106 protein-coding genes, 2 tRNA genes, 2 pseudogenes and 1 riboswitch are annotated in these 114,784 nt (G+C 69.2%); of the genes and pseudogenes, 67 read left to right on the top strand and 43 right to left on the bottom strand.

The genetic code is table 11. The features are described from left to right. Window positions 1-1,169, bottom strand: a 1,169-nt coding sequence (locus Aple_RS03555; protein ID WP_155343115.1) for a bis-aminopropyl spermidine synthase family protein, incomplete at its 3' end; no start/stop codon positions are given. Between the two features lie 159 nt (window positions 1,170-1,328). Between Aple_RS03555 and gltB the strand changes: the two genes are divergently transcribed. The 4 genes from gltB to Aple_RS03575 all read left to right on the top strand — a co-directional run bounded on the left by gltB (window position 1,329) and on the right by Aple_RS03575 (window position 9,514). Then, window positions 1,329-5,837, top strand: coding sequence for a glutamate synthase large subunit (gene gltB / locus Aple_RS03560; protein ID WP_155342993.1), 4,509 nt, complete (start codon window positions 1,329-1,331; stop codon window positions 5,835-5,837). Between the two features lie 13 nt (window positions 5,838-5,850). Next, window positions 5,851-7,317: a glutamate synthase subunit beta gene (locus Aple_RS03565; RefSeq protein WP_155342994.1), complete on the top strand. Its 1,467-nt coding sequence runs from the start codon at window positions 5,851-5,853 to the stop codon at window positions 7,315-7,317. A gap of 134 nt (window positions 7,318-7,451) precedes the next feature. Next, entirely contained in the window at window positions 7,452-9,092 is a 1,641-nt protein-coding gene (locus tag Aple_RS03570) for a S8 family peptidase (protein ID WP_246264088.1), read from the top strand. A 47-nt stretch (window positions 9,093-9,139) separates the two neighbouring features. Then, window positions 9,140-9,514, top strand: a complete 375-nt coding sequence (locus Aple_RS03575) for a DUF2784 domain-containing protein (RefSeq protein WP_155342996.1) — start codon at window positions 9,140-9,142, stop codon at window positions 9,512-9,514. On the opposite strand, the gene Aple_RS03580 is transcribed toward Aple_RS03575, so the two are convergent. Then, a complete protein-coding gene (locus Aple_RS03580) occupies window positions 9,481-10,191 on the bottom strand; it encodes a hypothetical protein (protein WP_155342997.1) in 711 nt (236 codons plus the stop codon). The genes Aple_RS03575 and Aple_RS03580 overlap by 34 nt on opposite strands. A 244-nt stretch (window positions 10,192-10,435) precedes the next feature. Here Aple_RS03580 and pyk point away from each other — a divergent pair, with 244 nt between their 5' ends. Continuing rightward, entirely contained in the window at window positions 10,436-11,869 is a 1,434-nt protein-coding gene (pyk, locus tag Aple_RS03585) for a pyruvate kinase (RefSeq protein WP_155342998.1), read from the top strand. Between the two features lie 49 nt (window positions 11,870-11,918). On the opposite strand, the gene Aple_RS03590 is transcribed toward pyk, so the two are convergent. Then, window positions 11,919-11,991 (bottom strand) — tRNA-Leu (locus Aple_RS03590). Window positions 11,992-12,057: 66 nt separating this feature from the next. Here Aple_RS03590 and Aple_RS03595 point away from each other — a divergent pair. The 7 genes from Aple_RS03595 (at window position 12,058) to Aple_RS03625 (ending at window position 18,903) form a co-directional block, all read left to right on the top strand. After that, window positions 12,058-12,651, top strand: coding sequence for an ANTAR domain-containing response regulator (locus tag Aple_RS03595; RefSeq protein WP_155342999.1), 594 nt, complete (start codon window positions 12,058-12,060; stop codon window positions 12,649-12,651). A gap of 244 nt (window positions 12,652-12,895) precedes the next feature. Continuing rightward, complete coding sequence (locus Aple_RS03600) at window positions 12,896-14,188, top strand: ABC transporter substrate-binding protein (protein WP_155343000.1); 1,293 nt, start codon at window positions 12,896-12,898, stop codon at window positions 14,186-14,188. Window positions 14,189-14,270: 82 nt separating this feature from the next. Further along, window positions 14,271-14,681: a hypothetical protein gene (locus Aple_RS03605; RefSeq protein ID WP_155343001.1), complete on the top strand. Its 411-nt coding sequence runs from the start codon at window positions 14,271-14,273 to the stop codon at window positions 14,679-14,681. A gap of 166 nt (window positions 14,682-14,847) precedes the next feature. After that, on the top strand, window positions 14,848-16,131 hold the full coding sequence (locus tag Aple_RS03610) for a branched-chain amino acid ABC transporter permease (RefSeq protein ID WP_170321269.1): 1,284 nt from the start codon (window positions 14,848-14,850) through the stop codon (window positions 16,129-16,131). A 12-nt stretch (window positions 16,132-16,143) separates the two neighbouring features. Further along, window positions 16,144-17,130, top strand: a complete 987-nt coding sequence (locus tag Aple_RS03615) for a branched-chain amino acid ABC transporter permease (protein ID WP_155343002.1) — start codon at window positions 16,144-16,146, stop codon at window positions 17,128-17,130. Beyond that, window positions 17,120-18,139: an ABC transporter ATP-binding protein gene (locus tag Aple_RS03620; RefSeq protein ID WP_155343003.1), complete on the top strand. Its 1,020-nt coding sequence runs from the start codon at window positions 17,120-17,122 to the stop codon at window positions 18,137-18,139. Before Aple_RS03615 ends, Aple_RS03620 begins: the two co-directional genes overlap by 11 nt. Window positions 18,140-18,168: 29 nt before the next feature. Then, window positions 18,169-18,903: an ABC transporter ATP-binding protein gene (locus Aple_RS03625; RefSeq protein ID WP_246264119.1), complete on the top strand. Its 735-nt coding sequence runs from the start codon at window positions 18,169-18,171 to the stop codon at window positions 18,901-18,903. Window positions 18,904-19,063: 160 nt separating this feature from the next. Here Aple_RS03625 and Aple_RS03630 read toward each other — a convergent pair whose 3' ends face one another. Next, window positions 19,064-19,444, bottom strand: a complete 381-nt coding sequence (locus Aple_RS03630; protein WP_155343117.1) for a PaaI family thioesterase — start codon at window positions 19,442-19,444, stop codon at window positions 19,064-19,066. Between the two features lie 75 nt (window positions 19,445-19,519). Here Aple_RS03630 and polA point away from each other — a divergent pair, with 75 nt between their 5' ends. From polA to Aple_RS03665, 7 genes are all read left to right on the top strand, one after another. After that, window positions 19,520-22,201 carry a DNA polymerase I gene (gene polA, locus Aple_RS03635; protein WP_155343005.1) on the top strand — a complete coding sequence of 894 codons (2,682 nt, stop codon included), beginning with the start codon at window positions 19,520-19,522 and terminating at the stop codon, window positions 22,199-22,201. Between the two features lie 111 nt (window positions 22,202-22,312). After that, window positions 22,313-23,380 (top strand): polysaccharide deacetylase family protein, encoded by a 1,068-nt coding sequence (locus tag Aple_RS03640; RefSeq protein WP_246264090.1) that lies wholly within the window; start codon window positions 22,313-22,315, stop codon window positions 23,378-23,380. Window positions 23,381-23,567: 187 nt separating this feature from the next. Further along, on the top strand, window positions 23,568-25,034 hold the full coding sequence (rpsA, locus tag Aple_RS03645; protein WP_155343006.1) for a 30S ribosomal protein S1: 1,467 nt from the start codon (window positions 23,568-23,570) through the stop codon (window positions 25,032-25,034). Window positions 25,035-25,187: 153 nt separating this feature from the next. Then, window positions 25,188-25,682, top strand: a complete 495-nt coding sequence (locus Aple_RS03650) for a GNAT family N-acetyltransferase (protein ID WP_155343007.1) — start codon at window positions 25,188-25,190, stop codon at window positions 25,680-25,682. Between the two features lie 2 nt (window positions 25,683-25,684). Then, on the top strand, window positions 25,685-26,272 hold the full coding sequence (coaE, locus tag Aple_RS03655) for a dephospho-CoA kinase (RefSeq protein ID WP_218038107.1): 588 nt from the start codon (window positions 25,685-25,687) through the stop codon (window positions 26,270-26,272). Between the two features lie 182 nt (window positions 26,273-26,454). Beyond that, window positions 26,455-28,125, top strand: a complete 1,671-nt coding sequence (locus tag Aple_RS03660; RefSeq protein ID WP_170321270.1) for a hypothetical protein — start codon at window positions 26,455-26,457, stop codon at window positions 28,123-28,125. Between the two features lie 8 nt (window positions 28,126-28,133). Next, the gene (locus Aple_RS03665) at window positions 28,134-28,421 is read left to right on the top strand and encodes a WXG100 family type VII secretion target (RefSeq protein ID WP_155343010.1); all 288 of its coding nucleotides are present in this window, start codon (window positions 28,134-28,136) and stop codon (window positions 28,419-28,421) included. A gap of 11 nt (window positions 28,422-28,432) precedes the next feature. Here Aple_RS03665 and Aple_RS03670 read toward each other — a convergent pair whose 3' ends face one another. The 4 genes from Aple_RS03670 to Aple_RS03685 all read right to left on the bottom strand — a co-directional run bounded on the left by Aple_RS03670 (window position 28,433) and on the right by Aple_RS03685 (window position 32,568). After that, a complete protein-coding gene (locus Aple_RS03670; protein WP_155343011.1) occupies window positions 28,433-28,918 on the bottom strand; it encodes a hypothetical protein in 486 nt (161 codons plus the stop codon). A gap of 107 nt (window positions 28,919-29,025) precedes the next feature. Further along, window positions 29,026-29,799 (bottom strand): sporulation protein, encoded by a 774-nt coding sequence (locus Aple_RS03675; RefSeq protein WP_155343012.1) that lies wholly within the window; start codon window positions 29,797-29,799, stop codon window positions 29,026-29,028. A 34-nt stretch (window positions 29,800-29,833) separates the two neighbouring features. Next, window positions 29,834-31,063 carry an SPFH domain-containing protein gene (locus Aple_RS03680; RefSeq protein ID WP_155343013.1) on the bottom strand — a complete coding sequence of 410 codons (1,230 nt, stop codon included), beginning with the start codon at window positions 31,061-31,063 and terminating at the stop codon, window positions 29,834-29,836. After that, window positions 31,060-32,568 (bottom strand): SPFH domain-containing protein, encoded by a 1,509-nt coding sequence (locus tag Aple_RS03685; protein WP_155343014.1) that lies wholly within the window; start codon window positions 32,566-32,568, stop codon window positions 31,060-31,062. Before Aple_RS03685 ends, Aple_RS03680 begins: the two co-directional genes overlap by 4 nt. Before the next feature lie 158 nt (window positions 32,569-32,726). On the opposite strand from Aple_RS03685, the gene uvrB reads away from it, so the two are divergent. Beyond that, a complete protein-coding gene (gene uvrB / locus Aple_RS03690) occupies window positions 32,727-34,838 on the top strand; it encodes an excinuclease ABC subunit UvrB (RefSeq protein WP_155343015.1) in 2,112 nt (703 codons plus the stop codon). 38 nt (window positions 34,839-34,876) lie between these two features. Here the strand turns inward: uvrB and Aple_RS03695 are convergent, their stop codons facing one another. Next, window positions 34,877-35,485 (bottom strand): DUF4126 domain-containing protein, encoded by a 609-nt coding sequence (locus tag Aple_RS03695; protein WP_155343016.1) that lies wholly within the window; start codon window positions 35,483-35,485, stop codon window positions 34,877-34,879. A gap of 63 nt (window positions 35,486-35,548) precedes the next feature. Further along, window positions 35,549-36,202, bottom strand: coding sequence for an acyltransferase (locus Aple_RS03700; RefSeq protein WP_155343017.1), 654 nt, complete (start codon window positions 36,200-36,202; stop codon window positions 35,549-35,551). A gap of 158 nt (window positions 36,203-36,360) precedes the next feature. On the opposite strand from Aple_RS03700, the gene pyrG reads away from it, so the two are divergent. The 13 genes from pyrG to Aple_RS03770 all read left to right on the top strand — a co-directional run bounded on the left by pyrG (window position 36,361) and on the right by Aple_RS03770 (window position 50,897). Beyond that, complete coding sequence (gene pyrG / locus Aple_RS03705; protein WP_155343018.1) at window positions 36,361-38,028, top strand: CTP synthase; 1,668 nt, start codon at window positions 36,361-36,363, stop codon at window positions 38,026-38,028. Continuing rightward, a complete protein-coding gene (locus Aple_RS03710) occupies window positions 38,028-38,633 on the top strand; it encodes an NUDIX domain-containing protein (RefSeq protein WP_246264121.1) in 606 nt (201 codons plus the stop codon). The genes pyrG and Aple_RS03710 overlap by 1 nt, the downstream gene beginning before the upstream one ends. 33 nt (window positions 38,634-38,666) lie before the next feature. Next, window positions 38,667-39,812: a site-specific tyrosine recombinase XerD gene (locus Aple_RS54190; RefSeq protein ID WP_246264092.1), complete on the top strand. Its 1,146-nt coding sequence runs from the start codon at window positions 38,667-38,669 to the stop codon at window positions 39,810-39,812. A gap of 109 nt (window positions 39,813-39,921) precedes the next feature. Then, complete coding sequence (locus Aple_RS03725; protein ID WP_174889784.1) at window positions 39,922-40,815, top strand: ParA family protein; 894 nt, start codon at window positions 39,922-39,924, stop codon at window positions 40,813-40,815. A 493-nt stretch (window positions 40,816-41,308) separates the two neighbouring features. Continuing rightward, on the top strand, window positions 41,309-42,220 hold the full coding sequence (locus Aple_RS03730; RefSeq protein WP_155343020.1) for a segregation and condensation protein A: 912 nt from the start codon (window positions 41,309-41,311) through the stop codon (window positions 42,218-42,220). Then, a complete protein-coding gene (scpB, locus tag Aple_RS03735; RefSeq protein WP_155343021.1) occupies window positions 42,213-42,821 on the top strand; it encodes an SMC-Scp complex subunit ScpB in 609 nt (202 codons plus the stop codon). The genes Aple_RS03730 and scpB overlap by 8 nt, the downstream gene beginning before the upstream one ends. After that, entirely contained in the window at window positions 42,818-45,007 is a 2,190-nt protein-coding gene (locus Aple_RS51810) for a pseudouridine synthase (RefSeq protein WP_174889785.1), read from the top strand. Before scpB ends, Aple_RS51810 begins: the two co-directional genes overlap by 4 nt. Window positions 45,008-45,041: 34 nt before the next feature. After that, window positions 45,042-45,401: a chorismate mutase gene (gene aroH, locus Aple_RS03745; RefSeq protein ID WP_155343022.1), complete on the top strand. Its 360-nt coding sequence runs from the start codon at window positions 45,042-45,044 to the stop codon at window positions 45,399-45,401. Window positions 45,402-45,655: 254 nt separating this feature from the next. After that, the gene (locus tag Aple_RS03750; RefSeq protein WP_155343023.1) at window positions 45,656-46,747 is read left to right on the top strand and encodes a prephenate dehydrogenase; all 1,092 of its coding nucleotides are present in this window, start codon (window positions 45,656-45,658) and stop codon (window positions 46,745-46,747) included. 75 nt (window positions 46,748-46,822) lie between these two features. Then, entirely contained in the window at window positions 46,823-47,494 is a 672-nt protein-coding gene (gene cmk, locus Aple_RS03755; RefSeq protein ID WP_155343024.1) for a (d)CMP kinase, read from the top strand. Between the two features lie 33 nt (window positions 47,495-47,527). Further along, window positions 47,528-48,940, top strand: coding sequence for a ribosome biogenesis GTPase Der (gene der, locus Aple_RS03760; RefSeq protein WP_155343025.1), 1,413 nt, complete (start codon window positions 47,528-47,530; stop codon window positions 48,938-48,940). Between the two features lie 71 nt (window positions 48,941-49,011). Beyond that, window positions 49,012-50,259 (top strand): sensor histidine kinase, encoded by a 1,248-nt coding sequence (locus Aple_RS03765; protein WP_155343026.1) that lies wholly within the window; start codon window positions 49,012-49,014, stop codon window positions 50,257-50,259. Next, window positions 50,250-50,897: a response regulator gene (locus tag Aple_RS03770; protein ID WP_155343027.1), complete on the top strand. Its 648-nt coding sequence runs from the start codon at window positions 50,250-50,252 to the stop codon at window positions 50,895-50,897. Before Aple_RS03765 ends, Aple_RS03770 begins: the two co-directional genes overlap by 10 nt. On the opposite strand, the gene Aple_RS03775 is transcribed toward Aple_RS03770, so the two are convergent. The 6 genes from Aple_RS03775 to Aple_RS03800 form a co-directional block, all read right to left on the bottom strand. Beyond that, window positions 50,894-52,756 carry a multicopper oxidase family protein gene (locus Aple_RS03775; protein ID WP_155343028.1) on the bottom strand — a complete coding sequence of 621 codons (1,863 nt, stop codon included), beginning with the start codon at window positions 52,754-52,756 and terminating at the stop codon, window positions 50,894-50,896. The genes Aple_RS03770 and Aple_RS03775 overlap by 4 nt on opposite strands. Next, window positions 52,753-53,205, bottom strand: a complete 453-nt coding sequence (locus Aple_RS03780; protein WP_155343029.1) for a DUF6220 domain-containing protein — start codon at window positions 53,203-53,205, stop codon at window positions 52,753-52,755. Before Aple_RS03780 ends, Aple_RS03775 begins: the two co-directional genes overlap by 4 nt. Window positions 53,206-53,391: 186 nt before the next feature. Further along, a complete protein-coding gene (locus tag Aple_RS03785; protein ID WP_246264094.1) occupies window positions 53,392-54,894 on the bottom strand; it encodes an MFS transporter in 1,503 nt (500 codons plus the stop codon). Further along, the gene (locus tag Aple_RS53100; RefSeq protein WP_246264096.1) at window positions 54,891-55,532 is read right to left on the bottom strand and encodes an LppX_LprAFG lipoprotein; all 642 of its coding nucleotides are present in this window, start codon (window positions 55,530-55,532) and stop codon (window positions 54,891-54,893) included. Before Aple_RS53100 ends, Aple_RS03785 begins: the two co-directional genes overlap by 4 nt. A 40-nt stretch (window positions 55,533-55,572) precedes the next feature. Further along, window positions 55,573-56,028, bottom strand: a complete 456-nt coding sequence (locus tag Aple_RS03795) for a MarR family winged helix-turn-helix transcriptional regulator (RefSeq protein ID WP_155343031.1) — start codon at window positions 56,026-56,028, stop codon at window positions 55,573-55,575. Between the two features lie 74 nt (window positions 56,029-56,102). Continuing rightward, window positions 56,103-56,741: a 4'-phosphopantetheinyl transferase family protein gene (locus Aple_RS03800; protein ID WP_155343032.1), complete on the bottom strand. Its 639-nt coding sequence runs from the start codon at window positions 56,739-56,741 to the stop codon at window positions 56,103-56,105. 210 nt (window positions 56,742-56,951) lie between these two features. Here Aple_RS03800 and Aple_RS03805 point away from each other — a divergent pair, with 210 nt between their 5' ends. Next, window positions 56,952-57,380 carry a CBS domain-containing protein gene (locus tag Aple_RS03805; protein ID WP_155343033.1) on the top strand — a complete coding sequence of 143 codons (429 nt, stop codon included), beginning with the start codon at window positions 56,952-56,954 and terminating at the stop codon, window positions 57,378-57,380. A gap of 55 nt (window positions 57,381-57,435) precedes the next feature. Here the strand turns inward: Aple_RS03805 and Aple_RS03810 are convergent, their stop codons facing one another. Further along, window positions 57,436-60,765, bottom strand: coding sequence for a S8 family serine peptidase (locus Aple_RS03810; protein ID WP_281361521.1), 3,330 nt, complete (start codon window positions 60,763-60,765; stop codon window positions 57,436-57,438). Window positions 60,766-61,004: 239 nt separating this feature from the next. Here Aple_RS03810 and Aple_RS03815 point away from each other — a divergent pair, with 239 nt between their 5' ends. Together Aple_RS03815 and Aple_RS03820 are read left to right on the top strand one after the other, a co-directional pair. Next, on the top strand, window positions 61,005-61,259 hold the full coding sequence (locus Aple_RS03815) for a Smr/MutS family protein (protein ID WP_155343034.1): 255 nt from the start codon (window positions 61,005-61,007) through the stop codon (window positions 61,257-61,259). A 57-nt stretch (window positions 61,260-61,316) separates the two neighbouring features. Continuing rightward, complete coding sequence (locus tag Aple_RS03820; protein ID WP_155343035.1) at window positions 61,317-62,078, top strand: IclR family transcriptional regulator; 762 nt, start codon at window positions 61,317-61,319, stop codon at window positions 62,076-62,078. Between the two features lie 158 nt (window positions 62,079-62,236). On the opposite strand, the gene dhaM is transcribed toward Aple_RS03820, so the two are convergent. The 4 genes from dhaM to Aple_RS03840 form a co-directional block, all read right to left on the bottom strand. Then, complete coding sequence (dhaM, locus tag Aple_RS03825) at window positions 62,237-62,620, bottom strand: dihydroxyacetone kinase phosphoryl donor subunit DhaM (RefSeq protein WP_170321272.1); 384 nt, start codon at window positions 62,618-62,620, stop codon at window positions 62,237-62,239. Further along, on the bottom strand, window positions 62,614-63,246 hold the full coding sequence (gene dhaL / locus Aple_RS03830) for a dihydroxyacetone kinase subunit DhaL (RefSeq protein ID WP_246264098.1): 633 nt from the start codon (window positions 63,244-63,246) through the stop codon (window positions 62,614-62,616). Before dhaL ends, dhaM begins: the two co-directional genes overlap by 7 nt. Window positions 63,247-63,597: 351 nt before the next feature. Beyond that, window positions 63,598-64,590, bottom strand: coding sequence for a dihydroxyacetone kinase subunit DhaK (gene dhaK / locus Aple_RS03835; protein ID WP_155343037.1), 993 nt, complete (start codon window positions 64,588-64,590; stop codon window positions 63,598-63,600). Next, window positions 64,587-65,378, bottom strand: a complete 792-nt coding sequence (locus tag Aple_RS03840) for an MIP/aquaporin family protein (RefSeq protein ID WP_218038097.1) — start codon at window positions 65,376-65,378, stop codon at window positions 64,587-64,589. The genes dhaK and Aple_RS03840 overlap by 4 nt, the downstream gene beginning before the upstream one ends. Window positions 65,379-65,502: 124 nt before the next feature. Between Aple_RS03840 and Aple_RS03845 the strand changes: the two genes are divergently transcribed. Both Aple_RS03845 and Aple_RS55990 read left to right on the top strand, forming a co-directional pair. Further along, window positions 65,503-66,723 carry a cytochrome P450 gene (locus tag Aple_RS03845; RefSeq protein WP_155343038.1) on the top strand — a complete coding sequence of 407 codons (1,221 nt, stop codon included), beginning with the start codon at window positions 65,503-65,505 and terminating at the stop codon, window positions 66,721-66,723. Window positions 66,724-66,907: 184 nt separating this feature from the next. After that, window positions 66,908-67,129 carry an aldehyde dehydrogenase family protein gene (locus tag Aple_RS55990; RefSeq protein ID WP_155343039.1) on the top strand — a complete coding sequence of 74 codons (222 nt, stop codon included), beginning with the start codon at window positions 66,908-66,910 and terminating at the stop codon, window positions 67,127-67,129. Here the strand turns inward: Aple_RS55990 and Aple_RS51815 are convergent. The 6 genes from Aple_RS51815 to Aple_RS03875 all read right to left on the bottom strand — a co-directional run bounded on the left by Aple_RS51815 (window position 67,126) and on the right by Aple_RS03875 (window position 71,216). After that, window positions 67,126-67,272: a hypothetical protein gene (locus Aple_RS51815; RefSeq protein ID WP_170321273.1), complete on the bottom strand. Its 147-nt coding sequence runs from the start codon at window positions 67,270-67,272 to the stop codon at window positions 67,126-67,128. The genes Aple_RS55990 and Aple_RS51815 overlap by 4 nt on opposite strands. Window positions 67,273-67,575: 303 nt before the next feature. Continuing rightward, complete coding sequence (locus Aple_RS03855) at window positions 67,576-68,157, bottom strand: class F sortase (RefSeq protein WP_155343040.1); 582 nt, start codon at window positions 68,155-68,157, stop codon at window positions 67,576-67,578. Between the two features lie 2 nt (window positions 68,158-68,159). Further along, entirely contained in the window at window positions 68,160-68,807 is a 648-nt protein-coding gene (locus Aple_RS03860) for a GVDTG sorting domain-containing protein (RefSeq protein WP_155343041.1), read from the bottom strand. A 93-nt stretch (window positions 68,808-68,900) separates the two neighbouring features. Next, entirely contained in the window at window positions 68,901-69,563 is a 663-nt protein-coding gene (locus tag Aple_RS03865; protein WP_155343042.1) for a response regulator transcription factor, read from the bottom strand. Beyond that, on the bottom strand, window positions 69,564-70,928 hold the full coding sequence (locus tag Aple_RS03870; RefSeq protein ID WP_155343043.1) for a sensor histidine kinase: 1,365 nt from the start codon (window positions 70,926-70,928) through the stop codon (window positions 69,564-69,566). Window positions 70,929-70,940: 12 nt separating this feature from the next. After that, window positions 70,941-71,216 carry a hypothetical protein gene (locus Aple_RS03875; protein ID WP_155343044.1) on the bottom strand — a complete coding sequence of 92 codons (276 nt, stop codon included), beginning with the start codon at window positions 71,214-71,216 and terminating at the stop codon, window positions 70,941-70,943. 198 nt (window positions 71,217-71,414) lie between these two features. Here Aple_RS03875 and Aple_RS03880 point away from each other — a divergent pair, with 198 nt between their 5' ends. From Aple_RS03880 to Aple_RS03900, 5 genes are all read left to right on the top strand, one after another. Beyond that, the gene (locus Aple_RS03880) at window positions 71,415-72,188 is read left to right on the top strand and encodes a cyclase family protein (protein ID WP_155343045.1); all 774 of its coding nucleotides are present in this window, start codon (window positions 71,415-71,417) and stop codon (window positions 72,186-72,188) included. Next, complete coding sequence (locus tag Aple_RS03885) at window positions 72,185-74,260, top strand: thiamine pyrophosphate-binding protein (protein WP_246264099.1); 2,076 nt, start codon at window positions 72,185-72,187, stop codon at window positions 74,258-74,260. Before Aple_RS03880 ends, Aple_RS03885 begins: the two co-directional genes overlap by 4 nt. 32 nt (window positions 74,261-74,292) lie before the next feature. Beyond that, window positions 74,293-75,042 carry a lysophospholipid acyltransferase family protein gene (locus Aple_RS03890; RefSeq protein ID WP_155343046.1) on the top strand — a complete coding sequence of 250 codons (750 nt, stop codon included), beginning with the start codon at window positions 74,293-74,295 and terminating at the stop codon, window positions 75,040-75,042. Between the two features lie 410 nt (window positions 75,043-75,452). Then, window positions 75,453-76,739 carry a DUF1996 domain-containing protein gene (locus Aple_RS03895; protein ID WP_218038098.1) on the top strand — a complete coding sequence of 429 codons (1,287 nt, stop codon included), beginning with the start codon at window positions 75,453-75,455 and terminating at the stop codon, window positions 76,737-76,739. A 122-nt stretch (window positions 76,740-76,861) separates the two neighbouring features. After that, window positions 76,862-77,488, top strand: coding sequence for a DUF305 domain-containing protein (locus tag Aple_RS03900; RefSeq protein ID WP_155343047.1), 627 nt, complete (start codon window positions 76,862-76,864; stop codon window positions 77,486-77,488). A gap of 162 nt (window positions 77,489-77,650) precedes the next feature. Here Aple_RS03900 and Aple_RS03905 read toward each other — a convergent pair whose 3' ends face one another. Then, complete coding sequence (locus Aple_RS03905; RefSeq protein ID WP_155343048.1) at window positions 77,651-78,079, bottom strand: DUF3592 domain-containing protein; 429 nt, start codon at window positions 78,077-78,079, stop codon at window positions 77,651-77,653. Between the two features lie 361 nt (window positions 78,080-78,440). Here Aple_RS03905 and Aple_RS03910 point away from each other — a divergent pair, with 361 nt between their 5' ends. Both Aple_RS03910 and Aple_RS03915 read left to right on the top strand, forming a co-directional pair. After that, window positions 78,441-79,901: an AAA family ATPase gene (locus Aple_RS03910; RefSeq protein ID WP_155343049.1), complete on the top strand. Its 1,461-nt coding sequence runs from the start codon at window positions 78,441-78,443 to the stop codon at window positions 79,899-79,901. A 239-nt stretch (window positions 79,902-80,140) separates the two neighbouring features. Continuing rightward, the gene (locus Aple_RS03915; protein WP_155343050.1) at window positions 80,141-80,590 is read left to right on the top strand and encodes a helix-turn-helix domain-containing protein; all 450 of its coding nucleotides are present in this window, start codon (window positions 80,141-80,143) and stop codon (window positions 80,588-80,590) included. 76 nt (window positions 80,591-80,666) lie between these two features. On the opposite strand, the gene pruA is transcribed toward Aple_RS03915, so the two are convergent. Next, the gene (gene pruA, locus Aple_RS03920) at window positions 80,667-82,325 is read right to left on the bottom strand and encodes an L-glutamate gamma-semialdehyde dehydrogenase (protein WP_155343127.1); all 1,659 of its coding nucleotides are present in this window, start codon (window positions 82,323-82,325) and stop codon (window positions 80,667-80,669) included. Next, window positions 82,325-83,224, bottom strand: a complete 900-nt coding sequence (locus tag Aple_RS03925; protein WP_155343051.1) for a proline dehydrogenase family protein — start codon at window positions 83,222-83,224, stop codon at window positions 82,325-82,327. Before Aple_RS03925 ends, pruA begins: the two co-directional genes overlap by 1 nt. A gap of 75 nt (window positions 83,225-83,299) precedes the next feature. On the opposite strand from Aple_RS03925, the gene Aple_RS03930 reads away from it, so the two are divergent. After that, a complete protein-coding gene (locus tag Aple_RS03930; RefSeq protein WP_155343052.1) occupies window positions 83,300-84,319 on the top strand; it encodes a PucR family transcriptional regulator in 1,020 nt (339 codons plus the stop codon). Here Aple_RS03930 and Aple_RS03935 read toward each other — a convergent pair. After that, the gene (locus tag Aple_RS03935; RefSeq protein ID WP_155343053.1) at window positions 84,316-85,359 is read right to left on the bottom strand and encodes a glycosyltransferase; all 1,044 of its coding nucleotides are present in this window, start codon (window positions 85,357-85,359) and stop codon (window positions 84,316-84,318) included. The genes Aple_RS03930 and Aple_RS03935 overlap by 4 nt on opposite strands. 114 nt (window positions 85,360-85,473) lie before the next feature. Beyond that, complete coding sequence (locus Aple_RS03940) at window positions 85,474-87,249, bottom strand: SpoIIE family protein phosphatase (protein WP_246264100.1); 1,776 nt, start codon at window positions 87,247-87,249, stop codon at window positions 85,474-85,476. Window positions 87,250-87,302: 53 nt separating this feature from the next. Between Aple_RS03940 and Aple_RS03945 the strand changes: the two genes are divergently transcribed. Beyond that, entirely contained in the window at window positions 87,303-87,995 is a 693-nt protein-coding gene (locus Aple_RS03945) for a GAF and ANTAR domain-containing protein (protein WP_246264102.1), read from the top strand. Between the two features lie 39 nt (window positions 87,996-88,034). Here Aple_RS03945 and Aple_RS03950 read toward each other — a convergent pair whose 3' ends face one another. After that, complete coding sequence (locus tag Aple_RS03950; protein ID WP_246264104.1) at window positions 88,035-88,382, bottom strand: STAS domain-containing protein; 348 nt, start codon at window positions 88,380-88,382, stop codon at window positions 88,035-88,037. Window positions 88,383-88,554: 172 nt separating this feature from the next. Here Aple_RS03950 and Aple_RS03955 point away from each other — a divergent pair, with 172 nt between their 5' ends. Together Aple_RS03955 and Aple_RS03960 are read left to right on the top strand one after the other, a co-directional pair. Beyond that, window positions 88,555-89,319 (top strand): SigB/SigF/SigG family RNA polymerase sigma factor, encoded by a 765-nt coding sequence (locus Aple_RS03955; RefSeq protein ID WP_155343056.1) that lies wholly within the window; start codon window positions 88,555-88,557, stop codon window positions 89,317-89,319. Between the two features lie 97 nt (window positions 89,320-89,416). Further along, window positions 89,417-89,827: an ATP-binding protein gene (locus tag Aple_RS03960; protein WP_155343057.1), complete on the top strand. Its 411-nt coding sequence runs from the start codon at window positions 89,417-89,419 to the stop codon at window positions 89,825-89,827. A 90-nt stretch (window positions 89,828-89,917) separates the two neighbouring features. On the opposite strand, the gene Aple_RS03965 is transcribed toward Aple_RS03960, so the two are convergent. From Aple_RS03965 to Aple_RS03975, 3 genes are read right to left on the bottom strand one after another with little or no spacing between them, the layout of a single operon-like run. Further along, window positions 89,918-90,106, bottom strand: coding sequence for a hypothetical protein (locus Aple_RS03965; protein WP_155343058.1), 189 nt, complete (start codon window positions 90,104-90,106; stop codon window positions 89,918-89,920). A 4-nt stretch (window positions 90,107-90,110) separates the two neighbouring features. Further along, complete coding sequence (locus Aple_RS03970; RefSeq protein WP_155343059.1) at window positions 90,111-90,614, bottom strand: hypothetical protein; 504 nt, start codon at window positions 90,612-90,614, stop codon at window positions 90,111-90,113. After that, entirely contained in the window at window positions 90,614-91,171 is a 558-nt protein-coding gene (locus tag Aple_RS03975) for a hypothetical protein (protein ID WP_170321274.1), read from the bottom strand. Before Aple_RS03975 ends, Aple_RS03970 begins: the two co-directional genes overlap by 1 nt. Before the next feature lie 110 nt (window positions 91,172-91,281). Here Aple_RS03975 and Aple_RS03980 point away from each other — a divergent pair, with 110 nt between their 5' ends. Beyond that, complete coding sequence (locus Aple_RS03980; protein ID WP_155343060.1) at window positions 91,282-91,602, top strand: DUF6458 family protein; 321 nt, start codon at window positions 91,282-91,284, stop codon at window positions 91,600-91,602. A 35-nt stretch (window positions 91,603-91,637) separates the two neighbouring features. Here Aple_RS03980 and bla read toward each other — a convergent pair whose 3' ends face one another. From bla to Aple_RS03995, 3 genes are all read right to left on the bottom strand, one after another. Beyond that, entirely contained in the window at window positions 91,638-92,585 is a 948-nt protein-coding gene (gene bla / locus Aple_RS03985) for a class A beta-lactamase (protein ID WP_155343061.1), read from the bottom strand. A 77-nt stretch (window positions 92,586-92,662) separates the two neighbouring features. Beyond that, the gene (locus Aple_RS03990; protein ID WP_155343062.1) at window positions 92,663-93,283 is read right to left on the bottom strand and encodes an FMN-binding negative transcriptional regulator; all 621 of its coding nucleotides are present in this window, start codon (window positions 93,281-93,283) and stop codon (window positions 92,663-92,665) included. 43 nt (window positions 93,284-93,326) lie between these two features. Then, window positions 93,327-93,608 (bottom strand): hypothetical protein, encoded by a 282-nt coding sequence (locus Aple_RS03995; protein ID WP_246264108.1) that lies wholly within the window; start codon window positions 93,606-93,608, stop codon window positions 93,327-93,329. A 233-nt stretch (window positions 93,609-93,841) separates the two neighbouring features. Between Aple_RS03995 and Aple_RS04000 the strand changes: the two genes are divergently transcribed. Next, window positions 93,842-93,918, top strand: a tRNA-Pro gene (locus Aple_RS04000). Window positions 93,919-94,147: 229 nt separating this feature from the next. Here the strand turns inward: Aple_RS04000 and Aple_RS55435 are convergent. After that, a complete protein-coding gene (locus tag Aple_RS55435) occupies window positions 94,148-94,270 on the bottom strand; it encodes a hypothetical protein (protein WP_281361522.1) in 123 nt (40 codons plus the stop codon). Window positions 94,271-94,951: 681 nt separating this feature from the next. On the opposite strand from Aple_RS55435, the gene Aple_RS54195 reads away from it, so the two are divergent. The 5 genes from Aple_RS54195 (at window position 94,952) to Aple_RS04025 (ending at window position 100,296) form a co-directional block, all read left to right on the top strand. Then, entirely contained in the window at window positions 94,952-95,131 is a 180-nt protein-coding gene (locus Aple_RS54195; protein WP_281361523.1) for a sigma factor-like helix-turn-helix DNA-binding protein, read from the top strand. Between the two features lie 224 nt (window positions 95,132-95,355). Continuing rightward, window positions 95,356-96,930 (top strand): ABC transporter substrate-binding protein, encoded by a 1,575-nt coding sequence (locus Aple_RS04010; protein ID WP_155343065.1) that lies wholly within the window; start codon window positions 95,356-95,358, stop codon window positions 96,928-96,930. Then, on the top strand, window positions 96,927-97,871 hold the full coding sequence (locus tag Aple_RS04015; RefSeq protein ID WP_155343066.1) for an ABC transporter permease: 945 nt from the start codon (window positions 96,927-96,929) through the stop codon (window positions 97,869-97,871). The genes Aple_RS04010 and Aple_RS04015 overlap by 4 nt, the downstream gene beginning before the upstream one ends. Further along, the gene (locus tag Aple_RS04020; RefSeq protein ID WP_155343067.1) at window positions 97,868-99,568 is read left to right on the top strand and encodes a dipeptide/oligopeptide/nickel ABC transporter permease/ATP-binding protein; all 1,701 of its coding nucleotides are present in this window, start codon (window positions 97,868-97,870) and stop codon (window positions 99,566-99,568) included. The genes Aple_RS04015 and Aple_RS04020 overlap by 4 nt, the downstream gene beginning before the upstream one ends. A gap of 2 nt (window positions 99,569-99,570) precedes the next feature. Next, on the top strand, window positions 99,571-100,296 hold the full coding sequence (locus Aple_RS04025; protein ID WP_155343130.1) for an ATP-binding cassette domain-containing protein: 726 nt from the start codon (window positions 99,571-99,573) through the stop codon (window positions 100,294-100,296). Here the strand turns inward: Aple_RS04025 and Aple_RS04030 are convergent. Continuing rightward, entirely contained in the window at window positions 100,277-100,786 is a 510-nt protein-coding gene (locus Aple_RS04030; protein WP_218038100.1) for an MFS transporter, read from the bottom strand. The genes Aple_RS04025 and Aple_RS04030 overlap by 20 nt on opposite strands. Window positions 100,787-101,201: 415 nt before the next feature. Between Aple_RS04030 and Aple_RS04035 the strand changes: the two genes are divergently transcribed. The 10 genes and pseudogenes from Aple_RS04035 (at window position 101,202) to Aple_RS04070 (ending at window position 110,832) form a co-directional block, all read left to right on the top strand. Next, on the top strand, window positions 101,202-102,659 hold the full coding sequence (locus Aple_RS04035; protein WP_218038101.1) for a PepSY-associated TM helix domain-containing protein: 1,458 nt from the start codon (window positions 101,202-101,204) through the stop codon (window positions 102,657-102,659). Window positions 102,660-102,798: 139 nt separating this feature from the next. Further along, a riboswitch (cobalamin riboswitch) is annotated at window positions 102,799-102,927 on the top strand. A 151-nt stretch (window positions 102,928-103,078) separates the two neighbouring features. Continuing rightward, entirely contained in the window at window positions 103,079-104,092 is a 1,014-nt protein-coding gene (locus tag Aple_RS04040) for an ABC transporter substrate-binding protein (protein WP_155343068.1), read from the top strand. Beyond that, on the top strand, window positions 104,089-105,150 hold the full coding sequence (locus tag Aple_RS04045) for a FecCD family ABC transporter permease (RefSeq protein WP_246264112.1): 1,062 nt from the start codon (window positions 104,089-104,091) through the stop codon (window positions 105,148-105,150). The genes Aple_RS04040 and Aple_RS04045 overlap by 4 nt, the downstream gene beginning before the upstream one ends. Next, the gene (locus tag Aple_RS04050) at window positions 105,147-105,929 is read left to right on the top strand and encodes an ABC transporter ATP-binding protein (protein ID WP_155343069.1); all 783 of its coding nucleotides are present in this window, start codon (window positions 105,147-105,149) and stop codon (window positions 105,927-105,929) included. The genes Aple_RS04045 and Aple_RS04050 overlap by 4 nt, the downstream gene beginning before the upstream one ends. 77 nt (window positions 105,930-106,006) lie before the next feature. Further along, window positions 106,007-106,672, top strand: coding sequence for a (2Fe-2S)-binding protein (locus Aple_RS04055; RefSeq protein WP_218038102.1), 666 nt, complete (start codon window positions 106,007-106,009; stop codon window positions 106,670-106,672). 34 nt (window positions 106,673-106,706) lie between these two features. Beyond that, window positions 106,707-106,949: pseudogene (locus Aple_RS56170) on the top strand (YcaO-like family protein); the annotation flags it as partial. 193 nt (window positions 106,950-107,142) lie between these two features. Further along, a complete protein-coding gene (locus Aple_RS54200) occupies window positions 107,143-107,679 on the top strand; it encodes a hypothetical protein (RefSeq protein ID WP_246264113.1) in 537 nt (178 codons plus the stop codon). A gap of 185 nt (window positions 107,680-107,864) precedes the next feature. Next, window positions 107,865-108,506 (top strand): annotated as a pseudogene (locus Aple_RS54205) (YcnI family copper-binding membrane protein); the annotation flags it as partial. Continuing rightward, window positions 108,503-110,194 carry a copper resistance CopC/CopD family protein gene (locus Aple_RS04065; RefSeq protein WP_155343071.1) on the top strand — a complete coding sequence of 564 codons (1,692 nt, stop codon included), beginning with the start codon at window positions 108,503-108,505 and terminating at the stop codon, window positions 110,192-110,194. The pseudogene Aple_RS54205 and the gene Aple_RS04065, both read left to right, overlap by 4 nt. Then, on the top strand, window positions 110,191-110,832 hold the full coding sequence (locus Aple_RS04070) for a DUF1775 domain-containing protein (protein ID WP_155343072.1): 642 nt from the start codon (window positions 110,191-110,193) through the stop codon (window positions 110,830-110,832). The genes Aple_RS04065 and Aple_RS04070 overlap by 4 nt, the downstream gene beginning before the upstream one ends. 64 nt (window positions 110,833-110,896) lie before the next feature. On the opposite strand, the gene Aple_RS04075 is transcribed toward Aple_RS04070, so the two are convergent. Next, window positions 110,897-111,463: a DDE-type integrase/transposase/recombinase gene (locus Aple_RS04075; RefSeq protein ID WP_155343073.1), complete on the bottom strand. Its 567-nt coding sequence runs from the start codon at window positions 111,461-111,463 to the stop codon at window positions 110,897-110,899. Between the two features lie 4 nt (window positions 111,464-111,467). Continuing rightward, on the bottom strand, window positions 111,468-112,853 hold the full coding sequence (locus Aple_RS04080) for an NF041680 family putative transposase (protein ID WP_155343074.1): 1,386 nt from the start codon (window positions 112,851-112,853) through the stop codon (window positions 111,468-111,470). A gap of 287 nt (window positions 112,854-113,140) precedes the next feature. Between Aple_RS04080 and Aple_RS04085 the strand changes: the two genes are divergently transcribed. Beyond that, the gene (locus Aple_RS04085) at window positions 113,141-114,778 is read left to right on the top strand and encodes an ABC-F family ATP-binding cassette domain-containing protein (RefSeq protein WP_155343075.1); all 1,638 of its coding nucleotides are present in this window, start codon (window positions 113,141-113,143) and stop codon (window positions 114,776-114,778) included. The last annotated feature ends 6 nt before the right edge of the window (window positions 114,779-114,784 follow it).

Below are 114,784 nucleotides of genomic sequence, written 5' to 3' on the forward strand. Positions count from 1 at the left end.
GAGGCGAGGAGCACGCGGGGTAGTGCGGCTTCCAGGCCTGGGGGGACGGCGATCGCGACCCTGTCGGGGTCGGCGGCGTAGGGCTTGGCCAGCCAGGTCGACAGGCGGACCCGGGGGAGTTTGGGCAGCAGGTCGCGGGGCCAGTCCCCGACCAGCAGTCCGGGAGCGAACGCCTCGATTCCGGCAAGACCCGGCAGATCTTCCTTGGCTCGCGCGGACTCCACCGACTGCGGGCCCTGCGTGTAGATCGCGGTGGCCAGTTTGTCCACCCGGGACGCCACCGAGGGCCAGGTCTTCGTGGTCGGCCGCAACACGTAGAGATCCGCCGCGCTGCCGATCGCCTCCGCCCCGTGATACCTATTGAAATCCGGAAATATCGCCTCAGTCAGAAGATTGAGATCAGAAAGCGCGCTCTGCACCTTCAACGCCAGCATCGGCGTGCGCTCAGAAGCCCCATACGCCAGCAGGATCCGCCCCTGATCACGATCCCGCAGCCCTTCGGCCGCGCGCGCCACGAACAACCCCACCCCCTCCGGCGTGTACGGCGGATCGGTGATCGCCAGATCCGCCCACCCCCGCGCCGACGGCGGCAACCCCAGCCGCAGATCAGCCCAGAATGTTCGAACCCCCAGCTCCTGGGCATCCAGATACTCAAGGATCCGCTCGTCGATGTCGGCCACCGCCACCTCGGCCTCCGGATGGATCATCCGCACCGCCAGCGAGGTCAGATCGTGATCTCCGACACACAATACCCGCGCCCCGGGCAGCCAGAACCGCTCCCCGAGCAGCAAGGCCCGCCGCACCACCGTGTCCGCCGTGGCCGCCACGTGATCGAGCGTGTGCCGCCCCCGCGGCGCCTTGGCGATCAGCTCCCCGATTCGGGCCACCGTATCCCCATATATGTCCATAAGGTGAGACACAGGGTCCGAAATATTGGATTCAGTGCCAGTGTTGTAGTGTTTAGCCTGATCAGCTGGGATTCGGACGCGTTCGCCGCGATGCTCAAGGGGGAGTTCGCGGAGCAGCGCCTCGATGGTCCGCCGCGACGTGGCGGTCTCCCGGACCAGATCGGCGAGTGACCACCAGCGCCCATCCGCGAGGAGGGCGACCGCCCTACGGAGCCGCCTGCCATCCACTCCGGCCTGTGCGAACAGCTCGTCGATAGTCATAACTGAAACCCTATCGGCGCGCCACCGCCCGAACTCGTCCTCCGAACGCCCAGGCGGGACCATTCGCACACGGTGGGGTAATCTCTACACACCACAACTGCAGCAGGGCCAGCGTCGTCCCTCTGTCTCCACGCAGAAGATGACGACGGGAGTGATTACATGCCTGCTGCCCGCCTTGGCCGCCCTGGGGGCTTTCCCGAGCCTCAGGGCCTTTACGACCCTGCGAACGAGCACGACGCCTGTGGCGTCGCGATGGTTGCCGACGTGAACGGCCGCCGCAGCTATGACATTGTCGCGAAGGCCCTGACCGCGCTCATCAACCTCGATCACCGGGGTGCGCGGGGGAGCGAACCGGAGACCGGAGACGGCGCCGGCATCCTGACGCAGATCCCGGACGCGCTCTACCGGGCCGTCACCCCGTTCGCGCTGCCCGAAGCGGGGGCGTACGCGGCCGGGATCGCCTTCCTGCCGCACGACGAGCAGGCTCGCGCGGTCGCCATGGGCATGATCGAGGAGATCGCGGCCGAGGAGAACATCACCGTGCTCGGCTGGCGCGAGGTCCCGGTGGGCACCGCGCACGCCGGGCCGAGCGCCCGCGCCGTGATGCCGTCGTTCCGCCAGCTGTTCGTCAGCTCCGGCGAGCTGTCCGGGATCGAGCTGGACCGGGCCGCGTTCGCGTTCCGCAAGCGGGCCGAGCACGAGGTGGACGTCTACTTCGCCTCGCTCTCCTGCCGGACCGTGGTCTACAAGGGCATGCTCACCCCGCAGCAGGTCGAGCCGTTCTTCCCCGACCTGTCCGACGAGCGGTACGTCACCGCGATCGCGCTGGTGCACTCCCGGTTCTCCACCAACACCTTCCCGTCCTGGCCGCTGTCCCACCCGTACCGCTACATCGCGCACAACGGGGAGATCAACACGGTCAAGGGCAACCGCAACTGGATGCGGGCGCGGGAGGCCATGCTCGGCACCGGGCTCATCCCCGGCGACCTGGAGCGGCTGTTCCCGATCTGCGACCCGGACGCCTCCGACACCGCCTCCTTCGACGAGACGCTGGAGCTGCTGCACCTGGGCGGCCGGTCGCTGCCGCACGCGGTGCTGATGATGATCCCGGAGGCGTGGGAGAACCACACCGAGATGGACCCGGCGCGGCGCGCCTTCTACGAGTTCCACTCCACCCTCATGGAGGCCTGGGACGGCCCCGCCTCGATCTCCTTCTCCGACGGCACCCTGGTCGGGGCGGTCCTGGACCGCAACGGCCTGCGCCCGGGCCGGTTCTACGTCACCGACGACGGCCTGGTCGTGCTCGCCTCCGAGGCGGGCGTGCTCGCCGACATCGAGCCGGAGCGGGTGATCCGCAAGGGCCGCCTGCAGCCCGGCAAGATGTTCCTGGTCGACACCGCGCGCGGCCGGATCATCGAGGACGACGAGATCAAGGCCGAGCTGGCCGCCGCCGAGCCGTACGGGGAGTGGCTGCACGCCGGTCTGGTGCGCTTCGAGGAGCTGCCCGAGCGCGAGCACGAGCACCCCACCCACGAGGCGCTGGTGAAGCGGCAGCAGACCTTCGGCTACACCGAGGAGGAGCTGCGGATCATCCTCACCCCGATGGCGGTCACCGGGGGCGAGCCGCTCGGCTCGATGGGCACCGACTCGCCGGTCGCGGTGCTGAGCGAGAAGCCGCGGCTGCTGTTCGACTACTTCAGCCAGCTGTTCGCCCAGGTCACCAACCCGCCGCTGGACGCCATCCGGGAGGAGCTGGTCACCTCCCTGCAGTCCACGATCGGGCCAGAGGGCAACCTGCTGGAGCCGGGGGCGGCGTCCTGCCGCCGCCTGGTCCTGCCGTACCCGGTGATCGACAACGACGAGCTGGCCAAGATCGTCCACATCAACGACGAGGGCGCGCTGCCCGGCTTCCAGCCCTACGTGGTCTCCGGCCTGTTCCACGTGGGCGGCGGCGGGGACGCGCTGCTGCGGCGGCTGCGGGAGATCCGCGAGGAGGTCTCCCGGGCGATCGCGGACGGGGCCAGGATCATCGTCCTGTCCGACCGGGGCTCCTCGGCCGAGAAGGCGCCGATCCCGTCGCTGCTGCTCACCGGCGCGGTGCATCACCACCTGATCAGGGAGAAGTCCCGCACCCGGGTCGGACTGGTGATCGAGACCGGCGAGGCCCGCGAGTGCCACCACATGGCTCTCCTGGTCGGGTACGGCGCGAGCGCCATCAACCCGTACCTCGCCATCGAGACCGTCGAGGACATGACCGCCACGGGCATGCTCTCGATCGACCCGCGCAAGGCCGTCCGCAACCTGATCAAGGCGTACGGCAAGGGCGTGCTCAAGGTCATGTCCAAGATGGGCGTCTCCACGGTCGCCTCCTACACCGGCGCGCAGATCTTCGAAGCCCTCGGCCTGGGCCCCGACGTGATCGCCGAGTGTTTCACCGGCACCACCTCCCGGCTGGGCGGCGTCGGCTTCGACGTGCTGGCCAGGGAAGCCCAGCAGCGGCACCTGAAGGCGTACCCGAGGGCGGAGAACGCGCACCGGCGTCTTGAGGTCGGCGGCGAGTACCAGTGGCGGCGCGAGGGCGAGCCGCACCTGTTCAACCCGACCACGGTCTTCAAGCTGCAGCACGCCACCAGGACCAAGCGCTACGAGATCTTCAAGGAGTACACCTCCCTGGTCGACGGCCAGGCCGAGACGCTGATGACGCTGCGCGGCCTGTTCAAGCTCCGCCCCGGCACGCCGGTGCCGATCGAGGAGGTCGAGTCCGCCGAGAGCATCGTGCGGCGGTTCTCCACCGGCGCGATGTCGTACGGCTCGATCTCGATGGAGGCGCACGAGACGCTGGCCATCGCCATGAACCGGCTGGGCGCCAAGTCCAACACCGGCGAGGGCGGCGAGGACCCGGAGCGGCTGCGCGACCCGGCCCGCCGGTCGGCGATCAAGCAGGTGGCCTCCGGCCGGTTCGGCGTGACCAGCGAATACCTGGTCAACGCCGACGACCTGCAGATCAAGATGGCGCAGGGCGCCAAGCCAGGCGAGGGCGGCCAGCTGCCCGGACACAAGGTCTACCCGTGGATCGCCAAGACCCGGCACTCCACCCCCGGCGTCGGCCTCATCTCGCCGCCGCCGCACCACGACATCTACTCCATCGAGGACCTGGCCCAGCTCATCCACGACCTGAAGAACTCCAACCCGCTGGCCCGCGTGCACGTCAAGCTGGTCTCCGAGGTCGGCGTCGGCACGGTCGCGGCGGGCGTCTCCAAGGCGCACGCCGACGTGGTGCTCATCTCCGGCCACGACGGCGGCACCGGCGCCTCCCCGCTCACCTCGCTCAAGCACGCCGGCGCGCCCTGGGAGCTCGGCCTGGCCGAGACCCAGCAGACGCTGCTGCTCAACGGCCTGCGGGACCGGATCGTGGTGCAGGCCGACGGCCAGCTCAAGACCGGCAGGGACGTCATCGTCGCCGCCCTGCTCGGCGCCGAGGAGTACGGCTTCGCCACCGCCCCCCTGGTCGTCTCCGGCTGCGTCATGATGCGCGTCTGCCACCTGGACACCTGCCCGGTCGGCGTGGCCACCCAGAACCCGGAGCTGCGCAAGCGCTTCACCGGCAAGCCCGAGTTCGTGGTCAACTTCTTCGAGTTCATCGCCCAGGAGGTCCGCGAGTACCTGGCCCAGCTGGGCTACCGCTCGCTGGACGAGATCATCGGCCACGCCGAGCTGCTCGACACCGACGCGGCCGTGGACCACTGGAAGGCGGCCGGTCTTGACCTGACCCCGATCCTCTACCAGCCGGAGCTGCCCGCGGGCACCCCGCTGCACCAGGTCGTCGGCCAGGACCACGGCCTGGACCGGGCGCTGGACAACACGCTGATCCAGCTGGCCGAGGGCGCGCTGGAGTTCGGCGAGCGGGTCACCCTGGAGCTCCCGATCCGGAACGTGAACCGGACCGTCGGCACCATGCTCGGCCACCACGTCACCCGCAGGTGGGGCGGCGCGGGCCTGCCGGACAACACCATCGACGTGTCGTTCACCGGCTCGGCAGGCAACTCCTTCGGCGCGTTCATGCCGCGCGGCATCACCCTGCGGCTCACCGGCGACGCCAACGACTACCTGGGCAAGGGCCTGTCCGGCGGCAGGATCGCGGTCCGCCCGGCCAACGACCTGGACGGCCACATCGTCTCCGGCAACGTCGGCCTCTACGGCGCGACCTCCGGCGAGGCGTTCATCCGGGGCGTGGTCGGGGAACGCTTCTGCGTCCGCAACTCCGGCGCCACCGCCGTGGTGGAGGGCGTCGGCGACCACGGCTGCGAGTACATGACCGGCGGGCGGGCGGTCGTGCTCGGGCCGACCGGGCGCAACTTCGCGGCGGGCATGTCGGGCGGCATCGCGTACGTGCTGGATCTCAACCCGGTCCGGGTCAACCGGGAGATGGTGGAGATCGAGGCGCTCACCGACGAGGACTCCGACTTCCTCCGCGAGACCGTGGAGAAGCACCTGGCCGAGACCGGCTCGCCGGTGGCCAAGGCGCTGCTCACCGACTGGGACGCCGCGCTGGCCCGGTTCGGCAAGATCATGCCCATCGACTACAAGCGGGTGCTGCGCGCCCGCGCCGAAGCAGAAGCCGAGGGCCGGGACATCGACGAGGCCGTCATGGCCGCTTCGCACGGATAAGGGGGGACACTCGATGGCTGACCCGAAGGGGTTTCTCACGCACGACCGGGAGCTGCCGCAGCGCAGGCCGGTGGACGTCCGGATCCGCGACTGGCGGGAGGTCTACGACGACTTCCCGGCCGAGAAGCTGACCAGGCAGGCCGCCCGCTGCATGGACTGCGGCATCCCGTTCTGCCACAACGGCTGCCCGCTCGGGAACCTCATCCCGGAGTGGAATGACCTGGTCTACCGGGACGACTGGCGGGAGGCGATCGAGCGGCTGCACGCCACCAACAACTTCCCCGAGTTCACCGGGCGGCTCTGCCCGGCGCCCTGCGAGATGGCCTGCGTGCTGGGCATCAACGCCGACCCGGTCGCGATCAAGCGGGTCGAGGTGGAGATCATCGACCGGGCGTTCGCGGAAGGGTGGGTCTCGCCGCAGCCGCCGGTGGCCCGTACGGGCAAGAAGGTGGCCGTGGTCGGCTCGGGCCCGGCCGGGCTCGCGGCCGCCCAGCAGCTCACCCGCGCCGGGCACGACGTGGTGGTGTTCGAGCGCGCCGACGCGATCGGCGGCCTGCTCAGGTACGGCATCCCCGAGTTCAAGATGGAGAAGCGCAACATCGACCGCCGGATCGAGCAGATGGCGGCCGAGGGCACCGAGTTCCGCACCGGCGTGAACGTCGGCGTGGACGTCACGGCCGCCCAGCTGCGGGCCGAGTTCGACGCGATCGTGCTGGCCGGCGGCGCGACCGCGTGGCGCGACCTGCCGGTGCCAGGCCGGGACGCCGAGGGCGTCTACCAGGCGATGGAATACCTGCCGCCCGCCAACAAGGGCTTCGGGGACTCTGGCATCTCGGCGCAGGGCAAGCACGTCGTGGTGATCGGCGGCGGCGACACCGGCGCCGACTGCATCGGCACCGCGATCCGGCAGGGCGCGGCCTCCGTCACCCAGCTGGAGATCATGCCGAAGCCGCCCGCCGACCGGCCGGGCTCGCAGCCGTGGCCGACGTTCCCGATGCTGTTCAAGATGGAGAGCGCCCACGAGGAGCTGGCTGAGATGGGCGGCGACCGGGTGTACGCGGTGTCCACAACCGAGTTCGTCAAGGACGCCGAGGGCAGGCTGGCCGCGCTGCGGCTGGTCGACGTGGAGGGCCCCGCCGCCGGGTTCAAGCCGGTGCCGGGGACCGAGCGGGAGATCCCGGCCCAGCTGGTCACGCTGGCGATGGGCTTCCTCGGCCCGGAGAAGGGCGGCCTGCTGAGCGAGCTGGCCGAGCTGTCGGCCGGGGAGTTCTTCGACCCGCGCGGCAACGTGGCGCGCAACACGTCCTACGAGACCGGGGTGGACGGGGTGTTCGCCGCCGGGGACATGGGACGCGGGCAGTCCCTGATCGTCTGGGCGATCGCGGAGGGCCGCTCGGCCGCCGCCGCCGTGGACGAGTTCCTGACCGGCCAGACCGCCCTGCCGGTCGCCATCCCCCCGACAGCCCGGCCTCTGGTTTAATAGTCCGATATATACGGCGTCCTGCCTTTATGGCAGGACGCCGTGTGTATTTTTGCACATATCGTAAATATGCTGATCGGCTTGTAATTATCCTCAACGGGAAGAATGATCATATTCCTGTGCGAGGAGGATTGTTGAGCAAGCAGCGGCGGGCAGCCCGGTTTCTGGCGCTCGGGATATCAGCGGCACTGCTGGGCACGGTTTTCGCCGGGGCATCGGCGACAGCGGACCCGCCGGGGGAGTACCTCGTCTTCTACCTTCCCGGCCAGCGGGACGACGCCGCCCGGGCGGTGGCGGCCAGCGGCGGGGCGGTGATCGGCGAGGAGCCCAGGCTCGGTTACCTGCTCGCCACGACCGCCGCGCCCGCCCGCGTGGGCGCCAGCCCGGCCGTCGCCGCCGTCGCCAGGGACCGCAAGATCGGCGCGACCACCCGGGCCCGCTGGGACGGCGACCCGCCACCCGCGACCGCCAAGCAGCCCCCGGCCGTCAAGAAGGCCGCCGGGGAACCCCTGGCCTCCCGCCAGTGGGACATGCGGATGATCGGCGCCACCCCCACCGGGTCGTACGCCAAGCAGCGCGGCAGCCACAAGGTCCTGGTCGGCGTGATCGACACCGGCATCGACGGCAAGCACCCCGACATCGCCCCCAACTTCAACCGCAAGCTCAGCCGCAACTTCGTCACCGACCGCCCCAAGGACCCCAACGGCAAGACCTTCGACGGCCCCTGCGAGTACAAGAGCTGCAAGGACCCCGCCGACGTGGACGACGACGGCCACGGCACGCACGTGGCCAGCACGATCGGCTCCCCGCTGAACGGCGTGGGCATCGGCGGGGTCGCCCCCGGCGTGTCCCTGGTCAACCTGCGGGCCGGCCACGACGCGGGCTTCTTCTTCCTCAAGCCGACCATGGACGCCCTCACCTACGCGGGCGACAAGGGCATCGACGTGGTCAACATGTCCTTCTACGTCGACCCGTGGATGTTCAACTGCGCCGCCAACCCCGAGGACAGCCCGGCCGAGCAGCAGGAGCAGCGGGGCATCCTGGAGGGCATGAAGCGGGCGATCGCCTACGCCCGCTCGCACGGCGTGACGCTGGTCTCGGCGATCGGCAACAGCGCCCTCGACCTGGGCAAGATCACGGTGGACGTGACCAGCCCCGACTACCCGATCGGCGCCGAGCGCGAGCGCAAGGTGGACAACTCCTGCCTGAACGTGCCCACCGAGCTGGACGGCGTCATCTCGGTCACCGCGGTCGGCCCGAGCGGGCGTAAGGCGATCTACTCCGACTACGGCGTCGAGCAGGCCGACGTGTCCGCGCCCGGCGGCGACCTGGCCGACCCGGCCACCAGGCTCAAGGGCCCGGCCCGCGAGATCCTGGCCGCCGCGCCCGCCAAGGCGCTGCGCGCCCAGGAACTGATCGACAAGCGGGGGCGGCCGATGACCTCCTCGGTGATCAGGAGCTGCGCGGGCGGGAAGTGCGCGTACTACCAGTATCTGGAGGGCACGTCGATGGCGGCGCCGCACGCCACCGGCGTGGTGGCGCTGCTGGTCGCCCGGCATGGGCGGCCCGGCAAGGGCGGGCTCCACCTGAATCCGGCGACCGCCGAACGGCTGCTGTACTCCACCGCGTCGCGCAGATCGTGCCCGACGCCCCGGGCGTACCGGTATTCGGCGAAGGACGTGCAGGTCTGTGAGGGGACCCCGGCCAAGAACGGGTTCTTCGGGCATGGGGTGGTCAACGCGTTCCGGGCGGTCACGCTACCTAAGGACGCCTGAGTAGGCGGGCGGATCCCCCGGGGATCCGCCCGGCTTACCGTGGAAGCATGATGTATCGGGCTGTCTGGGAAGTCACGATGGTCGTGCACTTCATCGTGATCGGCTACATCGCCCTGGGCGGATTCCTCGCCTGGCGCTGGCCACGCCTGATCTGGCCCCATCTGGGCTTCGCCGGCTGGGGCCTGATCCAGCTCACCGGCCTGGTGGAATGCCCGCTCACCGCGCTGGAGAACTGGGGCCGCGCCCAGGCCGGAGCGGGCGGCCTGAAACCGGGCGGCTTCATCGACACCTACATCGAAGGGGTCGTCTACCCGGCCCAGTATGTCTGGCTGGTCCGCTGGATCGTCATCGCCGCCATCCTGATCTCTTGGACGGGCGCGCTCCGGGCTCAGCTCGGCAGGTCGCACAGATCCACCGCGTAGTCCCAGAACCGCTGCTGCACCGCCTTCGGCGGCACGACCTCCATCGTGTACGTCTCCCCGATCCCCGGCGGGGTGCCCCAGAGCGGGAACAGATACGCCTGCTTGGCCTCGGCGAACGCGTGCGGATCACACCGCGACGAGGTGACCAGCACGGGAATCTCCAGGCTCGCCCCCGACAGGACGGCGATCGGCTTGCGCCGGCCGGACTCCGGCTTCAGGTCGAAATGCGTGGTCGCGCCCACGTCGTCGATGGTGACCGGTTCGCCGCTCTTCCTGACCACGGTGAGAACCCCGCGCAGGGAGTCCCCCTCCCGGGTCCAGTCGGACCCGAAGGACACGTCGATCGCCTGCTTCAGGATGAACTGGGCGCACTCGGACTTCACCAGGCGGGCCAGCAGGGGATCGGTGGCCGGGATCGGGTACCTGACCTCGCGCAGCGGCTCGTCTCCCACCCGGAGCCTGGCCACGATCACCGCGGGCTTCGGCGCGGGGATGGTCGTGGGGTGGCAGCGCGCGGGGCCGTACGGGATGGGGAAATCCGTCCGGAGCGTACGGGTGAGCGCCATGTCCACCCGTTTGGGGGGCATAGTCTCGAAGGAGTCGGACAGGACCTGGAGTTCGCTGAAATAGACCGGTGTCGTGGTCGTGTTGGTGACCGCCACCCGCATCCGGTGCACGGGGACATCAGAACGTAACTGCTGCAACGAAACCGAAACACCGGTTGGGGGCTCGGTTGATTCGGTAGCCTGTCCACCGCACGCGATGACGCTCAACAGCGTTGAGACGGCAGCTAACCTCCAGAAATGCCCCATAGCGGGTAAGGCTAGGACACCTTAGCGATCGCGTGAAGTCACTGACAATTAGGCCACAGCAATGGAAGCCGTCACTATCAAGTGGTCTGGACCAATTAGGCTAGGACTCGTGAGTCGTCGAGCAAAGATCGTTTGTACCCTCGGTCCCGCCACCTCCTCTCCGGAGCGCCTCCGCGAACTGATCGCGGCGGGCATGGACGTGGCGCGATTCAACCTCTCCCACGGCAGTCATGAACTGCACCAGGAGATCCTCGACCGGGTGCGTGAAGCGGCCGCCGACTGCGGCCGCGCCGTCGGCGTCCTCGCCGACCTGCAGGGCCCCAAAATCCGCGTGGGCAAGTTCGCCTCCGGCCCGGTGCGGCTCGGCGTCGGCGACGTGCTGACGATCACCACCGAGGACGTGCCCGGTGATCGCGACATGGTCTCCACGACCTACCAGGGCCTGCCCGGAGACGTCAGCCCAGGGGACACCATCCTGGTCGACGACGGCCGCCTCAACCTGGAGGTGACGGCGGTCGAAGGGCCGCGGGTGACCACCCGGGTGGTGGTCGGCGGCATGATCTCCGACAACAAGGGCCTCAACCTGCCCGGCGTCGCGGTCAGCGCCCCCGCCCTCACCGAGAAGGACGAGACGGACCTGCGCTGGGCCCTGCGCACCGGCTTCGACATGATCGCCCTGTCCTTCGTGCGCTCCGCCGAGGACGCCATGATCGTGCACAAGATCATGGACGAGGAGGGGGTCCGCCTCCCGCTGCTCGCCAAGGTGGAGAAGCCGCAGGCGGTGGACTGCCTGGAGGAGATCATCGACGCCTTCGACGGCGTCATGGTGGCCCGCGGCGACCTCGGCGTGGAGCTCCCGCTCGAGCAGGTGCCCATCGTGCAGCGCCGGATCATCGAGCTGTGCCGGGAGAAGGCGCACCCGGTGATCGTGGCCACCCAGATGCTCGACTCGATGATGAACGCCCCCCGCCCCACCCGCGCCGAGGCCTCCGACGTGGCCTACGCGGTGATGGACGGCGCGGACGCGGTCATGCTCTCCGGCGAGACCTCGGTCGGCAGCTACCCGATCGACTCGGTCGCCACCATGGCGAAGATCGCCACCGCCGCCGAGGGCGCCACCCTGCACGCCACCCACAACCTGGACCGCCGCCCCGAGACCACCGGCGGCGCCATCGCCCGCGCGGCCGCCGAGGTGGGCGCCATCGTCGGCGCGAAGGCCCTGGTCGCCTTCACCATGTCCGGCGAGACCGCCCGCCGCCTGGCCCGCTATCGTTCCCCGATCCCGCTGATCGCCTTCACCTCCAACCCTCAGATCCGCGGCCAGCTGGCCCTCACCTGGGGCGTGCAGACCTTCCAGGTCCCGTTCGTGCACCACACCGACGACATGGTCCGCCAGGTGGAGGCCTCGCTGCTCGCCCTCGGCGAGTTCGAAAAGGGTGACAAGATCGTTATCGTGGCCGGTTCCCCGCCCGGGAGCCCCGGCTCCACCAACGCGCTCCGGGTCCACACCATCGGCTCCGCGGTGGCCCACCCGCAGGCCTGATCCGGAAACGGAACAGCCCGCCGAGCATCCGCCCGGCGGGCCGTTTTCGTGCCCTGAGTGGGATTCGAACCCACACTAGATGGTGTTTGAGACCATTTCCTCTGCCGTTGGGATATCAGGGCAGAACAACGTCCGAGATCATGTCAGCCCCCGGGCGTGTTCCTAATGTAGCGGACGTCGGTAACCTCTTGTGCGTGACTGGAACGCAGCGGCGAGTGGTGATCGCGGAAGATGAGGCACTGATCCGCCTCGACCTGAAGGAGATGCTGGAAGAGGACGGCTACGCGGTCGTGGGCGAGGCGGGCGACGGTGAGACGGCCGTCAAGCTCGCCACCGAGCTCCGCCCCGACCTGGTCATCCTGGATGTGAAGATGCCCGTCCTGGACGGGATCTCGGCGGCCGAGCAGATCGTGTCCGAGCGGATCGCGCCGTGCCTGATCCTGACCGCGTTCTCCCAGCGCGACCTGGTCGAGCGGGCCAGGGACGCGGGCGCGATGGCCTATCTGGTGAAGCCGTTCACCAAGGGCGACCTGGTTCCGGCCATCGAGATGGCGGTCAGCAGGCACGAGGAGATCGCGGCCCTGGAGAAGGAGGTCACCACCCTCTCCGAGCGGCTGGAGACGCGCAAGCTGGTCGAGCGGGCCAAGGGCCTGCTGATGGCGCAGCACGGCTGGACCGAGCCGCAGGCGTTCCGGTGGATCCAGAAGGCCTCCATGGACCGGCGGCTGAGCATGCGCCAGGTGGCCCAGGCGGTGGTGACGGAGGCGGCGGGGCCGTCCTGACCTGGGATGGTCATGAACAGGGCGCATGGGCGATCTTGCGGCTTTCGCCCCTTTCGTCGCGACGTTCCAGGTCAACGGCATCGCCGGGCTAGGTTGAGGACTTATTACGACTCCGCATCCAAGTGCCGTCAGTTCTGATGCATTCCTGGTCAGAGTAGTGCGGTGTTATGTACGTTTTCCGCATTCGATCGGGTTCACGCCGACCCCTCTGGCGTGTCCCGGGCATGGATGAAGGAGACACTTCATGATCCGCATTGCCCCCCTCGGGCGCGCGCTGGCGGTCGCCACGGCGGCCAGCCTCGCCCTGACGGCCTGTGGTGGTGGCGAGGAGACCGCGACGCCGGCGACCTCGGCACCGGCCGCTTCGTCCGCGCCCGCCGCAGCGAAGGGCGACGGTGTGCTCACCATCGGCACCCTGCTGCCGCAGACGGGCAGCCTCGCGATCCTGGGCCCGCCTGAGTTCGCCGGTGTCGATCTTGCCGTTGAGGAGATCAACGCGGCCGGTGGCGTGCTCGGCAAGCCGGTTGTCAAGAACCACACCGACTCCGGCGACACCTCGACCAACATCGCGTCGCAGTCGGTGGACAAGCTGCTGGCCCAGAACACCGACGCCATCGTGGGCGCCGCCTCCTCGGGTGTCTCGTTGTCGGTCATCGACAAGATCACAGGTGCGGGCGTCGTGCACTTCTCGCCGGCCAACACCTCTGACGAACTGACCACTTACGCCGACAAGGGCCTGTACTTCCGCACCGCCCCGCCGGACGTGCTCCAGGGCCGCGTCCTGGGCGACCTGGTCGTCTCCGACGGCAACGACACCGTGGGCATCCTGGCCCTGCAGGACGCGTACGGCACCGGCCTGGCCGACAACACCGAGAAGGCCGTCACCAACGGCGGCGGCGAAGTGGTCGAGAAGATCATCTACGACCCCAAGGCGACCGACTTCTCGGCGGACGTGGCCAAGCTCAAGGCCGCCAACCCCAAGGGCATCGTGCTCATCGGCTTCGCCGAGACCGTCAAGGTCATGCAGGAGCTGATCAAGCAGGGTCTGACCACCGACAAGCACAAGTGGTACCTGGTCGACGGAAACCTCTCCAACGAGAACTTCCTCGAGTTCCCCAAGGGCACCATGGACGGCGTCAAGGCCACCCTGCCCGGCGCGGCCGCCCCGGACGCCTTCCAGGCCAAGCTCAAGGCGATCAACCCCGCGCTGACCGACTTCAGCTACTCCGCCGAGTCCTACGACGCCACCAACCTGATCGCGCTGGCCGCCGAGGCCGCCAAGAGCGACGCGGGCGTGGACATCGCCGCCAAGCTGGGCGAGGTCAGCAAGGGCGGCACGAAGTGCTCGGACTTCAAGAGCTGCGTCGACCTGCTGAAGGCCGGCACGGACATCGACTACGACGGCGTCAGCGGTCCGGTCGAGTTCAACGACGCCGGTGACCCGGCCGTCGCCACGATCGGCATCTACCAGTACGGCAAGGACAACACCTACGACACCAAGGCCCTGGAGTACCGCACCGGCAACATCGCCGGCTAGGACCCCACGGGTTACGGCCGCCGAGCCCCCGGGGGTTCGGCGGCCCTTGTCGTATCTGGGCACATCCACAAGGATTCTCGGTGTGAAAGCACGCAATAGGGCCCTGATCGCCCTGGTGTCGGCCCTGGCCACCCTCGCCGCCTGCACCCAGCAGGCCCCCGCGACCAGATTCGCCACCGGCGGCGACCCCGATGACGACCCCTGCGCCCGCATCGTCTCCGCCATCGGCTACGCGGGCCTGCTGCTGTCCCCGGCCGGCCAGGAGGACGATCAGAACTTCGAGGACGCCGTCATCGGCCGCCTGGCCGAACTCCAGGGCATCATCCTCACGTACGGCCCGGCCATGCCCGCCGACCTGGCGGTTCCGGTCGAAACCGTCACCCGTACCACCAAGGCCCTGTCCGACGGCCGCCTGCCCCGCGACCAGCAGGTGAAGCTCCTCAAGGAGTACCGCCCCGCCGCTGATTCCGTCGTCAGCGGGTGCGCTTCCTAGGTAAACAAACAAGCTGGTTACTTATTGATGACGAAAAGGCGTTAGCGCGGCGACGTGGGACTATGCTCCCGCCAGCGCATTGCACACTCATTGCGTTTCGCGTGTTCGGGATGGGCGAGGCACAACCTCACCATGACCTACTGAGGGAGCTCCATTGCGTAGAGCCGTGATAGCGTTCACGGCCTTCCTGGGTGGCCTCATCCTCGTTCTCTCGGCTGGGGCGGGCGCCGCCTGGGCCGAGGGTGAGGGGCTGAGAGGCACACTCACGTTCCAAGGCCAGCCGGTGAACGGCGTGAAGATAACGGTCACCACCGAGTCCGGCGCGCCGGTCGCCGAGGTGACCAGCGATGCCAAGGGCGCGTGGGAGGTCCCCGTCCCCGCGGCGGGCAAGTACACCGTCAAGCTGGACGCCGGCACCCTGCCGCCCAACGCGCAGGTGCGCGGCGGCAACGTCACCAGAACCCCGAACGTGTTCGCGGGGAACGTCTCGACCGTGCTGTTCGCCCTGGTGGCCGCCGACGGCGCGGGCGCGCCCGGTGAGGAGCCGGAGTCGAGCGCGGAGAGCCGCTGGTGGAGCCGGGTCGCGCAGCTCACCTTCGAGGGCTTCAACCTCGGCCTGATCATCGCGCTGGCCGCCATGGGCCTGTCGCTGATCTTCGGCACCACCGGCCTGACCAACTTCTCCCACGGCGAGCTGGTCACCCTCGGCGCCGTGTTCACCTACTTCTTCAGCAGCGTGGTCGGGCTGCCGGTGATCGTCGCCGGAGTCGCGGCGGTCCTGCTGGGCGGGTTGTTTGGCTATCTCCAGGATCGTTACTTCTGGGGGGTGCTGCGCGGGCGGGGCACCGGCCTGATCGGCATGATGATCATCTCGATCGGTGTCGCGTTGTTCCTGCGTTACGCGATCCTGTTCTTCTTCGGGCCGCAGAGCCTGCCGTACAACGAGTACGCGGGCCAGCCCGGCATCGAGGTCGGCCCGATCTCGGCCGCCCCCAAGAACTTCATCGCGATGGGCATCGAGCTCGCCGTCCTGGTCATCGCCGGGCTGGCGCTGCTGAAGACCAGGACGGGCAAGGCGGCCCGCGCGGTCGCCGACAACCCGGCCCTGGCCGCCTCCTCCGGCATCAACGTGGACCGGGTCATCCGGATCATCTGGACCGCCGGCGGCGCCGTCGCGGCCCTGGCCGGGGTCATGCTCGGGCTCTCCCAGAACGTGCAGTTCCAGATGGGCCAGGACATGCTGCTGCTGATCTTCGCCGGGGTCACCCTGGGCGGGCTCGGCACCGCGTTCGGCGCCCTGGTCGGCTCCCTGGTCGTCGGCCTGTTCATCCAGGTCTCCACGCTCTGGGTGCCGCCGGAGCTGAAGAGCGTCGGCGCGCTGGCCGTGCTCATCATCGTCCTGCTGCTCCGGCCGCAGGGCATTCTCGGCCGCCGCGAGCGGATCGGTTAAGGGGGGACGTTCGTGGACTGGCTCACAATCTTCGTCACCACCGTCGAAGCCGCCGTCGGCGTCGAGACGGTCGTCTACGCGCTGGCCGCCCTCGGGGTGAACATCCAGTTCGGCTACAGCGGGCTGCTCAACTTCGGCCAGGCGGCCTTCCTCGGCGTCGCCGGGTACGGCCTGGCGGTGATCGTCTCCACCTTCGGCCTGCCGTTCTGGCTCGGCATCGTGGTCGGCCTGGTCAGCGTGGTGATCTTCGCGTTCCTGCTCGGCGTGCCCACGCTGAAACTCCGGGCCGACTACCTGGCCATCGTGACCATCGCGGCCGCCGAGATCATCCGGCTGATCTTCCGCTCGGTGGCGTTCAAGGACGTCTTCGGCGGCTCGGACGGCCGCCGCGCCTTCTCCAGCACCTTCTACGACATGAACCCCTTCCCGCCCGGCGACTACGAGATCGGCCCGGTCGGGTTCACCGACCGGGTGCTCTGGGTGCTGGTCGTCGGCTGGGCCCTCGTCGGCATCTCCTGCCTGGCCATCTACCTGCTCATGCGGAGCCCGTGGGGCCGCGTGCTGAAGGCCATCAGGGAGGACGAGGACGCCGTGCGCAGCCTCGGCAAGAACGTCTTCTCGTACAAGATGCAGGCCCTGATCCTGGGCGGCGTGGTGGGCAGCTTCGGCGGCTACGTGTACGCGTTGGCCTTCGCCTCGGTGCAGCCCGACGTGTTCGGCACCGAGCTGACGTTCTACGCGTACACCATCGTGATCCTGGGCGGCGCGGCCCGGGTGTTCGGCCCGGTGCTGGGCGCGTCGATCTTCTGGGTCCTGCTCGTGCTCATCGGCAACACCCTCAGCGAGGCGGTCAGTGCCGGTTACATCACCTTCATGACCACCACCCAGGTCGGCCCCGTGCGCTTCATGCTCGTCGGCCTCGGCCTGATCCTGCTGCTGGTGTTCCGGCCGCAGGGCATCTTCGGCGACAAGAGGGAGATCGCGCTCGATGCACGCTGAACCGACCGGCTTCCGCGCCAAGGCCCAGGCCGCCTTCGCGGGCCTGGAATCCGAGCCCGGAGTGCCCAAGCCCGACCCCATCCTGGTGGTGGACAAGGTGGTCCGCAGGTTCGGCGGCCTGACCGCCGTGGACGTGGACCACGTGGAGATCCAGCGGGGCTCCATCACCGCCCTGATCGGCCCGAACGGCGCCGGCAAGACCACCTTCTTCAACCAGCTCACCGGCTTCGACACCGCCGACGCCGGGGAGTGGACCTTCAACGGCACCCGGCTCAACGGGGTGCCCGCGCACCGGGTGGCCCGCCGCGGCATGGTCCGCACCTTCCAGCTCACCAAGGCGCTGTCCAAGCTCACCGTGCTGGAGAACATGCGGCTCGGCGCGCAGGGACAGAAGGGCGAGAACTTCTTCCGGGCGTTCTTCTCCTCGATCTGGCAGGGCCAGGAGGACGCCATCACCGAGCGCGCGGAGATCCTGCTCGAACGGTTCAAGCTGGACAAGAAGCGCGACGACTTCGCCGGGTCGCTCTCCGGCGGCCAGCGCAAGCTGCTGGAGATGGCCAGGGCCCTGATGGTCGAGCCGGAGCTGGTCATGCTGGACGAGCCGATGGCGGGCGTCAACCCGGCCCTCACCCAGTCCCTGCTCGGCCACGTCAAGGACCTCCGCGACCAGGGCATGACCGTGCTGTTCGTGGAGCACGACATGGACATGGTCCGGGACATCAGCGACTGGGTCATCGTGATGGCGCAGGGCGCGGTGATCGCCGAAGGGCCGCCGGACACGATCATGTCCGACTCGCGGGTGATCGACGCCTACCTGGGCGCGCATCACGACGCCCCGCTGTCGGATGAGGAGGCCGAACGCCAGCTGCACGAGGCGGAGGCCGAGCTGGAGGAGCTGGCGGCGGACGGCGACCCCGGCGACCCCGGCGACTCTGCCGAGCCCGTCGAGCCCGTCGAGCCTGCCGAGCCCGCCGGGCTCGCCGAGGAGAAGAAGGAGGCCAGCGCGTGAGCACCACCGAGACCGACCGCTCGGCTCATCTGAGCGGCGCGGCCACCGCCGTGCTCCGCTGCGACGAGCTGTACGCGGGCTACGTGCCGGGCGTCAACATCCTCAACGGCGCCGACCTGTACGTCGGCGACGGCGAGCTGGTCGGCATCATCGGCCCCAACGGCGCCGGCAAGTCGACCCTGCTCAAGGCCATGTTCGGGCTGGTGAACGTGCGTAGCGGCACGGTCGTGCTGAAGGGCGAGGAGATCACCAACCTGAAGGCGCACGCGCTGGTCTCCCGGGGCGTCGGGTACGTGCCGCAGACCAACAACGTCTTCCCCAGCCTGACCATCGAGGAGAACCTGGAGATGGGCGCCTTCCAGGTGCCCAAGAAGTTCCGGGAGCGCTTCGAGTTCGTCTGCGAGATCTTCCCGGCACTGCGGGAACGGCGCAGGCAGCGGGCCGGATCCCTGTCCGGCGGCGAGCGGCAGATGGTGGCGATGGCCCGGGCGCTGATGACCGAGCCGTCGGTGCTGCTGCTGGACGAGCCGTCGGCCGGCCTGTCGCCCAAGCTGCAGGACCTGGTGTTCATCCAGGCCCAGCAGATCAACAAGGCCGGCGTGACGGTCATCATGGTCGAGCAGAACGCCCGCCGCTGCCTGCAGATCTGCCACCGCGGCTACGTCCTGGACCAGGGCCGCAACGCCTACACCGCGACCGGCGCCGAACTTATGAACGACCCCAAGGTGATCGAGCTCTACCTCGGCACCCTGGCCCGCGCCTGAACCCTGAGAGCCCGTGGTTCGACCTTTGGGACCATGCGACCGCTTCCCCGGCGGTGCACGTTGTCTACTCGGCCGTCCCACGGGCTCTCTGAGGGTCAAACGGTAGCGACCCCTGGGGCTGCCGCGCAAAGAGAGTCTGAGATTGCTCAGATCAATCAGCTCAGGCGTCGCGGAGCATGCAGGTCAGGCGGGAGGTGCAGACGCGGCGGCCCTGGTCGTCGGTGATGACGATCTCGTAGGTGGCGATCGTGCGCCCGCCGTGCAGCTGGGTGGCGACGCCGGTGACGTGGCCGGTGGTGGCCGAGCGGTGGTGGGTGGCGCTGATCTCGATGCCGACCGCGATCCGGCCGGTCCCGGCGTGCATGGCGGCGGCGGTGGACCCGATCGTCTCGGCCAGCACCACCGAGGCGCCGCCGTGCAGCAGCCCGTACGGCTGGGTGTTGCCCCGCACGGGCATCCGGGCCACCACGCGCTCCGCGGTCGCCTCCACGAACTCGATGCCCATGCGCTCGGGCAGGTGCCCGTTCCCGGCCTCGTTCATCAGCGCGACGAGCTCTTGGGTCAAGGCTCTTCCTTCCGGAGGTTTTCTGTCGTAGGGGCAGACTAGGCTGCGGGTGTGCCGAAGAACGAAGCCACCCCCACGCGTCCCCGCCTCCTGCTCCTAGACGGGCACTCGCTGGCCTACCGGGCGTTCTACGCGCTGAAGGACGCCAACCTCATGACGACCGACGGCCAGCACACCGAGGCGGTGTATGGCTTCACGTCCATGTTGACCAACATCCTGCGCGACGAGACGCCGACGCACATCGTGGTCTGCTTCGACCGCAGCGAGCCCACGTTCCGGCACGAGGCGTTCGCCGACTACAAGGCGAACCGCTCCGAGACCCCCGAGGACTTCCGCGGCCAGGTCCAGCTGATCTTCGAGCTGCTCGACGCGCTGCGCGTCCCGCGCCTGTCGCTGGCCGGCTTCGAGGCCGACGACCTGATCGCCACGCTGGCCACCCAGGCCGATGCCGAAGGCATGGACGTGCTCATCGTCACCGGTGACCGGGACGCGCTCCAGCTGGTCAACGACCGGATCACGGTGCTGATGACCCGTCGCGGCATCAGCGACATGACCCGCTTCACCCCCGAGGCCGTCCGGGAGAAGTATGGGCTGAGCCCGCAGCAGTATCCGGACTTCGCGGCCCTGCGCGGCGACCCCAGCGACAACCTGCCCAACATCCCCGGCGTGGGCGAGAAGACCGCGATCAAGTGGATCGTCGACTACGGCTCGCTGGAGGAGCTGGTCCGGCGGGCCGACGAGGTCAAGGGCAAGGTCGGCGGCATGCTCAGGGAACACCTCGGCCAGGTGATCCACAACCGGATGCTGACCGAGCTCAAGCGCGACGTGGCCCTGGACGTGCGCCCCGCCGAGCTGACCATGGGCCAGTGGGACCGCGAGAAGATCAACGAGCTGCTGGACTCGCTGCAGATCCGGGGCGAGCTGCGCGAGCGCCTGTTCAAGACCCTGGGGACCGCCGAGTCGGAGGTCGAAGGCGCGGTCGAGGTCGAGGTCACCACGCTCGCCCCCGGAGAAGTCGCCGCCTGGCTGGCCGCCCTCCCCGAGGGCCGCGCCGGGCTCGCCTTCCGCGGGGCGTATGGGAGCGGCACCGGCCGCCTGGACGGCATCGCGATCGCCTCCCCCGACGACTCCGCGGCCTACCTGGACCCCACCCAGCTCACTCCTGAGGACGAGAAGGCCCTGGGGGCCTGGCTGGCCGACGACAGCAAGCCCAAGACCGTGCACGACGCCAAGGGGCCCCTGCTGGCCCTGTGGGCGCACGGGCTGGACCTGCGCGGGCTGACCTGTGACACGGCGCTCGCGGCCTACCTGGCGCTGCCGGGCCAGCGGACCTTCCCGCTGGACGACCTGGTCCGGCGTTACCTCCACCGCGAGCTGAAGGCCGAGAGCGACGGCAACGGCCAGACCAGCCTGTTCGAGGAGGACGACACCGCCGCCAAGGAGCTGGGCACCCGCGCGCTGGCCGTCCGCGACCTGGCCATCGCGCTGGAGGATTTCCTGTCCGAACGCGGCGGCACCCGCCTGGTGACCGACGTGGAGCTGCCGCTGGTCCGGGTGCTGGCCGAGGTGGAGCAGGCCGGCATCGCGGCCGACCGGGAATACTTCGCGGCGCTGGAAGCCGAGTTCGCCGCCGCCGTCAAGCAGGCCACCGAGGCCGCGCACGACTCGGTGGGGGAGCAGTTCAACCTGGGCTCGCCCAAGCAGCTCCAGGAGATCCTGTTCGTCAAGCTCAACCTGCCGAAGACGAAGAAGACCAAGACCGGCTACACCACCGACGCCGACGCGCTGGTCTGGCTGGCCGCGCAGACCGAGCACGAGCTTCCGACGATCATGCTCAGGCACCGGGACCAGCAGAAGCTGCGCACCACGGTGGAGGGCCTGATCAAGGAGATCGGCGACGACGGCCGCATCCACACCACCTTCAACCAGATCGTGGCCGCCACCGGGCGGCTGTCCAGCGAGAAGCCCAACCTGCAGAACATCCCGATCAGGACCGCCGAGGGCCGCCGGATCCGCAAGGGCTTCGTCGTCGGCGCGGGCTACGAGACGCTGCTCACCGCCGACTACAGCCAGATCGAGCTGCGCATCATGGCCGACATGTCCGGCGACGCGTCGCTGATCGAGGCGTTCGAGTCCGGCCACGACTTCCACATGGCCACCGCCGCCAAGGTCTTCGACGTCGGCCCGGAGCTCGTCACCGGCGAGATGCGCGCCAAGATCAAGGCGATGAACTACGGCCTGGCCTACGGGCTGTCCGACTTCGGGCTCTCCGGCCAGCTGAACATCCCGGTCGCCGAGGCGCGCGCGCTCAAGGACGGCTACTTCGAGGAGTTCGGCGGCATCCGGGACTACCTGGAGGCCATCGTCGCCCAAGCCCGCAAGGACGGCTACACCGAGACCATCCTCGGCCGCCGCCGCTACCTGCCCGATCTGACCAGCGACAACCGCCAGCGCCGGGAGATGGCCGAGCGGATGGCGCTCAACGCCCCGATCCAGGGCTCCGCGGCCGACATCATCAAGGTCGCGATGCTCAACGTGCAGCGTGCCATCGCGGGCATGCGCTCCCGCATGTTGCTGCAGGTCCACGACGAGCTCGTGTTCGAGGTCGCGCCGGGCGAGCTGGAGGCGCTGCGGGAGGTCGTGGTCGGCCAGATGCGCGGGGCGTATGAGCTGCGGGTGCCGCTGGAGGTCTCGGTCGGGGTCGGAACCACCTGGGAGGACGCCGGCCATTAACCGGGGGATCGGTTCGTTGGCCGTGAGATCGTCCGTCTGTTTTCGGGTTATCACGTGTGATGGCCGGGATTGATACCGCGCGCCCGGGACGGGCGCTAAGGTCGTCTGACTGTGCGCAAGCTTGCTGGGGTGACCGCCGTCGCCAACGTGCTCGTCGTGGCGACCGCTCTGGTCGCCCTCGCGGTGCTGCCCTCGGCCGACGACGAGAGCACGGGCCAGGGCAAGGTCCAGGCGGCGCCCCGATTACCGCAGCCGACGCTGCCGCCTCCCGTGGCGGCGACCGTCGAGTCGGCCAGGAAGGTCAAGGCCAACGAGCTCGGCAAGGTGCCGGTGCTCATGTATCACCGAATTCTGAAGAAACGTTTGGCGTCCATTGACCGAACTCCCGCGCAGCTCAAGAGCGAGCTGGAAAAGCTGGCCACCCGCGGGTTCGTGCCGATCACCGCGGCCGAGTTCGTGGCGGGCGCCATCGACATCCCGGCGGGAACCCATCCGGTGGTGCTGACCTTCGATGACGGCAATCCCACGCATTTCGCGCTGGACGCGGCGGGTCTGCCGAAAAAGGACACCGCGGTCGGGATCATCTTCGAGGTGGCGGCCAAATATCCGGCCTTCCGGCCGGTCGCCACGTTCTGGGTCAACCGCGAGCCGTTCGGGCTGAAAGACGAGGCCGGGCAGGCGGCGGGGGTGCGCTGGCTGCTGGAGCACGGCTTCGAGGTGGCCAACCACACCTACGGCCACCCGGACCTGCGCCGGCTCACGAACAAGCAGGTCAGCGAGCAGATCGTCCAGGAGGATCGGCTGCTCAAGAAGCTCGGCGTGACCTCCTCGACCACCTTCGCGCTGCCGTTCGGGTCCCAGCCGAGGAAGCGGAGCCTGGCCACGAAGGGGAGCTGGGACGGGACGTCGTACCATTTCGACGGGGTTTTCCTGGCGGGCGCCGAGCCTTCGGTGTCGCCGTTCGACGAGCGCTTCGACCGGCGGGCCATCCAGCGCATCCAGTCCAACGGGACGGCGGGGGACTGCCGCAAGTGGTGCTCGACGTACTGGCTGGAATGGTTCAAGAAGCACCCAGGCGAGCTCTACACGGCCGACGGAGATCCCGATAGCCTCTCTCTTCCAAAGCAACGCCATGGTGATATAGGTTCAAAGCGGCTTAAAAGGGTCATCGAGTACTAAGGGACTCGTGTGCCCCTCCGATTGACCAGAACCGTCAGGTCTCATATGCTGATCGCTGCGCTGTGGGCTCGCGCGCGCCTCAAGGGAGCGGGCTCGCGCTCGCTCATCCCTTCCTCGGTTTGAACGAAACAGGGCCTGCCGCGCTTCGGTCACAACGACATCTGTCCGGTTCGGAGCAATTCCACACATGACGAGCAGCACTGAGGCCACCTCGAGCACCCCGCAGGTAGCGGTCAACGACATCGGTTCCGAGGAGGCCTTCCTCGCCGCGATCGACGAGACCATCAAGTACTTCAACGACGGAGACATCGTTGAAGGCACCGTCGTCAAGGTCGATCGAGACGAGGTCTTGCTCGACATCGGTTACAAGACCGAGGGTGTCATCCCCTCGCGTGAGCTCTCCATCAAGCACGACGTCGACCCCGCCGACGTCGTCGCCGTGGGCGAGCACGTCGAGGCCCTTGTCCTCCAGAAGGAGGACAAGGAAGGCCGTCTGATCCTGTCCAAGAAGCGTGCGCAGTACGAGCGCGCCTGGGGCACGATCGAGAAGATCAAGGACGAGGACGGCATCGTCACGGGCACGGTCATCGAGGTCGTCAAGGGTGGTCTCATCCTCGACATCGGCCTGCGCGGCTTCCTCCCGGCGTCGCTGGTGGAGATGCGCCGCGTGCGCGACCTCCAGCCGTATGTGGGACGCGAGCTCGAAGCGAAGATCATAGAGCTGGACAAGAACCGCAACAACGTGGTTCTCTCCCGCCGCGCCTGGCTCGAGCAGACCCAGTCCGAGGTGCGCCAGACCTTCCTCAACACCCTGCAGAAGGGTCAGGTCCGCAAGGGCGTCGTCTCCTCGATCGTCAACTTCGGCGCCTTCGTGGACCTCGGCGGCGTCGACGGACTCGTGCACGTCTCCGAGCTGTCCTGGAAGCACATCGACCACCCGTCCGAGGTCGTCGAGGTCGGCCAGGAGGTCACCGTCGAGGTGCTCGACGTGGACATGGAGCGCGAGCGCGTCTCCCTCTCGCTCAAGGCGACGCAGGAAGACCCGTGGCAGCAGTTCGCGCGCACCCACCAGATCGGGCAGGTCGTGCCCGGCCGGGTCACCAAGCTGGTGCCGTTCGGCGCGTTCGTCCGCGTCGAGGAGGGCATCGAGGGCCTGGTCCACATCTCCGAGCTGGCCGAGCGCCACGTCGAGATCCCCGAGCAGGTCGTCCAGGTCGGCGACGAGATCTTCGTGAAGATCATCGACATCGACCTCGACCGTCGCCGCATCAGCCTGTCGCTCAAGCAGGCCAACGAGGGCGCCGGTGTGGACGTCGAGTTCGACCCCACGCTGTACGGCATGGCGGCGACCTACGACGACCAGGGCAACTACATCTACCCCGAGGGCTTCGACGCCGAGACCGGCGAGTGGCTGGAAGGCTTCGACAAGCAGCGCGAGGAGTGGGAGCGGCAGTATGCCGAGGCCCAGGCTCGCTTCGAGGCCCACAAGACCCAGGTCGAGAAGGCCCGCGCCGAGGAGGCCGAGGCGAGCGAAGCCGCTCCCTCCAGCTACTCCGGCGAGACCCCGGCTCCGGCGGCCTCAACCGGCGGCGCCCTCGCCTCCGACGAGGCCCTCGCCGCCCTCCGCGAGAAGCTCGCCGGCGGCCAGAGCTGATCACCGCTTCACCTACGAAAAGCCCCGCTTCGGCGGGGCTTTTCCGTTTCCGCGGACGCTCATAGCGTTGCTGGGGTTTGATCTACTTTGTAAAGCCGCCAGCATCTGTTCCGGTGGGACAGCCGCGCCAGGCTTGCCGATAGGGTGGCGCGCGTGCCGGACATTCAGCGGGCCTCGCCCGGGGACGCGGGGGAGATCCTCACCCTGCAGCGTGCCGCCTACGTGAGCGAGGCCCAGCTCTATGGGGATCCGTTCATCGCCCCGCTAGTGGAGTCCCTGGAACAGCTCCGCAAGGTGGTGGAGACCTCCGTCGTTCTCGCCGCACGGGACGGCGGCCGGATCGTCGGCGCGGTGCGCGGCCGGGTGGCCGAGCCGGGGGAGCAGGGGCGCACCTGCGTCGTCGGGCGGCTGGTCGTCGCCCCCGATCGCCAGGGCCAGGGCATCGGCACGGCACTCCTGTCCGCCGTCCACGATGCCGTCCTGGCCGAGCACCCCGACGTGCACGCCTTCGACCTGTTCACCGGCCACCTCTCCGGCGGTAACTTGCGCCTCTACCGGCGGCAGGGCTACCGGGAGACGCACCGGGAGCGCCTCCAGGACCACCTGACCCTGGTGCATCTACGCCGCCCGGCTAAGCTGCCGTCGTGAAGATCGGACTAACCGGCGGCATCGGCTCAGGCAAGAGCGAGGTCGCCAAGCGCCTGGCCGCCAGGGGCGCCCTTGTCATCGACGCCGACCTCATCGCCCGCGAGGTCGTGGAACCGGGCACCCCCGGCCTCGCCGAGATCACCGCCACCTTCGGCGACACCATCCTCCGCCCCGACGGCACCCTGAACCGCGAAGCCCTAGGCCGCATCGTCTTCACCGACCCAGACCGCCTCAAAGCCCTCAACGCCATCGTCCACCCCAAAGTCGGCGCCCGCGTCGCCGAACTCCAGCACACCGCTCCCGAGGACGCCATCGTCGTCTACGACGTCCCCCTCCTGGCCGAGAACAACCTCGCCTCCATGTACGACAAAGTCATCGTCGTAGACGCCGACGACACCACCCGCCTCACCCGCCTCACCACAATCCGCGGCATGACCCCCGAAGACGCCCAGGCCAGAATCGCCGCCCAATCCACCCGCGAAGCCCGCCTCGCCATCGCCGACATCATCATCGACAACAACGGCCCCCTGTCCGCCCTGGACGCCCAGGTAGCCGAACTCTGGCACGAACTCATTCATGTAGCCCTATAGCAACGCTTTGTGTACCTGAGACTCCATGTTGTTGGTCTGGCATACCACCAAGGCCTGGCTGATTAGCCTTGCCTTAGGGAGGCGCTATGGCCGAGTTCATGGGGATGGACCCAGCCGGAGTGCACGCGCTGATCCGGCGGCTGGAGTCGGGGAAGAGCGTGCTGGCGGGGATACGGCCGGGGTTGGAAGCCGCGATCGCCGAGGCGGGGGCGGATTGGGCCGGTGCGGGCGGGGTGACGGCGATGCACCGGGCGTGGGCGTTCTTTCATGATTCACAGGCGGATCTGCGGTGGCGGCTGGACGTGCTCAGCCAGGTCTTGCCGCAAGATTCGCCCGCGCTGACAACGGTGCGGGTGCCGTTCGCCAGCCAGGAACAGGCGGCCACCCAGGGAAGCGCAGCCGGGGCGGCGCTGTCCGACGCGCTCGCCGCCCATCTGGCCGAGGGAACACAGCGGTCCTGGGCAGATGTGGAGGAGGCTATGAAGAGGACCGGGTCGGCGGCGCTCGACCCGGCGTACGCATGGGCGTTGCTGGCGAAGCTGGGCGGGCCCGAGCAGGTGCGGACAATCTTCGGGCAGTGGATGACGATGCACAACGGCGGCCCGCGCCGCGGCCTGACGTTCGAGCTGCTGGGCAAGGCGCAGCCGTCACTGGGAGCGCTAGCGCAGGCGTTCGCCGTCGCGGAAGACTCTGGCCGGCTGCCCCCGCAATGGCGGAAGGATGTGCTGACCCGCGCCGCGCCGGCGACCCTGTCGGCGATGGTGGCCTTGTCCCGCCCCTCCGAAGCCTTTCTCAAGGAGGTCGCCGTCCGCCAGTTCACCTCACCTACCGCGGGGTTCGCGCCCAGTTCCCCGGATCCCGACTGGAACACCGTCCACGTGATCGGCGCCTTCACCGGCAACCCCGCGGCGCTACAGCGGCTCCTGGCCGAGCACAGGGATGTCGCCGGGCAACTGCTCCGCCCGGATCTGGTCAAGGGCACCGGAACCGCCGACTTCGACGAACTGCTCGCCGATGTCCTGGGACGGGCCCTCGATCCGCACACAGGCTCTGCGGCGACGCGGGAGAGGGCCTGGATCAACGTGATCGACGCAGTGGGATACGACGGTTCTCAGGAACTGTCCGGTCACTACCAGACGTTCGAGAATTCGGCGGTCAACGCCGCGCTGGCCAAGAATCTGACGCCGTACCTGGGCGAGCTGGCTCTTGGCCAGGTCCACGCTGACTCTCCAGGGCTGGGCCTGACGCCGACCGGTCCGTGGAAGGCTCTACATGAGGATGTCGCCGGCCGTTTCGTGGGTGCGCTCATGCAGGATCCCGCCACGGCCAAGAGTCTGCAGGCCGACTTCCAGGCATATGTCCGCGGGCTGGATATAGGCCAGGCCCACCCGTTCAGCTCCGATCCGTCAGTACGCGCCGAGTACACCCGGCTCAGCGCTCAGGCTGGCGGTCTGTCGAATTTGCTGATGGGAGGTTCTACATACGCCGAATATAACGACGACGAGTTCATCGACATGGTGAGCGAGGCTGCTCTCCTGCCGGTTAACTACACCATCGCCCGACTGACAAAGGCAGCGGGGCCGCTCGCCAGCACCATGATCGACTATAGGACGGCCGAGGCCAAGGACGGACTGGCGGATCTACTCAAGGGCCGGCTCGACGAGCTGACCCCGGAAACGGCCGACGTCGTCGCCAACAGGATCGTCGACTTCGAAGTGAACCAGGTGCAGCTCTCTCTGCAAGAGCACGGACAAGAACGGTTGACCGAGGAGGACAAGGAACAGCTACGGCAGGCATTCCGAGGCCGCCTTTATCCTGCGCTGGTAAAGGCCCTCCAGGCCCGAGGGGGATAGGAACCGTGGTGGACAATCCACATCGGATTCTTCTGGAAGCGGCGGCGAAGGAGGTCCTGGCCAGGGTTTTCGAGAGCTATGCGGGGGAGCTTGAGGCCGTGTTCAAAGGTGTGCCGGTGGCGTCCGGCGGCAGCAGGGGTTATTGGACCGGAGACGCTGCGGACAGGTTCGTGGACACGGCGCGTCAACTCGACAGGGGAATAGTCGAACTCGCCGAGAGTTGCACGTTGACCGCGCGGACTCTGCGACGAAGCGCCGAACAACTCCGCGCTGCGGTCATGCTGCCCGCTTCGTGACCGGTCAGCCGTCATTCTTCTGCTGCCTTGAAGCAGTCGGTCTTGCCGACGATCAGAATATTCGGCTCAGTGGTCCGTGCCGCGACGATGAAGGTCACCGCGGAGTCGGGCTTGTTCATAACAATCACCGAAAGGTTGTCGTCCCTGAAATCGAGCTCATCGACGAGACGGTCGTAGTTCATCACGAGCAGTTCGCCATGCGCTGCTCCTACCGCGGTGCCAGGATCCTTGGGCCCTCCTGGCAGGAAGTTCCCGGATGCGCGGAAGAAACGCTGCTTCGAGCCCGGGACGCAGGCCGTCTCCGAATCCTTGTCGGCCTTTTCGGATACCTGGAACTGTCCCACCCGCGAGACCATATTGGCTACGAGCAACTTTTCGCCGTCGCCCACCAGATTCCGGATCGCCTCCGCGAATGTCGGCTGTGGCGGTTCCGACGTGCACCCGATGAGCGTGGCGAAACAGATTCCTGCGGCGGCGATGCGGGAGGCTAGCGGCACAGTCCGGAGGCTACCCGAATCGCCGTATTGGCTTGCGGAGTTCCTTGAACCGGATATAGGCAACGGCCCCCGCGAGCGATCACGCGGGAGCCGTACCCGGAAAGACGTTAGAACCAGCCGCGGCGTTGGGCCATGGACTGGAGGCCGGCGGCGAGGGCCTGTTCGGCGGCGGCGGGGTTGCCGTTGAGGGGGACGGTGAAGCGGTTGTAGACGTCGTGGCCGGAGGAGATGAAGCCGCCGCGCTTGTCGGCTTCGAGGATGACGTCCATGGAGTGCGGGCCGGTGATGAAGGTCAGTTCCAGGGCCTGGAAGTGGCGGCTCCACTGGGGGCCGGCGTAGTACTCGATCTCCTGGTAGAACGGCATGTGGGAGCCCTGCAGGGTGCCGCGCTCCAGGTCGGCCTTGCTGAAGCGGAAGCCCATCCGGTCCAGCGCGGTGATCAGGTGTTCCTGGATCGGCAGCGGGTTGACGAACAGCGGGTCGAGGTCGCCCTTGTCGAGGGCTCCGGCCAGCGAGAGCTCGGTGGCGACGCCGAGCGTCATGCCGCGCAGCGGGTGGCCGCCGATGGCGCTGATCGGCGTCTCCCACGGCACCGGGATCTGGAACGGCTGCGCGTGCGCCGCGTTCGGCTGGAGGTGGAAGGGGCCGGCGACCTGCTGGCGGAGGAAGCTGTGGGTCTGCTTGTATTCGCTGTCGCCGCTCTCGACCTCGACCACCGCGGTGAAGTCGATGAAGATGCCTTCGACCTTGTAGTCGCTGGCGCCGCCGCGGAAGTTGACGGTGCCGACGAGGGTCTCACCCGGCCGGACGGTGGAGGACTGCAGGACGGTGTCGACCTCGACGCCGGCGCCGAACGCGGCCATGAGCTTGCGGAAGACCATTTCTGAGGCTCCTTGAAGGGGGACTTCGGATTGTTTAAACGGCCGGTCCGGCCGGGGGGTTCCCCAGCCCGAGCCGGGGAAGTAGCTGGGCGAGCAGGAGTGCCGACGCCGGGTCGCCGCCTTCCGAGGTGCGGATGACGAGCGGCGTCGGCGCGTTCTCCGCTAGTTTGGCACCGACGTCGAGCCGCCGCCGGGCGAGTTCGTAGCGCAGGACGGCCCTGTTGTCCCGGTAGGAGTCGGCCAGCCGCCGGAGCGCCGTGGCCTCGTTCTCGGCGGCGGTCAGTTCGGCCCGCCCGCGCGCCTCGATCTCCCAGCGCACCCGCTGGGCTTCGGTCTCCTGCTCTTCGAGCATCCGGGCGACATCCTTGCGCGCGGTGTTCTGCGCCGCTTTGACCTCGACGAGCCGGGCGTCGCGGGTCTTCTTGGCCCGCTCGATCTCCATCAGCAGCGTGTCGATCCGCCGCTTCCTGGTGAGTTCCCATTCCCGCTCGTACGCCGAGAGTTCCTTGGCCACTTTCTCCCGCGTGGCCAGATGCTGCTGGTAGGTGTCGGGAAGCTGCACGTCGGGGATGTTCGCCCCGGTGACCCGCACGCCGTACCGCCCGAGCTGGCGGTTGAGGGACTCCTGCATGTCGCCCACGTCGGACCCGCGCAGGTCGTAGGCGCGCTCGGTGGTGACCCGCCGGGACCGCTGCCGGATCGCGTCCTGTACGGCGCTGCTGAGCACCAGGTCGAAGTTGCCCGCCCCGATCGTCCGGACGAACGCGACCGGATCGACGATCCGGAACTTGAGGAAGAACTCGATCGACTTCAGCGGCACGTTCTCGGCCGTCGGGCAGGCGATGATGGGCGCCGTGTACGGAATCTCGGTGGAGGTGTCCACGACCGCGTCGACCCGGTCCCACGGCAGCCACAGGTAGTGGCGACCCGGCGGGAGGTTGCCGGAGATCGCGCCCCAGCGGCTGCGTACGCCGGTGGTGCCTTCCTCGATCTCGATGATGGCCCGCCGCCACAGCCACACCACGGCGGCCAGCAGGACCACGAGCGCGGCGACCGCGGCCAGCGGGCGCAGGGTTTCGCCGCTCATGACGGCCGTGCCGGCCAGATACAGGGCGAGCAGGAGCAGCCCCACCCAGGCGTACCCGCGCCGGTCCTTCGGGATCACCACCGGCACCAGCTGCCCGCGCTCGCCGCCGCGCAGCAGTTGCCGGATGTCCGACCAGGACGCCAGCGATTCCTTGATCTTGGAGGATTCGCGGCTCATCGCTTCAGCCCTTCGATCTCGGCCTGCCGGCCGTCCACGCGTGCCTGGATGGCGCCGAGTCTGGCCTGAATGTCGGTCATGTCGGCGTCGGTGAACAGGGGGGCCTCGCCGGTGCCGACCAGCTCCCCGGCGAGCGCCAGGAAGTTGATCTCCTGGGCGTCGCCGACCTGCACGACCTGCGGCAGCCGCGCGGCCACCGACTCCAGCTTGTCCAGCACGTCCTGCTGGTAGCGGTAGTCGAGGATCTCGGGTGCCTCGGCGCTGCTCAGCGCCCGGATGTCGAGCGCCTGCGCCTCCAGCAGGGCCGCGGTGGCCTTGGCGGTGCTCTCCGCCTCGATCAGGCGCTGCCGCGCCTGCGCCGTCGCCCGGTGCGACTCGCGTTCCAGCGCGGTGTCCATCTGGGCCTGGTACGTGGCGATCTCGGCCTGGATGCCGGAGAGGGTCTCGTGGAGCGCGGCCAGTTCCCTGGTGAGGTCGCCCTCGTTCTGTTCCTTGCGCAGCTGGAGCTCGTACTCGTAGGTGTAGGCCTCCTTCGCCACCCGGACCATCTCGGGGGCGGCCAGGTCCATGCGGTATTCCTGGCTGGACGGCTCGGCGTGGGTGATGTTGACGTCGGTCATCCGTACGGCGGGCAGGAACTGCTGGTTGAGGTTGTCCAGCATGCCCTGGGTGCTCTCGCCGACCAGATCGTAGATGTCCTCGGCCCGCTGGGAGTAGATCAGGCTGCGGGTGACCTCGCTGATCGCGTTCTGCAGCTTGGACTGGAAGCCGCCGACCGAGCCGAGCACGAAGATGAACTCGGCGGGGTCCTCGATCCGGAACTGCAGGAACAGATCTACCGAGGCTTTGACACCCTGCTGGGTGGGCGCTTCCCTGATGGGCGCGTTGAAGGGGTATTCCCTGGTCGTGTTGACGATGTAGCTGACCCGCTTCCACGGGCTGAACAGGGTCACCCGGCCGGGTTCCGCGACCTGGACGAGCTTGCCGAACTTGGTGATCAGCGCCCGGCAGCCCTCCGGGACCATGACCACGCTGCGCCGCCACCACAGGAACAGCGCCGCCAGCGCGAGCACGGCCCAGTAGTGCGGGCCGAACACGCCGTCCAGGTCGAGGCCGAGCCCGGACAGGCCGACCCCGCCGAGACCGATCGCGGCCAGCCCGGCCAACCCGAATAGCTGGAACACCAGCCAGCCGGTGCCGGATTTGGGAATGACGACGGGGGAGATCACGTGCGTCGCGCCGCCGCCGGGGGCCTGGCCCTCGAAGCTGCGGTTGACGATCTCGTTGGCCTCGGTCAGCTGGGCGCTGCGGGCTTCGAGGGAGGTGCCCGCGGCGACGTTCTCCAGGCGGGCGTCGAGGAAGTCACGCGGATCGAGGCGGAACGCGGACGATTCGGCGTAGTCGCCGACCGCCGCCAGCACGGTTTGCCGCGGATCACCGCCCGCCGCGACCGTCTGCGCCACCTCCATGACCTTCTGGGCGGTGCCCTGATAGGGACTCGACATCACGCTCCTCAATCTTTTGCCCGACCTTGAAATTCAGATGTTTTCGGACCGTATCGGGACAGACTTGATGATCGCTTGCAAAGCTTGCCGCCGATCCGGGGATCGGCCGTCAACAGCGGCTGCGGAAATGTCGGTGGGGGCGCGTAGGTTATGGAAGCGTGAGGCCGGTTACAGATTTGCAGCGCAAGGTGGCGCCTTTCGAGGTGATCACGGAGATGAAGCCGTCCGGCGACCAGCCGGCCGCGATCGCGGAGCTGGAGCGCCGGGTCAGGGCGGACAGCAAGGACAACGTGCTGCTGGGCGCTACCGGCACGGGCAAGACCGCGACCGTCGCCTGGCTGATCGAGCGGCTGCAGCGGCCCGCTCTGGTCATGCAGCCCAACAAGACGCTGGCCGCCCAGTTCGCCAACGAGCTGCGCGAGATGCTGCCCAACAACGCGGTCGAATACTTCGTCTCCTACTACGACTACTACCAGCCTGAGGCTTACGTCCCGCAGAGCGACACCTACATCGAGAAGGACTCCTCGATCAACGAGGAGGTCGAGCGGCTGCGCCACTCGGCCACCAACTCGCTGCTGACCCGCCGTGACACGATCGTGGTGGCCTCGGTGTCCTGTATCTACGGTCTTGGCACGCCGCAGGAATATGTGGACCGGATGCTCCGCCTGAAAGTGGGGCAGGAGATCGAGCGCGACCGGCTGCTGCGGCGCCTGGTCGACATGCAGTACGCGCGAAACGATCTCGCCTTCACCCGGGGCACCTTCCGCGTGCGCGGCGACACCATCGAGATCATCCCGATGTATGAGGAGCTCGCCGTCCGGATCGAGATGTTCGGCGACGAGATCGAGAAGCTGGCCACCCTGCATCCGCTGACCGGCGAGGTGGTGACCGAGGATCAGGAGCTCTACATCTTCCCGGCGTCGCACTACGTGGCGGGCCCGGAGCGGATGGAGCGGGCGATCAACGGGATCGAGGCGGAGCTGGCCGAATGCCTGGCCACGCTGGAGCAGCAGGGCAAGCTGCTGGAGGCGCAGCGGCTGCGGATGCGCACGACGTATGACATCGAGATGATGCGCCAGGTCGGCACCTGCGCCGGGATCGAGAACTACTCGCTGCACATCGACGGCCGGGAGCGCGGGTCCGCGCCGAACACGCTGCTGGACTACTTCCCCGAGGATTTCCTGCTCGTGCTGGACGAGTCCCACCAGACCGTGCCCCAGATCGGCGCGATGTACGAGGGGGACGCGTCCCGCAAGCGCACCCTGGTCGAGCACGGGTTCCGGCTGCCGTCGGCGATGGACAACCGGCCGCTCAAGTGGGAGGAATTCCTGGAGCGGATCGGGCAGACCGTCTACCTGTCGGCCACCCCCGGCCCGTTCGAGCTGGGCCGGTCCGGCGGCGACGTGGTGGAGCAGGTCATCCGGCCGACCGGGCTGGTCGACCCGGAGATCGTCATCAAGCCCACCAAGGGCCAGATCGACGATCTGATGGAGGAGATCAGGACCAGGGCCGACAAGGACGAGCGGGTTCTGGTCACCACGCTGACCAAGAAGATGTCCGAGGACCTGACCGACTACCTGCTGGAGAACGGCATCCGGGTGCGTTACCTGCACAGCGAGGTCGACACCCTGCGCCGGATCGAGCTCCTGCGCGAGCTGCGCTCCGGCGAGTTCGACGTGCTCGTCGGCATCAACCTGCTCCGGGAGGGCCTCGACCTGCCCGAGGTGTCCCTGGTGGCGATCCTGGACGCGGACAAGGAGGGCTTCCTGCGCTCCGGCACCTCGCTCATCCAGACCATCGGCCGCGCCGCCCGGAACGTCTCCGGCCAGGTGCACATGTATGCCGACCGGATCACCCCGAGCATGGAATCGGCCATCGACGAGACCAACCGCCGCCGGGCCAAGCAGGTCGCCTACAACGAGGCCAACGGCATCGACCCGACCCCGCTCCGCAAGAAGATCGCCGACATCCTGGACTCGCTCAACCGCGAGGACGCCGACACCGCCGAACTCCTCGGTGGCGGCGGCCGCCAGCAGTCCCGCGGCAAGGCCCCCGTCCCGGGCCTGTCCTCCCGCCAGACCGGCCAGCACGCCAAGGCCATCGTCGGCGAGATGCCCCGAGCCCAGCTGGAGTCCCTGGTCGAATCCCTGACCGCCCAGATGCACTCCGCCGCCGCCGACCTCCAGTTCGAGGTCGCCGCCCGCCTCCGCGACGAAATCAAGGAACTCAAACGCGAAGTCCGCGACATGCGCACAGCAGGCGTCAGTTAGGGGCGTTCTGGCTCGCGGTCATGTGGGGATGGTGGTGATCAGGCTGATCCGCGTTGGGCGGTGCGGGCGCGGCGGGTGGCTTTGTAGCGGCGTACGCGGCGGATGGCGAGCCAGCCGAGGGTGCCGAAGGCGGCCAGGGCGATGAGCACGAGCACCGGGAGGAAGATCGCGATCAGGCTCATGCTCAGCGAGCTCGCGTCCTCCACGGTGCTGACCACGGGCGCGCCGACTCCGGCGGTGCTCGCGTTCACCACCGGCCGCACGCTGGACTTGATCACGTGGACGATCAGCGCGGTCACGATTCCCAGTACCCACCCGACCGCCGGGTGTTCCGTCATCCAGGTGGAGTTGTCGAGCTCCGCGGCGGCCGAAGTCGCGCTGAACACGACACCGCCCGCCGCGGGCCGCACCGCGGTCTGAATGATGTCGTTCACGTGATCGACGACAGGCACCTTGTCCAGCACGAACTCGGCCAGCAACAGCACGCCGATGATCGCCAGCACCCACCCGTTCGACAGCCGCTCATACCCCTGCGGCAACCGCACCGCATCCGTGAGGTTGGCCGCCACCCCGACCACCATCAACGGGATGTAGGCATTGAGCCCAGCAGCCGTGGAAAGCCCTAACCCAGTCAATGTCGCGAACATCACACCCCCTGCCCCAAGCCAACGCCCGAACCCCTCACCAAGTTGCCACAATCGCGGACATTGTCAGGAGGCCGTCTTGGAGATGTGGATGACCCCGGGGGCGTGCCAGCCCTCCTCCTCGGTGAATGTGCGGACGATTCTGGCCGGCACGCCCGCGATCACGCAGTGGTCGGGGAACTCGCCCCGTACGACGGCTCCGCCCGCCACCACCGACTGCCGCCCGATCCGGGTCCCCGGCAGGATGATCGCCCCCGCCCCCAGCCAGCACCCGTCGCCGATCTCCACCGGATTGTTCCGGGGCCACTGCCGCCCGATCGGCACCTCCGGATCGTCATAAACATGGTTCTGATCGGTGATGTACACATAAGGCCCGGTGAACACGTGCGACCCGATCACGAGGGACTGATGCCCGACGATGTGCGACCCCCGTCCGATCGAGCAGCTACCCCCGATCCGTACGATCGGGTCCGGCCCGAGATCCACCCCCGGCCCCATCCCCGCCGAAATTGAAACACGTTCTCCCACCAGGGTGTGCGCCCCGATCTCGATCCACTCCTCGCCGAAGATGGCGCCGACCGGGAACGCCAGGCAGGCCCCTTCGCCCAGGTGCCGGAACCGGTACCCCGCCGGACTGAGCGGGCTCACCGCCCCCAGCGTTCTCAGCATGCCCCAGCCCCGGTGCACCAGACGCCCGGCGGCCCGCCTCAGGATTGACATAACCGCCCAAGTTACCCTCACGTTAGAGCCGGGGCCACAGCGGGTTCGCGCACGTGGTGGCCCATTCGGGGCGAGGATTTGATATCCTGACAGCCCGTGGGCATGGCTGCCGTCTGGATCCAGTCGCGACGCCACTACTTCAGACCACGGGAGACCCCTTGCGCAACGCCGTACACACCAAACATCTGTTCGTCACCGGCGGCGTCGCCTCAAGTCTCGGCAAGGGGCTCACGGCCTCTAGCCTGGGGCGGCTCCTCAAGCTTCGGGGCCTGAAGGTCACGATGCAGAAGCTCGACCCGTATCTCAACGTCGACCCCGGCACGATGAACCCGTTCCAGCACGGCGAGGTGTTCGTCACCGACGACGGCGCGGAGACGGATCTGGACGTCGGCCACTACGAACGGTTCCTCGACACCGAGCTGCACGGCTCGGCCAACGTGACCACCGGCCAGGTCTACTCCAACGTGATCGCCAAGGAGCGGCGCGGGGAGTATCTGGGCGACACCGTGCAGGTCATCCCGCACATCACCAACGAGATCAAAGACCGGATCCGGAGCATGGCCGGGCCCGGCGTGGACGTGGTGATCACCGAGGTGGGCGGCACCGTGGGCGACATCGAGTCGCTGCCGTTCCTGGAGGCCGTCCGGCAGGTCCGGCACGAGGTGGGCCGCGATAACGTGTTCTTCCTGCACGTGTCGCTGCTGCCGTACATCGGGCCGAGCGGGGAGCTGAAGACCAAGCCGACCCAGCACTCGGTGGCCGCGCTGCGCAGCATCGGCATCCAGCCCGACGCGATCGTCTGCCGCTCCGACCGGCCGATCACCAGCTCGCTCAAGCGTAAGATCAGCTTGATGTGCGACGTGGACGAGGACGCGGTGGTCTCCGCCATCGACGCCCCCTCCATCTACGACATCCCGAAGGTCCTGCACACCGAGGGCCTGGACGCCTATGTGGTACGGCGCCTGGGCCTGCCCTTCCGCGACGTGGACTGGAAGGAGTGGGACCAGCTCCTGCGCCGCGTACACAAGCCCGCCAAAGAGGTCACCGTCGCCCTGGTCGGGAAGTACATCGACCTTCCGGATGCGTACCTGTCGGTGACCGAGGCGCTGCGCGCCGGAGGGTTCGCCAACGACGCGCGGGTCAACATCCGCTGGGTGACCAGCGACGACTGCGCCACGCAGGACGGTGCGGCCCGCGAGCTCGACGGCGTGGACGGCGTGCTCGTGCCCGGCGGGTTCGGCGTGCGCGGCATCGAAGGCAAGATCGGCGCGATCCGGCACGCCCGGGAGCAGAAGATCCCCCTGCTCGGCCTCTGCCTCGGCATGCAGGGCATGGTCATCGAGGCCGCCCGCAACCTGGCCGGCCTGGACGGCGCCAACAGCGCCGAGTTCGACCCCGACGCCAAGCACCCGGTCATCTCCACCATGCCCGACCAGGAGGACGTCGTCGCCGGCGACCGCGACATGGGCGGCACCATGCGCCTCGGCCTCTACACCGCCAAACTCGGCGAGGGCACCCTCGCCCGCCAGCTGTACGGAAAACCCAAGGCCGACGAGCGCCACCGGCACCGTTACGAGGTCAACAACACTTACCGCGAGCAGCTGGAACGCGTCGGCGTCGTGTTCTCAGGCCTCTCGCCCGACGGCCGCCTGGTCGAGTACACCGAACTCGCCGTCGACACCCACCCGTTCTTCATCGGCACCCAGGCACACCCCGAATTCCGCTCCCGCCCCACCCGGGCTCATCCGCTGTTCAAGGGCCTCATCGGCGCGGCCCTCGGCTACGCGGAGAGCCGGGCCACCGCCAAGATTGCGAAGACTAAGTGATCATTGAAGACCGTCACGAGGAATGGCCCGTCACCGCTTCCGACCAGCGGTTCGAGGCTCGGGTGATCTCCGTCGTGACCGACACCGTCCGGATGCCGGGCGATGATCTCGCCGACCGCGACTACGTCGTGCACCCCGGCTCGGTGGCCGTGGTGGCGATCCAGGACGAACGGGTGCTGCTCCTGCGGCAATACCGGCACCCGGTCCGCAAGCTGCTCTGGGAGCTGCCCGCGGGCCTGCGGGACAAGCCGGACGAACCGCTGGCGGAGTGCGCTGCCAGGGAACTCGCCGAGGAGGCCGGGTATCGCGCCGACACCTGGCACACCCTGGTCGACATGTTCACCTCGCCGGGGATGAGCGACGAGCGCATCAGAATCTTCCTGGCCAGAGGCCTCACGCCCATCCCCGCGACCGAGAACACCTTCGTGCGCCGGCACGAGGAGATCGACATGCCGGTGGAGTGGGTACGCCTGGACGAAGCGGTCGAGAAGGCGCTGGGTGGAATGATCCACAATTCCCCGGCCATCGCCGGTATTCTCGCCGCGTACGCCGCATCCGACGACGACTACGAGGGCCTGCGGGCCGCCGACGCGCCGGAGGCATGACCGTGGGGAGGGACGCTGAGCGAGCCCGAAGCCGTGCTGTCCAGCTACCTCGCCCATCTCGCCGTGGAGCGCGGGCTGGCCGCCAACACGCTCGCCTCCTATCGGCGTGATCTCCGCCGTTATGTGGACCATCTGAGCGCGCGGGGGCTCGCCACGATGGCCCAGGTGGCCGAGTCCGACGTGGTCGCCTTCCTGGCCTCGCTCCGGGAGGGCGACGAGGAGCATCCCGCGCTGGTCGCCAGCTCGGCCGCGCGGGCCGTCTCCGCCGTCCGCGGCCTGCACCGCTTCGCCCTCCGCGAGGGCGTCGCGGGCCACGACCCGGCCCATGAGGTACGGCCTCCGCGGCAACTCCGCCGCCTCCCCAAGGCGATCACCGTCGAGGAGGTGGAACGCCTGATCGCCGCCTCCGGCCCCGGCGACACGCCCCTCACCCTCCGCAACCGCGCCCTCCTCGAAGTCCTGTACGGCACCGGCGCCCGCATCTCCGAAGCCGTCGGCCTGGCTGTGGACGATGTCACGCGGTACGCCTCAGGCGGTGGCTCCGGTGGGGCGGGCTCCGGCGGAATGGGTCACGGCGAAGCGAGTCCTGGTGGGGTGGGCTCTGGCGAAGCGGGTCCTGGCGAAGCGGGTCCTGGTGGAGTGGGTCCTGGTGGAGTGGGCTCTGGTGGAGTGGGCTCTGGTGGAGTGGGTCCTGGCGGTGGTCATGGTCATGGCGACAGTGCCGGTGGGGGAGTCGGCCAGGGAACCAAGGCCGGGGATGGTTTCATCGGTGGCGAGGTGCGGTTGCGGGGCAAGGGAGGCAGGGCCAGGATCGTGCCGCTAGGGCGGTTCGCCCGTGGTGCCCTGGATGCCTACCTGGTCCGCGCGCGGCCCTTCATCGCCGCCCACGGCCGTGGCACGCACGCGCTGTTCCTGAACGCCCGAGGGGGCAGGCTGACCCGTCAGGGCGCCTGGGAGGTGCTCCAGTCCGCCGCGGAGCGGGCCGGACTCTCCGGCGTGTCCCCGCACATGTTGCGCCATTCGTTCGCAACCCATCTCCTGGACGGCGGCGCTGACGTTAGGGTTGTCCAGGAACTGCTCGGCCATGCCTCGGTGACCACCACCCAGGTGTACACCTTGGTCACGGTCGATCGGCTTCGCGAGGTTTACGCTGCGGCCCATCCCCGAGCCCAGCGGTGAGATCGAACTGCTTGTCCGTATTCTCCGTCTCCGTGGCGCGTCGCCTTGCCGCATACGTGCCTACCCTCTAGATTCAGTCCGGTTCGGGACCGTCAGGGAGGTTCATCAATTGACTGCGACCACTGATGCGACGTGGACCGCGGGGACCCCCAGCGTCTCGTTGGGGCCGACCGGCCGGCCACGCCCCGTCTTCCCCGAGCCCGTCGTCCCCGACAGCCACGGGCCGGCCCGGATCGTCGCGATGGTCAACCAGAAGGGTGGCGTCGGCAAGACGACCACCACCATCAACCTGGGCGCGGCGCTCGCCGAATGCGGCCAGCGGGTTCTGCTGGTCGACTTCGACCCGCAGGGGGCGCTCTCCGTCGGCCTGGGCATCGACCCGCGGCCGCTGGAGTCCACGATCTACGACCTGCTGATGGAGGAGCCCGACGTCGTCGCCGAGGACGTGCTGCTCGGCACCAGCGTCGAGGGCATGGACCTGCTGCCCAGCAACATCTTCCTGTCCGGCGCGGAAATCCGGCTGGTCAACGAGGTCGCCAGGGAATACGCGCTGCAGCGCTCGCTCGAACCGCTGCTGCCCGACTACGACATCTGCCTCATCGACTGCCAGCCGTCCCTGGGCCTGCTCACCGTCAACGCGCTGACCTGCGCGCACAGTGTGATGATCCCGCTCGAGTGCGAGTTCTTCGCGTTACGCGGCGTGGCCCTCCTGATGGAGTCGATCGGCAAGGTCCAGGAACGCCTCAACAAGAACCTCGAAATCGACGGCCTCCTGGCCACCATGTACGACCCCCGCACCCTGCACGCCCGCGAGGTCCTCCAGACCATCATGCAGGGCTTCGGCGACAAGGTCTTCCACACGGTCATCAACCGCACCGTACGTTTCCCCGACGCCACCCTCGCCGGCGAGCCCATCACCCAGTTCGACCCCAGCTCCATGGGCGCCACGGCCTACCGCGAACTGGCCCGCGAACTCCTCGCCCGCTGGCCCGCCAAGATCTAACCGAATTTCCCCACCCACCCAGCCCTTGGTCTGTCCTCGGGCTCCGCCCGTCCCCGTCATCCCCCTGATCGCCGGATGAATTGGCAATCGCGGCACCGTGGATCTCCACCGGCCCAGCCCTTGGTTCGTCCTCGGGTTCCGCCCGATCCCGCCGTCCCGCGTGATTGCCTGGACGAAACATCCCTCCACCGCGCCCATGGGTGTCGTTCCGTGTGGGCATTCACGGGGAGGGCGGGCCGGGTCGGCCCAAGGACGTGTGGGAGAACCACCTGGGTCAGGCTGCTGTTTCGTTCGGCCGGTCACGGTGATGGCGGGGTCGGGCGGAGCCCGAGGGAAATGAAGGGCTGGGTGGGTGGGAGACCCACCGGGTCAAGCTGCCGCTTCATTCGGGCGGCCACCGGGATGGCCGGGGCGGGTGGAGCCCGATGGGAAATCAAGAGCTGGGTGGGTTGGAGGGCCACGATCCCGTTGTGGGGTGCGGGACAATGGGGGAGTGACTGAGCAAGGAACCGCCGCGCCTGAAGAGGGCTTTCATGTGCATTTGGAGGTGTTTCAGGGGCCGTTTGACTTGTTGCTGGGGCTGATTTCTAAGCACAAGTTGGATATCACCGAGGTTTCCCTGCATCAGGTCACGGATGAGTTCATCGCGTATATCCGGTCGCGGGGGCCGGAGTGGGATCTCGATCAGACCAGTCACTTCTTGCTTGTCGCGGCCACTTTGCTGGATTTGAAGGCGGCGCGGTTGCTGCCGACCGGGGAGGTCGAGGACGAGGAGGATCTGGCGCTGCTGGAGGCGCGGGATCTGCTGTTCGCCCGGTTGTTGCAGTATCGGGCGTACAAGGAGGTGGCGAAGGTCTTCTCGGGGCGGATGGCGGAGGAGGCGCTGCGGTATCCGCGGCTGGTGCCGATGGAGGCGGCGTTCGCGAACCTGCTGCCCGAGTTGATCCTGGGGATCGGGCCCGAGCAGCTGGCCAGGATCGCGATGAAGGTGTTCGCGCCGAAGGCGCCGCCGACGGTTTCCGTCACGCACATGTATCAACCGCTCGCCAGCGTCAGGGAACAGGCCGCTATCCTGGTGGAGCGGCTGCGGCGGGCCGGGCGGGCCACTTTCCGGTCGCTGACCGCCGACTGCGCGGGCACCTACGAGGTGGTGGCGCGATTCCTGGCCGTTCTGGAACTGTTCCGGGAGGCCGCGGTCTCCTTCGAACAGCTCGAACCGCTGGGAGATCTGTACGTGACCTGGACCGGCGCCACGGACGGCGACATTACCGTGGGCGACGACTACGACGAGACGGCCGAACGCCGGAACCGGCCCGGCGCCGGGACTTCCGGCGATGACGCCGAGGACGGTGCCGAGAACGGTGCCGAGAACGGTGCGGAGGATGGGGACGCGGGCGATGCCTGACCTGGACGAGACGGGCGACGAGACGGGCTTCGACGAGCCGTCCGGCCCCGAACCGGGAGAGCCTCAGCTGCGGGCCGCCCTGGAGGCGATCCTGCTCGTGGTGGACGAGCCGGTGGCCGAGGTCACGCTGGCGCAGGTGCTGGAACGGCCGACGCACGAGATCGCGAGCACGCTGCGTGAGCTGGCCGGGGAATACACCGCCGCCGGGCGCGGGTTTGATCTGAGAGAGGTGGCCGGGGGCTGGCGTTTCTACACGCGGGCCGAGTGCGCCGCGCTGGTCGAGCGGTTCGTCCGCGACGGGCAGCAGGCGCGGCTCACCCAGGCCGCGCTGGAAACCCTCTCGGTGGTCGCCTACCGGCAGCCGGTGAGCCGGGCCAAGGTGGCGGCCATCCGCGGCGTCAACAGCGACGGCGTGATGCGCACGCTTGCCGCGCGCGGCCTCGTGGAAGAGGCCGGAACGGAACCGGAGAGCCAGGCCGTGCTCTACCGGACGACAAGCTACTTCCTGGAGCGACTGGGCCTGCGGGACCTCGACGAGCTTCCCGCGCTCGCCCCGTTCCTCCCCGATGATGTGGAAACCCTAGAGGAGCAACCGAAGTGAACAAGCGCAGCACCCCGTCCGGTGATGGACGCGGTCGAAGCCGAGACGGCAACCCCAGAAGCGGCGGCCAGCGCCCCGACCGCTCATCCTTCCGCGCCGACCGCGACGGCTCCCGAGGCGGGTACGGCAAGCAGGACTCCCGCGGCGGCTACGGCCGCCCCGACTCCCGTGGCCGCGACGGCGGCAGCGGCTCCAGTGGTTCCAGAGGCTCCAGCGGCTTCCGTGACTCGCGCGATTCCCGCGACGGCGGCCACCGCTCCGACCGGTCCCCTTCCGGCGACCGCTACAGCCGTCCCCAGTCTCGCGAAGGCCGTCCGGGGGGCGAGGGCTTCGCCCGGCGCGACGGCGAGGGCTACGGGCGCTCTGAGGGCCGCGACCGCCCCTACCCCCGCTCGGGCGACGATCGCGGCCGGTCCGCCCCGAGAGACGACCGCGGCTACGGCGCCCCCCGGGACGACCGCGGTTACGGCGCTCCCCGCGACGATCGCGGCGGCGCTCCCCGAGACAGCCGTGGCTACGGCTCCTCCCGCGACGACCGTGGTTCCCGTGGCTCCTTCGGACGTTCCGGCGACCGGGCCTCGTCCCGCCCCGAGGGCGGCTCACGCGCCCGCTACGGCCGCCCGGACGGCGACCGCGGCGCTTCCCGCGGCTACGCTCCGCGAAACGACTCCCGCTACGCGGACCGCCCCCGCACCGACCGCCCCCGCTCCGACCGTGACGGTTACGGGCGCGCGCAGGGCCGCGACGACTTCAGCGGTGCGGACCGTTCTCGCGGCGACCGCGACGGCTACGCTCCGCGAGATGGCTCCCGCGGTGCAGACCGCCCCCGCTCCGACCGTGACGGCTTCGGGCGCGCGCAGGGCCGCGACGACTTCAGCGGTGCGGACCGTTCTCGCGGCGACCGCGACGGATACGCTCCGCGAGACGATTCCCGCAGCGCGGACCGCCCCCGCACAGACCGTCCCCGCCCCGACCGTGACGGTTTCGGGCGCGCTGAGGGTCGTGACGACTTCAGCGCGTCCGGCCAGCGCTCCGGTCGCGAAGGCGCGTCCGGATACGAACGGCGTTCCGATCGTGACGGATCCCGTGGCTTCGATCGGCGGCCGGAGCGTGACGCACGTGGCTTCGGGCGCTCGGAGGGACGCGACCGCGGCTATGGGCGTCCCGGTGATCGTGACCCGCGCGGGTCCGCGTCCGGTGGGGATCGGGGCGGGTTCCGGGCCGATCGTGGCGGTTCCCGGCGGGACGATGTGCAGACCCTCGGCGGTGGCAGCCGGGGACGTTTCGGTCGGGACAGTTCGCGGAGTGAGTTCCGTACCGGCGGAGGAACGGGCAGGAGTCAGGAGCGGGGCCGTAAGCCGGTCGCGAGCCAGAATCCGTTCAAGTCGGCCAAGCAGCCCTTGCGGGACCCCGACTTCTATGACCGCGACTACGTCGACGAGCGGGACACCACCGAGGTGCCGGACGGCGAGCGGCTGCAGAAGGTGCTCGCGCAGGCGGGCGTGGCCAGCCGCCGGGCCTGCGAGGAGCTGATCGGCGAGGGCAGGGTCACCGTGGACGGCCAGGTCGTGCGGCGGTTCGGCGCGCGGGTGGACCCGGCCAAGCAGATCATCCACGTCGACGGCAAGCGTATTCCGACCGCGCCCGATCTGGTCTACTACGCGCTGAACAAGCCGATCGGCGTGGTCAGCACGATGGAGGACCCGGACGGCCGTCCGTGCCTGAAGGACTACGTCCAGGAGCTGGCGCCGCGTCTGTTCCACGTGGGCCGGCTGGACACCGAGACCGAGGGCCTGCTGCTGCTCACCAACGACGGCGAGCTGGCCCACCGCCTCACGCACCCGAGCTTCGGCGTGCAGAAGAAATACTGGGCCAAGGTGCCGGGGCCGGTTCCGCGGGACCTGCACCGGGTACTGCGCAAGGGGATCGAGCTGGAGGACGGCCTGGCCAAGGTGGACGAGTTCCACATCGTCCAGGAGCACGGCCAGCAGGCGCTGGTGGAGGTCGTCCTGCACGAGGGTCGCAAGCACATCGTGCGCCGACTCCTGGAGGAGACCGGGCACCGGGTGATCGACCTGGCCAGGATCGAGTTCGGCCCGGTCAAGCTGGGCCGCCTCAAGCCGGGCACGGTGCGCGCGCTGTCGCTTCAGGAAGTGGGGGAATTGTACGCGGCGGTCAAGCTGTAACCTTTCCCGACGAATCTTCATTTAAGGGGACATTATGGTTCGGGCGATCCGTGGGGCCATCCAGGTGGACGGCAACGACCGCGACGCGATCATCTCCGGTACGACGGAGCTGGTCTCCGAAGTGATGGAGCGTAACCGGCTCACCACCGATGACGTCATCAGCGTGATCTTCACGGCCACGCCCGATCTGACCGCCGAGTTTCCCGCCCTGGCCGCGCGCAAGCTGGGCTTTCACGACGTGCCCCTGCTGTGCGCGAGCGAGATCGACGTGCCGGGCGCGCTGCCGCGGGTGGTCCGGCTGATGGCCTACGTGGCCACCGACCGCCCGCGCCAGCAGATCCAGCACGTCTACCTGCGCGGCGCGGTCGCGTTGCGCGTCGACATCGCCCAGTAGGTGTTGCCCAGCGGAGGTTGATCGGTGATCGGCATCGCCAGGTGCCGATGTCGCCCAGGAGGAGCGGGCCAGGCTGGAAACTCCCAGCCAGACGCGCGATTCGCGGGTAACAATTTGAGTGACCAGTCAGTAGTCAGTCAGTAAACAGCCACTTGTCCGAAAACCCGTGGATCGGCGCTTCGGCGGCGCATAGTTAGAGCAGCGCATCGCAAGAGCACAAACGCACGAGCACGGTATGTAAGGAACCATCCACCATGACCCCCAGCCCGGGCGGCGTGATCACCAGCGCCGCCATCGTCGGAACCGGCCTCATCGGCACGTCCGCCGCCCTCGCCCTGCGTCAGCGCGGGGTGCGCGTCTTCCTCACCGACCGCGACCCCCGGGCCGTACGGCTGGCGAGGGAGCTCGGAGCCGGGGAGGAGTGGGGGCCCGGCGAGCGGGTGGATCTGGCGATTCTCGCGGTGCCTCCGCAGTTCGTGGCGCATCAGCTGCTCGATCTGCAGAAGAGTGGCGCGGCTCGGTTCTACACCGATGTGGCGAGCGTGAAGGCGTTGCCGCTGGCTCAGGCCGTACAGCTGGGGTGTGATCTGAGTACGTATGTGGCCGGGCATCCGCTGGCGGGGCGGGAGCGGTCGGGGCCGGGGGCGGCGCGGGCGGATCTGTTCTTGGGGCGGCCGTGGGCGCTGTGCCCGACCGCGGCGGCGGCGCCGGAGGCGGTCGGGGCGATGCGGGAGCTGGTGTCGCTGTGCGGGGCGAACGCGGTCGTGGTGGACGCGCGGGAGCACGACGAGGCGGTCGCGGTGGTGTCGCACGCGCCGCATGTGGCCGCCTCGGCCGTGGCGGCGCGGCTGGCGGAGGCGTCGGAGACGGCGCTGGGTCTGTCGGGGCAGGGGGTCAGGGACGTGACGCGGATCGCGGCGAGTGATCCGGGTCTGTGGACCGGCATCCTGTCCGGGAACGCGGGTCCGGTGGCGGCGGTGCTTGAGGCGGTCGCGGACGATCTGGCGGCCGCGGCGAGGTCGCTGCGCGAGTTCGCCGCCGAGGGCACCGAGATCGGCTCGGTTACCGAACTGTTGCGGCGTGGGGTGGCCGGATCCGGGCGGATTCCCGGCAAGCACGGCGGCCCGGCCCGCACCTACGCGGTGGTCGGCGTGGTCATCGGGGACCGTCCCGGCGAGCTGGCCCGGCTGTTCCAGGTGGCCGAGCAGGTCGGCGTCAGTATCGAGGACGTGCGCCTGGAGCACGTGCCGGGCCTGCCGCTGGGCGCGGTGGAACTCTCGGTCCAGCCAGAGGCGGCCGGCGTCTTCGCAGCGGCGCTACGCGAACACGGGTGGCAAGTGCCTTAACCGTAAAAGCTCGATGCGCGGCAGAGCCGGGACTGCCGGTACCTTGGGGGGCGGACAACTCAAGTAAGGGGAGCGATGGTGTCGGGTCTGATCGTCGCGATGGACGGGCCTTCCGGGTCGGGCAAGTCGAGCGCGTCGCGTGGGGTGGCCCGGGCGCTGGGCCTGCGCTACCTGGACACCGGGGCGATGTATCGCGCTCTCACCTGGTGGATGCTCCAGCTGGAGGTCGACCTCGGCGATCCGGCCGCGATCGCCGCCGGCGCCGGCGAGCCCATGCTGGAGATGAACACCGACCCGGACTTTCCCGGCGTGACGCTGGACGGGACCCGGGTGGACGGGCCGATCCGGTATCCGGAGGTGACCCGGGCGGTTTCCGCGGTGAGCGCGGTGCCCGAGGTTCGCAGTCGGCTGGTGGCCCTGCAGCGGGAGCTGATCGAGGCGGCCCTCAAGGAGGGCGGCATCGTGGTGGAGGGGCGCGACATCGGCACGGTGGTCGCCCCGCAGGCCCCGGTCAAGGTCTATCTGACCGCCAGCGAGGAGGCGCGCGCGACGCGCCGCAGCGCCGAGCTGGCGGGGACCACGGTGGCCGCGCAGCGGGTGGAGCTGGCCCGCCGCGACACCCTCGATTCGACCAGGAAGGCCGACCCGCTGGCGATGGCCGCGGACGCGGTCGAACTGGACACCACGGCGCTGACCCTCGATGAGGTCGTCGCCGAGGTGCTGAGACTTGTCAAGGAGCGCGCCTGAATTCCGGGCGGGCGTGAAAGGGAAAACGCGATCATGAGCGCGGGGGAGTACGAGGACGACGGCGGCTGGATCGAGGCCGAACTCGCCGATCTGGAGACCGGCACGCCGGAGGAGGAGGCCGACGCCGGCCCGCTGCCGGTGGTGGCCGTGGTCGGGCGGCCGAACGTGGGCAAGTCCACGCTGGTCAACCGCATCATCGGCCGCCGGGAGGCGGTCGTCGAGGACGTGCCGGGAGTGACCAGGGACCGGGTGACGTACGAGGCGAACTGGCGCGGCCGCAGGTTCACCCTGGTGGACACCGGCGGCTGGGACCCGGACGCGACCGGGATGGCGCTCCGGATCGCCGAGCAGGCGCAGATCGCGGCCGAACTGGCCGACGTGATCCTGTTCGTGGTGGACGCCAGCGTCGGCATCACCGACTCCGACGAGGCGGTCGGCTCGGTGCTGCGCCGTTCCGGCAAGCCGGTCGTGCTGACCGCCAACAAGGTCGACAACCAGCTGCAGGAGCTGGAGGCCAATGAGCTGTGGTCGCTGGGCCTCGGCGAGCCGCACCCGGTGTCGGCCCTGCACGGGCGCTCCAGCGGCGACCTGCTCGACGTGGTGCTGGACGCGCTGCCGGAGACGCCGCCGGTGGTGTTCGGGGCCGCGCGCGGCCCGCGCCGGGTGGCGCTGCTGGGCAAGCCGAACGTGGGCAAGTCCTCGCTGCTGAACAAGGTGGCGGGCGAGGAGCGGGTGCTGGTCGACCCGATGGCGGGCACCACGCGGGACCCGGTGGACGAGCTGATCGAGCTCGGCGGCAAGCCGTGGCGGTTCATCGACACGGCCGGGATCCGGCGGCGGGACCGCGAGCTGAAGGGCGCCGACTTCTACGCGGCCATGCGGACCCGGGCGGCGCTGGAGCGGGCCGAGGTGGCGATCGTGCTCATCGACGCCTCCGAGGTGCTGACCGAGCAGGATCTGCGGATCATCTCGCTGGTGATCGAGTCGGGCCGGGCCATGGTGGTGGCCTTCAACAAGTGGGATCTGGTCGACGAGGACCGGCGCTACTACCTGGAGAAGGAGATCGAGCGGCAGCTGGTCCGCACGCCGTGGGCGCTGCGGGTGAACATCTCGGCCGTGACCGGCCGCCACCTGGAGAAGCTGGTTCCGGCGCTGGAGCTGGCCATCGACTCGTGGGGGACCCGGGTATCCACCGGGCGGCTCAACCAGTTCCTCACCGAGCTGGTGCAGGCCACCCCGCCGCCGGTGCGCGGCGGCAAGCAGCCGAAGATCCTGTTCGCCACCCAGGCGTCCACCGAGCCGCCCAAGTTCGTGCTGTTCACCTCCGGGTTCCTGGAGGAGACCTACCGCAGGTTCATCGAGCGTCGGCTGCGCGAGGAGTTCGGGTTCGCCGGGTCGCCGATCGAGGTGACCATGAAGATCCGGGAGAAGCGGAAGAAGAAGTAGGGTCTGCCCTACCCCCAGGAGGGCAGTGGACCGGCTCGAAGCCAAGGGGTGAGAATCCTAGTTTGAGAGCTATGAGAACACTCCTCCGCCGCCTGGTGGGCGACACCCGTTACCTGATCGAGGGCTTCCTCCTCACCACGATCGCGTTCTGCGTGCTCATCACCGGAATCTCGGCCGGTGCCGGTCTGGTGGTGGTCTGGATCGGGGTCCCGATCATCGGGCTGACCCTGCTGACCGCCCGCGGCTTCGGCGACCTGGAACGCGTCCGCCTGAGGTCCGTGTTAGGCCGGGAACTGGCTCGCCCGCGCTACCCGGAGCCCCCGCCAGGCGCGGGCTGGGTGCGCCGCATGGTCAACCCGCTGCTGGTCGGCCAGTCCTGGATGGACCTGCTCCACGCCATGGTGGCCTTCCCCGTCTCCGTGGTCACCTTCACGGTCGCGATCACCTGGTGGACCGTCGTGCTCGCGGGCCTCACCTATCCGCTGTACGGCTGGGTGACCAGCGACATCCCCGGCAACACGGGACTCCCCGAGCTGCTCGGCCTGGGCAGCGGCTACGGCGTCGACTCGACCTTCTACTTCGTCCTGGGCCTGCTCGCCTTGGCCGCCCTCTACCCGGTCGTACGGACCTGCGCGCTGCTGCAGGCCGGACTGGGCCGGGCCCTGCTGACGGGGATGGCCGAGCTGCACGAGCGGATCGAGGACCTGACCGAGGGCAGGAACGCGGCCGCGCACGCCGAGGCGAACGCGCTGCGGCGGCTGGAGCGGGACATCCACGACGGGCCGCAGCAGCGTCTTGTGCACCTGGCGATGGAGCTGTCGCGGGCCCAGCGCCTGATGGAGCGGGACGCGGCGGCGGCCAGCGCCACCATCGGGCAGGCGATCACCGCCACCCGGGAGACGCTGGACGAGCTGCGCGCCCTGTCCCGGGGCATCGCCCCGCCGATCCTGGCCGACCGGGGGCTCTCGCCCGCGCTGGCCGCGCTGGCCGGGCGCTGCACCATCCCGGTGGAGCTGGACGTGCGCACCGCGGAACGTTTCCCCGCGCTGGTCGAGAACACCGTCTACTTCGTCACCGCCGAGGCGCTCACCAACGTGGCCAAGCACAGCCGGGCCACCCTGTGCACGATCACGCTGACCCGGGTGGGCGACACGCTGCTGCTCACGATCGGCGATGATGGGGTCGGCGGCGCCCATGTCGCCAAGGGGCACGGCCTGTCCGGCCTGGCCGACCGGCTGCGCGCGGTGGAGGGCGAGCTGGCCGTCCAGTCGCCCGCCGGCGGGCCGACGATGATCGTGGCGGAGGTTCCGTGCGGGTAGTGGTGGCCGATGACGCGGTGCTCATCAGGGAAGGCCTGGTGCGCCTGCTCGAGGAGTTCGGCTGCGAGGTGCTCGCGGCGGTCGGCACCGGCACGGAGCTGGTCGCCGCGGTGGACGAATTGCGGCCTGACGTGTCCGTGGTGGACGTGCGGATGCCGCCCACCTTCACCGACGAGGGGCTGCGGGCGGCGGTGGCGGCCCGGCAGAAGGTGCCGGGCGCGCCGATCCTGATCCTCTCCCAGTATGTCGAGGTCTCCTACGCCGACGACCTGCTGGCCGACGCCAGGGGCGGGGTCGGCTACCTGCTCAAGGACCGCGTGGTGGACGTCGAGGAGTTCCTGACCGGGCTGCGCCGGGTGGCGGGCGGCGGCACGGTCTTCGACCCCCAGGTGGTCGCCCAGCTGATGGTCCGCCGCCGCCGCGACGACCCGCTCGGCTCGCTCACCCCGCGCGAGCGCGAGGTGCTGGCGCTGATGGCGGAGGGCAGATCGAACCCGGCGATCAGCCGCCAGCTGGTCGTCACCGAGGGCGCGGTGGAGAAGCACATCCGCGGCATCTTCGTGAAGCTCAACCTGTACGCGGACGACACCGACCAGCACCGCCGGGTGCTGGCCGTGCTCGCGTACCTGCGTTCCTAGGCCGGGTGGTTGCCAGAGGTCCCGCCCAGGTCGAACGGGCTGGTGACGCCCTCGTAGGCGAGATGGAACTCCATCCCTTGGACGGCGTGCGCCAGATCATGGCAGTGCGACATCCAGACGCCTGGATTGTCGGCGGTCAGCGCCACCTCCCACACCTCGCCCGGCTGGACGTCGAAGGTGTCCATCCAGACCCCGTTGGCGGGCACGCCGTTCCTGGACAGCACCTGGACGTGGTGGCCGTGCGGATGCATCGGATGGGTGTCGGAGCTCCGGTTGACGACCCGGATCAGGACCTTCTCGCCCTTCTTCACCAGCGGGGTCGGGATGTTCGGGAAGCCCTTCCCGTTGACCGTGTAGGCCAGCGCTGGCCTGCCGTCGACCATCGCGAGGGTGCGGTCGAGCACCCAGGTGATCTCCTGGTCGAATTCGGTGGGAACCGGCGTCCCTGAGCCGTAGGTGGTGATGTCGACCAGGGGTCCTGACGCGGGCTTGGGCGGGACCTCCCCGTTGATGAGCAGGCCGGGATGGCCCTCGACGTCGAGGTAGACGGGGCCGGAGGGCATGGTGAAGGTGAGGTCGTATCGGCCGCCCGCGGCCAGCCGCAGCCGGTTCCCGGTCAGGTCGGTCGCGCCGGGCACGTCCGTTCCGTCCACGGCCGCCAGCCGGTACGGAACCCCGGTGAGACCCAGCTCGACCGGGAGGCTGTTGGTGTCGACCACGCGGAGCCGTACCGGACTGCCCGGGGGAAGGGCAGTCTTCACCAGCGTGTCGGAGGGCGGCCGGCCGTCCAGGGCCATCGTCAGGCCGCCGTAGGTGTGCAGGGCGAGGGTGTGGTCGCCGGGGGCGGGGTCCACGATGAGCAGGCCGTACAGGCCTTTGGCGACGGCGAGGCTGGAGTTCTGGTGGCTGTGGTACCAGTACGTGCCGGGGTCGGTGGCCTGGAAACGGTAGACGTGCGAGCCGCCGGGCAGGACCGCGTCCTGGGTGACGCCGGGCACGCCGTCCTCGCCGCTGGGCACGTCGTAGCCGTGCCAGTGGATGGTGACCGCCTGGCCGGGCAGTTCGTTGCGGAGCGTCAGCTCCACGAACTCGCCCTGTTTGACCCGCAGCGTCGGCCCCGGAGACTGGCCGTTGAAGGTCCAGGCCTCGAAGGTACGGCCCAAGGGCAGCTTGAGCGTGGCGGGTTTGGCGGTCAGGGTGAACTTGGCAGCTCCGGGCGTGGGCGCGCCGACGAGGGAGGCGACAGAGACGCCGGTGGCGCTCGCGCCGTGGCCCGCGTGGAACGCGCTCCCTGACCAGCTGCCGGAGATCGCCCAGGAAGCCGCGAGCAGCACCACCGCCGTGCCCGCCGTTCGCCAGCGGTCGCCCGTACGCCCCGAGAGGACGCGCCAGGCCAGCGCCGACGCGCCCCCGGCGGCGAGCAGCACCACGATCGCCGCGGACACGGTGACGGGGTAGGAGATCACGAGGTCGCACGCGACCCCGGCGACCGCCCCGATGGCGGCGAGCACCACGGGCAGCGTCCCGGCGGGTTCGAGCGGGCTCCCGTGCCGCCAGAACCGGATCAGGGCGGGCAGCGTGACCGCCGCCGTCGCCAGGCCGGGCACGATCACCAGCGGCATCGCCAGGATGATCTTCTCGGCGGCGAACCACCAGCCCGCCGCGGCGAGCCCCGCCGTGGTCAGCCCGCGCAGGGCGGTCAGCACGATCGCCGCGGCGATCAGCGCCGCGGCGATCGGGGCCAGGTTCCTGGCGGCGCCCCGCAGGGCGGCGACGGCGACTCCCGCCGACGCCGCCCACAGCCCGGCGACCAGGATGAGCAGGATCTGATCGAGGCCGATCAGCTGGCCGGTGTTCACGCGCGCACGGCCACCGGCTCCGCCACCTGGCCCTTGACCAGGGCGCGGGCCTTGCGGACCACGGTCACGGCCACGAACAGGATCGCGACCCCGTCCAGGGCGTGGAAGCCCAGCACGAACAGGCTGGCGGTGGTGGTCTTGTCCTCGGTCGCCCCCAGCAGGCCGGCGATCTCGAAGATCACGAACAGCTGCACGGCGACCAGGGCGAACGGCGTGATCGACAGCCAGATCAGCTGGCGGCCGACCTTGGCGATGGCCGCGATGACGGTCAGCACGATCGAGAGCAACGGAATGATCATGGTGCCGTTGATGACGTGCGGCATGATCGCGCTGTCCTCGGCGCCTAGGGCCGGCACGGGACGCTCGAAGGCGCCGAAGGTGGCGAAGTAGAACTGGGCCAGCACCGCCACCAGTGTCAGCACCGAGAACCAGAAAAAGACCTTGCGCATGGAGGGGCTCCTGAACCACGTATCGACGGCCCCGGCTACCGGCGGGGCGCTACCGGCTTAGCGTGTGCCACCCGGCGTCCCGAGTGCACGGGACGCGTGTCCTGCTCTGACCGGGAAATATCCGGTCGGATTCGGACGCACATGTCGATCGTGTCCGGCGGGCGGGATCCCCGCTTGAGCATCCCCCTACTCAGATTTGCCCGGCATCGCCAGCGCCGCCACCGCGCCGGCCGCGCACAGCACGGCGGTGATGAGGAAGATCTCCGAGTACTCGGTGTGCAGGGCCGCCTTCACCGCGGCCTCGTATTCGGCCAGCCGCCGGGCGAACTCGTCCGCGGCGACGCCGAACGGCAGCGGCGTGTCCAGCTCCGCGGTCAGCGACTGGAAGCGGTGGAACCCCCAGGCGGACACGGCGGCCACGCCCAGCAGCATGCCCATCATCCGGGCCACCACCACCGCCGCGGAGGCGACCCCGTGGCGCTGCGCGGGAACCGCCCGCAGCACCGCCGAGGAGACCGGCGCGATCACCAGCCCAAGACCGAGCCCGGCCACGACCAGGTCCACGTCGACGCGGGTCAGATGATCCCCAAGCTCGACCGGCCACTGCCAGATCCTGATATATCCGGCGACGGCGATGGCCAGCCCGGCCACCGACACCAGCCGCTCCCCGAACCGCCGCGCCAGCCACCCCCCGGCCAGCGCCGCCACCGCCAGCGCGATCAGGAACCTGGTCAGCACCAGCGCGCCGCCCACCGGATCCACGCCCAGCAGCGTCTGCGCCACCAGCTGCACGTCCACCAGCGTCACCAGCAGCGCGGCCCCCGCCAGGAAACTCACCCCGAGCGTGGCCAGCAACGGCCGCTTCGGCACCCCCGACAGGTCCAGCAGCCGCACCGGTGACCTGATCTCCCACCCCACGAACACGACCAGCACCACCGCGCCCGCCACCACGCACGGCAGCCCCCACGACGGCAGCACGGTCCTCTCCGGCGTCGGGTTGTACAGCCCCGCCACCAGTAGCCCCAAGGCCACGGCCAGCAGCGACCCGCCGACCACGTCGATCCGCACCCGCTGGTACGGCTCCCGCCCGTTATCTCTCGTCCCGGGCACCCACCGCTGCACCGCGATCGCCGCCGCCAGCGCCAGCGGCAGGTTGACCCAGAAGATCGTCCGCCAGCCGAACAGGGGCAGCGCGGCGAGAGCGGCGCCGTACAGCGGGCCGAGCACGCTGCCGAGCTCCTGCGCCGCCCCGACCACCCCGAGCGCGACCGGCCGGGTCCTGGCCTCCCACAGGTCGCCGATCAGCGCCATCGTGATCGGCAGCAGCGCCCCGCCCGCGACGCCCTGCAGCGTGCGCCCCGCCACCAGCAGCGGCATCGAGTCCGCCAGGGCCGTGATCAGGGAGCCGGCCGCGAAGCCCGCCAGGCAGGCGTGGATGAGGGGGCGCCTGCCGTACCGGTCGGAGAGCTGGCCGAGTAACGGCATCGCGGCCACGTAGCCGAGCAGGAACCCGGTCACGATCGGCGTCGCCCGCTCCAGCCGGTTCACCGGCACGTCCACGTCCGCCGCGATGTCGATCAGGACCGTCACCACCACGTACGCGTCCAGCGCCGCCAGCAGCACGGCCGCGCCGCCGACCCCGAGGGCGACCCCGCGGCCGCGCAGCGCGCTCTTGACCGGCCCGCTCACGACAGCGGGGGAGCGGTGACGGTGAGCGGCGCGTCGTAGTCGGACAGCGCGACGGTGATCGTGCCGCCGGTGACCGGCAGGTCGATCCTGGTCAGGCGGCTGGACGTCTTGTCGATCAGCAGCGTGCCCTGCGCGGTCTGGGTGATGCCGGGGACCACCTTCTTCAACGCCTCCGGCGGCAGTTTCACCCCCACCTTGTACGCGTTGCCCTCCTCGCCCTCCACCGTGACCTCCTGGGCGGTGGCCAGCAGCTCCGGCACGCCCGAGATCACCGTGCCCGGGTCGTAGAAGGCGGCCAGCTGCGCCCGGGTCATCGACTTCTGGTAACCCCCGGTCGGGCCCTTCAGGTAGACGTCCTCGCCGACCAGCACGAACTCCAGCTCCTGGAGCGTGCCGATCAGCTCGATCTGGATCGAGCCCTTCGCGTCCCCGGCCCGGGTCAGGCTGCCCTCGGCTCGCCGCACCTGCACGGCGGGCTTGCCCTCCGTGGTCAGCGTGAACGCGACCGTCTTGACGGCGGCCATCGCGGCGCCCGATTTCACCAGCAGATCGGGCCCCGACGGCAGATCGGAGGAGCTGCACGCCGCCCCGAACAGCAGGCTCGCGCCGGAGAGGATCGTCCAGAGGATTCTTCGCACAGCCGGATAGTAGCCACTCCCGGGCCATGCGGGGCGCGGGCTATTTGCCCTGAAGCTTGGCGATGACCGGGGTGTAGATCTCCTCCAGCTCCGCCACCTGCGCCGGAGTGAGCAGGTCGATGAAATGGCGGCGCACCCCCGCCACATGATCCGGCGCTACCCGCTGGATGGTGTCCCAGCCCTCGCCGGTCAGCACCGCGAACGTGCCCCGCCGGTCGTCCTCGCAGTTCTCCCTGGTCACCAGGCCCGCCGCCTCCATCCGGGAGATCTGGTGGGACAGCCGGCTGCGGGACTGGATCGTCGCGTCGGCCAGATCGCTCATCCGCATCCGCCGTTCCGGGCTCTCCGAGAGGTTGACCAGGATCTCGTAGTCGTTGAACGACAGCCCGTGCTCCTGCAACTCGCGGTCGAGCCGGTGGGTGAGGAGCCGGTGCGCCGCCAGGTGGGCACGCCAGGCCGACTGCTCAGCTGGGCTCAGCCAGCGGGGATCTGCCATTCCTCCAGCATAAAGATCGTGTACGCCTGCCGCGTACCCCGGCCCACCGATCCGGAGGATCGGCCGATATCACTTCATCCGCCCATCAGGCGGAGCTCGCCCGGCTCGTTGAAGATCGCGGTGGCCATCACCGTGCCCGCCGTCCACTCCAGCAGGTGGCGGCCGTCCCACTGGTGGCTCCCGCCCTCGAAGGGCAGCTTGGACAGGTCCACCTCGCGGAGCCGGTCCAGGGCGAGCTCGCCCCGCTTGACCAGGGCCTCCTTGCGGACCCACTGGCGGATCAGCTTGCGGTTGTCGAGGCCGACCAGGTCGGCTTCCGCGGGAGTGAGGGCGAGCGCGATCAGGTTCTCGTCGGCCAGGCCCGAGGTGGCGTGCTCGGCGTCCACGCCCACCTTGCCCAGGCCTGCGGCGGCCGACACGTATCCGGCGGTGTGGGCGAGGCTGACCGACAGTTCGGGGGCCTCGGCGATGGACGGGCGGCCGTGGGCCCGGCCGCAGCGTTCGCAGGACTGCACCAGGGTGAGCACGCAGGCGCGCGCGCCGAGGATTTCGGCCGCGCAGTGCCGTACCAGCAGGTGGGCGGCGACGAAGTCGAGGCGGTCCTGCTTGCGGGTGAAACGTCCGGCCCGGTCCTGTTCCGCTTCGGTGAGCGTCCCGCCGACGGCGTCGAGGACTTCGTCGGTGTAACCGGCGACGACCAGAGGGGCGCGCATCACCCCAGCCTAAGGAAGCCGTGTGTCGATCAAGTGAACTACAGGGGGTAGCGGGGATTCACGCTGCCGAAAGTGGGCAGCCAGGAGCCTTGACGCAGGGTCATTGAGGGTTGTCCCCTGTGTGGACAGGATTTGCCTTTTCGGACGCTTAGCCGGGATCCGAAAAGGGGATCCCCACCTGTACCCCCGGCAGGAAGGGTGTGGTGTCGGTTGCTGATCGGTACGATCTTGCAGGGTAAGGGAGCCGGTGTCGTCACCGTGACTCCGCAAGCCACGGTCGCGGAGTTGCTCGGCGTACTCGCGGAGCAGAACATCGGCGCGGTGGTGGTGTCCGAGGACGGAGCCGCCATCGCTGGAATCGTCTCGGAACGTGATGTCGTGCGGCATCTCCACCAGCGTGGCTCGGATGTCCTGGGCGGACCGGTCTCTTCCATCATGACCTCCGAGGTGCGCACCTGCGCCCCGGACGCCAACGTGGAGGACCTCCGCCAGACCATGACCAACCATCGGATCAGGCACGTCCCCGTCGTACGGGACGGACGGCTCGTCGGCATCGTCAGCATCGGCGACGTCGTCAAGAGCGCCATCGAGGAACTGGAATCCGAACGGGAGCACCTGGTCGGCTACCTGCGCGGCTGAACCTCGCTAGCACGGGACGGGCCCGGCGGATGATCCGCCGGGCCCGTCTGCGCTGCTACTGGACGGTGATGTTGTCCACCTCCACGGTGATGCCCTTCACCTGGTCGGTGGAGGTCTCGGTGGTGACCGTGCCGGTGCCGCCGGCCACGCCCTTCACCTTCAACGTGTACGTCAGCGACTCACCGGGAGCGCCAGGCGTGCTGGTGACCCGGTAGTCCGAGGTGACCCCGGTGCCGGCCGGGATCTGGCTTCCGGCGGAGCCGTCGACGTTCTCGGCGCCCACGGTCAGCCCGTACGCGTCACCCGGGTAGGGCAGTGCGCCCGGGTAGGTGTAGGTGATGTCCTCGACGCCGTTGACGCCGATCCACTGCTGGAACACCCGCTGGCTGCTCGTACCGAACAGGTTGAGCCGCCATTCCAGGACGATCCAGTCGCTGACGCCGTCCGTGAGCGTGGTGGCGAGGATGCCGGGCGCGCCCGTGCCGTCGAGGTCCGTCCAGAACGGCGCCAGCACGCCGTTCGGCCGGGCCGCGTCCGGCAGCGACTGCGGCGTGAACTGGATGTCCGCCGAGCCGTTGGTGCCGCCCGCCACCGCGTACCCGTTGGAGGTGACGCCGATCCGGGTGAACGTCTGCCCGGCGAACTGGAACGCCGGGACGGTGAAGTTCAGCGCCTGCTCGTCCCCGACCGGTATCGGCGTGACGCCGAACGCGTCCAGCGGGAGGTAGCCGAACAACTCGCCGGGGGCGATGACCGGCCGGTCGGGCTGCCTGCCGGAGAGCGTTTCCTGGACGGTGGCGGTCTGGGTGTCCACCATGGTGGCCCCGGTCACGCTGTTGAGGCGGAGCTTGGAATTCAGCGTGCTCGTAGCGGTGAGCTCGGTGTCCTCCAGCGTGTCGTTCTGGACGGTGACCGTACAGGTGGACTCGCCGGCGTTGCGGACGATGGTGGACGGCGCGCAGCTCTGCTCGAGCGGGATCGCGCCCTCCTTGCGGAAGAACGCCACCGGCAGGCGGTGGTCCTTGTTCCCGTCCTCCTGCCGGAGGTCGATCTCCCCGAAGTACTGCCCGTCCGGCAGCGCCGGCGCGCTGATCGTGATGGTCAGCTCGACGCTCCCGCCCGCCGGCACGTCGAACTCCGCCGGCGAGACCGTGATGGACGCGCCGCTGGTGGTCTTGCCGCGCGCGGTGTAGGAGACGGTCTCGTCGGTGACGTTCTTGACGGTGCGCTTGGCGGTGATCACGCCCGGCATGGTGGGCGCGTTGATCGACGGGAGGTTGAGGTCGATCCGGTTGAGCGGGTCGTCCGCCGAGGCCATGAAGTTGGCCGCGGTCTCGTCGAGCGTGAGGACCGCGTCGTAGGCCTCGCCCAGGTCGATCCGGCCGCCGCCGGTGTCGAACGGGTCGGCCGGGGTGACCCGGTCCTCCTTGGTGACGTTGGTCCGCGCCGTGGTCTCCAGCGCCGACTTGACCTGCCCCGGCGTCCAGTCCGGGTGCAGCGAGCGCAGCAGCGCCGCCGCGCCCGCCACGTGCGGCGAGGACATCGAGGTGCCGGCGATGACCTGGAACAGGTTGCCGGGCGGGCCCTCCAGCGGCGACTCCGGCGTCGGCGTGGTCCCGGCCAGGATGTGCAGGCCGGGCGCGGTCACGTCCGGCTTGAGGAAGTCCCCGCCCGGCCCGCGCGAGGAGAACGTGGTGATCGAGTCACGCTGCCAGTTGGCCTTCGTACCCTGGGTGAACGTGGCCGTCGCGCCGGGCGTGGCGGCCAGGTGCGCCAGCATCACGTCGGTGGCCGGCTTGTCGATGTGCACGGCCGGCAGCCAGTGGTTGTCGGTCATGATGTCCAGCGGCGTGCTGTTGTAGAGGATCATGCCGACCGCGCCGCCCTGCCTGACGGCGAAGCCCTTCAGCACCCGGTTGGGCCCGCGCTCACACGCCACGATCTTCCCGGTGAACAGGCCGGGCGGCGCCGGGTTGATGCACAGCGGGTCGCTGTACGGCGGCGCCGACGCCAGAACCACCGGCGCGGCCGTGTCGATGCCGGCCGTGATCGAGGAGCCCTTGATCGTCGGCCCGCCGGTGAAGGTGATGGTCGACTCGAACGTGCGCTTCTGCGTGGACGCGGCCACCGTGGTCAGCCAGGGACCGCGGTGGTCGGTCGTGCCCGCGCCCGGCCCGGAGTTGCCCGCCGAGGCGGCCACGAAGACGCCGGCCGCGTAGGCGTCGAGGAACGCCAGCTCGACCGCGTCGCTGTACGGGTTCGCGCCACCCGAGATGGAGAAGTTGATCACCTTCACGCCGTCCAGGATGGCCTGCGCGATCGCCTGGACCGAGTCGGTGGAGAAACAGCCCTCCGCGCCGCAGACCTTGTAGACGGCCACGTGCGAGGCGGGCGAGATGCCGTGGATCTTCCCGCGCGAGATGCCGAGCGGGTTGGCGTCCGCCACCGGCCCGCCCGCCGACGTGGTGGCGGTGTGGGTTCCGTGGCCGTTGGAGTCACGCGCGCTGGTCGGGTAGACGTCGCCGCCGACGAGCGCGTTGTAGGTGGCGAGGAACGGCTGGCCCGAGATCAGCTTCCGGTTGCACACGAACACGTCCGAGGCCGGGGTCAGCGGGTTGTCGCCGAAGTTACAGGTACGCGGCGTCCCGTCGGCCTTCGGCGGGACAGCCGGGATCTCGGCGGTCTCCACGAAGGACGGGTGCTCCGGCCACGCCCCCGAGTCCAGGATGCCGACGATGACACCCTTGCCGGAGGACGGCGCGCCGCCGAGTTCGTTGTAGACGGGGGTGGCGCCGATGGCGTCCGGGCTGGAGTCCGTCAGCGGCTTCTCCAGCGTGTCCTCCTGCACGGCCGCCACACCCGGCAGCTTCAGCAGGTCCTTCGCCTCGTTGGCGGGCAGGGTGAGCGCGACGCCGCCGTACACGGTGCGCAGCTTCTGGCCGACCTTCGCGCCCGCGACCTCCTCGGGCAGGGCGGCCAGGAACTTGTTCTCTATGCCCTCGATGTGCTTGACGTACTTCTTGGCGTCCGCGCTGCCGGGGTCCAGATCCTCCCCGGTCACCGCCGGGCTGGTGCCCGGCAGCCCGCTCAACCCGCCCTTGTAGGCGGCCAGCGAGTCGTAGTCCAGCTTCACGACAACGTTCACGGGCTCCGAGGAGCTCGACTTCAGCAGGCTCTCATCGCTCTTCGCCAGCTGCCCGGTGGCCGACTTGGCGCCGTACACGAGCTCAGGATCGCCCAGCGGGATCGCGGTGAACGAGGGAGTCGGCGACGGGGTGGGATCCGCCGTCGCCGACCCTGCCGGGACCATTGCCGCGACCAGGCCGAGAACGGCCGCGACGCCGGTCAGACGTAAGTGCCTTGTCGAACGTGGCTTCCTTGACACGAAACCTCCATCAGGGACTGCGGGACTCGTCGCACAGCAAAGAGGCGTCGCGCCACCCCCGGCAGGCGCCTTCAGGGCGCACGGAAGAGACTCAACCCTCCCCAGTGGTTGACGACGGCTTGACCACCGCTTGGCGGTAGTCCAGGCCTGATGGGGAGTTTAACTAGCCACCATTTCCCCCGCTAGATGCCGATTTGACATGGTGGGTGGCAATTTTGGGCGCGAGTTACACTCATCGCATGAAGCTGAAGTTGGATCTCCACGACATCTTCAATAAGGGCGACCAAATCGACCGCGCCCTCAACGCGATCATCCAGGAGGCCCTGGCCAAGAAGGCCACCGAAGTCGAGATCATCCCCGGCAAGGGCTCCGGCCAGCTGAAGAAGAAGGTCCTCCGCTTCCTCGACCAGAAACACATCAAGGCCCTCTACCACCGCATCGACAAGGACGCCAAGAACCACGGCCGCCTGTTCGTGTACTTCCGGCATAAGTGACATCTGGGCGGAGGCCCTCGGGCTCGGGAAGTGAACTCTGTTCGGCATAATCGAACCGTGATCCAGTCTGTGGAGCGGGCGGCGTTGATTCTGCGGGCCCTGGGGGCGGGGGCGCCTCGGTTGGGGGTTACCGAGATCTCGGAGCGGGTGGGGCTGGCGAAGCCGACGGTGCATGGGTTGTTGCGGACGCTGGAGCGGCATGAGCTGGTCGTTCAGGACGCGGAGACGGGGAAGTACGCGCTGGGGCCCGCGGTGCTGCAGTTGGGGAACGCGTATCTGGATGGGTCGGAGTTGCGGGCGCGGAGTCTGTTGTGGGCGGATTCGCTGGCGCAGCGGGCCAATGAGTCGGTGTGGGTGGCGACGTTGTCGGGGTCGCGGGTGATCGTGTTGCATCACGTGTTCCGGCCGGACGACATGATGCAGATCCTGGAGGTGGGGGCGGCCATTCCGTGGCACGCGTGCGCGCTGGGGCACGCCATCGCGGCGTATCACCCGAGGATTGAGGAGCTGTTCGAGGAGCCGCTGGTCGCGCTGACGGGGCAGACGCGGACGGAACGGGAGCAGTTGGAGGAGGCGCTCACCGCGGTGCGGCGGACGGGGATGGCCGTGGAGGATCAGGAGGCGGCGCTGGGGGACGCGGGGATCGCGGCGCCCGTCTTCACCAGGGGCGGGGTGGTCGCGGGGGCGATCGGGGTGGTGGGGCCGGCCGAACGGCTGCTCGGGGTTCGCCGGAACGATCTCCTGCTGGCGGTGCGGGAGTCGGCCCGGGCGCTCTCTCGTGACCTCGGGGCGCCCCGGAGCACATCCGCCTACGGGTGACCTGCGATCTGGCTGGGGATGGGATCACGTAGCGCCTAACAGAATGAGCAGGTCGTCGCGTTACTCGCCGTTATCCGGCGCCGTTCACGCAGGTGGCGGTTCTCGCCGCACCGGCGCCAAGAGCGGCTGCGGCATTGGGCGTTTTAAGCAGGAGGGGATCAGAGCTTGCCGATGTGGCGGGCTTCCTCGGCGGCGGTGAGGACGGCTTTGACGTCGGCGCCTCCGCCTGAGGTGACCAGGGCGGAGATGGCGCCCTCGACGAAGGGGGCGTCGGCGAGGAAGACCCGGGGGCGGGGGTGTTCGTCGAGGAGGGTTTTCGCGGTGAGGACGGCGCTGCCGAGGTCCATCAGGAGGATGACGCCGTCGCCCTGGTCGACGGTGGCGATGGCGTCGGCGACCTTGGTGATGCTGGTGCCGAGGCGGCCGTCGTCGGTGCCGCCGGCCGCCGCGATGGGGACGTCCCTGCCGCCGATCTGGGCGGCGAGTTCGGCCACTTCGACGGCCAGCTGGGGGCTGTGGGAGATGAGCACGATGCCTACCATGTCCGGAATCCCGCCGTCCGGAGCGCGCTCAGCACCAGCGCGGTGGAGGCCGCGCCGGGGTCCTCGTGACCGGCGCTGCGCGAACCCAGGTAGCTGGCCCTGCCCTTGCGGGCCTGCAGCGGAATGGTGGCCCGCGCCCCTTCCTGCGCCGCCGCCGCGACCGCGCTCAGCGCGTCCTCGGGCTTCGCCCCCTCCTGTACGGCTTGCGCCAGCGCCCGCACCGCCGGAGCGAGCGCGTCCACCATCGTCTTGTCGCCCTCCACGGCCGCGCCCAGCTTCTGCACCCCGGCCAGGGCGGCGTCCAGCGCGGTCGACAACTCGGCGAGCGAAACGTCTGGAACATCCCCGAGGGACTTGCCCATCTGGCGGAACGCCGTCCCGTACAGGGGGCCGGACGCGCCGCCGACCTTGCGGATGAGCGTGGACCCCGCGAGCAGCAGCGCCGACCCGGGCGTCTCCGGCGGCGAGTCGGCCAGAGCCCGCCGGACCTCCCCGAAGCCGCGATCCAGGTTCGAACCGTGATCGGCGTCCCCGATGGCGGCGTCCAGCTGGGTCAGATGATCACGCTGAGCCTGTACGGCTGTCGCGATCTCCTCCATCCAGGCGACGAAGAACGAGGTGTCCAAGAGAGCTCCCGGTCTGTATGCACGCAATGTGACGGATATTTCGAGTTATGCCCCCACCCGGCGGACATTACGGCACGCAGGGTGGGGGATGGCCAACGAGAGATCGGTGCCGGCTGCGAGGCCGGACCGTGGCCGAGTCCACGAACGGCTCGGCCACGGTGTCGAGGAACCAAATAAGACAGTTCCTGGCTTGCGGTGGATCGGAAGCTGCGCTCCGACTGCAGTTCCTGGTTTGGGGTGAATCGAAGCCGCGTTCTGCTCCGACGACGGTAATTCCTGGTTGTGGCGGTTCGAAGCTGCGCTCCGTTCCGACGGCAGCTCCTGATTTGTGGTGGATCGGAATCGGTCTGACTAGCGGCCCCAGCGCAGCCCCGGGGTCTCGACCGGAGCGTCCCAAAGGTGGGTGAGTTCCTCGGTCAGGGCGCAGGTGGTGACGGAGAAGCCCTGCATGTCGAGGCTGGTGACATAGTTGCCGACCAGGCTGCGTACCGCGGTGGCCCCCTTCTCCTTGAGGTAGGCCGCGACCTCGGCGTACGCGATGTAGAGCTCCATCAGCGGCGTGCCGCCCATGCCGTTGACCAGCACCAGGAGCTCTCCGGAGACCGGAAGGTCGTCGTTGATCGCGTCCATCGCCACCCGGACGATCTCCCGCGCCTCGGCGTGCGCGGCGCGGGTCCGGCCGGGCTCGCCGTGGATGCCGATGCCCAGCTCGATCTCGGATTCGGTGAGCTCGAAAGTGGGTTTCCCGGCGGCGGGGACCGTACAGGGCGTGAGGGCGACGCCGAAGGAGCGGCTGCGCTCGTTGACCTCGCGGCCGATCCTGGCCACGTCGGCGAGCGAGGCGCCCGTCTCGGCCAGGGCGCCGGCGATCTTCTCCACGAACAGCGTCGCGCCGGTGCCGCGGCGGCCCGCCGTGTAGAGCGAGTCCTGGACGGCCACGTCGTCGTTGACGAGCACGCTGACCACCTCCACACCCTCGTCGCCGCACAGCTCGGCGGCCATCTCGAAGTTGAAGACGTCGCCGGTGTAGTTCTTGACGATGTGCAGGACGCCCGCGCCGCCGTGCACGCCCTTGGTGGCTTCGATCATCTGGTCGGGCACGGGGGAGGTGAACACCTCTCCGGGGCAGGCGGCGTCGAGCATGCCGTACCCGACGAAACCGCCGTGCAGGGGTTCGTGGCCGGAGCCGCCGCCCGAGACCAGGCCGACCTTTCCGGGGCGCGGACCCGCCGCCCTGAATATGATCTTGTTGTCGAGGTCCACGCGGAGCGACGGGTGCGCGGCGGCGATGCCGGTCAGGGCGTCGGTGACCACGGAGTCGACGCTGTTGATGAGCTTCTTCACGGTGCCGTCCTCACTGGAGTCGTGCTCTCAACCTCTGCCCTGTCGCGCGCGACGGCAAGCCCGAGGTAGGCGAGCGCGCCGAGCAGGCCACCGGCGAAGTCACCGATCAGGTACGCGGGCAGCTGGTCCCAGCCGACCGTGCCGCCGAACGCCGCGGTCACCAGGAACGGGCCGACGTAGCGGGCCGGGTTGATGGCGGCGCCGGTCGCGGGGCCCACGATGATGATGATCGCGAACACGATGGATCCGATGGCCATCGGCGCCCAGCCGGGCACCGCCCTGCGATCGATCACCCCGAAGATCACGAAGACCAGCATGAAGGTGCCGATCGCCTCGATCAGGGTGCCGCGCAGGAAGCCCGTTTCCGCCGCGTACGTGGTGACTCCGCCGCCGGCGGCTTTCGCGGCGTCGGCGCCCAGGGTCACGAAGATGGCGAGGGCCCCCGTGGCCGCGCCGACCACCTGGGCGGCGATGTAGCCGGGGACCTCGCGCCAGGGGAACTTGCCGGTCGCCGCCAGGGCGAGGGTGACGGCCGGGTTGATGTGACCGCCGGAGATGTGGCCGATCGCGTACACGGTGCCCACGATGACCAGCATGAAGGCGAAGCTGATCACCCCGAGCTGGGCCATCGAGAAGGGCACCTGGGTGCCGGCGGCGATGACGCCCGTCGCGGCGGCGGAACCCGCCCCGACGTAGACGAGGAAGGCGGTGCCCAGGAGTTCGGCGAGGAGCTTCTGGGGGGTGGTGGGGGAGTCGCTCATGACACCGTCCAGAACTGGCGTGAACATTGTTCGACAATGTCGAACACGATTTCATAGAAGTTAAATCGCCTGGCTCGCGCCGTCAAGACGGCATTACCGGCGATCTTCAGGAGCTGGCACCTGGCACACTGGTGGGCATGTCGAGGCGACCATGACGGAGACGCTGTCCTCGACCCTCGCCCAGATCTTCCCCTGGCCCCGGCCGGTCATTGATCCGCCGGCCGCCTATGCCCGGCTGCGCGCGGAGAACCCGGTGGTCCGCGTCACGCTGACCGGCGGCAAGCGGGCCTGGCTGGTCACCCGCTACGACGATGTCCGGGCCATCCTGGCCGACCCCCGGGTGAGCGCCGACTCCCGCGATCCCGGGTTCCCCAACTTCGGTTTCGTGCCGGCCGAGCACGAGCGCTCGTTCCTGCGGATGGATCCGCCGGAGCACACCCTGTTCCGCCGCCTGCTGTCGAAGAACTTCATGGTCAGGCGGGTGGAGTCGCTCCGCCCTGACATCCAGTGCCTGGTCGACGAGACGATCGACGCGATGCTCGCCCAGCCGGACCGGCCGGTCGACCTGGTGGAGCACCTGGCGCTGCCGGTGCCGTCCACCGTGCTGAGCTGGATCCTCGGCGTGCGGGCGGCGGACCGCGCGTTCTTCAACACGGCCGCCGAGGAGCTGCTGAACGCCACCGACGTCACCGACCCCGAGGCACTTCCGCGCGCCCTGCGGGCCAATGCGAGCCTGCGGGCGTACATCGGCGAGTTGGCGGCCGAGAAGCAGGCCCAGGAGGACCCCGGCGACGACATCCTGGGCCGGCTCGTCCTGGCCGCCCGCGACGGGGTCATCACCCACCAGGACATCATCAACAGCGGCCTGGTGCTCATCGTCGCCGGTCATGACACCACCGCGAGCATGACCGCGCTCGGCACGCTGACCCTGCTCCAGCACCCGGACCAGCTCGCCGAGCTGCGCGCGAACCCGGCGCTCATCCCGGCCGCGATCGAGGAGCTGCTGCGCTACCTGACCATCGTGCACCTGATCGTCTTGCGGGTGGCCACCGAGCCCATCGAGATCGGCGGTCAGGTGATCCCGGCCGGGGACGGGATCATCCCGCTGAACTTGTCCGCCAACCGCGACGACGCCCACTATCCGGACGCGGCGACCTTCGACATCCACCGCGGCGCGCGCGACCACTTCGCCTTCGGTTACGGCGTGCACCAGTGCATCGGCCAGCAGCTGGCCAGGGTCGAGCTCCAGGTCATCTTCGAGACCCTGCTGCGCCGGATTCCGACGCTCAGCCTGGCGGCGCCGGTCGAGGAGATCCCCTTCAAGATCTGGTCGCCCATCAACGGCGTGCTCAGGCTTCCGGTCACCTGGTAAGGGGCCGTCGCTGACCACGTGGGCGATGGGCGAGGTCGTCATTCGATTTCCCGGGCGACGCTGAGCAGCCCTTCCCACCCAGCGTCGGAATCGATGCGTCGGCGAGGATGTACCGCCAACCGTCGAGCAGGTCCCCGGCGCGCGTGCTGAACGTCGTCAGAGGAAGGACCCGTTCGGGGCGTTGATGACCGCCCACCCGGTCTCCAGGAAGATCGGTTTCACCGGTTCGACGGAGACGGGGAAGCGGGTGGCGGTGGCCGCCGCGAGCGACCTCAAGCGGATGATCCTGGAGCTCGGCGGCAATGACGCCGGCATCGTGCTGGACGATGTGGGAACAGCATCGCCCCGCAGGGAATCTCCTTCCGGGGCGTCGCTGTTCGGCAGTGTCGTGGCGCGGACTACCTAGTAGCGCCAGTCGTCCCAGTCGTCGTCCCAGTCGTCCCAATCGTCGTCCCAGCCGTCATCGCCCCAGTCCTTTTGAAGGCTCGGGGTCGCTGTGGTGAGCATGATCACCGCTAGCAGGACGCTGGTTCCGAGTGCTCGGATCATGAGAATCGCTCCGTAACGGATTCGTCTCCGGCCCTGGGGGCTCGCCCTGGGGCCGACGGAGCGTCGCAATGGTTTCCCGAGAATCGCATAACGGCGCGCGGTTCGGTTTCTACGCAACCACGCGATCGGTAGGGATAACCCGAGGGAACGCAAATCCACGGCACACATTGGGGCAAAGATTCGCATCCTGTGGCGGGTCGCACGCCAAGGTTGGGCGACCCACGCTGTTCGTCTGCTCGCATCCCCGGCGCGTGGCGCGGAAGGATCGCCGACGCTGTGTCGCGTCGGCGATCCCGGGTGTGGTCAGCGGGCGAAGACCACGATGTTGTCGCGGTAGCTGCCCCGTGAGCGGTCGAAGGTGCCGCCGCAGGTGATCAGGCGGAGGTGGGTGCCGGATTTGGCGGTGTAGACGGTGGTGTTGGGGATGCGGTTCTTCGGGTAGCGGGCGACGCGTTGGACGGTGAAGGTGACCTTGGTGCCGTCCTTGCGATGTACGTGGATGCGGTCGCCCTTGGAGAGTTGGCGGAGGCGGTAGAAGACGGCGGGGCCGGTCTTGGAGTCGACGTGGCCCGCGATGACCGCTACGCCTTTCTCGCCGGGTTCTGGGCCCGCCTTGTTCCAGCCGACGCGGTCGAACTGGCGGGGGGCGACCAGGCGGCCTTCGCGGTCCAGGGGGAGGGCGATCACCTTGGTGGAGACGCCGATGGCGGGGATGTTCAGGCGTACCGGGTCGGCGACGTCCTTCTGGATGGCGGCCGCGGGTTGCAGGGCCACTGGCTGGGGGAGTTCGGCGGGGATGCCGGCGGAGGCGGTGGTGCCGCAGCCGATCGTGAGGAGCGTGGCGGTGGCGAGGGTCAATCCGCCTCTGACGGTCAGGGCGCTCATCGTCAGCTCTCCGCGGTGAGCTTGCGGCGCAGCCAGAACCCACCACCGGCGATCATGGCCGCCCCGGCCAGCCCCAGCGGAACCAGCGGAGACGTCCCGCTGTCGGCCGTCCCGCCAAGCCCGGTTTCGACCCCGCCGCTCGGCTGCTCGTCGTCGTCGCTCAGCCCGGCAGCGCCGCCCTTGCCGGTGTCGACCCCGCCACTCGGGCGGTCATCGTCGTCATCGTCGCTGGCACCACCCTTGCCGGTGTCCACGCCACCCCGGGGACGGTCGTCGTCGTCATCGTCAGATGCGCCACCTTTTCCGGTGTCGACCCCGCCGCTGGGACGGTCGTCGTCATCGTCCGAGCTGCCGCCCTTGCCGGTGTCCACGCCGCCGCTCGGGCGGTCGTCATCGTCGTCATCGTCCTGGGTCGCGCCCAGGCCGGTGTCGACGCCGCCTCGGGGCCTGCGGTCGTCATCGTCATCGTCCGAACCTCCGCGAGCCCGGTCGTCGTCGTCATCGTCGTCACGGTCGTCGTCGTCGTCATCGGCGGTGGTGATCGCTGAGAGGGGGGTCGCCTGGGCTGGGTAGGTGAGGGCGACCGTGGTCGTGGTCAGGCCCAAGGCGAGGGCTACGGCGAGGAGGGTGGGGCGGAAGGTTTCGGTCATTGTGGGCTCCTGGAAGGTTGGGCCGCTTTTCGCGGCTGGTTCCAGGATTCGGGGGCGGGGTGGGGTGACCGTGATGGGTTGGTGAGAGGGTTCTCACTCGGCGCGGAGGCGGTAGCCGGTGCCGCGTACGGTCTCGATGCGGTCGTGGCCGAGTTTGCGGCGCAGGTAGCGGACGTAGACGTCGACGACGTTGGAGCCGGGGTCGAAGTCGAAGCCCCAGACGTGGCTGAGGAGTTGTTCGCGGGTCAGGACCTGGTCGGGGTGGCGGAAGAAGACCTCGGCTAGGGCGAATTCGCGGGTGGAGAGGTCGATGGAGCGGTCGGCTGCGTGGGCGCGGCGGGTGCGCAGGTCGAGGGCTAGGTCGCCGGCTTTCAGCACGGTCACTTCGGGTAGGCGGTCGGAGCGCAGGCGGAGCCGTACCCGGGCGAGGAGCTCTTCGAAGGCGAAGGGTTTGGACAGGTAGTCGTCGGCGCCGCCCTCCAGGCCCGCGACCGTGTCCACGACGCTGTCCCGGGCGGTCAGGATGATGACCGCGATCCCGACCCGGGACTCGCGCAGCCGTCGGAGCACGGTGAAGCCATCGCTCAGCGGCAGGCCGATGTCCAGGATCAGAAGATCGAACTCTCCGGTCCTGGCGTGCTCATAGGCGGCCAGCCCATCGCTCACGACCGTCGTCACGAAGCCGCTCCCGCGCAGCCCTTTCTCCAGGAAGGACGCGATCCGCTCCTCGTCCTCCGCGATCAGAATGCGATTCACCTACACCTCCTTACACGGAAATTTCATGACAAATAGGGCTCCGCCGCCGGGGGATTCCTCCACCCTGACCGTGCCGCCGTGGCTCTCCGCGATCGACCGCACGATGGCCAAGCCCAGCCCGGCCCCTTCGCCGGTACGGCTCCCGCCCCGCACGAACCGCTCGAAAATGCGCTCCCGGTCCTCGGCCGGAACCCCGGGGCCACTGTCCCGCACCCAGAGCCGTACCAGCCCGTCCCGGACAGAAGACCCGACCGCGACCAGATCGCCCACCCGGGTATGGCGCACCGCGTTCGCCGTCAGCTGCACCAGCGCCTGCGTCAGCCGTTGCCGATCCGCCAGCACCCGCTCCTCGGCGACCTCCTCCACCCGCCACCGCCGATCCCCGAGCGCCCGCGCCTTGGCCACCACGCTCACCGTCAGATCCGCCAGCTCCACCTCCTCGGGACTGAGGAAGTCGGGCTGCCCGGCCTTCGCCAGGGTGAGCAGATCATCGACGATGCGGTTCATCCGGGCGAGCTCGTCGGTGACCAGGGCCAGCGTCTCGGCCTGGTCGTCCTCGCCCATCAGCTCCAGATGCCCGCGGATCACGGTGATCGGCGTACGCAGCTCGTGCCCGGCGTCGTCGACGAACTCGCGTTGCGCGGCGAACGCCCGTTCCAGCCGGTCCAGCATGTGGTTGAAGGTGGCGGCCAGCGCGGCCACGTCGTCGTTCCCGGACACGCGGAGCCGCCGGGTCAGGTCGGATGAGTCGGTGATCTGGGCGGCTGCCTGCCGTACCAGGCGGACGGGGGCCAGGACGCGGCCCGCCACGAACCAGCCGGCCCCGCCCGCCAGGGCGAGCGCGGCGAGCGCGGTGAAGGCGAGCACGCGCACGGATTCGACCACTTCCTCGCGATGCCGGTCGTAGAAGACGGCGACCACAAAATGGCCGCTGCGGTCGTCGCCGGTCACCCGTACCGGAATGGTGGCGTATCGCACCTCACCGGCGGCGCTCTGCCATCGTCCGGGGGTGGCCACCGTGGCTTCGCCAAGGATCTCCACCAGATCTTCGTCGTCGTCCAGCCGCACCGGGGGAGTGACGCCGGTTCTCGAGTCGGGGCGGGCGTCGACCAGGGTGAAGAAGGTCTCCCAGCGGTCCGGCACGTTGACCGCGAGGTAGGAGTCGAGGAGCCTGGAGACCGTCCAGCCCGTGGAGTCCACGCTGTCCGCGTAGGAGCGGAGCTTCATGGTCTCGTTGCGGAGTTCCTCGTTCACTCGGTCGTCGAGGCGGCCCAGCAGGATCGTCCAGGTCGCGAAGAGGGAGACGGACAGGGCGAGCGCGACCAGCAGCAACATCCAGCCCACGATCCGGGCGCGGGCGCTCACCCGCCGAGCCGATCAGTCGTCATCGCCCTCATCGTCGTCGTCATCGTCGTCCCCACCTCGCTGCGGCGGTGGAGGTTTGACCGGATCCGCGCGCTTTGTCGATACAGGGTCCAGTGTCCCCGGTGTCGGCTTCGAGGGGGCGGGCTTTCCGGCGGGCGCCGCCGTAACGACGACGGGACCGCCCAGGTCAGGGGTGCCGGTCCCGGCCGCCCAGACGATTCCGACGAAGGCGAGCGCGACGGCGACCGCCCCGGCCAGGAGCACCACAACCGATATCCGGCGACTCATGCCGCCATCCTCGCCGCGCTCCAGGAGCCCAACCTGAGCCCAGGATGAGAAGACTCTCATCTTGGGCTATACCGTGGCCGATCGGCTGTAGGAAGATCGGGGACAAGCACCTGGCTTGGCCATTCCTGTGTCTGCGGGCTACGGAGCGGCCGAGCCCGCCGTGCCGGAGGCGCGGCCATAAGCGCAGTCGGAGGAATCATGTCGGTTTTGCGGGATTTGGTGGCGGGCATTCGTGCGGGCTCCATCGAGGTGATCGACCTGACCGCGCCGCTGGCGAGCTCGACGCCGATCCTCATGCTGCCCGAGCCGTTCGGCAACACGATCCCGTTCACACTCCAGGAGATCAGCCGGTACGACGACCGCGGCCCTGGCTGGTACTGGAACAACATCGCCACCGGCGAGCACACCGGCACCCACTTCGACGCCCCCATCCACTGGGTCACCGCCCGCGACGGCGAGGACGTCTCCCAGGTCCCGCCGTCCCGCTTCCTGGCCCCGGCGGTCGTGCTCGACTTCGCCGCCGAATCGGCCGCCGACCCCGACTTCCTGCTGGAAGTCGATCACGTCGCCGCCTGGGAGAAGGAGCACGGCGCCCTGCCCGACGGAGGCTGGCTGCTCTACCGCACCGGCTGGGACGCGTACGCCCATGACCAGGCCGAATTCCTGAACGCCAACGAGAGCGGCCCGCACACGCCGGGCATCTCCGTGGAATGCGCCCGCTACCTCGCCGAGCGGACCTCCATCGCCGGAGTCGGCGTGGAGACCGTCGGCACCGACGCGGGCGCGGCCCACTCCTTCGACCCCGCGTTCCCGTGCCACACCTTCCTGCTCGGCGCGGGCAAGTACGGCCTGACCCAGCTGCGCAACCTCGACCGGTTGCCGGCCACCGGCGCCGTGGTCGTGGCCCCGCCGTTGCCCATCGTCGGCGGCTCCGGCAGCCCGCTGCGAGTGCTGGCCCTCGTCGAGAGATGACCGTGAACGTCGCCGGGGCGGTCGGGGCCACGCTGGCCCGCCTCGGGGTGCGGACCGCTTTCGGCGTGGTGGGCAGCGGCAATTTCCATGTGACGAACGCCCTGGTGGACGGGGGTGCGCGGTTCGTCGCGGCCCGGCATGAGGGCGGCGCGGTCACGATGGCCGACGCGTACGCGCGGATGAGCGGCGAGGTCGGCGTGGTCACCGTCCATCAGGGACCGGGGCTGACCAACGCGCTGACCGGCCTCACCGAAGCGGCCAAAAGCCGCACACCACTCCTGCTGCTGGCCGGAGAGGTGACGTCGCCACGCTCGAACTTCTACGTGGACCAAGCGGCCCTCGCCACTGCCGTGGGAGCCCTGACGATCAGGATCTCCGCCGGAACCGCGGTCGAGGACACCGTCAGGGCCTATCGGATCGCGCTCACGGGCAGAGCGGTCCTCCTCAACCTGCCACTCGACGCCCAGGCGGCTGTCACCGAGGAGACCGTCCTCCTCGAGATCGAAACACTCGCGACGCCAGCCAGTTCGCAGGTGCCCGGAGCGCTCTCCACTGAAGGCGGCTCCGTCAGTTCGTCCGACACGGGCGTTCCGCACGCCGGCAGTTCGGAGACTGTCGGTTCGGGAAGTGCCGGCTCTGAGACCGCCTTTTTGGAGGTCGCCGGTTTCGAGGCCGATGGTTCGGTGGCCGGTGATTTCGGGGTTGAAGGTTCCGCCGGTGCCTTGAGCTCCGGGATCAGCGGTGTGGACGAGTTCGTCGACGTGTTGCTCGGCGCGCGGCGGCCGGTTTTCGTCGCCGGGCGGGGCGCGCGCGGGGCGCGGATGGAGCTGGTGGCGCTGGCTGATCGGGTGGGCGCGCTGCTCGCCACGTCGGCTGTCGCCAAGGGGCTGTTCCGGGGGAGCACGTGGGACCTGGATGTGAGCGGCGGGTTCGCCACGCCGCTGGCCGTTGAGCTGATCAAGGACGCGGACCTCATCGTCGGCTGGGGCTGCGCGCTCAACATGTGGACGATGCGGCACGGCAGCTTGATCGGCCCGGACACCACCGTCGTCCAGGTCGACCACGACGCCAGCGCGATCGGCGCCCACCGGCCGGTGACCCTGGGTGTCGTCGGAGACGTGGGCGAGACGGCGAAGCACGTGCTGGACCGGCTGAACCCCCGCCACGTGACCACCTTCCGCATGGGCTACCGCTCCCCGGGCCTGGCCGAGCGCCTCGCCCGCGAAGGCCGCTGGCGCGACGTCCCCTACGACGACTGGGGAACCACCGGAGAGGACGATTCCGCGGAATCCGACGGGACCGGCGACTCGCAAGCGCCGCCGAACACCGGTGGGCATGGTGGTTCGCCAGCGGAGGGCAGGGCCGATTTGGGGACCGAAGGGCAAGGTGATTCGCCAGCGGAGGGCAGGGCCGATTTGGGGACCGAAGGGCAAGGTGATTCGCCAGCGGAGGGCCGGACAAGCTCGGGGACCGAAGGGTGCGGCGCCTCGGCGAGGAGAGCCAGGATCGACCCGCGGACGCTCTCGATTGGGCTGGACGATTTGCTGCCCGATGAGCGCATCATCGCCACCGATTCCGGAAATTTCATGGGATATCCGGCCATGTTCATGGACGTCCCAGACGAGTGTGGTTTCGTCTTCACTCAGGCCTTCCAGGCCATCGGGCTCGGCCTGGCGACCGCCATCGGCGCCGCGCTGGCCCGCCCCGACCGCCTCCCGGTGGCCGCGCTCGGCGACGGCGGAGCGCTGATGGGCGTGGCCGAGCTGGAGACCGTCGTCCGCCTCGGCCTGCCCATGGTGATCGTCGTGTACGACGACGAGGCGTACGGCGCGGAGGTCCACCATTTCGGCCCGGATGGATTCCCGCTCGGCACGGTCACGTTCCCGCCCGCCGACCTCGCCGCCATCGCCCGCGGCTTCGGCTGCGACGCGCTGACCGTACGGGCGAAAGAAGATCTTCACGGGGTCGCCGAGTGGCTCAAGGGCCCGCGCGAGCGGCCGTTGCTGGTCGACGCGAAGGTGGCCGCGCACCGCGGGTCGTGGTGGCTGGAGGAGGCGTTCCGTGGTCACTGATCCCGGGGTCACTGAACTGTTACGGTGCTCGCATGGCTGAGATTGTGTACCCCCCGGTTATCGGGGCCCTCCGGACCATGTTCCGGATGCTCGACATGAAGATCGACATCGTCGGCGCCGAGCACATCCCGACGACCGGCGGCGCCGTGCTCGTCAGCAATCACATCAGCTACCTGGACTTCATCTTCGCCGGCCTGGCCGCCCGCCCGTCGGGGCGGCTGGTGCGGTTCATGGCGAAGAAGGAGGTCTTCGACAACAAGATCTCCGGTCCGCTGATGCGCGGCATGCACCACATTCCGGTCGATCGCGCCGAGGGCGCGGGGGCGTATGTGGCGGCGCTGCGCGCGCTCAAGGCGGGCGAGGTGGTCGGCATCTTCGCCGAGGCCACGATCAGCCGCTCGTTCACCATCAAGGAGATCAAGAACGGCGCGGTGCGGATGGCGGCGGCCACCAGCTCGCCGATGATCCCGGTCGCGCTGTGGGGCACCCAGCGGCTGTGGACCAAGGGCCGCAAACGCGCGATCGCCCAGCGGCACATCCCGATCACCATCCTGGTGGGCGAGCCGATGTACCCCAAGCGCGGCGAGGACATGGACGCCCACACCGCCGAGCTGCGCCGGCGCATGTCCGAACTGGTGGACAAGGCGCAGCGCGGATACGCCGAGATCCCCGAGGGCGTTTGGTGGCAGCCCGCCCATCTCGGCGGCTCCGCCCCCACCCCCGAGGAGGCCGAGGCGCTGGACGCCGCCGAACGCGAGGCCCGCGAGGCCAAGCACGGCTGACGTTCTGGATCATGAAGAAAGCGCTCCCTCAATCAGGGTGACGCGAGGTTTCGGGCGTGTCAACCGGCCGTTCTTCAGCATTCATCGCACGTCAAGATTTCTGCTGACGCTTGGCGGTGGGTGGGGCGATGGGGTGGATATTTCGCCATAAGTCCATGTCAAAGGGCAAATATCCTTGCTCTGGTATGGGCTGGAGAGCGCTCTCGTCGGGAGTTTTGGACCGCTTCAAAGGGTTCGTTGTATTACATCAGAGTTAAGTTAACTCTTGACATAAGTGTGTGGCAGAGGGGACATTTTGCGTGCAGGGAGCGCTCCCCGACATTCGCCCTCCCGAGGAATCGGCCTCGGGCCTAGCACGCGGCGGCGACCCGTGTGTCCCCCTGGCTGTTCCGCCCATGCCTGGAGTTCGCATGACCATGTCCTTCCGCGCCCGTGTCCCGGGCAGGACCCGCCTACGCCTGGCCACCCTGATCGCCGCCATCACCGCCCTGCTCGCCACCAGCCTGTTCGTCACGGCGGAACAGGCCTCTGCCGCGGTGCTCTCGCAGGGCCGCCCCACGCTCGCCTCCTCCGTCGAGAACGGCGGAACCCCGGCGGGCGCCGCCGTCGACGGCAACCCCGGCACCCGCTGGTCGAGCACCTTCTCCGTGCCGCAGTGGATCCGGGTCGACCTCGGCTCCGCCCAGGCCGTCAACCAGATCGTGCTCAACTGGGAAGCCGCGTACGCCACCGCCTTCACCATCCAGACCTCACCCGACGGCAACACGTGGACCACCATCCACACCGTCACCAACGGCACCGGCGGAAACCAGACGTACAACGTCAACGGCAACGGCCGTTATGTACGCCTGCACGCCACCGCCAAGGCCACCCCGTACGGCGTCTCGCTGTGGGAGTTCCAGGTGAACGGCCCCGGCGGCGGGGGAGGAGGCGGCCCGATCGTGCGGGTGGCCGAATTCCTGGCCGACTGCCCGTTCAGCCACCGGCTGCCCGACGACCCGATCGTCTTCCCCAACCTGCCCGGCGGCTCGCACATGCACAGCTTCTTCGGCAGCACGGTCACCAACGCCTTCACCACCCTGACCGACCTGCAGAACGCGCCCAGCAACTGCAACCCGTCGATCGACCTGTCCTCGTACTGGGTGCCCACCCTGTACGTCAACGACGTGCCCGTCGAACCGACCGGCACCACCTTCTACTACCTCGGCGAAGGCGTACGGGACGACGTGATCGCCAGGACCCAGCCGATCCCGCTGGGCCTGCGGATCGTGGCCGGCAACGCCAAGGCGACCGCCCCCGACGCGAGCTCCACCGCCCGCTGGTCCTGTCTGCACGCCGGGCAGGTGCCGCCGAGCAAGGACTTCGTGACCTGCCCCGCGGGCACCATGCTGGAGTCCTACCTGGACTTCCCGCAGTGCTGGAACGGCACGGCGCTGGACTCACCCGACCACAAGAGCCACATGGCTTACCCGGTCAACGGCGACTGCCCCGCCACCCACCCCGTCCCGGTCCCCAAACTCCGCCAGGTCCTCCGCTACCCGGTCAACGGCAACCCGGCGGGCTTCCGCCTCTCCTCCGGCCCCGGCTACACCATGCACGGCGACTTCTTCAACGCCTGGCCGGTCGCCGAAATGGAACGCCGCGTCCGCGACTGCATCCGCCCCATCATCAAGTGCGGCGCCAACGGCACCCCGTAACAACCACCTACTGATCGAGACGGCATCCCCTCGCGATCGCCCGGAGGAATCCGCTCATCGGCATTCATTTGCGGTGATTGCCAGAAGGCACCCCTGCACGACGGCTCGAGGAAGGACATTCGATGCGAAACCTGCTGATCCTGTCCTTCCTCGTGGCCGCCTGCGCGCCGTCACCGGCGGCGGTCACCCCCCAGATCTCCGCCCCGCCGCCGGTGGCGACCACCACCCTCAACCCGACCACCCTCAGCTCCGCCACCCTCAACCCCGACCCCCTGAGCACCGGCACCCTCAACGCCACCGACATCGCCTGGGCCCAGCTCATGATCCCCATGCACGAGGGCCTTCTCCAGCTCCTCGACCAGGCCCCCAGCCGCGTCACCGACCCCGACCTGGCCCGCCTGGCCGCCCAGGTCGGCACCGCCCACCGCGCCGAGCTCCCCGCCCTCCGCGAAATCCTCACCCGCGCCGGCATCACCGGCGCCAACCCCCACGAGGGCCACGACATGCCCGGCATGGTCACCAAAACCGACCTGACCATGATCACCCCCATCACCGGCCCCGCCTTCACCCGCCTCTTCATCGCCCACCTACGCGGCCACCTAGAACAGGTAACCCTGATCTCCAAAGCCGAAGGCAAATCCGGCACCGACCCCACGGCCCACACCCTCGCCACCGCCATGGTCAAATCCAGAACCGCCCAACTCGCCACCCTCAACCACCTGACCAGCACGGAACCAGCCTCGAACTGATGATCGCGCCTGATCCAGCGGCGCATTCCGCTGAGCCGCGCGACCTGGATGACGTGGTTTCCGTTCCGCTGGGACTGCACCAGATCCACTAGCCCTCACGCCGCAACTAGAACCGCACCCGTCGCCACCGGAACGATTCCCGCGCGATCGTTCACAGGGACGTCAGCCCAGGATGAGCAAGCCGAGAGCCGCCGTGAGGAATGTGACGCCCAGTCCTATGAGGATGCCGCCGACCAGGGTGCCTCGGCCGCGTAGGTCGTCGATTCGTACCTGGCGTGGGTCGGCCGGGTCGTACCGGATGGCCACCACGTCTCCCGGCTGGGCGGGGGCCGGGTTGGCGCCGACGGGTGACTCCGCCTCGACCCGCACGCCATCCGCCGTCACGAACCGCAGCACCGGATGGTAGACGTGGCTGTACCGGGGCTTCTGGGGCACACCCTCCCGGCTCACGCGCAACCGGACGACCTCTCCCCGGCTGGTCACCGAGCGGCCCTGGAATCCGCGCGCGACGACGATGACCTCCCGCCCCCGGGCGACAAGATGCAGCCCAAGGAACTCGATCATGACCGCGAACAGGACCTGCCACACCATCCACCGACCTTACGGCCTTCGGCACCTATCGGAGGGATGACGGGTCGGGCTGGGGTCCAGCCGGACGGCGGGATATCGCCCCGGTACGGGCCCTGGACCACGGGCGGGTTGAGGGTCTCCTTGATGGTCTGGGCGTTCACCCAGCGGATCAAGTTGAAGATCGAGCCGGCCTTGTCCTTGGTGCCGGAGGCGGACACGGCCTAGCCGTTTCCCGTCACCATGTTGATCACCCCGGGCGGCGGCCCTGCCGCCTAACCAGCGGGGAGCCGCCGAAGGGTTGAGGGCATCAGCTAGGCCTGACCAGCGGTGTTCTATGAGAAGTATAGTTATGATAACTGTACTTCTCAAAGCTGGAGCGTGGATGCGCAAGCCGCCGGACATGTTCGATCGGGACCGCGAATGGGCGGCCCTGGTGCGTTTCGCGAGCGATGAACAGCCCGGGGCGACGCTGGGTGTGGTGTCCGGCCGCCGGCGGCAGGGGAAGAGCTTCCTTCTCGAATCGTTGTGCCAGGAGGCGGGCGGGTTCTACTTCTCGGCGCAGGAGGCGACGGACGCCGAATCCCTGGCCTCGCTGGGTGCGGCGCTGACGAGATATCTGGATCCGGTGGTTCCGTTCGTGTTGCCGAACTGGGCGACCGCCATCGACGCGCTGCTGCGGATCGGCAGGGATCGGGCGATCCCCGTGGTGATCGACGAGTTCCCGTACCTTGCCCGGGCACATCCCGCGCTGCCGTCGATCATTCAAGGGGCCTACGCGCCCCGGCGGGCCGAGCGCGTGGAATCGCGGACCCGGCTGCTGCTGTGCGGCTCGGCCATGTCGTTCATGGGCCGCCTGCTGTCGGGCAACGCGCCGCTTCGCGGGCGGGCGTCGCTGGATCTGCCGGTGGACACCCTCGACTACCGGCTCGCACGCCGATTCTGGGAGATCGAGGACGTCCGCCTGGCGGCGCTGGTGCACGCGGTCGTCGGCGGTACACCCGCCTACCGTACCGAGATGATCCGCTACGACCGCCCCCGCGATCTCGGCGATTTCGACGACTGGGTGGTCCGGGCCGTGCTGTCGCCCGGCAGTCCCATGTTCCTGGAGGCCCGATATCTCCTGGCCGAAGAACCCGACCTGAGAGATAGCGCCATGTACCACTCCGTGCTCGCGGCTATCGCCGAGGGCAACAACGGGCGAGGCGGTATCGCCGGCTATGTCGGCCGCAAGAGCAACGATCTCTCGCATCCGCTGACGGTTCTGGAGGACGCGGGCCTCATCGTCCGGGAGAGCGACGCCTTCCGCGGCAACCGCACCAATTTCCGGATCAAGGAACCACTGCTCACCTTCTACCACACGATCATGCGACCGTTCTGGCCCCAGCTCATGCGCGCCACCGCCACCGACCGCATCTGGCAGCACGCCACGCAGCGTTTCACCGGCAACGTCCTCGGCCCCCATTTCGAGCGCCTCTGCCGCGACTGGACCCTGCACTTCGCCGAGGACCGTTTCGGCGGCTGGCCGGTCGAGGTCACCGCAGGAACCGTCAACGACCCCGCGAACCGCACCACCCACGAACTCGACGTGGTCGCGATCGGCCACGCCGACGGCGGAAAACCCCCACTCCTGGCCATCGGCGAAGCGAAATGGGGCGACACCATGGGCATCGGCCACCTCGACCGCCTCCGCCGCATCCGCGACCTGCTCTCCCACAACGACCGCTACGACACCTCCCAAACCCGCCTGATCTGCTTCTCAGCCACAGGCTTCACCGACGACCTCCTCCACACCCGCGACCAGGGCGAGGTCGACCTGATCACCCTCTCCGACCTGTACGACTAGCAGTCACTCTTCGCCCAGGTCAGAGCTCTGGTTGGACCCCAGCCTGGCTGGGGGAGACGGATCAACTGGCGCATTCGAGGGCGGTTCGCCCCTGGACGGGAGCCTGCGCCTGGTGGGGGATATGGCCGGTGAGGGTGACCCTTGCCGCGGCCCCGTGACCATCACGCCATGCGCCGAGCCTACGATGTCCGATGAGTCAAGGGGTTGCAGTTACTGCAGATATCAAGCTGGGAGTGGTCATGTCGCGAACTGGCGTTCTTGCCAATGCGACACGTGTCGAAGCGGATGGTGACGAGCAGGAGTTCCTTGCTCGAGTTGAGGCCACCGCCGAGAATGCCGCGCAGCTCGTTTTGCGCGGAACGGATGGCCAGGACATCGTTCTGCCTGAGCCATTGCTCACGCTGGTGCTGGCGGCGATTCATGACCTGGCCAGGGGCAACGCCGTCCTGGCGCTCGCTGTGGAGACTCGCCTGACCCCCAACGAGGTCGCCCAGATGCTTGGCGTTTCGCGTCCTTTTGTCACCCGGTTGCTCGACGAAGGCGAGATCCCCGCGCAGCACCTCCCCGACAGCCGTCACCGCCTTGTCCGGCTGGCCGATGTCCTGGCCTTTCAGGCTCGCCGCGAGCGTCGCGCTGAAGGAAGGCGAAGAATCATCGGGGCCGCAGAGGACGCGGATCTGCCCTACTAACGCTCGGAGAATAGCTGACGACATATCTAAGAGAAGTACAGTTATGGTAACTGTACTTCTCTTAGATATGTGCAGGTCAGAGGTCTGGTTGGGTCCAGCCTGACTGGGGGATGTCGCCGCGGTAGGGGCCCTGGACGATTGGGGGGTTGAGGGTTTCCTTGATGGTGCGGGCGTTGACCCAGCGGATCAGGTTGAAGATGGAGCCGGCTTTGTCGTTGGTGCCGGAGGAGCGGGCGCCGCCGAAGGGCTGTTGGCCTACTACCGCGCCGGTGGGTTTGTCGTTGATGTAGAAATTGCCGGCGGCGAAGCGGAGGCGGGCGGAGGCGGAGGTGATGATGCGGCGGTCTTGGGCGATCAAGGAGCCGGTGAGGGCGTAGGGGGAGGCGGATTCCATCTGGTCCAGGACGGGGTCGAAGTCGGCGTCGTCGTAGACGTGGACGGCGAGGATGGGGCCGAAGTATTCGGTGGTGAAGATCTCGTCGGTGCGGTCGGCGGACACCAGGACGGTCGGTTTCACGAAATATCCGGTTGAGTCGTCGTATGAGCCGGTCAGGACGTCGATCGTGGGCGTCGCGCGAGCCCGGTCGATGGCGGCCTTGTGCTTGGCGAAGGCGCGGGCGTCGATGACGGCGCCGAGGAAGGCGGACAGATCGGCGGAGACGTCGCCGATCGTCAGCGATTCGGCGGTGCCGACGAGCTCGTCCCGGAGCGATCCCCAGATCGAACGCGGAATGTACGCCCGCGACGCCGCGGAACACTTCTGCCCCTGATACTCGAACGCCCCCCGGACCAGCGCGGTCAGCAGCGCGCCCCGATCGGCGGACGGGTGCGCGAGCACGAAGTCCTTCCCGCCGGTCTCCCCGACCAGCCGCGGATACCCGTGATAGGAGCCGATGTTCGCCCCCACACTCGCCCACAGATGCTGAAATGTCGCCGTCGACCCGGTGAAATGGATCCCCGCCAGCTGCGGATGCGGAAGAGCGACCTCGGACACCGCCTGCCCGTTCCCGGTAACCATGTTGATCACTCCGGGCGGCAGCCCCGCCGCCTCCAGCAACCGCATCGTGAAATGCGCCGCGAACTGCTGCGTCGGCGACGGCTTCCACACCACCACGTTCCCCATCAGCGCCACCGAAGCCGGCAGATTCCCCGCGATGGCCGTGAAGTTGAACGGCGTGATCGCCAGAACGAAGCCCTCCAGCGGCCGGTACTCCATCCGGTTCCACACCCCGGGCGAGGAAACCGGCTGCTCGGTGTACAGCTGCCGCGCGTACGCCACGTTGAAGCGCAGGAAGTCGATCAGCTCGCAGGCCGCGTCGATCTCGGCCTGCTGCGCCGACTTGGACTGGCCGAGGATGGTCGCGCCGTTCAGCGTGTTGCGCCACGGACCCGACAGCAGGTCGGCCGCGCGCAGGAAGACCGCCGCCCGCTCGTCGAACGGGAGCGCCCGCCACTCCGGCGCCGCCGCCAGCGCCGCCGAGATGGCCGCCGACACGTCGGCGTTGGTGGCGTCAGCCGTACGGCCGAGAACGGCCTGGCGGTTGTGGGGTTGCACGACGGGGATCGGGGAGCCGCCGCCCATCCGGCGTTCGCCGCCGACGGTCATGGTCAGGTCGAGGTCGGCCCCGGCGAGTTCCTTGATCCGGCTCTCCAGCGCGGCCCGCTCGGCGCTGCCCGGCGGGTAGCCCTGCACTGGCTCGTTCGCCGGCACGGGGACATTTGATACGGAATCCATCATTTACCCCCAAGGGAACGCAGGAAGAAGGTGACGTTGGCCGGGCGTTCGGCGAGGCGGCGCATGAAGTAGCCGTACCAGTCGTCGCCGTAGGGCACGTAGACGCGGACGTTCGCGCCGGAGCGGGCGAGCGCGAGCTGTTTGTCGGTGCGGATGCCGTACAACATCTGGAATTCGTAGCCGGGGCGGCCGTCGGCGAGGGTCTCGGCGATCGTGATCAGCCGGTCGTCGTGGGTGGCGATCATGGGGTAGCCGGTGCCGGACATGAGCACCTTCAGGCAGCGCACGTACGCCCGGTCCACCTCGCTCCCGCGCTGGTACGCCACCGACGCGGGCTCGTCGTAGGCGCCCTTCACCAGGCGGACCCGGGAGTCGCGCAGATCCCGGCAGTCGGCCTCGCTGCGGAACAGGTAGGACTGGATCGCCACTCCCGTGTCGGGAAAATCCGTCCGGAGCGCCCGCAGGATCGCCAGCGTGGAGTCGACCGTGGTGTGGTCCTCCATGTCGAGCGTCACCGTGGAGCCGTTCTCCCTGGCCGCCTCGCAGATCCGCTGGGCGTGATCGAGCGCCATCCCGTCGTCCAGCGCCTGCCCCACCGCCGACAGCTTCACCGAAACCTCGGCCCGATCGCCGAACCCGAGCGGGCGCAGCGCCTCAAGCAGCCGCACGTACGCCTTGGTGGTCTCGACGGCGGCCCCCGTATCGCGGACCTCTTCCCCCAGATGGTCGATCGTGGACATCAACCCCAGATCGGCCAGCCGCCGGGTCGCCGTGACCGCGTCGATGGTCTGCTCACCCGCCACGAACCGGTCCACCACCCGGCGGGTCAGCGGAAACCGGGACACCGCACGCCGCGCCCGCTTGTTCCGGGACGCAGCCAGAAGCACCTCACCAAGCATGCAACCAGCCTAAATCTCCTTCTCAGCTGCCTTCCACGGACATCCGGCCAAGCGTGTTCAGACAAATGCTCAATAATGGTCCACGTGCAGGAACTCGTCGACGAGATCGCCCGCCTGCTGGACGCGTCGGTGACCTTGGAGGACCGATCGTTCCAGCTCGTCGCGTACGGCGCGCAGAGCGGGGACATCGACGCGGTCCGTGAGGAGGTGATCCTGCGCAGGCGCGCCACCGACGCCACCCGCGCCCACTTCGAGGCGTACGGGATCGCCTCCGCCGAAGGCCCCGTCCGGATCCCGGCCATCGCGGGCGTGCTCGGCCGGGTCTGCGTGCCGCTCCGCCACAAGGGCGTGACCTACGGCTACCTGTGGCTGCTCGACTCCGGCGACCTCACTGACGATCGTCTTAAGACGATCGAACCCCTGGTCGCGCGGGCGGCGGCGACCCTCGCCAGGGAGACCCAGACCCGCCAGGTCCCGCTCGAGGACCTGTTCTCCGCCAACCCCGACACCCGCGCCGCCTCCGCCGCTGACCTGGAAGGACCGCTGGTGGCGATGGCCACCCGCGCCGCTCCCGGCCAGGTCGCGGCGCTGTGGACGCTCCCGCACGACGTCAGCGTCGACCTCACGCTGACCTGCCCCGCGTTCCTCGTCCCCGCCGCCCAGGCCCGCGACGTCGCCCGCCGCGTCCAGGACATGTACGGCACCGCCACCGGCGTCGGCGCCCCCCGCCAGGACGCGGCCGACGCCTGGGAGAGCTGGCGCGAAGCCCTCGGCGCGCTACGCGTGGCCGAAGCCCGCAAGCTCCCCATCGCCTACTGGGCCGACCTCGGCGTCTACCGCTACCTGGTCAAACTCCCGCACAGCGAGCTGGCGGCCCTGGCCGCGGAAGCCGCGCCGCTGGGCGAGCTGGCCGCCACCGTCGAGTGTTACCTCGACCATGGCGGCCACGTCCAGGAGACGGCGGCGGCGCTCGGCGTGCACCGGCAGACGCTCTACTACCGGCTGGGCCGGGCGGCCGAGGCGACCGGCCTCAACCTGGCCGACGGCCGCGACCGCCTGCTGCTGCACCTGGCCTTGAAGGCGTCTCATCTCTAGGCGCAGACGTTCTCGTACACCCGGATGAGCTCCTGGCTGACCCGCTCCAGCGAGTAGCGCGACCGCGCCCGGTCCACCCCGGCGAACCCGAGGGCGGTGCGCAGCGTGCGGTCGCCGAGCAGCTGCCGCATCCGCGCCGCCACCTCGGCGGGACGCCGCACGTGGAAGCCGGTCACGCCGTGCACGACCGCGTCCAGATGCGCGCCGGTGGCCGACACGATCACCGGAACGCCGCAGGCCATCGCCTCCAGCGCGGCCATCCCGGTCGGCGCGGAGGGAGCCAGCGCGAGCGCCACGTCGGCGCTGCGGATCAGCTTCGGCATGCTCGCGTGCGGCACCCGGCCGAGCAGCCCGACCCGGTCCTCGACGCCCTTCTCCTTGGCCAGGATGCCCAGCCGGGCCCGCGTGGCGTCGTCGCCCCCGGCCACCAGCAGCTCCGCGCCCGGCACCGAGGCCAGCGCGCCGATCGCCATCGCCGCGCCGCTGTCGCCGATGTGCACCATCCGGGCCCGCTCGCCGCGCGGGGCGGCCGGGCCCTGGCGGCGGAACCGCTCGACGTCGACGCCGCTCGGCACGACCGCGATGTTCCGGCGCGGCACGCCCAGCCGGATCAGCTCGGACTCCTCGCCCGCGCAGGCCGCGATCACGGCCCTGGCCTGTCGGCCGATCGCCCGCTCCAGCCGCCGCTCCGGCGCGGACGGCACGTCGTCGGGGTGGAAGGTCTGCGTCACGGGCACGCCGAGCCCGTCGGACCCGGCGATCGCCGCCAGCCCGCCGGTCCAGGAGTGAGCGTGTATCACGTCCGGCCGGTCCCGCCGCCAGCACCGCTTGAGCCCATCACTGAAGTCGGAGATGTACGGCAAAAGGTCGCTGTCGGAGAGCTCTCCGGCGGGCCCGGCGGGCACCTGCTCCACCCGGACGCCCTTGATGGCGGACGAGGTGCGCGTGTAGACGGTCACGCTGTGGCCGCGGCCCAGCTCGCGGGCGATGGCGGGGGTGTCGCTGGACAGACTGTGCGTGGAGACGATGGCGATATGCATGGCACACCTCATGGCGGTGATCGCGATGAAAGGGTGTGCCTGCGTCTTAGGCACCAGGTATGTAGCTCTCCTTACCGTACATCGACCGGCGCTAAACACAAACTTTCCCGGGAACTAGCGAGCCCGCCGCAGCGTGAGCACCGTGATCTCGTCGATGATCCGGTCCCCGGTGAAGGCCCGGTGGTCCTCCTCGATGGCCTTCACCACCGCCGCCGGCGGCTGGTTCGCGCACCGGGCCAGCACCTCGGTCAGCCGGTCCTCGCCGTAACCCGCCCCGTCCGCGCTGCGGGAGCCGACCAGGCCGTCCGAGTAGAGCACCAGCGTCTCCCCGGCCGCCAGCGTGAGCTCCTCGGTGGCCGGGTCCGCGCCCTCCTCGAAGCCCAGCGGAACCCCGCCGCCGTCGGTGAAACGCACCCCGCCGTCGGGTTGCAGCAGGGCGGCGGGGTGGTGGCCGGCGGAGGCCAGCCGTACCTTCCTGCCGCGCACGAAACCGGCCGCGGCCATCACGAACAGGCCCGTGTGCTGCGCCACCAGCGCGTCGTTGACCTTGCGCAGGGCCGCGCCGGGGTCGCGCTCCCAGACGCTCATCACCCGCAAGCCGTTGCGGACCAGCGAGGTCACCGACGCCGCCTCGTCGCCCCGGCCGGCCGCGCTGCCGATCACGAAGCCCCAGCCGCCCTTCATCGGGAAGACGTCGTAGAACTCGCCGCCGATCGCGCGCAGGCCGGAGCCCGGGTGGTAGATGGCGGCGGTCTCGAAGCCCTGGATGTCGGGCAATGTCCGGGGGAGGACCCCGCTGCGCAGCGCGTCGGCGGCGTTCGAGCTGCGCTGGAAGCTTCGCTGGGCGCGCAGGGCCAGGCCCAGGTGGAGCGCGACCTCCTCCAGCAGGCCCAGGTCGGCGAGGCCGAACGGGGGGCGGTCGCGGAGCCGTACCAGCGTGAGGACGCCGTTGATCTCGTCGTCGGTGCGGATCGGGACCGACAGCAGCGAACCGGCGCGCATCTGGGCGAGCAGGTCGTCGCCCAGCAGGCCCTCATCGGTCAGCATCTCGTGGATGAGGCCGCTCTGGGTGGCCAGCACGTGGGCGACCAGCGGGGCGTCCGCCGGGGGGAGCGCCTCGACCGCGCGCTGCAGCCGCGCCACCGGCTCGGCGCTCGGCGCGATCACCGCCGACCGGTGCGGCACGCCGTCGCGGAGGATGTCGGCGATCACCCAGTCCGCGGTCTCCGCCGCCAGCAGTCGCGCCGCCCGGATCAGCGCCACCGGCTCGCGCAGGCTCTCCTCGTCCAGCAGCAGCCTGGTCAGCCGGGAGAGCAGCTCGTGCCGCCGCGCCGCGGCCAGGAACAGCGCCTCGTCCGGCGCCTGCGCGCGATCCGGGGGCTCGGGCAGCTGGACCTCGGTCGGCAGCGCGACCGCCGCCACCATCTCCTGCGGTTCGCCCGGCATGCGCAGCCGGCTCAGCACCAGCCGGACCGTGTGCGTGCGTCCCTGGTGGTTCAGCCGGGTCTCGAAGGTGGTGCTCTCCTCGCTGCGCAGCGCCGCGCTCAGCTGGGCCCGGAACGCCGCCCGCTCGGACGATTCGATCAGCAGCGGGAAGCCCCGGCCGATCAGATACCCGGCCGGGCTGCCCAGCAGGCGGGTCGTCTCGTTGTTGATCCGCCGGACCGTGCCACTCGGATCCATCACGATCACCGGCACCGGCATCGTCCGGAAGATCTGCCTGAGCAGCTTCTGCTCCCGCTGCGGCCCGCCGTCCCGGCGCTTGCGCCCCCGGCCGAGCTCGGCGAGGGCGTCCCTGACCAGTTCCTCGGCCGCCGCCAGTTCCTCGCTGGGCGGCAGGGCGGCGACCCGGTCGGCGAACTCGGCCAGCCGCTGCTCAAGCTCGGTCACGGACATATGCTCCTCTGTACATTATCCGGCGATCCAGGGGAACGGTCATCCTTGTGATTCCCATTCTCGCCCGCGATCTCGCGGCCCTGGGCCGGGTGACCGAGGGCGCCTCCTGCGAGAGCGTGCTGCGCGGGGTCACCGAGGCCATCGCCCGCGGCGTCCCCGGCTGCGCGGGCGGCACCGCCGAACTCTGGCAGGACGAACGCGTCCTGCTCGCCGCCTCCCACAGCGAGCTCATCGCCGTCATCGACCGCGAGCGCGACCTGCGCGAGGGCCCGTCCCGCGACGCCCTCGCCACCGGCCGCCCCGTCGTCGCCGCCGACATCATGCGCGACCCGCGCTGGCCCCGCTACGCGGCCGCCGCCGTCCGGCACGGCATCCGTTCCGCCCTGGTCTTGCCCGTGCGGGCCGACGGCGCCGTCGTCATCGTCGGGCTGTACGGCGTGCGCCCCGGCGTCTTCGCCGACCACGAGATCCTCACCGACCTGCTGCGCGAGCAGGTCACGGTCGCCCTGGCCAACATCTGGGAGTTCGACGACGTGCTCACCGGCGCCGCCCAGCTCCAGGAGGCGATGGCCGGACGCGCCCTCATCGACCAGGCGAAAGGCATCATCATGCAGGCCAGCGGCTGCTCCGCTGAGGCCGCCTTCGACGAACTGCGCCGCGTCTCCCAGCACCACCAGGTCAAGGTCGCCGACCTGGCGAAACTCCTCGTAACGGAACACCAGCAGAAGAACGCGAAGTAGCCCGGCCCCTGAAATCTACAATGTAAAGGCGCCGGGACTTCAGTTCGCGAACGCGGCCAATGCCTCGTCGAGAGTCTCGAACATGGGGAGCCGTTGGGACAATCCGGTCACCCACATCACCTTCGAGGTGGGGTAGTGCACCGCTATCAGCGCGAAATGCCCGCCCGCCCCGGTGGAGCGCTGCCAGTGATGCACGATCAGGCCGAGGGCGCGCGAGTCCAGGAACGAGACGCCGCCCAGGTCAAGGACCATGCCCGGCCCGTGCTCCTCGGCCTCGGTGTCCAGGTATTCGGAGAACTGATCCCGCGTGGTGGCGTCGAGGATCCCGTCGATATGGATCACCACGATGCCCTCCGCAGCGGTCGAGCGCATGGTGAGATTGGCCACGGCGTTCCTCCTTCGCCGCAACCTTACTGTTATCCCGGGGGTGGTGAAACTCCCGAATCTGGGGCATTATTGCGCCAGAGGTCCAGCAGAGGGCTTCGTCTCGAACGTTGAGCGAGGCGCGCCTTCTGCACGGTAAGGCGCAGCCCGCGAATCATATGAGGGGCTTGCCGAGATGCCTGCCGAAATCTGCGAACCCACCGCGGAAGACCTGCTCGCCGAACTCGCCGCCGACGACGTCACCGAAGAACGGCGCACCCGCCTCCGCGAACTCATCGTGGAAATGCACCGCCCGATGGCCCGCGACATCGCCCGCCGCTACCTGCACCGCGGCGAACCCATGGAAGATCTCCTGCAAGCCGCGTACGTCGGCCTGATGAAGGCCATCAACGGCTTCGACCCCACCCTGGGCCACAGCTTCCGCGGCTACGCCATGGTCACCATGACCGGCGAGGTCAAGCGTCACTTCCGGGACCGTACCTGGGCGGTCCGCGTCCCCCGCCTCTACCAGGAGCGCCGCTCCGAGCTCAACCGCCTGGTGGCCGACATGACCCAGGAGCTGGGCCGCTCGCCCAAGATGCCGGAGCTCGCCGTCCGGATGGGCCTGTCCGAGGACGACATGATCCTCACCCTGGACGCCTCCGCCGCCTACAGCACCCTTTCGCTGGACGCCCCCCTGGGCGCCGACGACGACGCGGCCGCCCTCGGCGACGTCATCCCCGACAGCGACGACAGCCTGTCCGTCCTGGTCGACCGGGAGGCCGTGAAACCCCTGATCGACGAGCTGCCCGAACGGGAGAAGACGATCCTGCTGCTGCGCTTCTACGGCAACCTGACGCAGGCGGAGATAGCCGAGGAGTTCGACATCTCGCAGATGCACGTGTCCAGAATCCTGCGCAAGGTCCTCGACCAGCTGCGTTCCGAGCTCGTCGCCCGATGAGTGCGGCATGGACCCTTCCCTGGGGTATCGCCAAACTTGGGGCGATATCCCGGGGTATCTTCATCGGGGATTCGCCACGACCGGGAGGCGTTAGCGGGTGAACGAGGACGGCGCCACGTCCGTGCCAAGGGGCGGCAAGGAGATCACCTTCTCCCTCGCCGACCTTCCCGACGTGCGGGAGTTCGCCGCCGCCCTCGCCCGCAGAGGCGGCATGACCGAGGAGCGCGTCGGCGACTTCCTGGTCGCCCTCAACGAGGTCACCACCAACGCGGTGACCCACGGCGCCACCAAGGCCCGCCTCCGCGTCTGGTACGACACGGGGGATCTCGTCGTGGACGTCCACGACGAAGGCCGCCACTGGATCCTGGACGGCGTCCCCGGCCACAAGCCTCCGGGCGAGCACGCCACCAGCGGGATGGGCCTGTGGGTCGCCCGGCTGCTGAGCCGCTCCCTGAACGTACGCACGGGGGACAGCGGCACGACCGTGATCATGCGCTTCCCCCTTTGAACTCGATCCGTGGGTGCCGGTCGCGCGAGTGTGCCGCGTGACCTGGGCTGAGGGGGGTCACGCGGCACGGTTCTCGGGGGTCGTTATCGGTTACCTGCGGGTGCGGGTGCGGTAGCCGCGCCAGGTGTTGACGCCTGCCGTACCCACGCCTGCCTGGTGCAGGGCGAGCAGGCAGAGGCCGAGTGCGACCAGAGCGGTGATGCCGATGCCGATGGACGCGTTGAGCAGGTCCAGCAGGAAGGCGATGCCGAACACGATGGCCGCCGCGATTGCGAACATGGGTTTATCCCTTCAGCTTGTCGAACAGGGAGCGGTACTCGCGTAGGGCGAGCCGCAGCTGCTCGGTGTCGTTGTGGTTCTTCCAGCCGTCCACCAGCGCCTGGCGGCGGGCGGCCAGCGCGTTCACCGCCTCGTCGATCAGCGCGTCGGCCTTTTCCACCGAGTCGCGCGGGTCGTCGACGAAGCCGGCTTTGATGTCGTGCCAGCGGGCGTCGAAGTTGATGTCGTCGGTGGGGGAGCGCTGTTCCGGGATGGCCACGGCGGGGGACGTGAGCACGTCATCCTGGGTCTCGTTGACCGGATTGTGGTCGATGTTGTCGGTGTCGAGTCGATCGTGATCAGACTCGTCCGTGTTGAGTGGGTCGTGATCTGGTCGGTCGCTCGCCACCAGCAGATCCACGTCGGCGGCGTCCTCGCGGCGCGCCTCCTCGTTGAGAAGCTCCGGCGAATCGGGCACCGGCTCCTCGTGACGGGTTTCGTAGGGGGAGTTGTATGGGTTTCGTTCCATCAGCGATCGGCCTCCTTGGGGTGCGGGGAATCGGTGAGCAGTTCCTCGAACAGCGCGCGATAGTGGACCATCGCCTGGCGGAGTTCCTCGGTGCCGGCCTCCTGGCGGGCCGCGCGTCCGCTGATCTCGTGGGCCTGGCGGTAGTGGTCGAGAGTGGCGCCGTACCCGACAGAAAGCACGTTCAGGCGTTCCTCGAACGCGTCGGTCGGGAAGCCGCGATCCGCCATGACCGCGGTCACGAGCGCGTCGGCCTCGGTCACCGCGAAGCCGGGCGCGTCGACGAAGCGCTCCTGGACCTCCGTCCACTTCTTCGCGTACGTCTCGCGGGTCTCGTCGTCCAGCGGACGGATGTCGAGTTCGGCGACCCGCGCCTCCCGGGCCAGCAGTTCCCGCTCGGCCAGGCGGCGGTTGTCACTTTCCTGGACGGTGCGGTCGTACTCAGGACCGAAACGATTCTGAAGATGGCGGCGGCGATTCCCGTTCGCGACGAGATAGCCTGCGGCTCCCAGCGCCAGCACCACGACTACGACGACAGCCACCCATGCGATGGCACTCATATCTGCCTCCGGGTGATTCTGTTGAGTTGTCGATTCGCACTGCCCGGGAAAGGGGCGAGTATTCACTGTTCTCGCGGGTAGAGGTCGTCCTCCGACAGAGGAGGTTCGTCATGGGCTTCGGAGCCAGCCTGGCCTTTATCGCGATCGGCGCGGTGCTCGCGTTCGCGGTGAAGTGGGATGTACCGGGGATCGACCTGCAGATGATCGGGTGGATTCTGATGGCGGTGGGAGCGGTGGGGGCGCTGATCACCGGTCTCTACACGCGCCGGCCGCGGGCGGAGGAGCCGGTGGAGACGGTGGAGCATGACCTGATGTATACGGTGGATCCGCCGACGGAGCCGTACCGCGAAGTGCACGAGGAGGAGTCCCACGCCAAGGTCCATCCGGGCGAACGACACGTGCACGTCCGCCGCGACTCGTACGACGACTGACAGAGCCGGATTCGAGCCCTTGACGGGGGAGCCGGTCAGGTGAGAGCGGAGACGATCCGCGCGGCGGCTTCGGCGATCAGGGATTCTTTGTGCGGGGTGCTGTATCCGGATCGATCGGACATGATGGCCATCACGAGCGGGGCGGTGTTCGGCGGCCACACGATGGCGATGTCATTGGCTCTGCCATAGTTGCCGGTTCCGGTCTTGTCCGCCACCGTCCATCCTTGGGGGACCCCGGCCCGGATGCGTTTATCGCCAGTGGTGTTGCGTTCGAGCCAGTCTTTGAGCATGGCGCGTTTGCCGGTGGTCAGCGCATCACCAAGCACGAGCTTGTGGTAGTCGGCGGCGATCGCCCGGGGAGTGGTGGTGTCGCGCGGATTCCGTGGGGGGTTTCTGTTCAGCTCGGGCTCGTAGTTGTCTATGCGGCTGACGGTGTCTCCGAGCCCCCGCAGGTAGGCGGTCAACTGCGCCGGGCCGCCGATGTCGCGCACCAGCAGGTTGCTGGCCGTGCCGTCGCTGTAGCGGACGGCGGCGTCACACAGCTGCCTGATGGTCATTCCGGTCGCGATGTGATCCTCGGTGATCGGCGAGATGGAGTTGACCTCGGCGCTGGTGTAGGTGACGCGCTTGTTCAGGTGACTGAGCGGGTTCTGGTGCAAGACCGCCGCCGCGGCGAGCGCCTTGAAGGTGGAGCAGAACGCGAAACGCTCGTCCGCGCGATAGGTCACCGTGGCGCCGGTGCCGGTTGCCAGGGCGTACACACCGAGACGGGCATCGTGTTTGCGTTCGAGCGCCGCGAACCGCGAACGGTCCGGGGATCTGGTAGCGCGGCGGCTCGGTGTCGGGGAGCTGGCAGAGCGACTCGGCGCCGGGGTTGACCTGGTGGCTGAGCGGTCATCCGCGCCGCATCCCGCCAGCGGCAGGAGAGCTGTGGCTACCAGCAGAGCACGGCGGGACGGGCCGGACTCACTTTCGGCAGGCACCTGCTTTCACCTGCCCGCGGCTGTACGCGATCACGACCTTAAGGTAATGCACACCACCGACATTCGGTCGAACCGAATTAGCCGGGCAGAACCGGCGACCTCTGCCGAAGATGACCAATCGCGGCCGCATCCCCGGGCCCATCCCGCTCCGCGAGCCGTTCCGCCACGTACGCCCTATGCGCGTCGTCGGCGTTGCCGCCGTACTTGAACTTGCCCTTGATCTCGCTGACGATCAGCTCCAGACCTCGAATCCCCCGGAACTGCCGGACATGCTCGGCCGGATCGACCAGCCCTTCGTCCAGCGCCGCGATCTGCTGCCGCAGAATCTCCGCCTTCTCCTCCGGATCCGCCACCACCCGGGCCTGGCAAATGAGCTGAACAGCCGCGTAGTACGTGGTCGGAATCCCCGCTCCCGGATCACCCTCGCCGGGCATGACCTTCCAGGCTCCCCGCACGTACGCCCAGTCACCCGCGACCGCCAGCACCACGTTCGGATTCTCCTCAATCGCCGGCCACACGGGATTCGGCCGAGCCAGGTGCAACACGATGCGCCGATCGTCAACCAGCAGGAACTGTGTCGGCACGACAACCGGCACGTCCCGTCCACGCCCAGCCGCGATCAACTGCCCGAACGAGTTCTCCCGCACGAACGCCAACGACTCAGCCTCAGATCCCGCGTCCCACGGATGAATAAGCATGCATCAGACGGTAAGAGAATGAACCGACCTACGCAACCAGGTATTATTCCTCCGAACCGAGCGCCACCCGCGCTGCGGCCAGAACCCCCGCGATATGCGACGAATCACCGGCTGCTACCTCGTAAAACCCCTCCTCCGGGTCATACGCGATATCCAACCCCTGCTCCGCCAGCCGCCCCGCCCACCGCAACGCCGTATTGATCTTCTCCTTCGGAACCGTACGCCCCTGCGCCACCGCCGACAGATTCCGCAAGTTCGTCGCCGGCCCCGACTGACTGTGCTCCCGGCTCAGCTTCCACGGCAACGCCGCCCGATGATCGCTCATCGGCCGAGACAACCCCGCAGCCCGCTTCGCCTGCAAAACCCCCGACTCAGTCACCCCAAAATGAGCCGCCAACTCCCCATTCGACCACCCCTGAGCCACCAGCCGCGCAAGCTCCCCCTGATCGACCCGAGCCTTCCTTCCCATGATCGCCACCCTAGGCCCCGGCACCTTAACCATGTGCGCACCAGCGACGAATCTACGCTAAGGTTGTTCTCGCCTGGCCAGCCAGGCAACGGGACGTAGCGCAGCTTGGTAGCGCACTTGACTGGGGGTCAAGGGGTCGCAGGTTCAAATCCTGTCGTCCCGACCAGTTTTAGCTGGTCGCAAGGGGTTTCGGATCTTATCCGGAGCCTCTTTTCGATCTTCGGGAGCCAAACGGGGAGCCAGAGGGTCAGGCGGATGTCGTCCGCTTTTTGAAGATCTTGTCCATGGCCTCGGCGCCCTTTGTCAGGGCGGGCCGGATCTCGTGTCGGTAGACGGTCTCGGTCACGTGTGTACTTCCATGGCCGACCAGGCCGCTGATGTCCTCCAATCGAACGTCATGCGCGCTTCGTGTCGCCCCGCACGAACCGGTAGACGGCGATCGTGCCCGCCTTCAGGTCGACTTCCGGCCACGTGAGCGCACGGGCCTCCTCGGTGCGAATGCCGGCTAGGAGCGACACGATCACGTAGACCGAGAGCGGGATATCCCGGGCGGATTCGAGGCCTCCAGCAGGCGAACAGCTTCCTCGAGAGTCATTGCCCGTGAGGGCCTCCCTTCCTGGCCATCGGGGACACTGACAAGGCTGGCGACGTTCCGCCTGACCTTGTCGCGCGCCTGTCCATGGCGGATAGCGCGCTCGACGAGCTGGGCTCTCGATCATGAACGGATGATCGAAGTCTGTCGGAGAAGATCCACGACAACCGGTTCCTGCGGCTGCTGCGTAACATGCTCCAAGCCGGATACCTGGAGGACTGGGTCTGGCACGCCACTCTTAGCGGCGCTCCGCAGGGTGGCTGCGCTTCCCCCGTCCTGTCGAACATCTATCTGCACCGGTTGGACGAGTTCGTCGAAACGGTTTTGATCCCGGAATACACCCGAGGAGGACGCAGGGCACGTAACCCTGACGCACTTTCTCCCGCACGCCCATCCGGGTGGACCTGGTCCGGCTGTCGTCGCGCGCCGAAATGCGTTCCCGGCCCGGGTCTGGGTCCTGTCGATCGCCCGCCGGGCGGTCATCGACGGATTCCGGGCCGCCTCCGCCCGTCCCGTCATCGCCGACCTCGCCGACTGGCAGGGAGCAGCCGACCGCCACCAGCCGCGCGGGCTGCCGGGCGTTGCCGACGGCGTCGCCCTGGACGACCTGCTGGCAGCCGTTCCCGAAGAGCGGCGCACGGCGTTCGTGCTGACCCAGGTGATCGGCCTGCCCTACCACGAGGTGGCGGAACACCTCGGCTGTCCGGTCGGCACCGTGCGCTCGCGCGTGGCCAGAGCCCGGCTGCAGTTCGTCGCCTCGCTGACCCAGGCCGAGCAGGCGGCCTGACACACACGTGAGGGTGCCGGGCCGTGGTTCGGCTCGGCACCCTCAGTGTCTTGTACGGGTGAGAACAGCCGCCCCGGTTGCTCTCACCGCCGGTGGGGGAGGTGCGTCAATGGGTCGCGACTCATCTGTCGCAGAAGACCTCGGGAACCAATGGCGATGAGTTCGCGACTACTGGTGCGGGTGCGTTCCCCCGTCACCTGAGATCCGTCGCCCTGGAGTTCCCCGTGCCACGACCCCGTCCGTTTCTCGCCGCCATCGCGTCGCTCGCGTTCGCCGTGGCGTGCAGTCCGCCCAGCGGTCCCGAGCCCGCCGCCTCGGCTCCGGCCGCCGCGACGACCACACTGCGCATCGGCCTGAGCGCCGAGTTGGGCGCGCTGGACCCGAACGCGTTCACCGGCAACTTCCTCATGCTGGACGCGATCTACGAACCACTGGTCACCTACGGTCAGGACGGCAAGCTGGAGCCGGGCCTGGCCGAGTCATGGACCGTCGAAGAAGGCGGTGAGCAGGTCACCTTCAATCTGCGGGACGGTGTGAAGTTCACCGACGGCACGCCGTTCGACGCCGCCGCCGTGAAGTGGAACTTCGACCGGTGGGTCGGCAACGAGCGCTTCTCGTTCTTCCGCGCCTCGCAGGTGATCGAGAAGGTCGAGGCTCCTGACCCGGACACCGTCCGGCTGACCCTGTCGGAGCCGTACGAGCCGCTGCTCCAGGAGATGTCGATCGTACGGCCGGTCCGGCTGCTCAGCCCGAAGTCGGCCGCCGCCGACGGTAAGTTCCAGAACCCTGTCGGCACGGGAGCGTGGAAGCTCGTCTCCAACGCCGCCACCGGCGCGACGCTGGAGCGCAACGACGAATACTGGGGTACGAAACCGCAGCTCACCAAGCTGGAGTTCAAGGTCATCCCGGACTCCCAGGCCAGGATCGACGCCCTGACCAACGGCGAACTCGACCTGCTCGGCGGCTCCTACCTGTCCCCGATCACACCCGTCGAGGCGCAGTCGCTGAACGGGCGCGACGACGTCAATCTGCTGACCGGCGCGCCGGACGTGAGCACAATGCTGGGCTTCAACTCTGATGGGCCGGCGGGGGACAAGGCGGTCCGGGAAGCCGTCATCAAGGCGATCGACACCGCCTCTCTGGCCAAGGCGCTGCTCGCGGGGCAGGCCGAACCCGCGAAGCGGGTCTTCCCTCCAGGGGTGCCCGACTCCGGCACCGACCTCCCGCTCGGCTTCGACGCGGCGGGCGCGGCCAGCACTCTGGAGGCCGCCGGATACAAGCTCGACGGCGAGACCCGCGCCAAGGACGGCAAGCCGCTCTCGCTCCGGCTGCTCATCCCGTCGACCCCGGCGGAAGGCCAGCTCGACCCGCGCGCCATGGCCTCCGCCATCGCCTCGGAGCTCCAGAAGATCGGTGTCGGCGTGGAAATCACTCCGGTCGACGCCGCCGTCTACTACGACGAACGCGCCGAAGGCAAGTACGACATCACGTTCTTCGAGACGCTCGGCGCGCCCTACGACCCGTCCAGCTCGATCGTGTCCCTGTTCACCGACGAGGCGCGGGCGCCGCTCTGGACGACCCCGGCCATCGAAGGCCTGGTCGACAAGGCCCTGTTCGCCCCCGACCCGGCCGCCCGAGGGCTCGCCTACCAGGCTCTTTACGATGCCGTGGCGGCCGACGCCGGGTTCGTGCCGCTGGTCTACCGGCCGCGCCTGTGGGCGGTGCGGGGCGAGGTGAGAGGCTTCGACGTGCCGACGACCGACGTCGACCTCGAACTGACCGGGGTCACCATCGGATGAGAACGGCGGCGCGCTGGGCCATCGACACCGCGGGCGTGCTCCTGGCGCTCACGGCCGGGACCTTCGCGCTCGTCCTGCTGGCCCGGGGTGACCCGGCCGCGATCCTGGCGGCGACCCGGGCCGGCCGGTCGGCCACGCCCGAACAGGTCGAGGCGGTCCGGGTCGAGTTGGGGCTCGACGCTCCCGCGCTGGTCCGGTACTTCCGGTGGCTCGGCGACGCGCTCACCGGCGACTTCGGGTTGTCGCTGCGGACCAGTACCCCGATCGGGCCGGAGATCGCCGAACGCATGGGCGTGACGTTGTGGCTGGTGGGTGGTTCGGCGATCGTGGCCCTCACAGTGGGGTTGGCGCTCGGCATCGCCGGTGCGGTGCTCGGGCGCGGCCCGGCTCGCGGCGCGCTGCGCGGCGGGGCCCTGTTGCTTACCTCGATCCCGCCGTTCTGGCTGAGCTACCTGCTCGTCCTCCTGCTCGCCCTGCACCTCGGGCTGGTGCCGACCTCGGGGATCGGCGGGCCGGAGACGTGGGTGATGCCGCTGGCCGTCCTCGGGCTGCCCGCCGCCGGTGCGCTGAGCCGGGTGGTGGCGGTGACGCTGCGCGAGGCGCTCGACCAGCCATATGTGATGGCCGCACGGGCTCGGGGCAGCGGACCGGTCTCGATCGTGCTGCGAGATGGCCTGCCAAACGCGGCCGGGCCGATCCTGTCGCTGGCCGGCATCACGATCGGCATGCTGCTGGTCGGCACGGTCGTCGTGGAGCAGATCTTCGGCTGGCCCGGCCTCGGCGACTACTTCGTGCACGCCGCCGGAGCCCGGGACGTGCCCGCGCTTCAGGCCAGCGCCTTGATCCTGGGCGGCGGGTTCATCCTGGCCAACCGGCTGGCCGACGTGCTCCAGGCGCTCATCGACCCCCGGTTCCGGCGGCTGCGGAAGGGGACGGTGTGAGGAGTACCGTCCTGGTCGTCTTCGTGCTCGCCGGGCTGCTGGCACCCCTCATCGCGCCGTACGACCCCGCGGTCAGCGATCTGGCCGCCGGCCTGCTGCCGCCGTCGGCCGACCACTGGCTCGGCACCGACCAGCTCGGCCGCGACCAGCTCAGCCGTCTGCTGTACGGCGCGCAGATCTCGCTGACGGTTACGGCGGCGGTTTTGGCGGTCTCGCTGACCTTCGGTGTGCTCGTCGGCACGCTCGCCGGATACTTCGGCGGCTGGATAGACCGGGTGATCTCCCGTGTCATCGACATGGCCGTCTCGCTGCCGGGCATGCTCGTGGCCCTGGCCGTCATCGGGGTACGCGGGCCCGGCGTGTTCAACCTCGTCATCGCGATGTCCCTGTGGGCGTGGTCGCCCTACGCGCGGATCGCGCGGGCGAAGGTGGCGGCGATGCGGGACAGCCCGCACCTGGACGCGCTGCGGCTGATGGGCGCGGGGCCCGCGCGGGTCATCGGCCGGCATCTGGTGCCGCCCGCCCTGGGGCCGTGCCTGGTGTACGCCAGCACTGACGTCGGAGCGATCGTGCTGGGCGTCGCCACGCTGAGCTTCCTTGGCTTGGGCATCCCGCCGCCGTACGCGGAATGGGGCCAGATGCTCATCGAGGGGCGGCCCTTCCTGGCGTCCGCGTGGTGGCTGGCCTATCCGCCGGGGATCGCGATCACCGCCGTGGTGTTCGCCAGCAACCTGCTTGGGGAACGCCTGGCGGGAGGTGACGAGCGGCCCTCGATTCTGCGCTGGGTGCTGCCCGCGCGCCGGAACCGGACCGTCGCCGCCAAGGATGACGAGGCGTTGCGGGTGGAGGGCCTGTCCGTCGGCTATCCCCAGCGGGTGGTCGCCGACGTCTCCTATGAGGTGCGACGCGGCGAAGTCCTGGCCGTAGTAGGGGAGAGCGGTAGTGGGAAGACGACCTCGGTACTGGCGCCCTTCGGCCTGGTCGACCCTCGGGCGATCGTCACCGGGTCGATCACCCAGGGGAAGCGCGTGGGCGTGGTCTTCCAGGACAACCTCGCTGTGTTCAATCCGCTGCGAACCATCGGCTCCCACGTGGGCGAGGCGGTCAGGAACGCTCGGCGGGGGCGGCGCACCGAAGAACTGCTGACCCTGGTCGGCCTGCCCGCGTCCGTCGCCCGGCGCTACCCGCACGAGCTGTCCGGCGGCCAGCGGCAGCGGGTGCAGATCGCCATCGCCATCGCGGGTGAGCCGGAGTTGCTGATCGCCGACGAACCGACCTCGGCGCTGGACGTGACCGTACAGGCCCAGCTCCTCGATCTCCTCGCCCGGCTGCGCGACGAACTGAACATGGCGATGATCGTGGTCAGCCACGACCTCGCGGTGGTCGCCCGCCTGGCCGACACCGTCGCCGTCATGTACGCCGGGCGCATCGTCGAACAGGGTCCGCTCAGCACGGTGATCAACAGCCCGGCACACCCTTATACCCGCGGCCTGCTCGACGCCGTACCCCGTCCGGGAGCGGTGCCGGGCACCCGGTTCCGCACCATGCCCGGCCGATCCGGGGCGGCCCCCGACGACCTCGCCGGTTGCGCGTTCGCGCCCCGCTGCGTGATCGCCGTGCCCGAATGCTCCGCCAACAGGCCGATGCTGGAACTGATCGGCGCGGGACATCAGTCGGCCTGTCCGAGGAAGGCGTGACCATGCTGGAGGTCGACGGGCTCACCACCGCGTTCCTGAAAGAGGTCACCCTCCGGGTTGGCCCCAGGGAGATCGTCGGGATCGTCGGCGAATCGGGCTGCGGCAAAACCACGCTCGCCCGGGTGATCACGGGTCTGTGGCGTCCCACTGCGGGTGTGGTGCGGTTCGACGGTGTGGACGTGCACTCCCTGCGCGGACGTGCACTGCGCGATCATCGCCGGAACATCCAGATGGTCTTCCAGGACCCGTACCTGACGCTGAGCCCCCGGCAGACGGTCCGGCAGGCGATCAACGAGCCCCTGGCGATCCATCGCATCACCGACCCTGTCCGCGTGGACGAGCTGCTCGACCTGGTCGGGCTCGACCCCGAGGTCGGCGGGCGCAAGCCCCGGCAGCTGTCCGGCGGACAACAACAGCGCGTGGCCATCGCCCGCGCGCTCGCCCTGGGACCCCGGCTCCTTGTGTGCGACGAGCCGGTGACCGCACTGGACGTGTCGGTGCAGGCCAAGGTCCTCAACCTGCTCTGCGGCCTGCGCGACCGGCTCGGCCTGGCCTGCCTGTTCATCGCCCACGACCTGGCCGTGGTCCGCCAGCTCGCCGACCGCATCGCGGTCATGCACGAGGGCCGCATCGTCGAACAGGGCCCGACCCTGGACGTGATGACCGAACCGCAACACCCGTACACCCGGACGTTACTGGCCGCGACGCCTACGATCCCCTTCGCGTAGCCAGCACGACCAACGGGATCACCACGCACTGCGCGGCCACGGCCAGCCAGAACCACGGCAGATGGCCGGCCCGCTCGAACACGCCGTAGAGAGGGCCGCCCACCAGTCCGCTGAGGCAGGCGCCGATCCCGACGGCCAGGCGCTGCTGCCCGAAGACCACAGTCGCCGACCGTTTCGACCGGGCCAGCGCCTCCAGGTCGTTTTTGAGGAACAACACCGCGTTGCCGAAGCTGATCGCGGCGACACCCGGCACGATCAGGACGGCGGAGAAGGCGGTCATTCCGGCGGCCAGACAGCCGAACCCGATCAGCATCGCCGTGGGGTAACTCATGCGCTGGACCCACCCGGAGACCAGCGGCTGCAACAAGGCCAGACCGAGGGAGTAGCCCATCATCGCCAGGCCGAAGGTCAGCGTGGAGACCCGGCCCTGGGCGTAGCTGGACAGGTATTGGTAGAACTGCATGTACACGTACAGGGACAGAGCGGTCACCACGAACGGCAGCGATGCGCTCGGCGACCGCCGCCGTGGCCGGAGCGCTGGCGAACTGCACCAGGGTCGCCACCGCGAGCACCACCCCGACCTGCTCCATGGCCAGGTCCACGCGCTCGTGCAGCAGCACCGCCATATAAGGGTGCACGGAGAACGAACCGACGTTGACCAGGAACCCTCCGGCCAGCACGGCGAACCGAGCCCCGGTCAGTGATCGCCGATAGATCAGTCGCTTGGGCGTCGTCAACTGGCCGGTGACCTCCGTGTCGTGTGCTCCCTGAAAGAGTCGTCCGGCGAAGGCGGATGGTTCCTGCATGATCGGGACGAATATCCGAACTCGGCGGGAACCAGGCGGATACCGGATCCGACTCTCTTATCAGAGCCAGGGGCTCACCAGATTCGAGAGGACTCTCCCGTGACCACCGACTCCCTTCCCCCACAGGCCCCGCCCCGCCGAGGCGTGTGGTCCCAGTTGCGGCCCCTGCTGCTGCGTCTGCACTTCTACGCGGGTGTGTTCATCGCGCCGTTCATCCTGATCGCGGCCGTTACCGGCCTCATCTACACCACCGCGCCGCAGGTCGAGCGCATGGTGTACGACCATGAGCTCCGCGTTCCCGCCGGGCAGACGATGCAGCCGCTCAGCAAGCAGGTCGCCGCCGCCCGAGCGGCCCACCCTGCAGGCGACATCAATTCGGTCATGCCAGCCGTCGATGCGACCAGCACCACCCGGGTGGTCTTCTCGGACGAAACCGTGCCCGCCGACTACGAGATGGCGGTGTTCGTCGACCCGTACACGCTGGAGGTGCGCGGCCAGGAGCGGACCTTCGGCCAGTGGCTCGGCGTGCGGGCCTGGATCGACGACCTGCACCGCAACCTGCACCTGGGCGCGTTCGGCCGCAACTACAGCGAACTGGCTGCGAGCTGGATGTGGATCGTCGTCCTCGGCGGCCTGGCCCTATGGATCGGTCGGCGCCGCAGCCTGAAGCGCGTCGTCCTGCCGGACACCTCGGCCAAGAAGGGCCGCTCCCGCAACCTGTCGTGGCACGCCGCCACCGGCGTGTGGATCACGATCGGGCTGCTGCTTCTCTCGGTCACCGGCCTGACCTGGTCGAACTACGCGGGGGCCAAGATCGCGGACGTCCGGACGCTGTTCGACTGGAACTCCCCGCCGCTGGAGACGAGCCTGACCGCCGACAGCCAGGCGGCCGAGCACCAGCATGGTGCCGCCCCGGCCGTCGAGGGCGGCGACGCGGTGTTCACCTCGGGCGTCGGCATCGACGGCGTCATGGCCACCGCCACCGCGCAGGGCCTGCGGACCCCGCTATTCATCGCTCCGCCTGCTGATGGACAGTCGGCCTGGAAGGTGAACGAGAGCAAGCGCGACTGGCCGACCCGCTTCGACGCGGTCACCGTCAACGGGAGCACGGGCACGGTCGTCGACCGGGTCGACTTCGCCGAGTGGCCGTTCATGGCCAAGATGACCAACTGGACGATCGACGCCCACATGGGCATCCTCTTCGGCATTCCCAACCAGCTCGTGCTGGCCGGTCTGGCGATCGGTCTGATCTTCGTCATCGTGCGCGGCTACGGGATGTGGTGGCAGCGCCGCCCGACCGGACAGCGGTTCGGCCGCCCGGCTCCACGCGGCAGCCTGCGCGCGCTCACACCGGGCGTGCTGGCGGGTGTGGCCGTGGCCACCTTGGTCGTCGCCTACTTCGTGCCACTGTTCGCCGTCAGCCTGGCGATCTTCCTGGCGGTCGACGTGCTGATCGAACGACGGCGGACGACCCGCCCGGCGGTGCTGCCCGGTACTTTTGAGTCGGTCTCGGCCTCTCCCGAGGAGGCTCAACCGTCCGAGCCCAGCCTGCTTTAGAAGTTCACCGACTTCACGGCGAGCTCGAACGATTGCGCCACCCTTCCGACTTATCGCGAACTTCTCGCAACAAGAGGGACCCCGCTCGTGGACATTCATCCGCTTCGTGTGATGATGACGGCGAAGGCGAGCGCGGACTGAGGAAACCGGTGTGAATCCGGTGCGGTCCCGCCACTGTGATCGGTGAGCGAGTCCCGAAAGCGCGCCACTGCTCCGGCGACGGGGTGGGAAGGCGGGGACGAGCGTCGACCCGAGAGCCAGGAGACTCACGCGGTCGCCTCCTCGATGAACTGGGGCGGATTTCCCCTGAGAGGAGCGGGCCTCGATGCCTGGCATGCCGGTGGTGACGCCGCGAGGCCCTTCAGTGACCCCTTTCACAGATCCGCCCCGTTGTGCACATTCCTTGAGAGGAACATGTCATGACGGGCAGACGTCCCACGTCCCTGCTGCTCGCCCTGCTGGTTACCGGTGTGTTAGCCGCCTGCGGTGGCACATCGGCAGAAGAACCCCCGGCCGCACAGGCCTCGGCTGAACAACCTCCCGCCACGACCGCGAGCACGGGCTTCCCCCTTACGCTCGAGAACTGCGGCGTCACCACCACCTACGAGGCCGCGCCGACGCGCGCCATCTCGATGAACCAGCACGCCACCGAGGTGATGCTGGCGCTCGGCCTGGAGAAGTCGATGATCGGCACCGCCTACCTCGACGACCAGATGCTGCCCGAGTACAAGGCCGCCTACGACGCCATCAAGGTTGTCGCGAAGGAGTACCCCTCCTACGAGGCCTTGCTGGCCGAGGAGCCCGACTTTGTCTACGGCGGCTTCGGCAGCACCTTCGACGAGAAGGAGGGCCGCAGCCGCACCGCGCTCCAGGAGGCGGGCATCAAGACCTACCTCAACGTCGAGGAGTGCGCCGAGGGCGCGGTCACGATGCAGCTGATGGACCAGGAGATCCGCAATGTCGCGAAGATCTTCGGAGCCCAGGACAAGGCCGACCCGCTGCTGACCGAGCTTCACGGCACCCTGGCCTCGCTCCGCGAGAAGCTGGCCGGCGTCCCGCCGGTGAAGCTGTTCGTGTACGACTCCGGCGACAAGACCGCCTTCACCGCCGGCGGCAAGGGCATCGGCAACGAGATCATCAAGCTCGCGGGCGCGGAGAACATCTTCGCCGACGTCGACAAGGTCTGGGGCGACGTCTCCTTCGAGCAGGTCGCCGAGCGTGCCCCCGACTGGATCGTCATCTACGACTACGGCGACGAGCCCGTCGACGCCAAGAAGAAGTTCCTCCTGGACAACCCCGCGCTCAAGGACGTCCCGGCGATCAAGGAGCAGCGCTTCGCGGTGCTGCCGCTGTCGTCGGTCGTGCTCGGCGTCCGCGCCCCGAGCGCCGTCGAGGCGCTGGCCGAGCAGATCTACGCCGACCAGTTCCGGTGAGCGAGTTGACCGTGGCCGCCCTGCTTCCGGCGCGGCGCCCTGGCCTGCGCTATCCGATCGTCATCGGCCTGCTGCTCGCCCTGCTGGCCGGGGCGGTCACCGCGGCGATCGCCGCCGGATCGGTCCCGCTGCCGGCCGGGCAGGTGTGGGCGATCCTGCTCCACAACGTCCACCCCGCCCTGGCCGAGCCGACCTGGACCGCCGCGCGGGAGACCATCGTCATGGACGTGCGGCTGCCGCGCGTTCTGCTCGCGGCCGTCGTGGGCGCGGGCCTGGCCGTCTGCGGCATGGCTCTCCAAGCTCTGGTACGCAACCCGCTCGCCGACCCCATGCTCCTGGGCGTGTCGTCCGGGGCGAGCGTCGGCGCGGTCAGCGTACTGGTCTTCGGCCTCGGGTTCTTCGGCGCGTTCTCTCTGCCGATCGCGGCCTTCGTCGGCGCGCTGGCCGCCCTGGTGGCGGTGTACTTCCTGGCCAGGCAGGGCGGCCGGATGACCACAGTCCGCCTGGTGCTGGCCGGGGTCGCCATGGCCGAGGTGCTGTCGGCGGTGGCGAGTTTCCTGGTGGTGACGTCCAATGACCCGCACAAGACCCAGGCGGCGGTGCGCTGGATGCTCGGCGGCCTGGCCGGCACCACCTGGACGATGGTGTGGATCCCGGCGGTGGCCGTCCTGGTCGGCACGGTCGTGCTGCTGGGGGTGTCCCGTCCGCTGAACCTGCTGCTGGCGGGGGAGGAGGCGGCGGCCTCGCTCGGCCTGGACGTGCACCGGTTCAGGGCGGCGCTGTTCGTGCTGGTCGCGATGATGATCGGCACGATCGTGGCAGTCAGCGGGGCGATCGGCTTCGTCGGCCTGGTCATGCCGCATGTCGTGCGGCTGATGATCGGCGCCGACCACCGCAGAGCGCTTCCGGCGACGGCCCTGCTCGGCGCGTCCTTCCTCATCCTGGCCGACCTGCTGGCCCGCACCCTCATCGCCCCCGAGGAGATTCCGGTCGGCATCCTCACCGCCCTGGTCGGCGGCCCTTTCTTCCTGTGGCTGATGCGGAGGCGGTCGAAGTGACGCTCACCGTGGAGAACGTCTCGGTCCGCATCGGCGGCAAGAACCTCGTCCACGACGTCTCGCTGGAGGTCGCCAAGGGTGAGGTGCTCGGCCTGGCCGGACCCAACGGCGCGGGCAAGTCGACGCTGCTGCGCACCTTCTACCGGGCGCGCAGGCCGACCTCCGGCCGGGTGCTCCTCGATGGTGAGGACGTTTGGAAGATGCCGGGAACCGCCCTGGCCAGGCGCCTGGCGGCGGTGCTCCAGGAGACCGGCGGCGACTTCGAACTGTCGGTGTACGACATCGTGGCCATGGGTCGCACCCCGCACAAACGCGCCTTCGACGGCGACAATGCCGACGACAGGTCCGTCATCGCCGACGCCCTGGAACGGCTCGACGTCGCCGGGCTGGCCTACGCGCCCTTCGACCGCCTGTCGGGCGGCGAGAAACAGCGTGTCCTGATCGCCAGGGCGCTGGCCCAGCAACCGGCCACGATGGTGCTCGACGAACCCACCAACCACCTCGACCTGCGCCACCAGCTCGATGCCCTGAGCCTGGTGCGCGGCCTCGGCGTCACGGCGGTGGTCGCCCTGCACGACCTCAACATGGCCGCCGCCTTCTGCGACCGCATCGGCGTCATGGACGCCGGCCGGATCGTCTCCCTCGGCACCCCCGAGGAGGTGCTGACCCCCGCGATGCTGGCGGAGGTCTACCGGGTCGACGCCGACGTGGCGCTCCATCCGGAGACGGGCGTCCCGCAGGTGACCCTCCGCACCGGAGGGAGACGCCTCACGAGCTGACCCCTCCGTTCCTGAAACAGCCGGATCAGAGATCCGGTCTTTTCGCCGTGCGATTTTCACGAATGGAGTCTCGGAATATGAATTCGGAAACGATCCGCGCCGCTCTCGAAGAAGTCGCCGATTTCGGCTCCTTCTTCGCTTTGCGAATGAGTGGCGATCCGACGGGATGGCATGACGTCCGCCTCGATTATGAACGCGGATTCACCGATCTGGTCGACTCGACAGCCGAAAGATACGGCACGACCGAAAAACGGATCGGCGCCTCGATCGCCCAGTTGAGCCACGCCGCCCGACTCTGGTCACCGGTCATCGGCACCGTCCTCACCCACGGTGTGGTCCCCGACCTGACCCGCCTCGACCGCGCCGACGACGGCCCGGGGCTGCGTCTCCCCACCGTGTCCGGATGGCCCTACGAATCTCCCCGACAGCTCTACGATCTCGTCATGCACGGCCATTTGGAGCCCTTCACCGCAGGACTCAAGATCAAGATCGCGCCTCGGTTGCTGGCCGGCAATGCCGCCTCCGCCGTCGCCGAAGCAGGACGCGCGGTTGTGGCGGCCCGGCCGGAACTGGCCGACGCCGCCACTGACTTGGTCGACGGACTACTCGCCGAAGGCGACCTGGCCGGAAAGGGAAAAATAATCTCGCCGGATCTCGCATTCCACCGTACCACCTGCTGCCTCTATTACCGCGTCCCGCACGGGAGTAAATGCGGCGACTGCGCATTATTGAATTCGCCGTGAGGCTGTGCCTAAAGTACTTGCCAGGAGCTACCCGATGCTCGCCGGCACCGCCGCCGCCCCGACGACGGCCGAAGCCAGGCGGGCCGCACTGCGTGAGGTGCTGGAACGCGACGCGGTCACCCACTGGTGGGCCAGCGGAACATCAGCCGCACCCCTGGCCGAGCCCGATCACGGACCGCTCGCCAAAGCACTCGGGGAAGCGTCGGAGTCCGGGCTGTCGGTGACGCTGCTGCGTCTGCCGTCGGAATTCGGCGCCACCGTCGCCGGTGCCTTCGTCGAGGATGGCGGGAATCGGATGCGCGGAGCTCAAGGTCTGCCGGGTCGTCGCGCCCGGCCTCCACTGCAACGCCCCGGCGGCCTTCCCGCTTGCGCGCCCGTCGGAGAACTCCGTCCGAACACCGGACGTAGGGACGCGGGCATCGGGCGGCCACCGGTTGGAGGGCGGCCGGAGCCGTTGCTAGGCTCCGGCCATGAAGTGCCCGAAACGGACGATGCGCGGTCTGCGCTCGGCCTTGGTGGCACTCAGCACCACCGTGATCGCGGTCGCGGCCCATCGCGCCCACGGCACGACACCGCCTCTGCTGGCTCTGGTCCCCGTGGTCCTGGCAGTCTGGGGCGTCGCCTACGGGCTGGCGGGCCGCAGGGTCAACCGGCGGGAGTTGCTGACCCTGCTCGGCGCCGCCCAGCTCGGCATCCACGGCCTCAGCGTCTACCTGGCGGACCCGATCCACCCCGGCCACTACGGTATCGACGACACCTCGTCGTCTGGAGTCCTCTCGCACGCGGCGGCCACCGTTCTCACCGCGCTGCTGCTGGAGTACGGCGAGCGGATGTGGTGGGGGCTGCTCTCCCTGCTCGGGGTGCGCTACCGCACGGTCCACCTCCGCGATCTTCCGCCGCCGGTCCGGCGCCCCATCCCGGTCGCCTCCCGCGCCGTTCCCCTGCTGACCCGGCTGTGCGCCGGGCCCGTCGGGACGCGTGCCCCGCCCCTCCTCACCCAGATCTGAGCACCACGGGGACAACAGGCCCCGCTTCCCCCAACCGGACCCGACGGTTCGGCCATGATCTGTTTCAGAGGAGAACCCCCATGAGCTCTGCCCTGCGCAACACCCTGCGCACCACCGCCGTCGGCACGGCCGCCCTAGGGCTGGTCCTGTTCGGTGCGAGCGCGGCGTCGGCCCACGTCACCGTCACCCCCTCCACCACCGCGGCCGGCAGCTACACCGTGCTGACCTTCTCCGTCCCCCACGGCTGCGACGGGTCGTCCACCACCTCGGTCGCCATCTCGATGCCCGAGCAGATCATCGCGGTCACCCCGACGGTCAACCCGGGCTGGGACGTCGAGAAGAAGATGGAGAAGCTCGACACCCCGGTCGACAACGGCCACGGCGGCCAGTACACCGAGCGGGTCGACCAGGTCGTCTACACCGCCAAGACCCCGCTGCCCGATGGCCTGCGCGACGCGTTCGAGCTGTCGCTGAAGCTCCCGGAGGAGGCGGGCGCCAAGCTCGTCTTCCCGGCGATCCAGAAGTGTGAAAAGGGCGAGACGCCCTGGACCGAGGTCACCGAGGACGGCGCCGAGGAGCCGGAGCACCCTGCTCCGTTCATCGTTCTGACCGCCGCCCAGGCGGCGGGGCACGACGCGGTCACGCCCGCGCCCGTGCCGACCGCAAGCGCGGCCCCGGCGATCGCTCCCTCGCAGGCCGCGGCCGACTCGGCGGCGTCCTCCGACTCGGGCGGCGCCGGTGTGGTCGGCTGGGCCGGTCTGGTGCTGGGCGCGATCGGGGCGGCGGCGGGCGTGACCGCGCTGGTGCGCAGCAGGAAGACCTCTTGATCCGTCCGGTTCGCCGGACGTCCGGGTGGGTGCGGCCGTCGGCCACGCCCACCTGGGCCGTCGTGCTCCTGGCTGCCTTCCTGGTCCTCCTCCTGCCGGGTACGGCCGACGCCCACGCCGTACTGAAGAGCTCCGACCCCACCGACGGCCAGGTCCTCGCCCAGGCGCCGCGCACGATCACGGCCACCTTCAACGAGGCGATCAGCCTCGCTCCGAAGGGGAACATGCTGCTCGACTCGGCCGGCCGCCCGGTGCCCGCCGACATCCGCTCGGTGAACGACACCGTCGTTTACACCCCGGCGTCGACCCTCGCCGAGGGCACGTACATCGTGAGCTGGCGGGTCATCTCCGCCGACACCCACCCGGTCGGCGGCGGCATCAGCTTCTCCGTCGGCAAGCCGAGCGCGAGCTCCGTCGCCGTTCCCACCCAGGTCGCCGACCGCGAGGTGAACCTGCTCCGGATCGGCGCCGAGGTGCTGCGGTACGGGGGAGTGCTCGGGTTCGCCGGTCTCACCGCCTTCGGCCTGTTCATCGCCGAGCCGAGCGTGCGCAGGTCGGCGACATTCGCCCGGAGGGTCCGGCGTGTCCGCGATGCGCTGGCCGCCGCCGCGGTGTTCGGCGCCGCTGCCCTGGTCCCGCTGGTCAAGCTCTGGCAGGACGGCGCGGGCGTCGGCGACCTGTTCTCCGCCTCCTTGTGGCCCGCGGCGCTGTCGACGGCGCCCGCCGCCGCCGCGGCACTGCTGGCCGCCGGCACCGTGATCGCCCTGGTCGCGGTGCGCCGCGAGCTGCCGGTCGTCGCGGCGGCCGGGGCGGCGCTGGCGTTGGGCTCTCTCGCCGTGGTCGGCCACACCAGGGTGTACGGGCCGGGCTGGCTGGTGCTCGCCGCCGACCTGCTGCACCTGGCCACCGCCGCGCTCTGGTTCGGCGGGCTGCTCGGGCTGTGCCTGCTGTTCCTCCCCGACCCAGACCACCGGGTGGCCGAGGTCGCCTCGGCGGTCGGTCGCTTCTCGGGTGCGGCGCTGTGGCTGGTCGCCGGGCTCGGCGCGAGCGCGGTCCTGCTGTGGTGGCGGATCGCCGACAGCGTGGACGGCCTGTGGACGACCGGCTACGGCCGGCTCGTCCTGGTGAAACTCGTGCTGGTGCTCGCCGTCATCGGCGTCGCCGCCTGGAACCGGTACCGGCTCGTCCCCTCGGTGCTGTCCGGCCCGCGCCGGCAGGACACCCTCGGGGCGCTGCGCCGTACGGTCGGGATCGAGGCGGCGGGTCTGGCCGTGGTGGTGGCCGTCACCGGCGTGCTGGTCTCGCAGACGCCGCGAGAAGAAGTTGCCGCCGCACCCGCGGCGACCGCGCCGTCTCCCTCCGCCGGGCCCAAGACGCTCACCGCGGCCGTCGGCGATGGCAAGGCCACCATGGTGATCAGCCCCGGCAAGCGGGGGGTCAACGCGCTCCAGCTGTCCCTGGTGGACGGCAAGGGCGTGCCGCTGGTGCCGCATGAGACGCCTGAGCTGTCGGTGCGGCTGCCCGCGTACGAACTGGGGCCGTTCAAGAAGCCGCTGTCCACGACGGGCAAGGGCACGTACGAGGCGACGGTCGACTTCCCGCTCGACGGGACGTGGACGGTGACGCTGGTCGTGCGGCTGTCGGAGTTCGAGAGCCCAGTCGTCTCCCAGAAGGTGGTGATCCCATGAGGTCGGTCTGCCGTGCGGTCCGGGCCGCCGGAGTGGCGCTGGCGGCGGTCGTGCTGGCGCTGCTGCCAGCCGCTCCGGCGCTGGCGCACGTGCTGCTGGAGTCCGCGCAGCCCAATGGGGACGGTTCGGTCACGCTCACCTTCTCCTTCGACCACGGCTGCGACGGGCAACCGACCGAGGCGCTCGTCGTCAGAGTGCCGGCCGGGTCGTCGGTGCTGTCGGCCGGGCAGCCGGTCGGCTGGCGCAACGTGGTGAAGGGGAACACGGTCGAGTGGACCGGCCCGGGGATCGCCGACGGCACCAAGGCGGCCTTCACCCTGAAGGCGCGGCTGTCGGGGAAGGTCGGCACGCCGCTGCTCTTCCCGACCACACAGCGGTGCGGCGGAGGCAAGGGGTATGAGTGGATCGGCGTCGATGACGCGTCCGAGGAGCCCGCACCCCGGCTGATCGCCACCGCCGCCGTCCTGGACCCGGCCCTCAACCCGGCCCCGCCCCCAGCCGTGGGCGCGGACGGCGCCGACGACGTCCAGGTGGCCGTGGCACTGGGAGCCTTCACCGCGCTGGCGGCCCTGACCGCTCACCTGACCCGCCGACGTCTCCGCCGCCCTGACCCCGGCCCGACGGCATCCTCGGTATAAAGATCGCGGCCGCTACCCTCTGCGAGATCCTCAGGAAGGAAGGCGCTGATCCGGAGCGTCTCGGCTACGTGCCATCTCGCATCCCGTCGCCGATCCACTGGACGACCTGAACGTACGCCGACGGGACCGGATCGGTGGAGCTATTCACGTACTCGCGTGCCGGATTCAAATCGGCCGGCAGCGCGGCGACCGGCTTGGAGGTCATCGAGGTGCCCCGGTCGGCGTGTACGTGCCCAGGGGCCCGCCCTCCGTTGGCGGCGATGGCATCGGTGATGAACCGCTCGGCCAGCCCCGCGCTTTCCCGGGTGTGGACCTGCCAGTGCACGACGTACCGCCAGTAGATGTCGATCATCACGTACAAGTCGTAGTAGACGCCCCTGGCCGGCCCTACCAACTTGGTGATGTCCCAGGAGAAGACCTGGCTCGGGCCGCGGGCGACCAGCTCAGGCCGTACCCGGGCCGGGTGAGTGGCGTGACGGCGCCGCTCGCGGACCTCGCCGCGGGCACGCGGCAGCCGGTACATGGTCGAGATGCTGCACAGGTAGGTGCCTTCGTCCAGCAGCGTGGCCAGGGACCTGCCCGTCAGCGCGCATGCCGCCGTGACGCCGACGACAGGCTCCTGCGCCGTCAACGCCTCATCGATCACTTCTTGCGCGGCGTGTCGTCGTCCGCGCCCTCGGAGAGCAGTTCCAAGCTTGAGATTTAACCCTCCTTCTTGTCTCCCGTCTTCGCGAGACTGTCCGTTTTGCGAAGTTCGGATCCAAGACGGTAGCGGGGAGCTGGCCTATTCTTCCCTCCGGGAGGGCGCCCGGACCGGGGTGAGTGGATTTCGGCAGACGCGCCGACGTGCCCAGGCGATCATGGACATGCCGAAATGCGCGGCGGACCCGATACGGCGTCAAGGGCCGTCCGGGCCGGGGCCGCCGCTCCCAGGGACGGCGAAGATCGCCGACCAGGTGTCGGGCGAGACGTAACTGGACGTAGGCGGCGAGGAGCAGCCAGGTCCAGCGGACCGCCTGCTCGGGATGCCGGACGCGGGCCGCCGTCCAGCCCAGCTGGGACTTCATCATTTTGAAGGTGTGTTCCATGTCGAAGCGGCGCAGGTAGGCTCGCCAGCAGACATCCAGATCAGGTTCGGGCAGGCCGGAGTACCACAGCCACATGGTCCGATGCGGGCTGCGGCCGTTGGGCAGCCGTTCGACCCGGACCTGGATGACGGTGCCCTCGATGATCGGCAGCCGGGAGAACAGCTCACCCTCCAACAGGGCGAAGTAGCCGGTCCGCTGTACCTTCTGGTGCATGCCGTGCCAGGCGCGGACCTCCACACGCCCGTACTTGGTGGTGTCGGGGACGACCAGGACCTGATCCGGTGGCCGCGTGTCCGCGTCGGCGGCCAAGTTGAAGCGCCGACCGTGGACGCCGTTGCGGCCGGGCCCGGGTTTGCGGGGTCCGGGCCGGCCGTCGTAGAAGACGCGGTCCCCGGCGATGCGGACCAGCAGTTGGACGTCAATGCCTTCCAGTGCGTGGGTGAGCGCGGCGGCGGCATAGCCTTGATCCAGGACGAATAACGGCCTCGGCCGCTGGCCGGGGTCCTTCTGCTCGGCCAAGCGTTCGGCCAGGTCGCGGATCTGAGTAGCCGTCGTGGTCACTGGGCAGGCGCCTTCGGGCAGTCGGCGGGCATCGACGGGCAATGTCCACGACGAGCTGCCCCATTCCAGTCCGGTGACCCACTGGAACTCCCAGCCGGGGACGACTTTGCGGTCACCGTCGCAGTGGCACGGCGCGTAGTGCAGGCCACGATCGGGTGAGCACTCGGCATTCGGGCGGGGAAAGGTGGTCGCATCGACACCGAACATCAGGGGTGCGTCGGTAGGAAGCTGGGCGGCCAACAGGTCACGCAGACGATCCTCGTCGATACCACCGTCGGCCAGCGCGTCGTAGAGTGCGCCGTGCCCGCGGCGGAAGAGCGGCGACAGCGACAGCTCCACCAGGGAGGTGACGGGACCATCAGTGCACAGCACCGCGTCGGTCGCCTGTCATGGCCATCTTCAGAGACGGCAGCGTGCTGCACGTGCTCGGAGGTGACGGCGACGTCCGCGATCTGTCGCTCGATCCGGAGCGGGGCCTTACCAGAGGTGCGTCAACGAGGGGGCAGATCCATGACGCCCGCCGAGTGGTAGGAGCACGGGGGCAGCGAGGTGCCCTATACGGAAGTCTGCTGAGGCAACCGCGACGATGAACGCGACAGGTCACCCGCGGTGGTCACTGTTAGGTTGCGCACGAGATGGTGGCTAGCATCGTTCGGGATATGAGCGCAGCAATAGTTGTGAAGGATCTCGCGGCCGGGCACGGGGAGCGGGTCCTGTTCTCGGGGCTCGATCTCGTGGTCGCCCCTGGGGACGTCATCGGGCTCGTCGGGGTCAACGGTGCGGGCAAGTCGACGCTGTTGCGCCTGCTCGCCGGCCTCGACGCGCCGGAGCAGGGCGGCATCAGCCTCACCCCGGCCACGGCGGTCGTCGGCCACCTGCCCCAGGAGCCGGAGCGCAGGCCAGGCGAGACCGTCCGCCTGTTCCTGGCCCGCCGTACCGGCGTCGCCCAGGCACAGCGTGACCTCGACGCCGCCACGCAGGCACTGGTGGAGGGCCTGCCGGGTGCCGAGGACGCTTACAGCACGGGCCTGGAGCGCTGGCTCTCGCTGGGTGGCGCGGACCTCGACGAGCGCGCCACCGAGGTGGCCGCCGACCTGGGCCTCACGGTCGGCCTCGACCAGCCGATGACTTCGCTGTCCGGCGGCCAGGCGGCCCGCGCGGGGCTTGCCTCGTTGCTTTTGAGCCGCTACGACCTCTTCCTGCTCGACGAGCCGACCAACGACCTCGACCTCGATGGGCTCGACCGGCTGGAGAAGTTCGTGACCGGCCTGCGCTCGGGCACGGTGCTGGTCAGCCACGACCGCGAGTTCCTCGCCAGGACCGTCACCAGCGTGCTCGAGCTCGACCTGGCCCAGCATCGGGTTCGGCTGTACGGCGGCGGCTACCAGGCCTACCTGGACGAGCGTGAGGTCGCGCGGGCGCACGCCAGACAGCAATACGAACAGTACGCCGAGACCCGCACCCAGCTCGAGGCCCGCGCCCGCACCCAGCGCGCATGGATGGAAAAGGGCGTCAAGAACGCGCGCCGCAAGATGAGCGACAACGACAAGATCGGGCGGAACGCCCGGGTCGAGACGACCGAGAAGCAGGCCGCCAAGGCCCGCCAGACGGAAAGGCTGATCGAACGACTCGATGTGGTGGAGGAGCCGCGCAAGGAGTGGGAGCTGCGGATGGAGATCGCCGCCGCGCCCCGCGCCGGAGCGGTCGTCGCAACCTTGCGCGGGGCGGTGGCCCGCCGCGGCTCCTTCAGGCTCGGTCCTGTCGATCTGGAGATCGGCTGGGCCGAGCGGGTGGCCATCACCGGGGCCAACGGCGCAGGTAAGACCACATTGCTGGCCGCGTTGCTCGGTCGGCTTCCGCTTGAGGAGGGGCATGCCTCACTCGGCCCCGGCGTGGTGGTCGGAGAGGTGGACCAGGCACGAGGATTCTTCCTGGGAAGCGAGCCGCTGCTGGATGCCTTCGGGGCGCTGGTCTCGCCGATACCGCCCGCCGAGGTGCGCACGCTGCTGGCCAAGTTCGGGCTCAAGGCCGCCCACGTGATGCGCCCTGCGGCAACCCTGTCGCCTGGCGAGCGGACCCGGGCAGCCCTGGCGTTGCTGCAGGCCAGGGGTGTCAACCTGCTCGTACTCGACGAGCCGACCAATCATCTCGACCTGCCCGCGATCGAGCAGCTGGAGTCGGCGCTCGCGCACTATCCAGGCACGCTGCTGCTGGTCACGCACGACCGGCGCATGCTCGAGGCGGTGCAGGTGGGCCGTCGCCTGCGGGTCAGTGCGGGGCTGATCACCGAGATCTGAGTACGA

Source organism: Acrocarpospora pleiomorpha, from assembly GCF_009687885.1.
In the GTDB taxonomy this organism is placed as follows: Bacteria; Actinomycetota; Actinomycetes; order Streptosporangiales; family Streptosporangiaceae; genus Acrocarpospora; species Acrocarpospora pleiomorpha.

Excerpts from the sequence above, each read along its gene's own strand:
- gltB (WP_155342993.1), top strand. The coding sequence starts at position 1,329 with ATGCCTGCTGCCCGCCTTGGCCGCCCTGGGGGCTTTCCCGAGCCTCAG.
- Aple_RS03565 (WP_155342994.1), top strand. The coding sequence starts at position 5,851 with ATGGCTGACCCGAAGGGGTTTCTCACGCACGACCGGGAGCTGCCGCAG.
- Aple_RS03575 (WP_155342996.1), top strand. The coding sequence starts at position 9,140 with ATGATGTATCGGGCTGTCTGGGAAGTCACGATGGTCGTGCACTTCATC.
- Aple_RS03600 (WP_155343000.1), top strand. The coding sequence starts at position 12,896 with ATGATCCGCATTGCCCCCCTCGGGCGCGCGCTGGCGGTCGCCACGGCG.
- Aple_RS03620 (WP_155343003.1), top strand. The coding sequence starts at position 17,120 with ATGCACGCTGAACCGACCGGCTTCCGCGCCAAGGCCCAGGCCGCCTTC.
- Aple_RS03630 (WP_155343117.1), bottom strand. The coding sequence starts at position 19,444 with ATGAACGAGGCCGGGAACGGGCACCTGCCCGAGCGCATGGGCATCGAG.
- rpsA (WP_155343006.1), top strand. The coding sequence starts at position 23,568 with ATGACGAGCAGCACTGAGGCCACCTCGAGCACCCCGCAGGTAGCGGTC.
- Aple_RS03675 (WP_155343012.1), bottom strand. The coding sequence starts at position 29,799 with ATGGTCTTCCGCAAGCTCATGGCCGCGTTCGGCGCCGGCGTCGAGGTC.
- Aple_RS03680 (WP_155343013.1), bottom strand. The coding sequence starts at position 31,063 with ATGAGCCGCGAATCCTCCAAGATCAAGGAATCGCTGGCGTCCTGGTCG.
- Aple_RS03685 (WP_155343014.1), bottom strand. The coding sequence starts at position 32,568 with ATGTCGAGTCCCTATCAGGGCACCGCCCAGAAGGTCATGGAGGTGGCG.
- Aple_RS03695 (WP_155343016.1), bottom strand. The coding sequence starts at position 35,485 with ATGTTCGCGACATTGACTGGGTTAGGGCTTTCCACGGCTGCTGGGCTC.
- Aple_RS03700 (WP_155343017.1), bottom strand. The coding sequence starts at position 36,202 with ATGTCAATCCTGAGGCGGGCCGCCGGGCGTCTGGTGCACCGGGGCTGG.
- scpB (WP_155343021.1), top strand. The coding sequence starts at position 42,213 with ATGCCTGACCTGGACGAGACGGGCGACGAGACGGGCTTCGACGAGCCG.
- aroH (WP_155343022.1), top strand. The coding sequence starts at position 45,042 with ATGGTTCGGGCGATCCGTGGGGCCATCCAGGTGGACGGCAACGACCGC.
- Aple_RS03750 (WP_155343023.1), top strand. The coding sequence starts at position 45,656 with ATGACCCCCAGCCCGGGCGGCGTGATCACCAGCGCCGCCATCGTCGGA.
- cmk (WP_155343024.1), top strand. The coding sequence starts at position 46,823 with ATGGTGTCGGGTCTGATCGTCGCGATGGACGGGCCTTCCGGGTCGGGC.
- der (WP_155343025.1), top strand. The coding sequence starts at position 47,528 with ATGAGCGCGGGGGAGTACGAGGACGACGGCGGCTGGATCGAGGCCGAA.
- Aple_RS03765 (WP_155343026.1), top strand. The coding sequence starts at position 49,012 with ATGAGAACACTCCTCCGCCGCCTGGTGGGCGACACCCGTTACCTGATC.
- Aple_RS03780 (WP_155343029.1), bottom strand. The coding sequence starts at position 53,205 with ATGCGCAAGGTCTTTTTCTGGTTCTCGGTGCTGACACTGGTGGCGGTG.
- Aple_RS03795 (WP_155343031.1), bottom strand. The coding sequence starts at position 56,028 with ATGGCAGATCCCCGCTGGCTGAGCCCAGCTGAGCAGTCGGCCTGGCGT.
- Aple_RS03800 (WP_155343032.1), bottom strand. The coding sequence starts at position 56,741 with ATGCGCGCCCCTCTGGTCGTCGCCGGTTACACCGACGAAGTCCTCGAC.
- Aple_RS03815 (WP_155343034.1), top strand. The coding sequence starts at position 61,005 with ATGAAGCTGAAGTTGGATCTCCACGACATCTTCAATAAGGGCGACCAA.
- dhaM (WP_170321272.1), bottom strand. The coding sequence starts at position 62,620 with ATGGTAGGCATCGTGCTCATCTCCCACAGCCCCCAGCTGGCCGTCGAA.
- Aple_RS03840 (WP_218038097.1), bottom strand. The coding sequence starts at position 65,378 with ATGTTCACGCCAGTTCTGGACGGTGTCATGAGCGACTCCCCCACCACC.
- Aple_RS03845 (WP_155343038.1), top strand. The coding sequence starts at position 65,503 with ATGACGGAGACGCTGTCCTCGACCCTCGCCCAGATCTTCCCCTGGCCC.
- Aple_RS55990 (WP_155343039.1), top strand. The coding sequence starts at position 66,908 with ATGACCGCCCACCCGGTCTCCAGGAAGATCGGTTTCACCGGTTCGACG.
- Aple_RS51815 (WP_170321273.1), bottom strand. The coding sequence starts at position 67,272 with ATGATCCGAGCACTCGGAACCAGCGTCCTGCTAGCGGTGATCATGCTC.
- Aple_RS03855 (WP_155343040.1), bottom strand. The coding sequence starts at position 68,157 with ATGAGCGCCCTGACCGTCAGAGGCGGATTGACCCTCGCCACCGCCACG.
- Aple_RS03860 (WP_155343041.1), bottom strand. The coding sequence starts at position 68,807 with ATGACCGAAACCTTCCGCCCCACCCTCCTCGCCGTAGCCCTCGCCTTG.
- Aple_RS03875 (WP_155343044.1), bottom strand. The coding sequence starts at position 71,216 with ATGAGTCGCCGGATATCGGTTGTGGTGCTCCTGGCCGGGGCGGTCGCC.
- Aple_RS03880 (WP_155343045.1), top strand. The coding sequence starts at position 71,415 with ATGTCGGTTTTGCGGGATTTGGTGGCGGGCATTCGTGCGGGCTCCATC.
- Aple_RS03885 (WP_246264099.1), top strand. The coding sequence starts at position 72,185 with ATGACCGTGAACGTCGCCGGGGCGGTCGGGGCCACGCTGGCCCGCCTC.
- Aple_RS03890 (WP_155343046.1), top strand. The coding sequence starts at position 74,293 with ATGGCTGAGATTGTGTACCCCCCGGTTATCGGGGCCCTCCGGACCATG.
- Aple_RS03895 (WP_218038098.1), top strand. The coding sequence starts at position 75,453 with ATGACCATGTCCTTCCGCGCCCGTGTCCCGGGCAGGACCCGCCTACGC.
- Aple_RS03900 (WP_155343047.1), top strand. The coding sequence starts at position 76,862 with ATGCGAAACCTGCTGATCCTGTCCTTCCTCGTGGCCGCCTGCGCGCCG.
- Aple_RS03905 (WP_155343048.1), bottom strand. The coding sequence starts at position 78,079 with ATGGTGTGGCAGGTCCTGTTCGCGGTCATGATCGAGTTCCTTGGGCTG.
- Aple_RS03910 (WP_155343049.1), top strand. The coding sequence starts at position 78,441 with ATGCGCAAGCCGCCGGACATGTTCGATCGGGACCGCGAATGGGCGGCC.
- Aple_RS03915 (WP_155343050.1), top strand. The coding sequence starts at position 80,141 with ATGTCGCGAACTGGCGTTCTTGCCAATGCGACACGTGTCGAAGCGGAT.
- pruA (WP_155343127.1), bottom strand. The coding sequence starts at position 82,325 with ATGGATTCCGTATCAAATGTCCCCGTGCCGGCGAACGAGCCAGTGCAG.
- Aple_RS03925 (WP_155343051.1), bottom strand. The coding sequence starts at position 83,224 with ATGCTTGGTGAGGTGCTTCTGGCTGCGTCCCGGAACAAGCGGGCGCGG.
- Aple_RS03930 (WP_155343052.1), top strand. The coding sequence starts at position 83,300 with ATGGTCCACGTGCAGGAACTCGTCGACGAGATCGCCCGCCTGCTGGAC.
- Aple_RS03935 (WP_155343053.1), bottom strand. The coding sequence starts at position 85,359 with ATGCATATCGCCATCGTCTCCACGCACAGTCTGTCCAGCGACACCCCC.
- Aple_RS03955 (WP_155343056.1), top strand. The coding sequence starts at position 88,555 with ATGCCTGCCGAAATCTGCGAACCCACCGCGGAAGACCTGCTCGCCGAA.
- Aple_RS03965 (WP_155343058.1), bottom strand. The coding sequence starts at position 90,106 with ATGTTCGCAATCGCGGCGGCCATCGTGTTCGGCATCGCCTTCCTGCTG.
- Aple_RS03970 (WP_155343059.1), bottom strand. The coding sequence starts at position 90,614 with ATGGAACGAAACCCATACAACTCCCCCTACGAAACCCGTCACGAGGAG.
- Aple_RS03975 (WP_170321274.1), bottom strand. The coding sequence starts at position 91,171 with ATGAGTGCCATCGCATGGGTGGCTGTCGTCGTAGTCGTGGTGCTGGCG.
- Aple_RS03980 (WP_155343060.1), top strand. The coding sequence starts at position 91,282 with ATGGGCTTCGGAGCCAGCCTGGCCTTTATCGCGATCGGCGCGGTGCTC.
- Aple_RS03990 (WP_155343062.1), bottom strand. The coding sequence starts at position 93,283 with ATGCTTATTCATCCGTGGGACGCGGGATCTGAGGCTGAGTCGTTGGCG.
- Aple_RS03995 (WP_246264108.1), bottom strand. The coding sequence starts at position 93,608 with ATGAGCGATCATCGGGCGGCGTTGCCGTGGAAGCTGAGCCGGGAGCAC.
- Aple_RS04015 (WP_155343066.1), top strand. The coding sequence starts at position 96,927 with ATGAGAACGGCGGCGCGCTGGGCCATCGACACCGCGGGCGTGCTCCTG.
- Aple_RS04025 (WP_155343130.1), top strand. The coding sequence starts at position 99,571 with ATGCTGGAGGTCGACGGGCTCACCACCGCGTTCCTGAAAGAGGTCACC.
- Aple_RS04040 (WP_155343068.1), top strand. The coding sequence starts at position 103,079 with ATGACGGGCAGACGTCCCACGTCCCTGCTGCTCGCCCTGCTGGTTACC.
- Aple_RS04055 (WP_218038102.1), top strand. The coding sequence starts at position 106,007 with ATGAATTCGGAAACGATCCGCGCCGCTCTCGAAGAAGTCGCCGATTTC.
- Aple_RS54200 (WP_246264113.1), top strand. The coding sequence starts at position 107,143 with ATGAAGTGCCCGAAACGGACGATGCGCGGTCTGCGCTCGGCCTTGGTG.
- Aple_RS04070 (WP_155343072.1), top strand. The coding sequence starts at position 110,191 with ATGAGGTCGGTCTGCCGTGCGGTCCGGGCCGCCGGAGTGGCGCTGGCG.
- Aple_RS04085 (WP_155343075.1), top strand. The coding sequence starts at position 113,141 with ATGAGCGCAGCAATAGTTGTGAAGGATCTCGCGGCCGGGCACGGGGAG.